At 61.7% G+C, this 112,434-nt stretch carries 110 protein-coding genes, 2 tRNA genes and 1 pseudogene (1 of these 113 cut by a window edge); 56 read left to right on the forward strand and 57 right to left on the reverse strand.

Annotation, left to right across the window (positions count from 1 at the left end; translation table 11 throughout):
• The 4 genes from KJQ96_RS22700 to KJQ96_RS22715 form a co-directional block, all read left to right on the forward strand.
• On the forward strand, positions 1-787 hold the final stretch of the coding sequence (locus KJQ96_RS22700; protein WP_213288747.1) for an EAL domain-containing protein. It extends 1,919 nt beyond the left edge of the window; the window shows 787 of its 2,706 coding nt (coding positions 1,920-2,706); the start codon falls outside the window, past its left edge; it ends in the stop codon at positions 785-787.
• Between the two features lie 403 nt (positions 788-1,190).
• A complete protein-coding gene (locus tag KJQ96_RS22705) occupies positions 1,191-2,717 on the forward strand; it encodes an ABC-F family ATP-binding cassette domain-containing protein (protein WP_213288748.1) in 1,527 nt (508 codons plus the stop codon).
• Between the two features lie 93 nt (positions 2,718-2,810).
• Positions 2,811-4,271, forward strand: a complete 1,461-nt coding sequence (locus KJQ96_RS22710; RefSeq protein WP_213288749.1) for a glycerol-3-phosphate dehydrogenase — start codon at positions 2,811-2,813, stop codon at positions 4,269-4,271.
• Positions 4,272-4,286: 15 nt separating this feature from the next.
• Complete coding sequence (locus KJQ96_RS22715) at positions 4,287-5,303, forward strand: adenylate/guanylate cyclase domain-containing protein (protein ID WP_213288750.1); 1,017 nt, start codon at positions 4,287-4,289, stop codon at positions 5,301-5,303.
• Positions 5,304-5,327: 24 nt separating this feature from the next.
• Here KJQ96_RS22715 and KJQ96_RS22720 read toward each other — a convergent pair whose 3' ends face one another.
• Together KJQ96_RS22720 and KJQ96_RS22725 are read right to left on the reverse strand one after the other, a co-directional pair.
• Complete coding sequence (locus KJQ96_RS22720) at positions 5,328-6,638, reverse strand: tetratricopeptide repeat protein (protein WP_249734390.1); 1,311 nt, start codon at positions 6,636-6,638, stop codon at positions 5,328-5,330.
• A gap of 35 nt (positions 6,639-6,673) precedes the next feature.
• Entirely contained in the window at positions 6,674-7,597 is a 924-nt protein-coding gene (locus KJQ96_RS22725; RefSeq protein WP_213288751.1) for a transcriptional regulator GcvA, read from the reverse strand.
• 132 nt (positions 7,598-7,729) lie between these two features.
• Between KJQ96_RS22725 and KJQ96_RS22730 the strand changes: the two genes are divergently transcribed.
• Together KJQ96_RS22730 and KJQ96_RS22735 are read left to right on the forward strand one after the other, a co-directional pair.
• Entirely contained in the window at positions 7,730-7,981 is a 252-nt protein-coding gene (locus KJQ96_RS22730) for a DUF1127 domain-containing protein (RefSeq protein ID WP_213288752.1), read from the forward strand.
• A 170-nt stretch (positions 7,982-8,151) separates the two neighbouring features.
• On the forward strand, positions 8,152-8,844 hold the full coding sequence (locus KJQ96_RS22735) for a glutathione S-transferase family protein (protein ID WP_213288753.1): 693 nt from the start codon (positions 8,152-8,154) through the stop codon (positions 8,842-8,844).
• Between the two features lie 80 nt (positions 8,845-8,924).
• On the opposite strand, the gene KJQ96_RS22740 is transcribed toward KJQ96_RS22735, so the two are convergent.
• Positions 8,925-9,425, reverse strand: a complete 501-nt coding sequence (locus KJQ96_RS22740) for a heme-binding protein (protein WP_213288754.1) — start codon at positions 9,423-9,425, stop codon at positions 8,925-8,927.
• Positions 9,426-9,594: 169 nt separating this feature from the next.
• Between KJQ96_RS22740 and KJQ96_RS22745 the strand changes: the two genes are divergently transcribed.
• The 3 genes from KJQ96_RS22745 to KJQ96_RS22755 are packed head-to-tail and all read left to right on the forward strand — an operon-like array spanning position 9,595 to position 12,499.
• Positions 9,595-10,773, forward strand: coding sequence for an ABC transporter ATP-binding protein (locus KJQ96_RS22745; RefSeq protein ID WP_213288755.1), 1,179 nt, complete (start codon positions 9,595-9,597; stop codon positions 10,771-10,773).
• Entirely contained in the window at positions 10,770-11,684 is a 915-nt protein-coding gene (locus KJQ96_RS22750; protein ID WP_213288756.1) for an ABC transporter permease, read from the forward strand. The genes KJQ96_RS22745 and KJQ96_RS22750 overlap by 4 nt, the downstream gene beginning before the upstream one ends.
• The gene (locus KJQ96_RS22755; RefSeq protein WP_305830100.1) at positions 11,681-12,499 is read left to right on the forward strand and encodes an ABC transporter permease; all 819 of its coding nucleotides are present in this window, start codon (positions 11,681-11,683) and stop codon (positions 12,497-12,499) included. The genes KJQ96_RS22750 and KJQ96_RS22755 overlap by 4 nt, the downstream gene beginning before the upstream one ends.
• Here the strand turns inward: KJQ96_RS22755 and KJQ96_RS22760 are convergent, their stop codons facing one another.
• The 7 genes from KJQ96_RS22760 to KJQ96_RS22790 all read right to left on the reverse strand — a co-directional run bounded on the left by KJQ96_RS22760 (position 12,500) and on the right by KJQ96_RS22790 (position 18,486).
• Positions 12,500-13,351, reverse strand: a complete 852-nt coding sequence (locus KJQ96_RS22760; protein WP_213288757.1) for a carbohydrate ABC transporter permease — start codon at positions 13,349-13,351, stop codon at positions 12,500-12,502.
• Complete coding sequence (locus tag KJQ96_RS22765) at positions 13,348-14,220, reverse strand: carbohydrate ABC transporter permease (RefSeq protein ID WP_213288758.1); 873 nt, start codon at positions 14,218-14,220, stop codon at positions 13,348-13,350. Before KJQ96_RS22765 ends, KJQ96_RS22760 begins: the two co-directional genes overlap by 4 nt.
• A 194-nt stretch (positions 14,221-14,414) precedes the next feature.
• Complete coding sequence (locus tag KJQ96_RS22770) at positions 14,415-15,794, reverse strand: ABC transporter substrate-binding protein (protein WP_213288759.1); 1,380 nt, start codon at positions 15,792-15,794, stop codon at positions 14,415-14,417.
• Between the two features lie 233 nt (positions 15,795-16,027).
• A complete protein-coding gene (locus tag KJQ96_RS22775) occupies positions 16,028-16,504 on the reverse strand; it encodes a DUF2269 domain-containing protein (RefSeq protein ID WP_213288760.1) in 477 nt (158 codons plus the stop codon).
• A complete protein-coding gene (locus KJQ96_RS22780; RefSeq protein ID WP_309142456.1) occupies positions 16,504-17,784 on the reverse strand; it encodes an SDR family oxidoreductase in 1,281 nt (426 codons plus the stop codon). Before KJQ96_RS22780 ends, KJQ96_RS22775 begins: the two co-directional genes overlap by 1 nt.
• A gap of 118 nt (positions 17,785-17,902) precedes the next feature.
• The gene (locus KJQ96_RS22785) at positions 17,903-18,064 is read right to left on the reverse strand and encodes a DUF2934 domain-containing protein (protein WP_213288762.1); all 162 of its coding nucleotides are present in this window, start codon (positions 18,062-18,064) and stop codon (positions 17,903-17,905) included.
• Positions 18,065-18,306: 242 nt separating this feature from the next.
• A complete protein-coding gene (locus tag KJQ96_RS22790) occupies positions 18,307-18,486 on the reverse strand; it encodes a DUF3072 domain-containing protein (protein WP_249734392.1) in 180 nt (59 codons plus the stop codon).
• 96 nt (positions 18,487-18,582) lie between these two features.
• Between KJQ96_RS22790 and KJQ96_RS22795 the strand changes: the two genes are divergently transcribed.
• The 3 genes from KJQ96_RS22795 to KJQ96_RS22805 all read left to right on the forward strand — a co-directional run bounded on the left by KJQ96_RS22795 (position 18,583) and on the right by KJQ96_RS22805 (position 19,774).
• Positions 18,583-18,867 (forward strand): hypothetical protein, encoded by a 285-nt coding sequence (locus KJQ96_RS22795; RefSeq protein ID WP_213288763.1) that lies wholly within the window; start codon positions 18,583-18,585, stop codon positions 18,865-18,867.
• On the forward strand, positions 18,857-19,069 hold the full coding sequence (locus tag KJQ96_RS22800; RefSeq protein ID WP_213288764.1) for a hypothetical protein: 213 nt from the start codon (positions 18,857-18,859) through the stop codon (positions 19,067-19,069). The genes KJQ96_RS22795 and KJQ96_RS22800 overlap by 11 nt, the downstream gene beginning before the upstream one ends.
• Positions 19,070-19,288: 219 nt before the next feature.
• On the forward strand, positions 19,289-19,774 hold the full coding sequence (locus KJQ96_RS22805) for a hypothetical protein (RefSeq protein ID WP_213288765.1): 486 nt from the start codon (positions 19,289-19,291) through the stop codon (positions 19,772-19,774).
• 78 nt (positions 19,775-19,852) lie between these two features.
• On the opposite strand, the gene KJQ96_RS22810 is transcribed toward KJQ96_RS22805, so the two are convergent.
• Entirely contained in the window at positions 19,853-21,793 is a 1,941-nt protein-coding gene (locus KJQ96_RS22810; RefSeq protein WP_213288854.1) for an AsmA family protein, read from the reverse strand.
• 419 nt (positions 21,794-22,212) lie between these two features.
• Between KJQ96_RS22810 and KJQ96_RS22815 the strand changes: the two genes are divergently transcribed.
• The 7 genes from KJQ96_RS22815 (at position 22,213) to KJQ96_RS22845 (ending at position 29,139) form a co-directional block, all read left to right on the forward strand.
• Positions 22,213-25,548 (forward strand): CHAT domain-containing protein, encoded by a 3,336-nt coding sequence (locus KJQ96_RS22815; RefSeq protein WP_249734394.1) that lies wholly within the window; start codon positions 22,213-22,215, stop codon positions 25,546-25,548.
• 26 nt (positions 25,549-25,574) lie between these two features.
• Positions 25,575-26,027, forward strand: coding sequence for a hypothetical protein (locus KJQ96_RS22820; RefSeq protein ID WP_309142453.1), 453 nt, complete (start codon positions 25,575-25,577; stop codon positions 26,025-26,027).
• Between the two features lie 77 nt (positions 26,028-26,104).
• The gene (locus KJQ96_RS41405) at positions 26,105-26,233 is read left to right on the forward strand and encodes a hypothetical protein (RefSeq protein WP_256441645.1); all 129 of its coding nucleotides are present in this window, start codon (positions 26,105-26,107) and stop codon (positions 26,231-26,233) included.
• Entirely contained in the window at positions 26,233-27,006 is a 774-nt protein-coding gene (locus tag KJQ96_RS22830; RefSeq protein ID WP_213288767.1) for a hypothetical protein, read from the forward strand. The genes KJQ96_RS41405 and KJQ96_RS22830 overlap by 1 nt, the downstream gene beginning before the upstream one ends.
• Before the next feature lie 84 nt (positions 27,007-27,090).
• Positions 27,091-27,828, forward strand: coding sequence for a CoA transferase subunit A (locus tag KJQ96_RS22835; RefSeq protein WP_213288768.1), 738 nt, complete (start codon positions 27,091-27,093; stop codon positions 27,826-27,828).
• Positions 27,828-28,478: a CoA transferase subunit B gene (locus tag KJQ96_RS22840; protein ID WP_213288769.1), complete on the forward strand. Its 651-nt coding sequence runs from the start codon at positions 27,828-27,830 to the stop codon at positions 28,476-28,478. The genes KJQ96_RS22835 and KJQ96_RS22840 overlap by 1 nt, the downstream gene beginning before the upstream one ends.
• A gap of 4 nt (positions 28,479-28,482) precedes the next feature.
• On the forward strand, positions 28,483-29,139 hold the full coding sequence (locus KJQ96_RS22845) for a GNAT family N-acetyltransferase (RefSeq protein ID WP_213288857.1): 657 nt from the start codon (positions 28,483-28,485) through the stop codon (positions 29,137-29,139).
• Positions 29,140-29,231: 92 nt separating this feature from the next.
• Here KJQ96_RS22845 and KJQ96_RS22850 read toward each other — a convergent pair whose 3' ends face one another.
• From KJQ96_RS22850 to KJQ96_RS22860, 3 genes are all read right to left on the reverse strand, one after another.
• Positions 29,232-30,878, reverse strand: a complete 1,647-nt coding sequence (locus tag KJQ96_RS22850) for an iron ABC transporter permease (RefSeq protein ID WP_309142454.1) — start codon at positions 30,876-30,878, stop codon at positions 29,232-29,234.
• A gap of 276 nt (positions 30,879-31,154) precedes the next feature.
• Positions 31,155-32,180 (reverse strand): Fe(3+) ABC transporter substrate-binding protein, encoded by a 1,026-nt coding sequence (locus tag KJQ96_RS22855; RefSeq protein ID WP_213288770.1) that lies wholly within the window; start codon positions 32,178-32,180, stop codon positions 31,155-31,157.
• 196 nt (positions 32,181-32,376) lie between these two features.
• Entirely contained in the window at positions 32,377-33,342 is a 966-nt protein-coding gene (locus KJQ96_RS22860; RefSeq protein WP_213288771.1) for a threonine/serine dehydratase, read from the reverse strand.
• A gap of 51 nt (positions 33,343-33,393) precedes the next feature.
• Between KJQ96_RS22860 and KJQ96_RS22865 the strand changes: the two genes are divergently transcribed.
• Both KJQ96_RS22865 and KJQ96_RS22870 read left to right on the forward strand, forming a co-directional pair.
• Positions 33,394-33,711 (forward strand): helix-turn-helix transcriptional regulator, encoded by a 318-nt coding sequence (locus KJQ96_RS22865; protein ID WP_065726852.1) that lies wholly within the window; start codon positions 33,394-33,396, stop codon positions 33,709-33,711.
• A 135-nt stretch (positions 33,712-33,846) separates the two neighbouring features.
• Positions 33,847-34,332: a Crp/Fnr family transcriptional regulator gene (locus tag KJQ96_RS22870; RefSeq protein ID WP_213288772.1), complete on the forward strand. Its 486-nt coding sequence runs from the start codon at positions 33,847-33,849 to the stop codon at positions 34,330-34,332.
• Between the two features lie 21 nt (positions 34,333-34,353).
• Here the strand turns inward: KJQ96_RS22870 and KJQ96_RS22875 are convergent, their stop codons facing one another.
• The 3 genes from KJQ96_RS22875 to KJQ96_RS22885 form a co-directional block, all read right to left on the reverse strand.
• Positions 34,354-37,683 carry an adenylate/guanylate cyclase domain-containing protein gene (locus KJQ96_RS22875; protein WP_213288773.1) on the reverse strand — a complete coding sequence of 1,110 codons (3,330 nt, stop codon included), beginning with the start codon at positions 37,681-37,683 and terminating at the stop codon, positions 34,354-34,356.
• A 243-nt stretch (positions 37,684-37,926) separates the two neighbouring features.
• On the reverse strand, positions 37,927-39,237 hold the full coding sequence (locus KJQ96_RS22880; protein ID WP_213288774.1) for an adenylate/guanylate cyclase domain-containing protein: 1,311 nt from the start codon (positions 39,235-39,237) through the stop codon (positions 37,927-37,929).
• Between the two features lie 283 nt (positions 39,238-39,520).
• Positions 39,521-40,366 (reverse strand): metallophosphoesterase, encoded by an 846-nt coding sequence (locus KJQ96_RS22885; RefSeq protein ID WP_213288775.1) that lies wholly within the window; start codon positions 40,364-40,366, stop codon positions 39,521-39,523.
• 182 nt (positions 40,367-40,548) lie between these two features.
• Between KJQ96_RS22885 and KJQ96_RS22890 the strand changes: the two genes are divergently transcribed.
• Positions 40,549-40,971 carry a hypothetical protein gene (locus tag KJQ96_RS22890; RefSeq protein ID WP_213288776.1) on the forward strand — a complete coding sequence of 141 codons (423 nt, stop codon included), beginning with the start codon at positions 40,549-40,551 and terminating at the stop codon, positions 40,969-40,971.
• Positions 40,972-41,806: 835 nt separating this feature from the next.
• Here KJQ96_RS22890 and KJQ96_RS22895 read toward each other — a convergent pair.
• The 5 genes from KJQ96_RS22895 to KJQ96_RS22915 form a co-directional block, all read right to left on the reverse strand.
• Complete coding sequence (locus KJQ96_RS22895) at positions 41,807-42,487, reverse strand: MBL fold metallo-hydrolase (RefSeq protein WP_213288777.1); 681 nt, start codon at positions 42,485-42,487, stop codon at positions 41,807-41,809.
• On the reverse strand, positions 42,460-42,777 hold the full coding sequence (locus KJQ96_RS22900) for a hypothetical protein (protein WP_213288778.1): 318 nt from the start codon (positions 42,775-42,777) through the stop codon (positions 42,460-42,462). Before KJQ96_RS22900 ends, KJQ96_RS22895 begins: the two co-directional genes overlap by 28 nt.
• Before the next feature lie 186 nt (positions 42,778-42,963).
• Positions 42,964-44,463, reverse strand: a complete 1,500-nt coding sequence (locus KJQ96_RS22905) for a tripartite tricarboxylate transporter permease (protein ID WP_213288779.1) — start codon at positions 44,461-44,463, stop codon at positions 42,964-42,966.
• Positions 44,463-44,963 (reverse strand): tripartite tricarboxylate transporter TctB family protein, encoded by a 501-nt coding sequence (locus KJQ96_RS22910; RefSeq protein WP_213288780.1) that lies wholly within the window; start codon positions 44,961-44,963, stop codon positions 44,463-44,465. The genes KJQ96_RS22905 and KJQ96_RS22910 overlap by 1 nt, the downstream gene beginning before the upstream one ends.
• Complete coding sequence (locus KJQ96_RS22915; protein ID WP_213288781.1) at positions 44,960-45,928, reverse strand: tripartite tricarboxylate transporter substrate binding protein; 969 nt, start codon at positions 45,926-45,928, stop codon at positions 44,960-44,962. The genes KJQ96_RS22910 and KJQ96_RS22915 overlap by 4 nt, the downstream gene beginning before the upstream one ends.
• 313 nt (positions 45,929-46,241) lie before the next feature.
• Between KJQ96_RS22915 and KJQ96_RS22920 the strand changes: the two genes are divergently transcribed.
• A complete protein-coding gene (locus KJQ96_RS22920) occupies positions 46,242-46,961 on the forward strand; it encodes a glutathione S-transferase family protein (RefSeq protein WP_213288782.1) in 720 nt (239 codons plus the stop codon).
• Between the two features lie 36 nt (positions 46,962-46,997).
• On the opposite strand, the gene KJQ96_RS22925 is transcribed toward KJQ96_RS22920, so the two are convergent.
• Positions 46,998-50,039 (reverse strand): PAS domain S-box protein, encoded by a 3,042-nt coding sequence (locus KJQ96_RS22925; RefSeq protein ID WP_213288783.1) that lies wholly within the window; start codon positions 50,037-50,039, stop codon positions 46,998-47,000.
• Between the two features lie 289 nt (positions 50,040-50,328).
• On the opposite strand from KJQ96_RS22925, the gene KJQ96_RS22930 reads away from it, so the two are divergent.
• From KJQ96_RS22930 to KJQ96_RS22955, 6 genes are all read left to right on the forward strand, one after another.
• The gene (locus KJQ96_RS22930; RefSeq protein ID WP_213288784.1) at positions 50,329-50,712 is read left to right on the forward strand and encodes a phasin family protein; all 384 of its coding nucleotides are present in this window, start codon (positions 50,329-50,331) and stop codon (positions 50,710-50,712) included.
• A gap of 260 nt (positions 50,713-50,972) precedes the next feature.
• On the forward strand, positions 50,973-51,407 hold the full coding sequence (locus KJQ96_RS22935; protein ID WP_213288785.1) for a phasin: 435 nt from the start codon (positions 50,973-50,975) through the stop codon (positions 51,405-51,407).
• A 211-nt stretch (positions 51,408-51,618) separates the two neighbouring features.
• Positions 51,619-51,695, forward strand: a tRNA-His gene (locus tag KJQ96_RS22940).
• 129 nt (positions 51,696-51,824) lie between these two features.
• A complete protein-coding gene (locus KJQ96_RS22945) occupies positions 51,825-52,181 on the forward strand; it encodes a hypothetical protein (protein ID WP_213288786.1) in 357 nt (118 codons plus the stop codon).
• Positions 52,182-52,281: 100 nt separating this feature from the next.
• Positions 52,282-52,611, forward strand: a complete 330-nt coding sequence (locus KJQ96_RS22950; protein ID WP_213288787.1) for a hypothetical protein — start codon at positions 52,282-52,284, stop codon at positions 52,609-52,611.
• 176 nt (positions 52,612-52,787) lie between these two features.
• Entirely contained in the window at positions 52,788-53,468 is a 681-nt protein-coding gene (locus KJQ96_RS22955; RefSeq protein WP_028350188.1) for a ParA family protein, read from the forward strand.
• Positions 53,469-53,653: 185 nt separating this feature from the next.
• Here KJQ96_RS22955 and KJQ96_RS41410 read toward each other — a convergent pair whose 3' ends face one another.
• A complete protein-coding gene (locus tag KJQ96_RS41410) occupies positions 53,654-53,788 on the reverse strand; it encodes a hypothetical protein (RefSeq protein ID WP_256441646.1) in 135 nt (44 codons plus the stop codon).
• Positions 53,789-54,023: 235 nt separating this feature from the next.
• Between KJQ96_RS41410 and KJQ96_RS22960 the strand changes: the two genes are divergently transcribed.
• The gene (locus tag KJQ96_RS22960; protein WP_213288788.1) at positions 54,024-54,164 is read left to right on the forward strand and encodes a hypothetical protein; all 141 of its coding nucleotides are present in this window, start codon (positions 54,024-54,026) and stop codon (positions 54,162-54,164) included.
• Positions 54,165-54,213: 49 nt separating this feature from the next.
• Here the strand turns inward: KJQ96_RS22960 and dapA are convergent, their stop codons facing one another.
• The 3 genes from dapA to trxB all read right to left on the reverse strand — a co-directional run bounded on the left by dapA (position 54,214) and on the right by trxB (position 57,591).
• Positions 54,214-55,146: a 4-hydroxy-tetrahydrodipicolinate synthase gene (gene dapA / locus KJQ96_RS22965; protein ID WP_213288789.1), complete on the reverse strand. Its 933-nt coding sequence runs from the start codon at positions 55,144-55,146 to the stop codon at positions 54,214-54,216.
• 556 nt (positions 55,147-55,702) lie between these two features.
• Complete coding sequence (locus KJQ96_RS22970) at positions 55,703-56,623, reverse strand: LysR family transcriptional regulator (RefSeq protein ID WP_028350191.1); 921 nt, start codon at positions 56,621-56,623, stop codon at positions 55,703-55,705.
• Between the two features lie 2 nt (positions 56,624-56,625).
• Positions 56,626-57,591, reverse strand: a complete 966-nt coding sequence (gene trxB / locus KJQ96_RS22975; RefSeq protein ID WP_213288790.1) for a thioredoxin-disulfide reductase — start codon at positions 57,589-57,591, stop codon at positions 56,626-56,628.
• A 279-nt stretch (positions 57,592-57,870) separates the two neighbouring features.
• Between trxB and KJQ96_RS22980 the strand changes: the two genes are divergently transcribed.
• Positions 57,871-58,350 (forward strand): Lrp/AsnC family transcriptional regulator, encoded by a 480-nt coding sequence (locus KJQ96_RS22980; protein WP_213288791.1) that lies wholly within the window; start codon positions 57,871-57,873, stop codon positions 58,348-58,350.
• A 126-nt stretch (positions 58,351-58,476) separates the two neighbouring features.
• Here the strand turns inward: KJQ96_RS22980 and KJQ96_RS22985 are convergent, their stop codons facing one another.
• The 5 genes from KJQ96_RS22985 to KJQ96_RS23005 form a co-directional block, all read right to left on the reverse strand.
• Entirely contained in the window at positions 58,477-58,887 is a 411-nt protein-coding gene (locus tag KJQ96_RS22985; RefSeq protein ID WP_028350194.1) for a DoxX family protein, read from the reverse strand.
• A 514-nt stretch (positions 58,888-59,401) separates the two neighbouring features.
• Positions 59,402-59,875, reverse strand: a complete 474-nt coding sequence (gene greA, locus KJQ96_RS22990; RefSeq protein ID WP_156908795.1) for a transcription elongation factor GreA — start codon at positions 59,873-59,875, stop codon at positions 59,402-59,404.
• Positions 59,876-60,090: 215 nt separating this feature from the next.
• The gene (carB, locus tag KJQ96_RS22995; RefSeq protein WP_213288792.1) at positions 60,091-63,555 is read right to left on the reverse strand and encodes a carbamoyl-phosphate synthase large subunit; all 3,465 of its coding nucleotides are present in this window, start codon (positions 63,553-63,555) and stop codon (positions 60,091-60,093) included.
• A 298-nt stretch (positions 63,556-63,853) separates the two neighbouring features.
• A tRNA-OTHER gene (locus KJQ96_RS23000) sits at positions 63,854-63,929 on the reverse strand.
• Between the two features lie 79 nt (positions 63,930-64,008).
• Positions 64,009-64,713, reverse strand: a complete 705-nt coding sequence (locus KJQ96_RS23005) for a class I SAM-dependent methyltransferase (RefSeq protein WP_213288793.1) — start codon at positions 64,711-64,713, stop codon at positions 64,009-64,011.
• Between the two features lie 122 nt (positions 64,714-64,835).
• On the opposite strand from KJQ96_RS23005, the gene KJQ96_RS23010 reads away from it, so the two are divergent.
• A complete protein-coding gene (locus KJQ96_RS23010) occupies positions 64,836-65,369 on the forward strand; it encodes a Dps family protein (RefSeq protein ID WP_213288794.1) in 534 nt (177 codons plus the stop codon).
• A 147-nt stretch (positions 65,370-65,516) separates the two neighbouring features.
• The gene (locus tag KJQ96_RS23015; protein ID WP_213288795.1) at positions 65,517-65,858 is read left to right on the forward strand and encodes a hypothetical protein; all 342 of its coding nucleotides are present in this window, start codon (positions 65,517-65,519) and stop codon (positions 65,856-65,858) included.
• 70 nt (positions 65,859-65,928) lie between these two features.
• Here KJQ96_RS23015 and KJQ96_RS23020 read toward each other — a convergent pair whose 3' ends face one another.
• The 12 genes from KJQ96_RS23020 to KJQ96_RS23075 form a co-directional block, all read right to left on the reverse strand.
• Positions 65,929-67,017, reverse strand: a complete 1,089-nt coding sequence (locus tag KJQ96_RS23020; protein ID WP_213288796.1) for a transporter — start codon at positions 67,015-67,017, stop codon at positions 65,929-65,931.
• A 193-nt stretch (positions 67,018-67,210) separates the two neighbouring features.
• Complete coding sequence (locus tag KJQ96_RS23025) at positions 67,211-68,320, reverse strand: HlyD family secretion protein (protein ID WP_213288797.1); 1,110 nt, start codon at positions 68,318-68,320, stop codon at positions 67,211-67,213.
• 121 nt (positions 68,321-68,441) lie between these two features.
• On the reverse strand, positions 68,442-69,440 hold the full coding sequence (locus tag KJQ96_RS23030) for a HupE/UreJ family protein (RefSeq protein ID WP_213288798.1): 999 nt from the start codon (positions 69,438-69,440) through the stop codon (positions 68,442-68,444).
• Between the two features lie 39 nt (positions 69,441-69,479).
• Positions 69,480-70,409, reverse strand: a complete 930-nt coding sequence (locus KJQ96_RS23035; protein WP_213288799.1) for a peptidyl-prolyl cis-trans isomerase — start codon at positions 70,407-70,409, stop codon at positions 69,480-69,482.
• 59 nt (positions 70,410-70,468) lie between these two features.
• Entirely contained in the window at positions 70,469-72,703 is a 2,235-nt protein-coding gene (locus tag KJQ96_RS23040) for a DUF3604 domain-containing protein (protein WP_213288800.1), read from the reverse strand.
• 85 nt (positions 72,704-72,788) lie between these two features.
• The gene (locus tag KJQ96_RS23045) at positions 72,789-73,142 is read right to left on the reverse strand and encodes an HdeA/HdeB family chaperone (protein WP_213288859.1); all 354 of its coding nucleotides are present in this window, start codon (positions 73,140-73,142) and stop codon (positions 72,789-72,791) included.
• Positions 73,143-73,307: 165 nt separating this feature from the next.
• Positions 73,308-73,598 carry a hypothetical protein gene (locus tag KJQ96_RS23050; RefSeq protein WP_213288801.1) on the reverse strand — a complete coding sequence of 97 codons (291 nt, stop codon included), beginning with the start codon at positions 73,596-73,598 and terminating at the stop codon, positions 73,308-73,310.
• Positions 73,595-74,401, reverse strand: a complete 807-nt coding sequence (locus tag KJQ96_RS23055) for a DUF2092 domain-containing protein (protein WP_213288802.1) — start codon at positions 74,399-74,401, stop codon at positions 73,595-73,597. Before KJQ96_RS23055 ends, KJQ96_RS23050 begins: the two co-directional genes overlap by 4 nt.
• A 172-nt stretch (positions 74,402-74,573) precedes the next feature.
• A complete protein-coding gene (locus KJQ96_RS23060) occupies positions 74,574-74,894 on the reverse strand; it encodes a hypothetical protein (protein ID WP_213288803.1) in 321 nt (106 codons plus the stop codon).
• Positions 74,884-76,317, reverse strand: a complete 1,434-nt coding sequence (locus KJQ96_RS23065; protein ID WP_213288804.1) for a DUF1254 domain-containing protein — start codon at positions 76,315-76,317, stop codon at positions 74,884-74,886. The genes KJQ96_RS23060 and KJQ96_RS23065 overlap by 11 nt, the downstream gene beginning before the upstream one ends.
• A gap of 93 nt (positions 76,318-76,410) precedes the next feature.
• Positions 76,411-77,874, reverse strand: a complete 1,464-nt coding sequence (locus tag KJQ96_RS23070; RefSeq protein ID WP_213288805.1) for a DUF1254 domain-containing protein — start codon at positions 77,872-77,874, stop codon at positions 76,411-76,413.
• 150 nt (positions 77,875-78,024) lie between these two features.
• Complete coding sequence (locus KJQ96_RS23075) at positions 78,025-78,663, reverse strand: hypothetical protein (protein WP_375293199.1); 639 nt, start codon at positions 78,661-78,663, stop codon at positions 78,025-78,027.
• Positions 78,664-79,240: 577 nt separating this feature from the next.
• On the opposite strand from KJQ96_RS23075, the gene KJQ96_RS23080 reads away from it, so the two are divergent.
• Entirely contained in the window at positions 79,241-79,582 is a 342-nt protein-coding gene (locus tag KJQ96_RS23080; RefSeq protein ID WP_213288806.1) for a hypothetical protein, read from the forward strand.
• A gap of 12 nt (positions 79,583-79,594) precedes the next feature.
• Here the strand turns inward: KJQ96_RS23080 and KJQ96_RS23085 are convergent, their stop codons facing one another.
• The 3 genes from KJQ96_RS23085 to carA form a co-directional block, all read right to left on the reverse strand.
• Positions 79,595-80,128: a cupin domain-containing protein gene (locus KJQ96_RS23085; RefSeq protein WP_213288807.1), complete on the reverse strand. Its 534-nt coding sequence runs from the start codon at positions 80,126-80,128 to the stop codon at positions 79,595-79,597.
• Between the two features lie 180 nt (positions 80,129-80,308).
• A complete protein-coding gene (locus KJQ96_RS23090) occupies positions 80,309-80,806 on the reverse strand; it encodes a PaaI family thioesterase (protein ID WP_213288808.1) in 498 nt (165 codons plus the stop codon).
• A gap of 113 nt (positions 80,807-80,919) precedes the next feature.
• Entirely contained in the window at positions 80,920-82,110 is a 1,191-nt protein-coding gene (gene carA, locus KJQ96_RS23095) for a glutamine-hydrolyzing carbamoyl-phosphate synthase small subunit (RefSeq protein ID WP_213288809.1), read from the reverse strand.
• A 273-nt stretch (positions 82,111-82,383) separates the two neighbouring features.
• Here carA and KJQ96_RS23100 point away from each other — a divergent pair, with 273 nt between their 5' ends.
• From KJQ96_RS23100 to KJQ96_RS23125, 6 genes are all read left to right on the forward strand, one after another.
• On the forward strand, positions 82,384-82,839 hold the full coding sequence (locus KJQ96_RS23100) for a GatB/YqeY domain-containing protein (protein WP_213288810.1): 456 nt from the start codon (positions 82,384-82,386) through the stop codon (positions 82,837-82,839).
• Positions 82,840-82,931: 92 nt separating this feature from the next.
• Entirely contained in the window at positions 82,932-84,458 is a 1,527-nt protein-coding gene (locus KJQ96_RS23105; RefSeq protein ID WP_213288811.1) for an FAD-dependent oxidoreductase, read from the forward strand.
• 136 nt (positions 84,459-84,594) lie between these two features.
• Positions 84,595-86,205, forward strand: a complete 1,611-nt coding sequence (locus tag KJQ96_RS23110; RefSeq protein ID WP_213288812.1) for an acyl-CoA synthetase — start codon at positions 84,595-84,597, stop codon at positions 86,203-86,205.
• A 19-nt stretch (positions 86,206-86,224) separates the two neighbouring features.
• The gene (locus tag KJQ96_RS23115; protein WP_213288813.1) at positions 86,225-86,695 is read left to right on the forward strand and encodes a MarR family winged helix-turn-helix transcriptional regulator; all 471 of its coding nucleotides are present in this window, start codon (positions 86,225-86,227) and stop codon (positions 86,693-86,695) included.
• 80 nt (positions 86,696-86,775) lie between these two features.
• Positions 86,776-87,144, forward strand: a complete 369-nt coding sequence (locus tag KJQ96_RS23120; protein WP_213288814.1) for a nuclear transport factor 2 family protein — start codon at positions 86,776-86,778, stop codon at positions 87,142-87,144.
• Positions 87,145-87,146: 2 nt separating this feature from the next.
• Complete coding sequence (locus KJQ96_RS23125; RefSeq protein ID WP_213288815.1) at positions 87,147-87,584, forward strand: hypothetical protein; 438 nt, start codon at positions 87,147-87,149, stop codon at positions 87,582-87,584.
• Positions 87,585-88,007: 423 nt separating this feature from the next.
• On the opposite strand, the gene KJQ96_RS23130 is transcribed toward KJQ96_RS23125, so the two are convergent.
• The 3 genes from KJQ96_RS23130 to KJQ96_RS23140 are packed head-to-tail and all read right to left on the reverse strand — an operon-like array spanning position 88,008 to position 89,291.
• Positions 88,008-88,520 (reverse strand): SRPBCC family protein, encoded by a 513-nt coding sequence (locus KJQ96_RS23130; RefSeq protein ID WP_213288816.1) that lies wholly within the window; start codon positions 88,518-88,520, stop codon positions 88,008-88,010.
• The gene (locus KJQ96_RS23135; protein WP_057847376.1) at positions 88,517-88,984 is read right to left on the reverse strand and encodes an SRPBCC family protein; all 468 of its coding nucleotides are present in this window, start codon (positions 88,982-88,984) and stop codon (positions 88,517-88,519) included. The genes KJQ96_RS23130 and KJQ96_RS23135 overlap by 4 nt, the downstream gene beginning before the upstream one ends.
• Positions 88,977-89,291 (reverse strand): helix-turn-helix transcriptional regulator, encoded by a 315-nt coding sequence (locus KJQ96_RS23140; RefSeq protein WP_213288861.1) that lies wholly within the window; start codon positions 89,289-89,291, stop codon positions 88,977-88,979. The genes KJQ96_RS23135 and KJQ96_RS23140 overlap by 8 nt, the downstream gene beginning before the upstream one ends.
• A gap of 120 nt (positions 89,292-89,411) precedes the next feature.
• Here KJQ96_RS23140 and KJQ96_RS23145 point away from each other — a divergent pair, with 120 nt between their 5' ends.
• From KJQ96_RS23145 to KJQ96_RS23155, 3 genes are all read left to right on the forward strand, one after another.
• A complete protein-coding gene (locus KJQ96_RS23145) occupies positions 89,412-90,857 on the forward strand; it encodes an LVIVD repeat-containing protein (RefSeq protein ID WP_249734401.1) in 1,446 nt (481 codons plus the stop codon).
• Between the two features lie 11 nt (positions 90,858-90,868).
• Positions 90,869-91,447 carry a hypothetical protein gene (locus KJQ96_RS23150; RefSeq protein WP_213288817.1) on the forward strand — a complete coding sequence of 193 codons (579 nt, stop codon included), beginning with the start codon at positions 90,869-90,871 and terminating at the stop codon, positions 91,445-91,447.
• A 93-nt stretch (positions 91,448-91,540) separates the two neighbouring features.
• Positions 91,541-92,158: a LysE family translocator gene (locus tag KJQ96_RS23155; RefSeq protein ID WP_213288818.1), complete on the forward strand. Its 618-nt coding sequence runs from the start codon at positions 91,541-91,543 to the stop codon at positions 92,156-92,158.
• 26 nt (positions 92,159-92,184) lie between these two features.
• On the opposite strand, the gene KJQ96_RS23160 is transcribed toward KJQ96_RS23155, so the two are convergent.
• Positions 92,185-92,982, reverse strand: a complete 798-nt coding sequence (locus KJQ96_RS23160) for an N-formylglutamate amidohydrolase (protein WP_213288819.1) — start codon at positions 92,980-92,982, stop codon at positions 92,185-92,187.
• 151 nt (positions 92,983-93,133) lie between these two features.
• On the opposite strand from KJQ96_RS23160, the gene KJQ96_RS23165 reads away from it, so the two are divergent.
• Positions 93,134-93,532, forward strand: a complete 399-nt coding sequence (locus KJQ96_RS23165; RefSeq protein ID WP_213288820.1) for a gamma-glutamylcyclotransferase — start codon at positions 93,134-93,136, stop codon at positions 93,530-93,532.
• 173 nt (positions 93,533-93,705) lie between these two features.
• Here the strand turns inward: KJQ96_RS23165 and KJQ96_RS23170 are convergent, their stop codons facing one another.
• Positions 93,706-94,272 carry a chlorite dismutase family protein gene (locus KJQ96_RS23170; protein ID WP_213288821.1) on the reverse strand — a complete coding sequence of 189 codons (567 nt, stop codon included), beginning with the start codon at positions 94,270-94,272 and terminating at the stop codon, positions 93,706-93,708.
• Positions 94,273-94,460: 188 nt separating this feature from the next.
• Here KJQ96_RS23170 and dnaG point away from each other — a divergent pair, with 188 nt between their 5' ends.
• The 3 genes and pseudogenes from dnaG (at position 94,461) to rpoD (ending at position 99,624) form a co-directional block, all read left to right on the forward strand.
• Positions 94,461-96,416, forward strand: coding sequence for a DNA primase (gene dnaG, locus KJQ96_RS23175; RefSeq protein WP_213288822.1), 1,956 nt, complete (start codon positions 94,461-94,463; stop codon positions 96,414-96,416).
• A 78-nt stretch (positions 96,417-96,494) separates the two neighbouring features.
• Positions 96,495-97,175 (forward strand): annotated as a pseudogene (locus KJQ96_RS23180) (DNA primase); the annotation flags it as partial.
• 337 nt (positions 97,176-97,512) lie between these two features.
• On the forward strand, positions 97,513-99,624 hold the full coding sequence (gene rpoD / locus KJQ96_RS23185; protein WP_213288823.1) for an RNA polymerase sigma factor RpoD: 2,112 nt from the start codon (positions 97,513-97,515) through the stop codon (positions 99,622-99,624).
• Between the two features lie 250 nt (positions 99,625-99,874).
• Here rpoD and KJQ96_RS23190 read toward each other — a convergent pair whose 3' ends face one another.
• Entirely contained in the window at positions 99,875-100,111 is a 237-nt protein-coding gene (locus KJQ96_RS23190) for a hypothetical protein (RefSeq protein WP_028350223.1), read from the reverse strand.
• A 144-nt stretch (positions 100,112-100,255) separates the two neighbouring features.
• Here KJQ96_RS23190 and KJQ96_RS23195 point away from each other — a divergent pair, with 144 nt between their 5' ends.
• A complete protein-coding gene (locus KJQ96_RS23195) occupies positions 100,256-101,599 on the forward strand; it encodes an MFS transporter (protein WP_213288824.1) in 1,344 nt (447 codons plus the stop codon).
• Positions 101,600-101,752: 153 nt separating this feature from the next.
• Here KJQ96_RS23195 and KJQ96_RS23200 read toward each other — a convergent pair whose 3' ends face one another.
• Together KJQ96_RS23200 and KJQ96_RS23205 are read right to left on the reverse strand one after the other, a co-directional pair.
• On the reverse strand, positions 101,753-102,991 hold the full coding sequence (locus KJQ96_RS23200) for an alpha/beta fold hydrolase (RefSeq protein WP_213288825.1): 1,239 nt from the start codon (positions 102,989-102,991) through the stop codon (positions 101,753-101,755).
• An 18-nt stretch (positions 102,992-103,009) separates the two neighbouring features.
• Complete coding sequence (locus KJQ96_RS23205) at positions 103,010-103,162, reverse strand: hypothetical protein (protein ID WP_213288826.1); 153 nt, start codon at positions 103,160-103,162, stop codon at positions 103,010-103,012.
• A 44-nt stretch (positions 103,163-103,206) separates the two neighbouring features.
• On the opposite strand from KJQ96_RS23205, the gene KJQ96_RS23210 reads away from it, so the two are divergent.
• A complete protein-coding gene (locus tag KJQ96_RS23210; protein WP_213288827.1) occupies positions 103,207-104,142 on the forward strand; it encodes a tripartite tricarboxylate transporter substrate binding protein in 936 nt (311 codons plus the stop codon).
• Positions 104,143-104,233: 91 nt separating this feature from the next.
• Here KJQ96_RS23210 and KJQ96_RS23215 read toward each other — a convergent pair whose 3' ends face one another.
• Entirely contained in the window at positions 104,234-105,817 is a 1,584-nt protein-coding gene (locus KJQ96_RS23215) for a hypothetical protein (protein WP_249734403.1), read from the reverse strand.
• A gap of 316 nt (positions 105,818-106,133) precedes the next feature.
• Here KJQ96_RS23215 and KJQ96_RS23220 point away from each other — a divergent pair, with 316 nt between their 5' ends.
• The 5 genes from KJQ96_RS23220 (at position 106,134) to KJQ96_RS23240 (ending at position 110,065) form a co-directional block, all read left to right on the forward strand.
• Complete coding sequence (locus tag KJQ96_RS23220) at positions 106,134-106,343, forward strand: cold-shock protein (RefSeq protein ID WP_057847389.1); 210 nt, start codon at positions 106,134-106,136, stop codon at positions 106,341-106,343.
• A 259-nt stretch (positions 106,344-106,602) separates the two neighbouring features.
• Positions 106,603-107,775: an acyl-CoA desaturase gene (locus KJQ96_RS23225; protein ID WP_213288863.1), complete on the forward strand. Its 1,173-nt coding sequence runs from the start codon at positions 106,603-106,605 to the stop codon at positions 107,773-107,775.
• A 40-nt stretch (positions 107,776-107,815) separates the two neighbouring features.
• Positions 107,816-108,052: a hypothetical protein gene (locus tag KJQ96_RS23230; RefSeq protein ID WP_213288829.1), complete on the forward strand. Its 237-nt coding sequence runs from the start codon at positions 107,816-107,818 to the stop codon at positions 108,050-108,052.
• A gap of 195 nt (positions 108,053-108,247) precedes the next feature.
• On the forward strand, positions 108,248-109,048 hold the full coding sequence (locus KJQ96_RS23235) for a lytic transglycosylase domain-containing protein (RefSeq protein WP_213288830.1): 801 nt from the start codon (positions 108,248-108,250) through the stop codon (positions 109,046-109,048).
• A gap of 210 nt (positions 109,049-109,258) precedes the next feature.
• Positions 109,259-110,065, forward strand: a complete 807-nt coding sequence (locus KJQ96_RS23240; protein WP_213288831.1) for a lytic transglycosylase domain-containing protein — start codon at positions 109,259-109,261, stop codon at positions 110,063-110,065.
• A 184-nt stretch (positions 110,066-110,249) separates the two neighbouring features.
• On the opposite strand, the gene KJQ96_RS23245 is transcribed toward KJQ96_RS23240, so the two are convergent.
• Positions 110,250-111,092, reverse strand: a complete 843-nt coding sequence (locus tag KJQ96_RS23245; protein ID WP_213288832.1) for an SDR family oxidoreductase — start codon at positions 111,090-111,092, stop codon at positions 110,250-110,252.
• Between the two features lie 143 nt (positions 111,093-111,235).
• Between KJQ96_RS23245 and KJQ96_RS23250 the strand changes: the two genes are divergently transcribed.
• Both KJQ96_RS23250 and KJQ96_RS23255 read left to right on the forward strand, forming a co-directional pair.
• Positions 111,236-111,637: a response regulator gene (locus KJQ96_RS23250; protein WP_213288833.1), complete on the forward strand. Its 402-nt coding sequence runs from the start codon at positions 111,236-111,238 to the stop codon at positions 111,635-111,637.
• Between the two features lie 50 nt (positions 111,638-111,687).
• The gene (locus KJQ96_RS23255; RefSeq protein WP_213288834.1) at positions 111,688-112,305 is read left to right on the forward strand and encodes a LysE family translocator; all 618 of its coding nucleotides are present in this window, start codon (positions 111,688-111,690) and stop codon (positions 112,303-112,305) included.
• Positions 112,306-112,434: the final 129 nt, after the last annotated feature.

Genomic DNA, 112,434 nt, shown 5'->3' on the forward strand with positions numbered 1-112,434 from the left:
TCTCTCGATGGCGATCAGGAACGGGGAATTGTCGCTGTACTACCAGCCGCAGGCCGCGGCGGGCTCGACGATCGCTGACAGCAAGGTCATCGGCTTCGAGGCGCTGGCGCGCTGGATACATCCGGTGCGCGGCTTCGTGTCACCAGGCGATTTCATTCCACTTGCCGAAGAAAGCGGCCTGATCGTCGAAATGGGCGTCTGGATCCTGCGCGAAGCCTGCCGGGAGGCTGCCTCCTGGCCGGTGCCGATGCAGATCGCCGTCAACCTGTCGCCAGCGCAATTCATGCATGGCGATTTGGTCAGCTTGGTGCATTCGATCCTGCTCGAGACTGGCCTCGCGCCCGACCGGCTCGAGCTCGAAATCACCGAAGGCGTGCTGATCGAGGATTTTGACCGCGGTCTGGCACTGCTGCGGCGGCTGAAGGCGCTCGGCGTGCGCATCTCGATGGACGATTTCGGTTCCGGCTATTCCTCGCTGAGCTATCTGCAGGCCTTCCCGTTCGACAAGATCAAGATCGACCGCGCCTTCGTCATGAATCTCGGGCGCAATCCGCAATCGGCGGCGATCGTGCGCGCCGTCATCGATCTCGGCCACGGCCTCGAAATGTCGATTGTTGCCGAAGGCGTGGAGACCCAGGAACAGCTCGGCTTCCTCGCCGACGAGGGCTGCGACGCGGTGCAGGGCTATTTCCTCGGCAAGCCCCAGCCTATCGGGCACTACGCCGGGCTGGTCGGCCGCAGTGCCGCAAATCCCGTCGAGACTGCACGCAAGCTCGCCAGCGCCTGATTTCGCGAAGCTGCCTCATCCTGCTCTCACGACCGATCATGCCAACGGCTGCGTGACCTCGCGGGCTGTTCGGATGTGAGCTTCGACCGCGCCCTGGCTTGCCTTCCATTGCGGCCCTGGCTATTTTTGCAGCCTATCTGATCGAGAAAGGAGGGCTGCGCGGTGACGACATTTTTCCGGCACTATCGCCAGCGTGGCCCCGTCAACGCCCTGCAAATGCGTTTGCAGGGCTGACCAGAGACCTTTCGCAAATCTCTTCCTGGTCTGCCCCGTCGCAATGCGGCGTCGAACGTCTGCTCGCTCGCGCTTGCATTTTCGGTAACTCGCCGCGCTCCGACACCAACATCCGATGATGGCTGCATGCCCCGGACGTCGTGATCGCCGGCAAGACCAGGGATAGATCATGACCGTCATCAATATCCGCAATCTCGGCGTGACGCTGAATGCTCCGCTGTTTTCCCGACTGAACCTTGTCGTTAATGCCGGTGACCGTATCGGGCTCGTCGCAGCCAATGGCCGCGGCAAATCCACGCTGCTGCGCTGTATTGCCGGCCTGATGGAGCCAGGGGAAGGCGAGGTCACCAGATCGCGAGGACTGACCATCGGGTATGTCGAGCAGGAGGTGCCGTCCATGCTGATGGATACGCCGTTTGATGCGGCGGTGCTTGAGGCGCTGCCCGTCGACCGACGGGCAAGCGAAAGCTGGCGAGTCGAAATGGCCCTGGAGTCGCTGGAGGTGCCTGAGGCGCTGCGGCGGAGGCCGCTGAAGCAACTGAGCGGCGGCTGGCAGCGGCTTGCCTTGCTTGCCCGCGTCGTAGTGACCGAGGTCGACGTGTTGTTGCTCGACGAGCCAACCAACCATCTGGACCTCGCCCGAATCCGTCAGCTTGAAAATTGGCTGAACGCGCTGCCGCGCGACTTGCCGTTCGTGATAGCGAGCCATGACCGTGCCTTTCTCGACGCGACCACGAACCGCACGGTATTCTTGCGACCCGAGCAGTCACAAATATTTTCGTTGCCCTATACTCGGGCCCGCGCCGCGCTCAGCGAGGTGGATGCATCGGATGAGCGGCGCTACCAACGTGACGTAAAGGCGGCCCAGCAGCTTCGCCAGCGCGCTGCAAAGCTCAACAATATCGGGGTCAATTCCGGTAGCGACCTCCTGTTGCAAAAGACGAAGCAACTGAAGCAGCGGGCCGAAGAGCTGGAAGATTCAGCAAAGCCCGCGCACCTGGAGCGATCTGCAGGGACGATCAAGCTGGCCAATCGCGGAACGCATGCCAAGCTTTTGATTGCGCTGGACGATGCCGCCGTCGCCGCCCCGGACGGCAGGTTGCTGTTCAAGACCGGCAAGCAGTTCGTCTGCAAGGGAGACCGGATCGTGCTCTTGGGATCGAACGGGGCGGGCAAGACCCGGCTTGTCGCGATGCTGCGTCAGGCGATCGAAAACCCGGAAGCTATGCAGGCCGGTATCAAGGTTACGCAGTCGCTTGCTCTCGGCTATTGCGGCCAGGATCTTGCCGATCTTGCCGATGCAGACACGCCGATGCGCACGATCGTCAGCCGATTTGACGTTGGTGATCAGCGGGCACGCGCATTGCTCGCCGGCGCAGGCCTGTCGGTTGCGATGCAGAGCCGTCCGATCGGCCGGCTTTCCGGCGGACAGAAGGCGCGTCTCGGGATGCTCTTGCTGCGGCTTGCCCAGCCAAACTTCTATCTGCTCGATGAGCCAACCAATCACCTGGACATTGAGGGGCAGGAGGCGCTGGAAGACGAATTGCTGGAGCATCAGGCAAGCTGCTTGCTGGTTTCACATGATCGCAACTTCATGCGCGCGGTAGGAAACCGGTTTTGGCTGATCGAAAAAAAGAAGCTGGTGGAACTGGAGGGACCGGAGCGCTTCTTCGTATCGATCGGCGCAACCGGCTGAGCGGCGCTTGATTCATTTCCAGGAGCGGCATCTATTTTTGGCCATCATGACCGAGTGTAGTGAAATCGGCTTCTCTCCAGTCACCCATAGCGTATGGCGGACTACGATCTCGCGATCATTGGCGGCGGGTTGAACGGCGTCAGCATCGCGCGGGACGCCGCCGGCCGCGGCCTGCGCGTCATCCTGCTGGAGCAGGGCGATCTCGCCGCGGGTGCCTCGTCGGCCTCGCCGCGGCTGATTCACGGCGATCTGGCAAGCCTGGAGCGCCGGCACTTCTTGCGGGTTCGGACGGCGCTCGCCGAGCGCGATATCTGGCTCAGGATCGCGCCGCATCTGGTGCGCCCGAAGCGCTTTGCGATTCCCGCCCATTCGGATGAACGCCCGGACTGGCAGTTGCGTTCATGGCTTCTGTTGTACGACCGGCTGGCCTCGCGCAGCGGTCTGCCGGCCTCGGCGACTGTCGACGTCACGCATCATCCGATCGGCAACGCGCTGAAGCGGCCGTTCGGCACCGCCTTTGAGTATTCCGACTGTGTCGTGGACGATTCCCGGCTGGTGGTGCTCACGGCCGTCGATGCCGCGGCCCGCGGCGCGGTGATTCGCACCGGCGCGCGCTGCACCCGGGCCGAACGGGGCAAGGAATGGCGGCTGGTGACGATCGATCGCGGCTTTCGCCAGGTGATCACGGCAAGGGCGATCGTCAACGCCAGCGGCGCCTGGACGTCGTCCGTCGCCGAGACGGTGTTGCGCGTGCCGCCGCCGAAGGTTGCCGCCGAGCAGATGGACCAGATCGTGGTCCGTCGTCTGTTCGATAGCGACAATATCTATGTATTCCAGAACCGCGATGGACGGCTGATTTTCGCCAGCCCCTATGAGCGCGATTTTACCCTGATCGGCACCGCCAACCATGCTTTCAAGGGCGATCCCGCCATCGTTGCGATGGCGGCCGGTGACGTCGCCTATCTCTGCGATGCGGCGAACCGCTATTTCCGCGAGCGGATCGAGACGGTCGATGTGGTGCGTACGCTTTCCGGGGCCAACATGGTGCGGAACGCCGCGAGCGGACGCGACGGGGCGATGACGCTCGACCACGGCCGCGGAAGAGCGCCGCTGCTCACGGTGTTCGGCGGCGACGTCACGACGTCGCGGCTGCGCGCAGAGCAAGCGGTCTCGAAGCTGACGCCGTTCTATCCGATGTCGCCGCGCTGGACCGCGACGGCGCCGCTGCCCGGCGGTGATTTTACCTGGGACCGCTTCGACGACGAAGTCGACGAAGTGCGCGAGCGCTGGCGATTTCTCGGCGAGGATCAAGCGCGGCGCCTGGTCGCGGCCTACGGCTCGAACGTCAAGGCGATCCTGGGCGACGCCAAGGAGCGCGGCGACCTCGGCCTTGCTTTCGGACCGGAATTGACGGGCGCAGAGGTCCGCTATCTTATGCAGCGGGAATGGGCGCGTTTTCCGGACGATGTCTTGTGGCGACGCTCGAAGCTTGGCCTCACCATGCTGCCGGAGGACCGCGACGCGCTGGCGGCGTTCATGGCGGCGGCCATGTGAGGAAATGGATCGGATATGCGGTACGCGATCTTGCCAACATTCTTCCTGGCAATAGGTGGCCTAATCGCAGGACTGGCCTACCGCTACCTCGTCAATGATCCGATCGAAGCTACGTTGCCAAACTATCTCCGGAGCAGCTTCCACGGAATGGGCATGACGCTGGCCGGACGGGGCGTTCATCTCTACTTCACGTCGCGACGCAACGAATGGGTCAGCAAATGGCCGCTGCTGGCGGATCTGGCGGTGCGCTCCGCGGCCATGGCCATCGTCGTTGCGAGTGCCGCGCTGATCCTACAGGCGGCGCTCTATGGCGAATGGATCGAGACGAAGTGGCTGATTGAACAATTTCCTCTGATCGTTGCGATCGGCTTCGTAGGCTCCATGCTTATTGGGTCAGCCTTCGAGCTGACGCGCCTGGTCGGCAGCCGCGTGCTGTTCAACGTAGCGCTCGGGCGATACCGAAGCCCGGTGCGGGAAGCGCGCGTGCTGATGTTTCTCGATCTCGCAGGTTCGACCTCGCTCGCCGAGACGATGGGCGAATTGCGCGTGCAGGGCCTGCTCACCCGCTTCTTCTTCGACATCGATGGTGCGATCGTCGCGCATGGCGGCGAGGTTCACGCCTATGTCGGCGATGAAGTCATTGTGACGTGGCCGCTCGATGAGAGGATGTCGGCGGGCCGCTGCATCGACTGCTTCTTCGCGATTGCCGACAGCATCGCTGACAAAGCGGACGCCTACAGGCAGGAGTTCGGCATAGTGCCGAGCTTCCGCGCCGGCCTGCATGCCGGTTATGTGGTGATCAGCGAGTGCGGCAGCTCACGCCGCCAGCTTGCCTATTTCGGCGATACCGTGAACGTGACGGCGCGGCTGCAGGAGCACTGCAAGGAAGTTGGCCGGAACTTGCTGGTGTCTTCCGACCTGCTGCGCCACATGAAGCTGAAGCCGGCCTTCACCGCCGAAGCGCTCGGCGAAGTTCGCTTGCGGGGGCGGGCGGCGGCAATCGAGGTGTTTGCCGTCGAACGACGTGGCTGATCGTCGCGACCTGCTTGACCTCGCCTAGTTTCGCTGCGCCTGCCGCGACCAGGCCTCGTCACGCGCCGAAGGCCTACGGTCAAGCCGGGCTGAGATGCGGCTCGCGGCTGCTTCGCCGCGACCGGCGCGAAGGTACGCCACGATCAGCGTGTCCTCCCACAATTCGCGCTGGGCGTGGCTGCCGCCGATCCGCGTCAACTCGGCAAGGGCCGGTTCGAGCAGGCGGATCGCTTCCGCATTGTCGCCTTCCGCAAACGCCCGGATACCGCGGCAGAGGTCGATGGCAGCCTGCCCCGGCAACAGCTTGCCGTCGGCTGCGCGTGTTTCGAGCTGCGCCAGTCGCGTTTCCAGCGCATCGCTGCCGGTCATTGCGGTAGCCAGCGCAAAATGAACGTCGGCAAAATGCGCGCCGGCTTGCGGAAAGTACTTTTCGCCATAGGCGGCGATATCCCGCCAATGCGCCTCCAGCCCGGTCTGGCCGGCCAGCGCAAGCCGCCACAGCAGCGAGGCGCCGTCGGTGAAGATGTTCAGCGGCGGATACGGCCGGTCCGCCGGCTTGATATGCTGCTCGTAGATCGCAAGCGCGCCGTCGAGATCGCCGGCGTCGAGCAAGGTCAACGCGATATGCCAGGCCAGGTGCCCATGCAGAAAGCTCTGGCGGTCATGCGCGGGCATCCATTGCGAAAGGAAGCGGCGGCCGGCTTCCATGTCGCCTTGCTCGAACATCGCATGCGAGAGGCCATGCGCCGCGTTGGCGTTGGCCGACCGCAGCCCCATCGCGCGCTCGGACAGGCTCCGGCCGGTGGAGAGATTTCCCGCCTCGGTGTGCGACCAACCGAGGTAGCTGACAAACCACCAGTCCTCGCCATAATGGCGTGCGTGGCGTTCGCAGATCGCGAGCTTGGCCGCGTCGTGATCGGGACGGCCCGAGAACGCGTAGAGACCGAACGCGCCGAGCAGGATCGACAGCACCTGCGCATCGCGCGGATATTCGTCGAGATGCGCCTCGGCACCGGTCACCGCGATCTTCGGCTTGCCCTCGATCACGGCGGCCATGATCTCGACATGGCTTTTTTCGCGCGGGGTGGCGCCGGCGGCCAGTTCGCGGGCTTGCGCCGCGACCGCACGCGCCTTGCTACCCTCCATGTTGAGCTGATGCAGCCGGGCGCGGCCGATATGCGCCAGCGCAAAGCCGGGATCTTCCGCAATCGCCTTGTCAAAGGCGTCCTCGGCACCATGCCACGCCGACAGCATGCAGTCGACGCCGTCGCGATAATGCGCCGCGGCGCGATCCGAGGCGGTGGTCAGTGGAAGATCGTACCTGTCCCGGTTCATTGTTCTTATTCCCTCGTGCGAGGATGTGGCGGCAGCTACGCCGCCTTTGGTCCGAGCTTCTGCAAACGACGATGGTCTTGCGCTGCTTCGGCCAGCAACCAATCTTGAAACAGCTTGATTTTGGGCAGGCCGGAAGTGGCTTTCGGGCAGACGATCCAGTATGTCCTGGAAAGTCGGCTGGCATCCCCGAACGGCCGAACAAGACGCCCGCTGATGAGGTCCCACGCAGCAAGAGTGGTGCGAGCGAGCGCTATTCCTTGGCCGTCGACCGCGGCATCGATAACCATGCTGGCGCGGTTCAACACGGGCCCTTGCGAGGGCTCTGAGTCTGCAACACCGGCAGCCTCGAGCCACCTGGTCCACGCCTTGCGATCGTCGAGGTGAAGCAACGGAAATTTCAGGACATCCGAAGGCCGGGCGAGACGCTGGCGCCCCGTAAGGAGCTTGGGACTGCAGACGGCGAATAGTTGCTCCGGAGATAGCCGTATCACATCGTGTCCAGGCCAATTGCCGTCGCCATGCCGCACGGCGAGATCGACGTCCTCGCGGGCGAAATCGACGTGGTGCATGGTTGCCGAAATCCGCAGATCGATTTCGGGGTGGGCCTCGGAAAAGCGGCCGAGTCTGTGTACCAGCCACTTGGCAGCGAAGTCCGGCGACGTGCTGACGGTCAGAACACCTGAACTCTGGCGTTGCATCAGGCGCTCGGTGCCGACGGCAATACGGTCGAGCGCATCGCGCACCACGCCGAGATAATCGCGGCCTGCGCCGGTGATCACCAGTCGCTGGCGTTCGCGGTTGAAGAGCTTGATGCCGAGTTCCGCCTCCAACCCCTTTACCTGATGGCTGACGGCTCCTTGTGTGACGCACAGCTCCTCCGCGGCGCGCGTAAAACTCTCATGCCGAGCCGCGGCTTCGAAGGCTTTGAGTGCGTTCAGCGGCGGCAGGCGGCGAAGCATGGTCTGACCTTCATGAGAAAAACTAGGGCAGGATAGAGAAACGATGCTTTGCGGACAAGCCTAGGCTGGTCCTATTGATCCGGCTTCTTGCCGTGGCTCGAAAGGAGGCCAGGGCGCTTTTGGAGCTTCATTATGTCAAAGCAACTCACACAAGATTGGGCCATCTCCTCGCGCGAAATCGCCAGAGGCGAAGCGCTCTATTATCAGTCAGGCTTGCTAACACTGATTGGAGACGGGCTGCACACATTGCAGTTCTGGATCGGGCGGAGCCGTCAGCGAAGGCAACTCGGAGAACTGGCCGAGCTCAACAATTACCTTCTCAAGGACATTGGAGTGTCCCAGGAACAGGCCTTTCGGGAAGCCGCAAAACCGTTCTGGCGTTGATTCCCGTTTCGATTACCGATAGCTACGCACGTCTGGCATCATTGCAGTCGCCCGACGACCTGAGGCATTTCGCCCAAGTACTGCACTTCGACCGCTCGCTGCGTCGAGGCTTTTGGCGAAATGAATGATCTCGCCAAGTCACGAATCCGGCGGCGGCATTGGAGAGCCCGATGTCTAACGTCACCCTATTTGGATTTCCTCGCAGTACGTTCGTCAAAGTGGTGGGCTTGATCCTCACCGCGCGAAACATCGAGTACCGCTTCCACGACACCGAAGACGAGATGTATCTGCCGATCCATCTTGGACGGCATCCATTCGGGCGCGTGCCTGCGTTGCAGCACGACGACTTCATGCTCTATGAGACCAACGCTATCGTCGCCTATGTGGACGATGTCTTTCCGGGACCGAAGCTTACGCCGGACGATCCGCGCAAACGCGCGCGGATGAACCAGTGGATCGGCAATCTGAACTGGTACTTCTATCCGGAGATGATTTATCACATAGGACACGAACGCGGTGTCTACCCGGAACTCGGGATTCCCGGCAACGATCTCATCGTGCAGCGTGCGCTTCCAAAGGCGACCCGCGCGCTGGAGGTAATGGAGAAGGAACTGTCCGACGGCCGGCCATTCCTTGTCGGTGACGCCGTCACCATGGCGGATTACTTCCTATTACCTACCTTGTTCGGCTTCGAGTTGACGCCGGAAGGGAAACAATTGCTGCCGAAATTCCCGGCCGTGACGGCTTGGGACAACCGAATGGATGCTCTACCGACCGTGGTTCGCTTCAATGCTTCACTTCCGCCGCGCGCGCCGATCCAGCATGCGCGGGAGTGGGTACATCACCATCGTCCGGCGGCCTGACGCTTTGGGCCGACGATTGTCGATTTGAGGGGCGCAGGTTCTCCGGCTGAAGCGGTATCGCAATTGACGCAAACGCGGACCTAGAAGTCGAGCTTGTCGCGTATGGCATCGATGCCTGCTTTGGCGCAGGCTTCGTCCGCGTCGCCGCCGGGAGCTCCGGAGACGCCGACAGCGCCCACCAGCGAACCTGCCGCTTCGACCGTCAGCCCGCCGCCGATGATGACGGCGCCCGGCAGATCGCGGATTCCGGACTGCATCGTTCCGGGCTGGCTGTTGGCGACGAGTTCGGCCGTGCTGGTGCGAAAGCTCACCGCCGTCCATGCCTTGCCCGAAGCGGTCGAAACCGTATGTGCGCCTGCAAAGCGGTCGCGCAGCAGTACTTGCGTCACGCCGAAGCGATCGACGACGGCGACCGTCACCTGAAAGCCGCGCTTGCGGCAATCCGCCAGCGTCGCGCGCGCCAGATCGAGCGCCACCTCGGGGCTCAGCGATTTGTAGGTGACGAGGGCTTCCTGGGCGGCGGCCGAGGTGGCGAGCAGGCAAGAGATCGCCGTCGCTGCCACCAAATTCCAAACGGTCATCAATCTCTCCCGATCATTCCCATCGTGCGCCGCGGCCGAGTTTCTGCGAATTTCGAACCTTACCAGAGACGGGAGCTGCATCCAGAATATTGTGGCTGCTTGTTCCGGGCCGGTTGAGCGGATGGCGATCCGCCGCTAGCGTGCGGCCATGACGGCGCAGGCAAATGACATGAGCGGGCAATCGCCTGAGATCGACACAGCGAAAATCAACACGGCCGTGGCGCAGGCGACGGCGCCGGCCAACGACACGCCGTTGCTCCGCGTCGAAAGCGTATCGAAGAAATTCGGCGATTTCCGCGCAGTGGACCGGCTCTCGCTCGACATCAACGCAGGCGAGTTCTTTGCGCTATTGGGCCCGAGTGGCTGCGGCAAGACCACGCTGCTCAGGATGCTTGCCGGGTTCGAGACCCCGGACGAGGGCCGCATCCTGCTCGGTGGCCGCGATATCGCGCCGGTGCTGCCGCATGAGCGGCCCGTCAACATGATGTTCCAGAACTATGCGCTGTTTCCGCATCTCTCGGTCCGGGACAACATCGCGTTCGGCCTGAAGCGCGCCGGGATGGCGCGCGCCGCCATTGATACCCGCGTGGGCGAGATGGTCGCGCTGGTCAAGCTCGATGGGCTAGAGAAGCGCAGGCCGGATCAGCTTTCCGGCGGCCAGAAGCAGCGCGTAGCGCTGGCGCGCTCGCTGGCGCGGCGGCCCAAGGTCCTGCTGCTCGACGAGCCGTTGGCCGCGCTCGACAAGAAGCTGCGTGAGAGCACGCAACTCGAATTGATGGAACTGCAGCGCCGTCTCGGCATGACTTTCATTGTCGTCACCCACGACCAGGAAGAGGCGATGACGATGGCGAACCGTATAGGCGTCATGGATGCCGGCCGGCTCGAACAGGTCGCCACCCCGCGCGATCTCTACGAGGCGCCCGCCTCGCGCTGGATCGCCCAGTTCGTCGGCGACGTCAATTTGTTCGATGGCGAGGTCGCCTCACGCGAACATCATCACCTGACGATTGCGACCCGCGACGGCGGAAGCATCGTGGTCGCCGAGCCGCGCGATCTCGTCGGCAATACCGTGGTCTCGGTCGGGATACGCCCCGAGAAGGTCAAGGTGTCGCGCCGCGGCCCGGCGTCGGACGCGGGTACCTCGCAGGCAATCAACCGGCTGGAAGGCGTCGTTACTGATGTCAGCTATCTCGGCGGCTCGACGGTCTACAAGCTCAAGCTCGATTCCGGTGCGGTGGTGCGTTCGTCGATCGCCAATACTGCGCGGCTCGATATCGACACGTTGAGCGCCGGTCAGCGCGTGGTGGCGTGGTTCACGCCTGACGATTGCGTGGTGCTGGAGAAATGAGCACGCACCGCATCTTCGCGCGGCCGGCGCGGTATGCCGCCATCGCGCCCTATCTGTGGATGGTGCTGTTCTTCCTGGTGCCGTTCGGCTTCGTGCTGAAGATCAGCCTGTCGCAGACCGCGATCGCGCAGCCGCCCTATGTGCCCGTGTTCGATTTCTCCGAAGGATGGAGTGCGATCAACGCGGCCTTCGCACAGTTATCCTTCGATAATTTCAGGCTGCTGATCTCGGACAGTCTCTACATCAGCTCCTATCTGCGCAGCGTCGTCGTTGCCGTAACCTCGACATTGATCCTGCTATTGATTGGCTATCCGATCGCCTATGGCATGGCGCGGCTGCCGCAGCGCTGGCAGCCGATCGCAATGATGCTGGTGATCGTGCCGTTCTGGACCTCGTTCCTGATCCGCATCTATGCCTGGATCAATATTTTGCAGCATGACGGCCTGCTCAACAAAATCCTGCTCGCGCTGCATCTGGTCTCGTCGCCGGTGGTGTGGCTCTCGACCGATACTGCGATGTATCTCGGCATCGTCTATTCCTATCTGCCGTTCATGATCCTGCCGCTGTATGCGACGCTTTCGAAGATGGACCCCTCGCTCTTGGAAGCCGCAAGCGATCTCGGGTCGTCGCCGCGGCAGGCGTTCTGGCTGCTGACGTTCCCGTTGTCCTTGCCTGGGGTCGGCGCCGGCGCGCTGCTGTGCTTCATTCCGATCATCGGCGAATTCGTGATCCCCGATCTTTTGGCCGGCTCCGGGTCGATGATGATCGGCCAGACGCTGTGGCTGGAATTCTTCACCAACAAGGACTGGCCGGTCGCCGCCGCCGCCGCGGTCGCCTTGCTGGTGCTGCTGGTGCCGCCCCTGTTGCTCTATGACCGGCTGCAGCGCCGCACGTTGGAGGGCGGTCGATGATGGCGCGACGTATCGGCAGGATGTCGCCATTCAACATCACCGCGCTCGCGTTGGGGATGGCGTTCCTGTATCTGCCGATCGTGATTCTCGTCATCTATTCCTTCAACGCCTCGCGGCTGGTCACGGTGTGGGGCGGCTGGTCGCTGCGCTGGTATCATGAATCCTTCAACGATCGCGCGATGCTGGATGCGGCATGGATGAGCCTTCGCGTCGCCGCGGTATCGGCCACGATCGCAACGTTGCTCGGCACGCTCGCTGCAGTGGGGCTGGTTCGCGGCGAACGCTTCAGGGGGCGGACGCTGTTTTCTGGCATGCTCTATGCGCCGCTGGTGATGCCCGAGGTGATCTCAGGGTTGTCGCTGCTGCTGCTGTTCGTGGCGCTCAACGCCGAGCGCGGCTTCTGGACCGTGACGATCGCGCACACCACGCTGACCATGTGCTTTGTCACCGTGGTGGTGCAGTCGCGTCTCGCCTCGCTCGACCGCAGCCTGGAAGAGGCCGCGATGGATCTCGGCTGCGATCCGGTGCAGGCGTTTGTTCGGGTGACGCTACCGCTGATCCTGCCTGCCATCGCCGCAAGCTGGATGCTGGCCTTCACGCTCTCGCTCGACGATGTCGTGATCGCAAGTTTCACCACCGGCCCCGGCTCGGCAACGCTGCCGATCCGGATCTACTCTGAGGTGCGGCTGGGGGTAAAGCCGGAGATCAACGCGATCTGCACTATCGTGATCGCGCTGATCGCGGTGCTGATCGTGATCGCTTCGCTCGCTTCGAACCTGTCGAGTTCGGAGGCTAAGAGCGCGGCGCCGCTGTAGTCACGACTTCACCGCGCCCGCCGTCAGCCCGCCCACCATGTAGCGCCTGAACGCGTAATAGATCGCAGCCGGCGGCAGCGCGTAGATGAAGCCGGTGGTCATCAGCAATTCCCACGGCGAGTCGTCCGCGGCCAGGAAGTTGCCAAGCGCCACGGGGAGCGTGATCTCGGTATCCCTCGACAGCAGCAGGAACGCGTAGAGATATTCGTTCCATGCGAGCAGGATCGCGTAGGTGCCGATCGCAACCAGCGAGGGCATCATCAGCGGCACATAGACCAGGCGGAATAGTTGCAGCGTGGTGGCGCCGTCCATGGTGGCGGCTTCATCCAGTTCGACCGGCAGCTTGTCGGACGCCTGTTTCAGAACCCAGATCGCGTAAGGGGAGGCGATCGTCACCATCGCGAGAATCAGCGACCAGTGATTGTTGAGGAGACCGTAATTGCCCATGGTGCGGTACATCGGCACGGCGAGGAACGCCGCCGGGATGAAATAGGTGAACAGCGCCAGATTCATCACCCAGCGCCCACCAGGAACGCGCAGCCGCGAGATCGAGAAAGCGGCTGCGGTTGCGATCATCAGCGTAAGTGCGCCGGCGGACAGCGCGATCACCACCGAATTGAAGAACTGGATCCAGAAATCGCGGAGGAAGTAGTGCTCCTGGTAGAACACAATCTTGAAATTGTTCAGCGTCGGATGTGCGGGCCACAGCTTGCCCGAAAACGCGTCTTCCTTCGGTGAGATCGCGAACAGGAACATGTGATAGATCGGCACCAGCGTCCAGATCAGCACGGGAATGCCGATCAGAAGCAGTTTCGCCTCGTTGCCGATTTCTCTCAGAGAGGGCAGCTTCATCGCGACAACCGTTTCATCATGAAATAGACCAGCGGCAGCACGAACGGCAGCGCGCAGACGATGGAGGCCATCGCTAGCGAGAGCTGGTCGAGCCTGAGATAGCGGATGCCGAGCGTGGCCAGCACGTGGGTGAGGTCGGCGGGGCCGCCGCCGGTTAGCAGATACACGCTGTTGAAGTCGCCCAACGTCCAGATCATCGAGAGCAGCGTGCAGGTGATGTAGAGCGTCTGCATCGACGGCCAGGTGATGTAGCGGAATTTCTGCGACCAGCTTGCGCCGTCGACCTCGGCGGCTTCGTAAAGATCGTGCGAGATCGCGAGTCGCCCGGTCATCAGGATCAACGTCCAGAACGGCAGCGATTTCCAGATGTGCACGCCGATCGCCATGGCGAGGGCGACGCTCGGATCGTTCAGCCAGTTCGGGCCGTCCTCGGCGGTGAACTTGAAGATCAGTTGGTTGATCACGCCCCATTCCGGATTGAGCATGAAGCGCACGGAAAGAATGGTCGGGATCGACGGCACTGCCCAGGGCAGGATGAACAGCACCGACAGCCATTTGATCCAGGTGCGCTGCTGGGCGAAGAAGCCGGACAGGAACAGCGCGATCGCCATTTTCAGATTGATGCCGACCAGCAGGAAGATCAGCGTATTGACGGCGGCGCGCGCGAAGATCGGGTCGTGATAGAGCGCGACATAGCTCGCCGGATGCCGCGCCAGCCACAGCCCGTAGCCGACCGGGTAGACCACGAAGGCCAGGAACACCAGCAGATAGGGGGCGAGCATCACGATGCCCCAGACCTGCGGTGTGGTCAGCCGGGCCGATAGCGGCGGGCTCGGAATTGCCTGATCGCCCGAAAGCGTGATTGCCATACGTTTACTCTTAAGGGGAGATGCCGGTCGTCGCTACGCCGTCGTCCCTGCGAACGCAGGGACCCATAACCACAGGCCGTTGTTGTTGCGCAAGATCGTCCACCAGCATTTTTCAAAACGGCCGCCGCGGCGTATGGGTCCCTGCGTTCGCAGGGACGACGGACATACTTTCGCGGCGGCCGGTATCGTCTACGTCAACCAGCGACCTGCTTGATGCGCGCGATCAGTTCGTCGACGGCCTTGTCGACCGGCACCTTCTCGCTCACCACGCGGTTCATCGCCTTGGCCCAGACGTTCTCGTTGTTCAAAATCGTGAACTTCCAGTTCTTGGTGAAGTCGAACGGCGTGGTGCCGCCGGTGAACTGATTGTACACCGCCTTGCGATGCCGGTCAGCCTGCCAGAACGGGCTCTGCTGGCTGGCCGTCGTCACCGGGAACCAGCGGCCGAGCGCGCCTTCGATATAGGGCCGGACGTTCTCTTCCTGCAGCAGGAACTTGATGAACTCCTTGCCCTCCGCCTTGTTCTTGGCGACCGTGAACATCAGGCCGGTCTTGACGTCGGAGCGATACTTGATCGGCGTGCCGTCCGGCTTGTTGGGGAAGGATGCGGTGATGATGGTCTCATCATAGTTCTTCTTGCCGAGCGCGCGCTGCTCCGGCGTCAGCGCCGGGTTGTTGGCGTCGTCGAGCCATTTCGCCGCGATCGAGATCGTGAAGTTGTGCGTCATCACGATCGTCTTGTTGTGGAAGGCGACGTTGTTGTCCGGATCCTTCCAGGTGGTGGAGGAGGGCGGCGTGCAGCCCTTGATGTAGGTGTCGGTGTAATCCTTCATCGCCTTGATCAGGTTTTCCCGCACCTTGGGATCGTCGACCAGGAGCTTGCCTTCGTCATCGACCAGCTTGACGTTGTAGGCGTCCATGAAGGTGTAGAACGATTGGAATGAGTCGGTGGATTCCACGCCCATCGGCTGGCCGACGGCATAGACGCGCTGACCGGTGGCCCTGCGGCTGGCGGCCTGCACCTTGTTGCACCAGAACGACCAGTAGTCTTCCCATTTTGTCGGGATGTCGCTTTCCTTGAAGCCGGCCTGTTCCAGCATGTCCTTCCAGATCTGGACGTGCATGCTCTGCTGCTTCAGCGGAAAGCCGTAATAGCCCTTCTTCTTTGTCTGATCGTTGTAGAGAAAGGTGGTTTCCAGCGTGTTCGGCGCGAATGCCGACTTCATCGGCAGCAGGATGTCGCCGAGATCTTCGAGCTTGCCCTCATAGGCCCACTTGCCCTGCGCCTGCACGTCATAGCTGTCGGAATAGGCGACATCAGGCACGGTGCCGGAATCCAGCGCCGCCACCGTCTTCGGAATCATGTCCTGGATGGCGTATTGCGAAAGCTCGACCTTGATGCCGGTCTTGGCCTCGAATTTCTTGATCGCCTCTAAGAGCGCATCGTCCTCGGACTTGTAAAAGCCCTTGCCGAACCAGACCGTGATGGTCTTCTGCTGGGCGAGCGCGGGCGCCGCGGCGTAAAACAGGCCGACGGCTGCGACCGCGAGCGAAACTGATCTCCTGGATATCACGTTGTTCTCCCTGAAAACGCCGGCTTGTTAACCGGTTGGATAAAAGACTTAGCGCATGCGCGTGGGCTGATCCAGATGGAGGCCGGTAAACTTCTGTAGGGGGGATATTGAGGGCGCAAATGCGGCAAAAGGTCTGCAGACGCCTGGGTGTTTGGTTCAACCATTTTGGTTCAATCATTTTGCATCCTCGGATGCCGAAAGAGCATGGCTGACCGACGGTTTGGCGTAGCGTTTCAGAAAAACGCAATCTGCGGTTTGGCGATCATCAGCCACATTATGATCGCCACCGCTGTGAACGCCGGAATGCCAAATGCGAACCATAGCCAGAATATCCGGTGATATTCGTTCGGCAGCGGCTTGCCCTCTGCCGCTGCGATCACGGCGAGGTCGCGCAGGCGCACTTGCATCCACACCACCGGCAGCCATAGCGCGCCGGTGATGACGTACAGCACGATCGACCAGACGATCCATCCGTCCCAGAACGAATAGCCGACGTTCAGCACCAGCAGCGTGCCGGTGATCGGCTGCACGACGACGGCGGTCGCCGTGAAGATGAAGTCGGCGATCACGACGATGCGGGCGACGCCGGCGATCACGGCCGGCTTGCCGCCGAGGTGAGCCGCCAGCATGAAAAAGGCGATGCCCGCGCCCGTGCCGAGCAGCACGGCGGCGCCGACGACATGGAGATATTTGAGGACGAAATACAGCATCAGCGGTCCTCGAGCACGGCCAGTGCCGCGAAATGCAACACGATGATCGGCCAGATCTTCAGCATCGGCCCCAGCGGATCGGCCCAGAGCCGCGGCACCAGGATGGTGCCGATGATGGCGTAGGCGAAGGAAATCGCGATGGCCGCATAGAGGCCGTAGCGGCTGGTCGGCCTGTAGGCGATCGCAATTCCAATCACCAGATCGGCCAGGGCGCCCGCGATGACCGTGAGCGCGGCAGCCGTTCCTTCCACGCCGCCTTCGCCCATGAGGCCCATGCCATACCCCCAGCCGGGCCCCAGCGAGATAAGCCCGGTTAATATCCAGAACAGGGACAGAACGACAAAGATCGCGGGCTTGACCAGGTACATGCCGGCAAACCAGCGTTCCTGCACGGAAGCCGGTTCAGAGGCGAAGAATTCCGGAAGGCTTTTGGGCTGCAGCCCGAGCCGCTGCATATGTTCGAGATTGCCGACGGCGCCGCGCACCATCTCGCGCTCGGCCGTGCTGCGTACGGGAGGCCGCCAGCCGAGATACGAAATCATGTCGCCGAGCTTGTACATGAGGCCGGAAGCGAACTGCGGCAGGTGAAGCTCCCGCGCCGGCGGCCAGCGGCACCAGCGGCGGATGAGCGCGACGACCTCGCCGAACGAATAGCGCTGCGGGCCGACCAGCTCGACAACCTGCCGTGCCGGCGTGGCGGGGTCGAGAAAATGCTCCACGGTCCGTACGACGTCCTCCAGCAGGACGATCTGGAGCTGTCCCGTGTTCGGCATCACGGGAATGGCGGGCAGCGCCGCCAGGCCTCGCATCAGCGCGCTGGCGCCATAGGCCGCGCGGCCGATCACCACGGAAGGCCGCAAGATGACCCAATCGAGATCGCGCTCCATCAGCGCCTTGTCGCCGGCCAATTTCGATCGGGAAAAATCGCTCGGGGTTTCACGATCGACACCGATGGCAGAAAAATGGATGACGCGACGGATCTGGAGCTGCTCGCAAGCGACAAAGAGATTTGCGATGCCGTGATGGTGCACCATCGAGGTGGAATCGCCGGGAGTGTCCTGGAGTACCCCTGCGCAATTCACGACCGCCTCGACGCCATCGAGATGCGGCAGCCAGTAGGCGGGCGATGTCGCCGCGGAGAGATCGATCCGGGCAGCTCCAGTGCCCGGATGGCCGCCGCTTCTGCTCATCGAAACGGCGGAATGACCACGCGAGGACAGGTGAGCCACGATGGCCGATCCGATCAGCCCGGTCCCTCCTACAACGGCAATCTTCATGATCGACTCCTCGTCGAGAAGTCACGCCTGCTTTGCGAGAACGTACGCCCGAACGAATTCCTGCAGAAGGGGAAGCACTTAAAACGACGTGCCCCAAAGAGCCCGGCGACGTTCGCTCCGTCTACAGGGTGTCGGGCGTGCGGACGGGCGACGACTTGTCCTCATTTCGCAACTCTTGCTCCGCAAGCCGCCAGAATTCCTCCTCTTTGCCTTCGGGCCTGCCGTTGCGCTCCCAGATTTCGTAGGCGCGGTTCTTGATTTCCTGCTCGGTCGGCTCGCTCATCCGGGTCTCCTCCATCCATCTCTGTGCGGTAGCCGTCGCGCGGCCGATCTCAGCTCGCGTGGGGGGCGAGACATCGCGCCTGCAGGCAGCACCGCGTGACGGCTTTCCTTCATTCAGGGATAAGCACGCAGCGAAGAGCAATGTTCCTGGATCAAACCGGGCTTAGGTCGGTTTTGGATGAAGGTGGCGCGTCGATTCGTCCTGTGGCCGCGCTCCATGTCCCTTCGTTCCGGTCAGGCGGCTCAGAACGAATTCGCCAATTCGATCTCCGCCCTCAGCGCGGCGATCCGCCGCTCGGCTTCCCTGGCCGTTAGGTTTTTCTCGAACAGTTTTGGCTGATAGGCCTCGGCGCTCAGCGTGCGCAGCGTCGCCAATTGGCGCGGCGTCATCGGCGCATCCACCTGGTCCGGTAGCCGGGACATCTGAAACCCCAAAAGAATCTTCGATTCGATCCAAACTCTTAACTTGAAATTTGTTCTTTATTTGTTCTTATAGGTTCTACCGCAGCGAGGTGGCCCATGGATAATAAATTGAATGAAATTCGTAGAAAAATCAGTTTCTTACGGTCGGAGATGCTGAGCGCGGAGGATAATATCCGCAAACAGCTCAACCGCGATGAGGACTGTTCGGAAGCGGCAACGCGTCTGATGGCCATGCGGGTCACCATGGTCGGCCTCATCGGCGAGCGGAACTCGCTTGGCGGCGAAGAGCGGCTGCTCAATGTCGATGAGCGGCTGAAGCTGGATGTCCGTGCGGTCAGCAGGAAGCCGGCTATCGGGGCGCCTGGCCGCCGTGAGCGATGATCCCATTCAAGCCCTGCGCCGGCGGATTGCCGAACTGGATCAGCTTGCTCGTCAGCTCAATCAATCCGGCCTGGATAACGCGCGGGCGCAGCTCCTGCTCGCGCGCAAGCGGGCGGAGTTGGAAGATTTCATCAACAGAGGCCGGCGATGTCAGGACCGCTCAGATGGTACGACCCCAACGCAGATAACCCGCCTTGGCTAAAAGCCCTGGCGGAGGTTCGGATCAGGGCGACGCGGGAAGGATGGTGCCATGCCCACGTCCAGGCGATCGTTGTCGCAATCGACCAATATGCCGAAGCGGCGCTGGGCAATCGGGATTACTTCCTCAACAGGCCGCATAGCATCGGTGATCGCCGCAACAACAACATTCCCTGAAGATCGCTTTCGATGGAATTGAACGTAATAATTCGGAGGAGGTTGCATGCTTGAACGATGCGGCTACAGGGCGGCCCTTTACCTTTTGGCTTTAATCGCGGTCGTGAATTGCAGCCTTTTCATCTATTCGCAGTGGTATGTGCCACGCCTTAGCGATGGCCTTGCGGTCCACGCGGTGGCAGCGCTGGTCATTTTGCTGGGCCTTTGGCTGTTCAGCAAAATTGCGCGATACGCAGGTGCGGCATTTTACTTTCTTGCTGCGGGATCTACCGCCTTTGCATTTTGGGGCTTTGCTGGCCCGCTGCATGCCGGCGTCATCTGGAGCGCGATAATAGGAGTTCTGTGTCTGGCTGCCGCATTCATCCTCGTTTTCTCAAAGCCGTTCGCAAGAGAATTTGCGGCTGAGCGCGAAAAGCGACCCACGTATAAGAAGTATCTGCTTCACGCATTCACGTTGGTGGTCGTCGTTGCGGCGGGAGCTGCCGCATTGGTCGATGTTGTCGCTTTGTCTTCCAGCCACCAAGGCCAGTAGGGAGAATTACCGAAGGCGCAATTCGCCAACTCGGGGTCGTTGTTAAGGCGGACTACGCGGACGCTCATCCGCGCTACGTTAATTCGCCTTCGCCGGTGCATTGGCCGGTGCGTCCGCCGCCGCCTCCGGCACCGGCTGCCGCGATCCTCCACCGGTAAACCGCTCGATCACCGAGCGCACCGCATCGCGCGTCTTGCGATCCTTCACCGCGTCGAGCAGGGGCGCTGCGCCCGGCGAGCGGCGGATCAGGCTTTCCGGATCGGGAAACACCAGCGGATCATCCCACGGGCCCTGCACGACGAAGGGCAGCTCGAAGCCCTTATCGCCGGCGGCGGCCGACGTCAGGCTGGCGACGCCCTTGAGGTCGTATTCGCGTGATGGCACCGAAGCGGTGCCGGTCAGCGTCAGGCGCGTGGTCGGTCCGTTGACGCGGATGTCCTCGACGGTGGCGATGCCGTCGTTGAAGTGCACCGAAACGGTGAGGTTGTCGTAGGGGGTCGTGCCGGAGCGGAAATTGCCGCCGCCGGATAGCGGCCGCCGCTCCAGCCGCTTCAGAAGCTGCTCGACATTGAAGCCGGCGATCGCGCCGTCATGACCGGTGAGCGTGGCGGTGCCGTCGAGCGAGGAGGCGAGGCCGAACGGGCTCGAGCCGGATGCCATCAACGAGACGCCGAGATTGCCGCGGCCGGAAAGCTTGGTGATGCCGAACAATTCGCTGGCGCAGGTCTGCAGATCGACATCTGTGAACTGGAACTGCGCCTTGACGTCGGCGATCGCGTCCGAACGCGCGATGCCGAACGAGCCCTTGGCGATGCCGCCATACATCTGCGCTTCGCCGACCGAGAGCGCCAGCGCGCCGCCGCGCAAATTGGCGCCGAACGCGGTGCGACCGAGTTTCGTCGGGCCGACCGTCACCCTCGCTGCCGACAGGCGCATGTCGAGGTCGGTGGCGGAGAGCGAGGTGAGGTCGAACAATTGCCGGTTCCAGTCGCGCGCGCCGCTCGCAAGCAGGCGGACGGTCGAGATATAGGGCGTGAAATCCAGGTTGCCCGCGGCGAGCGTCGCCTGCAGCGTCTGACGACCGTTATTGGCAACCGTCATCACGCCCTCGGCGACATTGCCGTCGAGTTCGACATTCACATTCGTCAGCGCAACCGAGGCTCCAACGACATTGGCGCGGGCCCTCAGCGCGAAGCGGCCGAACCCGCCGCTGCCGGGCACCGGCTGTCCCATCCAGCGCAACGCGTTGCGCAGCGACACGCTGTCGACGGTCACCGTGCCATCCATCATCAGGCTGGTGCGGTTGGCCAACGAGCCGTCAAAGGCGAGTTTCAGCGGCGCGCTGACCAGCCGCGCCTTCAGACCCGAGCGGTCGCCCGAGAGCATCGCGACGAAGTCGCTGGCCGAGATCGAGCCGTCGACGCGTTCGCCGCGCCAGTCGAATTGTCCGGTCGCCGCGAACGAGCGCGAGATCGATGGCCAGGCCAGCGAGAGATCGATGTCACTGAGCTGTTCGGTGGCACGGTTGGCAGCATCCTCGTATTTGAGCACGCCGTCTTGAATCCTGATTTCCGAGAACGACACCTGGTTCTCGGCGCCCGGCTTCATCGTGCGCGCGATGCGTTCGACGAACGGCGTCCAGTTGCTCTGGCCGCCGGCCTCTCTGACGACGTGGATATGCGGCCGCAACATCATGACATCTGCGATTTCGAAGCGGCGCAGCAGCAATGGCAGCAGGCGCAGATTTGCGGTCAACACATCGACCTGCAGCGCGGGGTCTGTGGTGCCGCCGCCCTTCAGCCCGACATTGTGGAACGAGACATAGCTGCCCGGGAACACCGATACGTCGATCGCGCCGGTGACCACCAGATCCAGCCCGGTAACCGCGCGGATTTGCGCCTCGACCGCCTGTCGCAACGTGTCGCGGTTGATGAACCACGAGGTTCCGATCAGGGCGAGCACGGCCATGCCGCACAGCGCCGCAACCGGTATCCCGAGGCGCTTCATTCCTTGGGCCATCGTCAGTGACATATCCGGATCTGGCTAAACCGAGCTCGGGTTGCTGCTGCCTACAGGGTCTTATGTTGATTAGAGCAGGTGGCTCGCTGGTAAGCTTGTGCCAACCCACGCAACTTGAAGGGTTTTCTTGACGCTTTCAAGGCCGACAACGCCGGTTCCTGGTGAGAAAGCAGGCCTTTACAGCCCCGCTCCGCCCAAAGCCCGTACGATTTCGGATGTGACCAGAAATCCCTGGATCCCGGGCTTTAGAATTCCATGACAGCCTTGGGCCGGCTTGCTAGTATTTCCTTATTGCACATTGTGAATGTTTATTGGGGATCATTATAATGTCCTCGCATACTAATTCTCGCCTGCGTTTTAGGCCTGCCAACTTCCTTGCAATCCAAGCCGCTACCTCAAGATGGTCCGTCGCGACGGCGATGCTTGCGGCAACCGCGCCGGCGGCGCACGCGCTGAGCGTCGAGGCGGCGCTGGAAAACTGCCGGATGACGGTCGGCCGGCCGATCGTTCAGGCCTGCATGCGCGTCTCCGGCGGAGCGGGAAACTTCGAAGCCTGTCGCGAGAAGGCGAGGCCGCAGGTCCGCGCCTGCGTGAAGACCGCCCTCGATAAGGCTAATGGTCGCGCCAATGTCGCCGTCGCCATTCCAACCGAAGCCGCACCGAAAGTTGCGCCCGGTAGCGCGCTGCCCGCTGGATTCGTCGCGCCACCGCGAACGATCACTGATATCACCGCGATCCTGGACAGCGAGAAGGCCGATCCCAAGACCATCGAGGAACTGAAGGCCAAGGCAGACGCAAAGCCGACCGGCAAGGAATCGCGCGAAGATCTCGCGCAATTCTATTTCGATCGCGGCAATGCAAGGGCGCAGCTCGGCCGGCTCGCCGATACCATCGCCGACGCCAACAAGGCCATCGAAGTCGGCCGCGGCGCGACCTCGGCCAACATGATGGGAAGGTTGATCGCATTTGCAGCCCAGCAGTACTCCGCCGCCGGCGATCCCAAGAAGGCTTTTGAACTGTTTCAGCGGCTGCTTCGCGAGACATCCAACCAGAAGGGGGCCAGGGGGTACCTGGTCGGTGCGAACCGCGCGATCGCCGGCATCCTGATTCAGATGGGCGATATCGCGCAGGCGGAGGCCTATCTGCGCCGCAGTCAGCCGCTGCTCCAGGAAGCGCGCACCAGCGGCCATCCGATCATGCGGTCGACCTACAATACCTACGGTCAGAACTGGGAAGCCGAAGTCGAAATCGGCCGCGCCATGCTGTTCGAAGCGCGGGGGCAATTCCGCGATGCCGAGGCCTCGTACAAGCTCGCCGAGCTGCGCAAGCGCGCTGCGATCAAGCCAATATTGTCGGGTGCGGAGAATCCGCCTTCCGAGTCCAGCATGGTGCTCGCCGTCGATCTCAACATCCTGAACCAGGCCCGAATGAAAGCGCGGCAGGGACGCTTTGCGGAAGCCGAAGTCGATGCTCGCCGGGCGCTGCTGTCGCAGTTGAAAAACCAAGGCAAATACAATCCCATCACGCCGCGCTTTGTCGCGGGATTGGGCGGCATTCTCGTCGAGCAGGGCCGTTACTCCGAAGCGGAGCAACTGGCCAGGGTAAGCCTGGACATTACCCGGACGGTTGGCGTCGCTGAAGATTCTCTTTCGACTGTGCAGTTGTTGTCGCAGCTCGGCAACATCTTGAATCTGCAGCGCAAGGGAGGGGATGCGATCGCGGTCTTTGCGCAGATCGACAAGGCGATCGCGAAATGGGAACCGGCGCGGCGAGAGGCTTTCGAACTCAACGGCGGGCGCATTTACTCGCTCTATGCCTCCGGCCAAATGGAAGCCGGCATTGCCGCGGCTGAACAGCTCCTGAAGAAGCAAATTTCTCGGGTCGGCGAAGGTCATCTCGATACCGCCGCGGCGCGCGGCACGCTGGCGATCGGCTTGATGCGGGCCGGACGCCACCAGGATGCGAGCCGCGAGTTCAGGACGGCGATCCCGATCCTGATGGCGTCATCACGCGAGCACGCCGATGACGACGACACCACGGCGGTGGCGGCGCGCAATCAGCGCCTGCAGGGCATCGTCGAAGCCTATCTCAACATGCTGGCGCAGGAGAAGAACCCGTCCGGCGATGTCGGCGCCGAAACCTTCAGTCTCGCCGACGCCATTCGCGGCCGTTCGGTGCAGCAGGCGTTGGCGGCGTCAAGTGCGCGCGCGGCCGCCAAGGATCCGGCGCTGGCCGAACTGGTCCGCAAAGAGCAGGACCTCGGCAAGCAGGTGAACGCGCAGCTCGGGACGCTGAACAACGTGCTGTCGCTGCCGTCGCACGAGCGCGACAACAAGGGCGTTCACGCGATCAACGCCTCGATCAATGCACTGCGCGCCGAACGGTTGAAAGCGCGCCAGGAGATCAGCCGGCGATTCCCGGCCTACGCCGATCTGGTCGCGCCGAAGTCGCCATCGGTGGAGCAGATCAGGACGACGTTGGCCGACGGCGAAGCGATGCTGTCGTTCTACTTCGGACAGAACAGCAGTTTCGTCTGGGCGGTTCCGAAGAACGGCCCGGTCGCGTTCGCCGCGATCAAGGCAACAAGCGGCGACATCGAGAGCAAGGTTCGCAAGCTGCGCGAGGCGCTGGAGCCGCAGGCGGCGATGATCTCGGACATTCCGCCGTTCCATCTCAACGTCGCGCATGAGCTCTATTCGCTGCTGCTGCAGCCGGTCGAGAGTGGATGGAAACCAGCCAAGAATCTGATCCTGGTGACCAATGGCGCGCTCGGCCTGCTGCCATTGTCGCTGTTGCCAACGGCGCCGACCGATATCCGCAGCGACGACGATCCGCTGTTTGCAAGCTACAAGGATGTGCCGTGGCTGGCGCGGACGCACGCGGTCACGACCGTCCCTTCGGCCGCGGCGCTGCGCACCTTGCGTCAACTGCCGCCAGCCAAGCCCAACCGCGGCGAACTGATCGCGTTCGGTGATCCTTACTTCAGCAAGGAACAGGAAGCCGAGGCTGACAACGCCGACAAGGTCAGGGTCGCCGATGCCTCCGGCAACACGACGCGAGGCGGTCCATTGAAGCGGCGCAACAGCCCGAAACTCGATGGCGTCGACAGCGCCGAGCTCGCGATGCTGCCGCGCCTTCCGGATACGTCGGAGGAATTGAAGTCGATCGCGCTGGCATTGCAGGCCGATCCGTCGAAAGTCCTCAACCTCGGCAAGCAGGCCAGCGAGCAGGCGGTCAAGACCATGGATCTTTCGGGTTTCAAGGTGCTGGCGTTCGCTACCCACGGTCTGGTACCCGGCGAGCTGAACGGCTTGTCGCAGCCGGCGCTGGCGCTGTCGTCGCCCACTGTTACCGGCGGCGAAGGCGACGGCCTGCTGACCATGGAGGAAATCCTCGGCCTGAAGCTCGACGCCGACTGGGTCGTGCTGTCGGCGTGCAACACCGGGACCGGAGCAGGCGCCGGCGCCGAGGCCGCATCGGGCCTCGGCCGCGCGTTTTTCTACGCCGGCACCCGTGCCCTTCTGGTGACCAACTGGTCGGTTCACTCGCAGTCCGCGCGTGAACTGGTGACCGATCTGTTCAGGCGCCAAGCGCAGGATCCCAAATTGACGCGTGGTGAAGCGCTGCGGCTGGCGATGATGGCTCTGGTGGACGGCCCCGGCTACACTGGTGCCGACGGCAAGACCGAATTCGCTTATGCACATCCGCTGTTTTGGGCGCCGTACACCATCATCGGCGATGGCGGTGTGAGATAATGTTGAAGGGCAGGGGGAGAACGATCGTGCGTATCTGCGGCTTGCGGCTTCTGCTGGGAAGTATTGCGATTATCGCCGCCGGAGCGATGCCGGCGAAAGCGGCGCAGGTTTTGATCACAGCCGAGGAAGCCGCGCTGCCGCCGCCGAAAGGCGCGGTCGCGGCCGAGCGGCGCGGAATCACGCGGGGACCCAGGGTCGATCTCCTGACCGACGGTGGGCAGCTCCGGTCTCCGATGCGGCTTCAGCTCAAATTCGAACCCTATGGCGGGGCCAAGATCGATCCGGATTCGGTCAAGATGACCTATCTCCGGACCCCGAACGTCGATCTCACGTCGCGGGTCAGATCCTTCGTTGGGCCACGCGGGATTGATATGCCGGAGGTCGAACTGCCGGCTGGCGAGCACATGGTGCGGGTCGACATCAAGGACACCGACGGGCGTGTCGGGACTACGAGCTTCATCCTGAAGGTCGTCCCCTGAGCGTCGCTTGTCCATACTGCGCGAGGGAAAATCCACCCGAGGCGCTGGTGTGCGGCTCCTGCTCGCGGGAGATCGCGGTGCCGCAATCGCTGATGGTGGAGCGTGACGAACTGGCGCGCAAGCGTGACACGTTGCGGCTCGAACTGGAGCGCGCGAAGAGCGAACTCGAGGCGCTCAGGCGCCGCAGAAAAAATCGGTCAGCCTGATGGAATGTCCGTTCTGCGCCGAAACGATCAAGGATGAGGCGGTCGTCTGCAAACATTGCTCACGGGATCTGCGGATCGTACGCCCTGTCATCATCGAGATCGAGAAAATCGTCGTCGAACTCGACGCCCTGCAGCGTGAACTCGATCAGACCAATGCGCGCATCGAGCGGATGCGTTCCCCCTTGCGATACTACGGCGTTCATTCGCTCGCCTATGTCCTGATCCCGGTCATCCTGCTGGTGGCCGCTCACATCCTCATCACCATCATCTTGGATATTACCCCGCTCTATCTCCGACTTGCTTCGGTGGTCATTCCGCTGCCGTTCGGCTTCCTGATCCATTCGCATCTGAAAATCGGGTGGCGCGGCGCCATTGCGGTCGGGCTTTTGACGGCGGTGATTGCCGTGACATGCATGCTCACCGTGACCGGCATCAACGACAATGTTCCGATCGTGCCCGGGCCCTGGGTCGAATGGCGAGAGGTGATCGAATATACCGCCAGCATCGCGCTCGCTTTCGTGACCGGCAACATTCTCGGCTTCCTGATTGTCGATGTGCTGCCGAAAACGGTGACGCAGGGCGGCGGCAAGCCCAACCCGCTCGCCTACAAGGCTGCAGGCCTGCTCGTCGGTCGGCATGTCGGCGCGGAACACCTGCGCCGCCGCGCTCGCATCATTCAGGACCTGATGACGGCGGCCGGGCCCATGGTGGGTATCATGGGGACCGCGGCCGGGTCCCTGTATGCCGGTCTGAAGGGCGTTATTGGCGGCTGAGCGCATTGACGCACCGCGAAAAATTCGCCTAATAATCCCGACAATGCCGGCATTCGGCCGTTCCCTCCATCAGGTCAAACATCCATGAACAAGGTTTACCCCGACGCCAAATCGGCACTCGACGGCGTTCTCAAGGACGGCATGATGATCATGTCCGGCGGTTTCGGTCTGTGTGGTATTGCCGAGACCCTGTCGGACGCGATCCGCGATTCCGGCGTCAAGAATCTGACGGTGGTTTCCAACAATGCCGGCGTCGACGGCATCGGGCTGAGCCGGCTCCTGGAGACGCGCCAGATCAAAAAGATGATCTCGTCCTATGTCGGCGAGAACAAGCTGTTCGCGCAGCAATACCTCGCCGGTGAACTGGAACTCGAGTTCAACCCGCAGGGCACGCTGGCCGAGCGCATCCGCGCCGGCGGCGCCGGCATCCCGGCGTTCTACACCAAGACCGGCGTCGGCACGTTGATCGCCGAGGGCAAGGAAGTGAAGGAGTTCGACGGCGAGAAATACATCATGGAGCGCGGCCTGTTCGCCGATCTCGCCATCGTTCACGCCTGGAAGGGCGACACCGCCGGCAACCTGATCTACCGCAAGACCGCGCGCAATTTTAACCCGATGATGGCGACCGCCGCGAAGATCACGGTGGCGGAGGTCGAGCACCTGGTTCCGGCCGGCGAACTCGACCCGGACTGCATCCACACGCCCGGCATTTTCGTCAAACGCATCATCGAGGTCGGCACGGCCAAGAAGCGCATTGAATTCCGCAACACCCGCCCGCGCCCATCGAGCGCGTCCGCGGCGGCAACGGGAGTAGAAATCTGATGGCCTGGACCCGCGAACAGATGGCGGCGCGCGCCGCGAAGGAACTGCGCGACGGCTATTACGTCAATCTCGGCATCGGCATTCCGACGCTGGTTTCAAACTACATCCCTGAAGGGATCGACGTCAGCCTGCAGAGTGAGAACGGCATGCTCGGCATGGGCCCGTTCCCCTATGAGGACGAGGTGGACGCCGATCTGATCAACGCCGGCAAGCAGACGGTCAGCGAATTGCCGTCGACCAGCTATTTCTCGTCGGCCGATTCGTTCGGCATGGTGCGCGGCGGCCATATCGATCTCTCGATCCTCGGTGCGATGCAGGTGGCGCAGAACGGCGACCTCGCCAACTGGATGATCCCCGGCAAGATGGTGAAGGGCATGGGCGGCGCGATGGACCTCGTCGCCGGCGTCAAGCGCGTCGTCGTGGTGATGGAGCATTCCGCCAAGGACGGCCCGAAGCTCTTGAAGAAATGCACCCTGCCGCTGACCGGCGAGCGCGTGGTCGACATGGTGGTGACCGATCTTGCGGTCTTCACGATCGACAAGCACGGCAAGGACGGCATGGCGCTGATCGAGCTCGCCGACGGCGTCACGCTGGACGAGGTGAAGGCCAAGACCGAAGCCGAGTTCCGCGTCGCGCTGAAGAACGTCTGACGTGATGGCGGGGCGGTCGCAACCTGCGATCCGTCCCGCGCGTCCCGAAGACGCAAGCTTCATTGCCCGCAATATCCTGGCGTCGCAGCGCGGCCCGTTCCCGCGCGGCTGGTTCGACATCGCGCTTGGCTGGGACGAGCCGCAATGCCTTGCGTTCGTCGAATGCATCGCGATCGCGCCAACGCAATCGTGGTGGCACATCACCCAGTTCATCGTCGCTGAAGTCGAGGGTGAGCCGGCGGCATCGCTCTGCGCGCTGCCCGCTGAAGGCACCGAGACTGCCGCGCGGGCGGCGATCCAGGAGGTGGCGACCGCGATAGGGCTGAGCGCCGCCGATCTGAAGGCAATCTTCCGGCGCGGCGCCTATGGAGCGAATTGCTGGGTTCAGGGCGGCGAGGGCGACTGGCTGATCGAGCATGTCGCCACGCTGCCGGAGTATCGCGGTCGCGGGCTGGTGCAGGCGCTGATCGGGCATGCTTTGGCTACCGGAAAGACCGCGGACTTCAATCGCGCATCGATCTCGTTCCTGATCGGCAACGAGGCGGCAGAACGATGCTATACGAAAGCGGGTTTTTCCTTTGCCGAAGAGAAGCGCGATCCAGCGTTCGAGGCGATTACGGGGTCACTAGGCTTTCGCCGCCTCACTCGGGCGATCGCGTAGGGTGGGCAAAGGAAAGCGTGCCCACGATCGTTCTTCAATCTCGGATGCAAATGGTGGGCACGCTGCGCTTTGCCCACCCTACGGCATCAGCGTCACGCCGGGCCGGCCGGGACGTCCGAAAACCGCGTCAGCCACGCCACCGGGCCGATACTGGCGGCAACGATCAGGAGCGCGGCAAGCGCGCCTTCCTCGAAGCTGCCGCGGCTGGCGTACTGGTAGATCGAGGTCGCCAGCGTTTCGACATTGAGCGGCCGCAACAGCAGCGTTGCCGGCAACTCCTTCAGGCAATCCACGAACACGACGATGACCGCGCCGAGCATGGCGGGGCGCAAGAGCGGCAGATGGATCAGCCGCATCGTCGTGGTCTGGCCGGCGCCGGCGGCGCGTGCGCTGTCGTCGTAGTCGTGCGGAATCCGCTCGAACCCTGCCTTGATGAATCCGGTCGGCACCGCCAGAAACCGGATCACATAGGCGATCACCACGGCAGCACCTGAGCCGACCACGATCAATCCCGGCAGGGATTGTCCAAGCCATCCGGCGAGCGCGTTCAGTGCGTTGTCGATGGCGAGCACCGGCGCGAGCAGGCCGAGCGCCAGCACCAGCCCGGGCAGCGTGTAGCCGGTCTGCGCGATGTTCATTGCGACGAAGCGCAACCCATTCGGCCGCCAGCGCCACGCGAGAATGGTCGCAAAGCCGAGCGGCAGCGCGGTCAACGTGGCAATGCTTGCGAAGGCTATCGAGTTGAATGCATCGCGCCACAGCGCTACGTCGAAATTGGCAAAAAGCCCGCGCTTGAAACTCTGCTGCGCGAGATACAATAGCGGCACGAGGAATCCCAGCACCACCGGCACCAGGCAGGCCGCGAATGCACATCCGCCCTTGATGCCGGTGAGTGGGGTCCGCGGCGTGAGCCGCGGGCTTTCGGCGGAAAACTCCGTCGTGACATTGCGGCGTCCGTAACGTTCGATCGCGATCAGGCCGGCCACGATCGCCAGCATGAAGCAGGACAATTGCGCGGCGCCGGCGAGGCTGCCGCGGTTGAGCCAGGTCGTGAACACCGACACCGTGAGGGTACGGACACCCAGATATTCGCTGGCGCCGATGTCGTTCAGCGTCTCCAGCGATACCAGCGCGACGCCGACCGCCAGCGCGGGACGTGCCATCGGCAGCGAGACACGCCAGAAGGTGGTCCAGCGGCTGGCGCCGAGCGTCTTCGCGGCCTCGGCGAATTCCGCGCTCTGGTACTGGAACATCGTGCGCGCCGAAAGATAGACGTAGGGGTAAAGCACCAGCGCAATCACAACGACTGCGCCCGGCAGCGAGCGCAAATTTGGAAGCATGCGCACTGCGTCCTGCAGCGGAAGCCAGTGCGCGAGTGTCTTGTGGACCAGGCCCAGCGGCTCGAACAGGTCGACATAGACGTAAGCCGCGAGGTAGGTCGGGATAGCAAGCGGCAGCGGCAGCAGCCATAGCAGCATTTTCCGGCCGCGGAATTCATGCAGCGAAACCGTCCACGCCGTGCCGGTGCCGAGCGCAAGCGACAGGGCGGCGACGCCGCCGAGCAGGAGCGCGGTGTCGAAGATGGTAGCCGGCAGCACGTAGTCGATCAGGTGCTGCCAGACGTCAGGCGCCGGCTGCAGCGCGAGCGCAATGATCGAGATGACGGGGGCTGCGACAAGGATGGCGGTCGCAACCGCAATCGCTGCCGCGATGCGGCCCGAGCGCGTGACGGGACTCACGTCCGCACACGTCGGCAAGATGAGCCGAGGTTTATCCGCTGGCGCAGGTGGGCTCCCTCTCCCCCGCAACCGGGGTTTACCCCGGCTGCGCATATTGATTTTGCGCAAGTCGGGCAGGCCCGACGTGCGCCGGGGGAGGGCGGGGAAGAGGGGTGGCCACGGGCGATACTGCCAGTGTGGCTTACCCCTCTCCCAAACCCTCCCCCGAAAAGGGGGAGGGGACGCAGTCGTGCCAGGCGAGAGATCACAATTCTAATCCTTCGCCCACCCAGCCGTTCAATTATCGAATCCGACCTTATCTACCAGTGTCGAGGCCGCCTTGCGGTTGGCGGCGATCTTGGCGATCGGCAGCGGGTCGGCTGTGAGCTTGCCGTAGCCCGCAATTGTCGGGTTGACGGCAACGCCGGCGCGAACCGGATATTCATAATTGGCATCGGCGTAGATCTGCTGCGCCTTGTCGCCGGCAAGCCATTCGATCAGTTTGACGCCATTGGCCTTGTTGGGCGCATGCTTCGCCAACAGAACGCCGGAGAGATTGACGTGGGTGCCGCCGCCTTCGAACGTCGGCAGGATTACCTTGGTGGCTTCCGCCCACGGCTTCTTCTCGGGATCGTTGTTCATCATCAGCGCCCAGTAATAGGTATTGCCGATGCCGATGTCGCACTTGCCGGCCGCGACGTCGCGTGCGGCTTCACGGTCGCCGCCCGAGGGCTTTTGCGCCAGATTGGCCTTCAGGCCCTTGAGCCACTCCTCGGCCTTGGCTTCGCCGTACTTGGCCACATAGGCCGCGAACAGGCCGTTGTTGTAGATGTGCTGGCCGGAGCGGATGCAGATCTTGCCCTTCCACTTGGGATCGGCAAGTTCTTCATAGGTGATCTTGTCCTGCTTGACGCGGTCCTTCGAGGCGTAGATCACGCGCGCGCGCATGGAGATGCCGGCCCAGTGGCCATCGGGGTCGCGATATTGCGCCGGCACGATCTCGTCAATCACCACCGACTTGATCGGCTGGGTGACGCCGGCCTGCACGGCGTCGTCGAGGCGGCCGATGTCGACCGTGAGCAGCACGTCGGCGGGGCTGCTGGCGCCTTCCGCCTTCATGCGCTGCTCGAGCCCCGAACTCGCCGAGACAACGTTGACCTTGATGCCGGTGTCCTTGGTGAAGGCATCGAACAGCGGCTGGATCAGCTTGGTTTCGCGATAGGTGTAGACGTTGACCTCGCCGTCGGCGAACGCCGGCGAGGCTCCAAACGAGGTAAAACAAAGCAACGCTGCGGTTGCGGCGGTAGCGCGAATATTCATCATGAGAGCTGCCCGACAAAGCTGGTGAAGATGCCAGTCTCAGTAGCGCAGCGACTGCGATGTCGTCAGCGACTGGATGTCGCGAATGGCTCGATTTAGAAGGATTCCATGCTGTAATTTAGAGCGATTCCAAATGTGGCGAGCCATTGCACCTCGCGGCCCGCGAAGCAGGTGGGGACGCAGATGGCTGGGGCACGACCTATCGGCTGCCATTAGCGAGGTCGAAATTCACTGCCGCCGTGTTGCCACCGCTGATGACGACAGCAACCCGTTCGCCCGCGGCGGGCCTGTAGGCGCCCGACAGGATCGCGGAAAATGCTGCTGCGCCGCCCGGCTCTGCAACGATGCGCAAGGCGCGCCAAAGCGTCGCCTGTGCATCGGCGATCGCAGCGTCGGAAACCAGTACGGTTTGTCGCGCGTATTTCTGGGCGATCGGGAAGACCTGTTCGCCGACACGCCGCGGCGCAAGCGAATCCGCAGCCAACCCACCGGCCTCGGCATCGATTGGATAGCCGGCTTCAAGGGCCCTGGTCAACGTGGGCGATGCATGCGGCTCGACGCCGACCACCTTGATGCGGCCGGCATACCAGGCCGCGATTCCGGCGATCAGCCCGCCGCCGCCCACCGATACGAGCAGGGTATCGATGTCAGGTGCCTGCTCCGAGAGCTCAAGGCCGATCGTTCCCTGTCCCGTGATGGTTTCCTTCTGGTCGAAGGCCGGCACCGGCAGTGCGCCGGTTTGCTGCGCCCATATCTCGCTTGCCGCGAGCGCATCGGCATAGCGGTCGCCCTCGATCGCGAGGTCGGCGCCATAGTCGCGGATGCGTTGCACCTTCGCAGCCGAAGAGACGCTCGGAACGAAAATCTTGGCCGGCTTGCCAAGCTTCATCGCGGCATAGGCGACTGCCGCGCCATGGTTGCCGCCCGACGCCGCGACGACGCCGGCCTGCGGCACATCGCGGGTCAACAGATTGGCAAAAGCGCCGCGCGCCTTGAACGAGCCGGAGTGCTGCAGAAGCTCGAGCTTGAGCGTCAGCGGACGGCCGGGAAGCCCAAACTCGGCGCCATCGAGCTGGACCACTGGCGTCCGCCGGATAAAGGGCCGAATCAGCCGCTCGCATTGGGCGATCGTTTCAGAGGTTACGGCATCTACCGGCGCGTCCATAAGGCACTCCCCGCTCATTGACAGGAATTAGTCATTTAGCTAATTAGCAATATGCCTTCTCTGCAAGACGACGTCGAGTCTGCTTTTCGCGCGCTCGCCAACGATCGGCGGCTGTTGATCCTGGAGTGGCTGAAACGCCCCCGGGCGCATTTTCGCGAGCAGGTCGACGGCGACCTCGTCAAGGACGGCGTGTGCGGGGTGTTGATTGCCGAAAAGCTCGGCGTCAGCCAACCCACCGTGAGCGAGCACCTGAAAATCCTGTCGCAAGCAGGACTGGTGAGCGCCAAACGCGTCAAGCAGTGGACGTTCTACAAGCGCGATGAAGCACGCATCGCAAAGCTGAAAGCCGCCATGCTCGAAAAGATCTGATGTTCGGTCGTGGGCCGCGTCCAGGCGTGCCGCCGCCGACTTTCCGTGCCAACGTTTTGAGCAGCGAAGCGCACGTTATCCGTTCGACCTTGGCATCATCAGTGCCTAGTCTTTGCTGACGGGGAGATGAAGCTGATGCGCGCGGTACTGGACTATTGCACCGGAGGAGCGAAGCGAGAGGTATCGGCAGGCACGCTCGTCCTTCATGAAGGCAGCAAGACCGGACATCTGTTCGTGCTGCTGGAAGGACGGCTGGAGGTCATCAAGGGCGACAGCGTCGTCGCCGTTCTGACCGAGCCGGGGGCGATGCTGGGCGAAATGTCGGTGCTGCTCGAGCGGCCGCATACTGCGACCGTGCGCGCCGCCGCCGATTCCGTCGTCTACGAGTTCGATGACGCAGCCGCGTTTCTGCGCGACCAGCCGGCGATGGCGCTCTTGATCGCGCGCCTGCTGGCGCAACGCCTCAACGTCGCCAATACCTATCTGGCCGACCTGATGCATCAATATGCCGGTCAGGGTAACCATCTCTCGATGGTCGGCGAACTCCTGCAGAGCATGATCAACCTGCCGCCGACAGAGGTTTCGCCAGGCTCGGATCGGCAATCCGACTCCAGACTCTAGCTGCATTGGTAGAAGCATCGGCTAGCGGCTTTTCCTGAGCAGTTTCTTCGCTTGTTCGATTTCGGGGAGGTCTTGCCCCGTTTCAAAATCGACGAGCGCTCGCGCGACCACCTCGGATCCGGCCGTTTCCCGGCCGTTGCTGATGCAAAGACGCGCAAGTCCAATTGCGCCGCGCAATTCGAAAGCTTTCGTCTGCTGGCTTCGGGCTATCTCAAGCGCTCTGTTAAAGGCGCCTTCGGCCCCGCTGACGTTGGTCGGATTATGGCGCAACAGAAGCTCACCCCGAACACGATGCAGTTCGGCATCGAGCCAATGCTGACCAGACTGTTCCGTCACGTCGATCAACTCGCGCAGTATCTCCAACCCAGTGTCCGTTTGTCCTGCCGCTGCATGCGCCATGGCAACCTGCATTCCCCAAAACGGTTCGCAAAGGTAACAGTCATTCTCATGCAGCAAGGTCCAACCTCGACGCATTTCCGCAAGCCCGGTCTCTCGGTCGCCGGCGCGCCACTTTGCAAGGCCAGTGAGGTACGTGCCTGCGGCGACATACAATGGCATCGTATGGTCGCGGGCGAGAGCGAGCGCAAGGATTGTCTCTGTTTGCTGTAACGGCCCGCCGCATAGTCCATCGAAAACCGCCTTATGGACGAGCGCGTTGGCTTGGGAGAGCGCTCGCTTTTCTCCCGAGGAACGCACCGCTTCCGCGGCGAGCCGGCGGGCGCGATCAATCTGTCCGATCGGCCAAAGCACCAGAGCAAGAAATCTCATGATGACGAACGGCAGGTCCAGCGTTGAAGCCCTGAAGGTCTCCAGATTCGGTTCAGCACCATAGGCCGCAAGCGCCTGCTCAAGATGCGTTCTCGCGTTCATATAGTCGCCGCCGAACCAGCAGGTCGTCCCGTTTGTCCAATGTGCGACAACTGCGGCCACTGGCGAGTCCGGTCGCCTGTTGGCGGCGTTCATGGTTGCATCCGCCAACTCCCACATCGGCGCGATCTCGCCATGCGTCAGGCAGGCATTGAACAATCCCGAATAGATCGGCGCCAGTTCAACCGGATCATTGATATCAGCCGCGAATTGCCGGGCGCGCGTCCACGCGGCGACGGTTTGGGGGGCGCTGTGCCCAAGGTTGCCCCGGAGCGCGCGGCTGTAGGTGATTTGAAGATGAAGCCGGTTCATGGTTCGGCCCGGGTCAGCCGGCAGCCCGTCGGCAATTGCAACCGCCTTGCCAAGATGCGCGCTTGCCTCGGTATAGGCGGAGCGCTTGAGCGCCTGCTGGCCTGCCTTGAGCCACCAATCGAGAGCAACCCCGTCGAGCCCCGCTTCGGTGAAGTGATAGGCCACGACTTCGGGCTCAGCCTCGGCGATGGCCGGAAACTGATCACGCAGCACACCGCCAATATGTTTGTGCAGCAGTTGCCGGCGGCTCTTGAGCAGACTCTCATAAGCCGCTTCCTGGACCAGCGCGTGCTTGAAGCTGTAGCTCGCTTCCGGCGGCGTCCCGCGGCGCAATAGCAGTTCGGCCTCTTCCAGTTGCCTCAGTGCGGCGTTCAGCGTCAAATCATCGCGCCCCGCCACACATCGCAGCAATGTGTATGAGAAGTCGCGGCCAATGGCAGCGCCTATTTGTGCCACTTCCTTGACCGGCGCCAGTCGGTCAAGGCGTGCCATCAGCGAGTCTTGCAGCGTCGCAGGAATGGCGAGTGGCGGTAGCGGACGATCGAGGCGATAGCGCCCGGCATCTTCCACCAGCAGTCCGGATTCCAGTATTGTCTTGGTCAGTTCCTCGATAAACAGCGGGATGCCATCCGTCCTGTCGATGATCCGCGTCATCATTTCGTCTGGCATCTGTCGACCGATGGTCACCTGCTCGATCAGAGTGCGCGCGTCCTGCCGGTCAAGTCGGTCGAGCCGCAGCAGGCTGACATTGGCGAGACCCGCCCAAGGCGGCTCGAACTCGGGCCGGAAAGTCATGAGCGCGAGGATCGGCAAGCCCCTGATCCGGTCGACCGCGAGATCGAACAGCTCAAGTGTCGTGGCGTCGGCCCAATGCATATCCTCGCAGACGATCAGCACAGGTTGCTGCCGGGCCAAACCCTCGAGCTGATCGAGCAGGGCGGCGAACGTCTGTCGCCGCTGCTGCACCGGATTCAAGCCGAGCGGCGGATAGCGCTCGCCCGTTGCGATCGAAAGAAGCGTTGCGATCAGCGGCGCCGCTTTGGCCACTTGCTGCGTTCCGAGTGCAAGCATTGCCTCAAGCTTGTCGAGCTTTTGCTCGGTCGTGTCCTGTGACCTGATACCGGCGCCGCGCTCGAGTTGAGCGACAAAGGGATGAAGCGCACTATTAATGTGGTAAGGCGAGCACTGATACCGGACCCGGCAGTGTGCCCCCAACACAGGGTTCTCGCAGAACATTGCGACCAGGCGCGATTTGCCGATCCCGGCCTCGCCGGAAATCAACACCACCTGACCCTGACCCTGCCACGCCAGCTGCTGGCGCGAGAGCGCGAATTCGATTTCTGCCTTACGGCCGACAAAGCCCAGCGAGCGCGCCGTGCGCACCGCCTCGAAACGGCTCTCCGACGCCGCCGCACCTTCGACCGCCCAGACCGCGATGGGTTCGGAGATGCCCTTGACCTGGCGCAGGCCGAGGCTACGGAAAGTGAACAAATCTCCAAGCAGCTCGCGCGTCGAAGCAGCAACGATAACCGCCCCCGGCTCAGCCAGGCCCTGGAGCCGGGCGGCGATGTTCGGCGTATCGCCGACCATCGCCTGCTGCTCCGACGCGCCCCCGCTGATGAGGTCGCCAACCACGACAAGTCCGGTCGCAATCGCGATCCGCACCTCAACCTGTTCCGCGCGCGTTTCGAGCGGCCTTATTGCGTCGATCATGTCGAGCCCGGCTCGCACGGCGCGCTCGGCGTCATCCTCGTGCGCGCGGGGGTAACCAAAATAGGCGAGCACTCCGTCGCCGACAAACCTGGCGATGCTGCCGTCGTAGGTGGCAATAACTCTGGCGCAGGCCGTCCGATAGGCGCGGATCACCTCCCACATGTCCTCTGGATCAAGGCGAGCAGACAGCTCAGTCGAGCCGACCAGATCGCAGAACATCACGGTGAGGTGGCGTCGCTCGGCATCATGCTGACGAGCCGGCTCGTCGACTAATTCGACTTGCTTGAGTTCGGCGATCGCGCGCAGCATCTTGCGGCGATGGCCGAGCAGGACTCCGAGTCTATCGAAGTCCTGATCCGTTAGCTCGGGAAGGATACCGATATCGATTCCATTCTCGGCAAAACGCAACGCGTATTGTCCAAGCCCAAGCTTCTCGAGCCAGTCTGCAATCTGCTGCATTGGCTCCACCGAACTGTTCTGGCTGGCGGCTGGCCGGATTTTGGACTACTGCTAAAAAAATGCCATTCAATATTTGCGGGATGCGGTATTGGGCTGCGGGCTCATCGAAAAATCACGCGCAACAACCAGGCTGATATGATCGACGACGCCGGCAAATTGAACGGGAGCCGGCGACAGAAATTCGCGCAGCATCTATTTTCAAAGCGAGACGACAACTCGTTGCGCAACACGCGCTTTGCGCCATTAACGTTCGGCCGCGAACAATCTAACGCTTTCTGTGATGCCCTTGAGGGAATGACACCCTTCGTCATGAAATCTGATGTTCGATCCTGCGACAAGATCACGGACTGTATTCGACACCAGAACCTGCCCGGGCTTTGCCATCGTCGCGACACGCGATGCAATGTGGACCGCGATGCCGCTCAGGTCATTATCGGCTATTTCGATCTCGCCGGTGTGAAGGCCGGCTCTCACCTGCAGTCCAAGAGCTTCAACGCCCTCATTGATCGCCAGAGCGCACCGGATTGATCTGGCCGGCCCGTCGAAGGTTGCCAGGAAGCCGTCTCCCATTGTCCTTACTTCATGTCCTCTATGTCGCGAGATCTCCCGCCGCACTAGCGCGTTGTGCCGATCGAGCACATCGTGCCACGCGCGATCTCCGATCGTCTCGGCTCGCATCGTTGAATTCACAATGTCAGTGAACAGAACGGTGGCAAGCACGCGATCAGATTCGATTGCGGACCGCGATCCTGTCAGAAACTCCTCAATCTCATCCAATACCCGTTCCGTTTCGCCAGTCCACAGCAGGTGGTCGCAGCCGGGCAGTTCGAGATATTTCGGGTTTGGGATTTGCCGGGCCATGAACCGCCCGGCTTCAACGTTGACGCGAACATCCCCTTGTCGATGAATGATTAACGTTGGCACCTGGATCGACGGAAGGATTGGACGAACATCGATTTCGCTGTTCATTCGCATAAGCGCGACAACCGCAGAGGGACTTGCACCGAGACGTTCGAAACGGGCCCATGCTAGCTTGAACGTCTCATCTGATGCCACGCTGGGCGCGAACAAGCGGAGGCTGTCGCCGGTCCCCCAATTCTTTTCCATGCGATCCAGCGCGGCTTCGATCCTGTCCGGGGGCAAAACCCACGAGCGGAAGTGGCCATAGGCGCCGTACAGGACCAACGCTCGGGTCCGTTCCGGGTAGGTGGCCGCGAACAAGACTGACATCGCGCCGCCCTCGGAGATGCCGAACAGGGCAGCCTGTTGCGAGCCCACAGCATCCATGACCGCGCGAACATCGTCCATGCGCTCTTCCAGGGTTGGCACGCCGACCGTTCTGTCAGAAAGCCCGGTACCGCGCTTGTCGAACATGATCAGGCGAGCAAAGGCCGCCAAGCGGGTCCAGACTCGGGCACGATAGGGTTCTTCCCAAGCGACATCGAGGTTCGAAATGAAACCCGGAACGAACACGAGGTCAAACGGCCCTTCGCCGACGACCTGATAGGCGATGCGAACATCACCGCTCTTTGCGTACTGCGTTTTCGGAACCATTGCACATCACTTCACGTAACGTGGCGTGATCGGCTTCGTCGGCTTCCGGCGAGCAGGTTCATCTGAATCTTATCAGTTTGCCGCGGTGCGCGGAAGCCAGAACGGCGTAGCTCAGCCTCGGCATGCGGTATTCGGCTGCCTACCAGACAGCCATCACACAGGTTAGCTTCGCTGTGCCGCTCCGTGCGAGGTCGCGCGGCGATCCGAAGCTTCAGCCTTCCATTTCGTAGCGCAAGATCCACGAGCGCCCAATGAGGCGATAGGCGCGTACAATCCTGCGCGGTCACACGTGCTTTCTGCGAACTTCTCCGGCGCTTGTCGATGAAGAGAAAAGCGGATCGGCAATCCGACCCATGGATGTAAGCCAGGCCGGCGGATTCTCGATCGGCGCTGCGGGCCGCCGCAAGGGCGCGCGCAAATCGATGCGCTGCGCTTCACCGGCCGCGATCCAGAACGCTGCGCCCTCATCGAAGTCGAGCACGATGCAGACCGGCGGACGGCCGTGCTGCAGGCCGGCATTGAATACCCAGGTCGTGCCGATGCGGTCGAACCACGAGCCGTCGGCGATGAACGGCGATTGATGGACGTGGCCCGAGATCACCATGAACGGCTGGTACTGCGCGATCCATCGCACCAGTTCGACGTCGCCGAAGAACCGCTTGCCGCCCCAGCTCGTCGGCGAATTCGCAGGCGGCGCGTGATGCACCCAGATCCAGCGTTCCGCCCGCTCGAGCGCGGCGTCGCGAAGCTGGGCTTCGATGCGGCCCTTGACCAGCGGCCCGTCCCACCACGGACACACCGTGAAGCGCGTATCGCCGATAGTGAGGCTGTCGCCGTCGCAGGCGACGCCGAGTTCGCTGATATCGCCGACCCAGCGCGCGATCTTCTCACCCTCCGCGCTACGCTCGTCGAGGTCGTGATTGCCCGAGCAGAGAATGACCCGCGTGATCGCTGATAGCAGCGACAGGTATTTTTTCACCACCAGAATCTGCCCGCGGAAATCGACGAACGATCCGATGTCGAGCGCGTCGCCGGCAAAGATGACGACGTCGAATTCAGGAGCTGCCGCGAGCAGCCAGTCGAACTGCGGCAATGAATAATGCAAATCGGCAACGACAAGGCAGCGCATAATAATCAAATCCAAAAATGCCCGTGAAACAGGCGATCCGCAGTCGGATGCGTTCAGGCAGGCTGGATTCGAGCAAGAATTGTGCCGGTCGAGCACCTAGGCATTGAACAGGACGTTGAAGATACTAGGATGGAACCTCCGAATATCCCCGGAGGAGGCTCGCTGTGTTCAAGAGTGCATCTATGCTGGGCGTTTTGCTAACGGCTTTGATCATGGCCGTTTCCATCTCAGAGTCCTTAGCCCAGGGAAGTTCGTTGCCTTACGGTGGCGGCGGTCCGATTAATGCTCCGGCAATTATCAGAGAATACAACGCATCTGGAAAGCAGATGCGGATCGAGGGCTCATGCCAATCATCCTGCACGACGCTTCTTGCAATAAAGAACGTCTGCGTTGAGCCCTCGGCGCAGCTGAAATTTCACGCGGCGTTGTTTCCGCATGAGCGGAACCAGAAGCCGCCCCCTGCAAGGCAAGCTCGGATGCTGGCGGCATACAACGCTAAGCTCCGCAATTATCTCGTTTCCGGCGGATACGTAGACGGGTTCGAGTTTCACACTATCTCAGGGCAGGACATCATTACGAAGTTTGGATATCGAGCCTGCAGATAGCCGTCGTTCAGACATAGGCCGATTGTCGGCGAGGGCGCCCTCCTACTCCGGCAGAGCTGGTTCAAAGGTATGAGCGAGCAGGTAGGGACATCTCAATTTGACGTAGACCAGTTGAGGCGGCTTGGGTCAAAATGCAAAATACTCTGTGCAAGCAGATGTTCTCCGCTTCGCCTCCAAACTCGGACATTGCTCGATGCGATCGGCACTTCGCATTTGTGCCAATAGGCGACATGACCCTACTCTCTCGGGTGTAAGACGATTTTGCAACGTCCGAGATCAGGCCTTCGGGACAGCGCGAATATCATACGCCCATGGCATTGCGGAGGCGCAAAATCCCTGCCGTTTAGGCGGAAGCTGCGCGCGCTGGGTTATTCCACCGATCCCAACCATAGTACACGGACGTGGCCATGCATGTCTTCGAAGGTTCGCCTTGGTCATTCGCGTCGGTTGGACCGGACCACGGCGACTTCCGGTCTACGCCGGATTGTGTTGCAAAAGTCGTTTTGCAGGAGATGTTAAAAATTCTGAGGGCCGCTGGCGCGTTCTTCGTGTAATGATCTGAGGGACCTCATCGCCTTGCGCCAAATTCATGGGCGACTTCGGTAGCGCGACTCAGGCTATGCGAATCATCGATCTCTTTGCGTCTCAGGTTTTCGCCAAAAATTTGGACCGCTGCAACTTTCGACTTTTGCAACACTATCCGCCGGTGAACGGACATTCTCAGGATAAGCGGGCATGTCTCAAAGATCACAAAGCTGACTCAGATGCCGACCGGTTCTCCGCTACGGGCAGCAGTCGTCGTCCAATTGCCGACGGGCAAAGTGTCGCGAGGATATTACCCCTCGGCTGCGAATACGTAGCTGTTGCCATCCTTGGCCAGCGTGCCGGCGTTCGGCATCAACCAATGAGTACCCGAAATGGTGAGTTTGTCGGCAACCGCGCGATCGAAGATCTTCCTTCGCGTTTCGACAGCCATTTGCGGATCCTGGTCGATAGCAAGCTGCCACTCGGGATTTGTTGAAATGTGGGGCGCAAGATTGACCACGTCAGCGCTGATCAGAAACTGTTTGCCGCCGGAGGTGACCAGATGCGCGACCATTCCCGGGCTATGGCCGGGCGCCTGAATGGCGTGCACACCGGGCAGGAGTTCTGGTTCTCCCTCAAAGGGCCTGACGTTTTTCCAAGTCGCCACCGTAGCCTGAATGCGCTGGGCGAGGCCTTTGCGTGTAGGTCCGAGATCGATCGACTCGATTCCCGGGCGCGTCCACCATTTCAATTCCGCGGCGGGCACCACGATGTCGGCATCCGGAAAGACCTGCGCATTGCTCTCATTGTTCATGAGGCCATAAATGTGGTCGCCGTGGAGATGGGAGATGAGGATCGTTTTGACTGCCTTGGGGTCAAGGCCTGCCGCCGCCATGCTCTCGAATAGCCGGCCGTTCCCCTCACCATAAATCGGATGGCCGCCCGTGCCCGAGTCAATCAGGACTACTTGATCGTGCAGCTTGAGCGCCATGACGATAAACCGCAGGGGCGCCCGATTGTCGGGAAACCGGCACCACGCAACGCGGTCTTGACCTGTTCGGCGCTGACATTCCTGACCATGCCCTCCCGCAGCGGAACGTCACGCATGCCATCAATCAGAGAGAAGACTTCAATGTCGCCGACCTTGTATTTACGGAAAGGTTGCGTGACGGACTGTTGAGCATGAGCCGCGTCGACAAACGTGATCGGCTTGTCGATCCCAAACGCGGCGTAAGCACCGGCTGCGCCAAGTGTCAGGTCCCGACGCGAAATATCGGACAATCGTCGGCACTCCGCGCTGACTGAATAATCGAGCATATCGATGGGGCGTGCACTGCACAAGGTCGGCTTTGGGGTCTCATTCGCTACAGGCGCGACCCAGCAGCAAGTCCAGCCATCACGCCGAAAGCGGAATGAATTCAAACTCGCCTCAATCTGAATTTGGCTGCGCGCCAATGAGTCCACGCCCTAATCCTCGCTCGCCCTGAACCGGCCGAGCCCCTTCAGCACGAACGGCGCCACTAGCGCAATCAGCGCAATCCCGAGCAGCGTCGCCGACATCGGGCTCTGCAGCAGCACGATGGGATCGCCGAGGCTGATCGCGAGCGCGCGGCGCAACTGGCTTTCGGCGATTGGACCCAGGATGAGACCGACGACGACAGGTGCGATCGGGAGGTCGAACCGGCGCATCAGAAAGCCCAACACGCCGAAGGCTGCCAGCATCGACAGCTCGACCACCGAAGGTTTTGCGGCGATGGTGCCCATGGTCGCGAACACGAGAATGCCGGCGTACAGCCACGGCTGCGGGATCGCGAGCAGTTTTACCCACAGCCCGACCAGCGGCAGGTTGAGTACCAGCAGCATCACGTTGGCGATGAAGAGGCTCGCGATCAGGCCCCACACCAGGTCGGGCCGCTCGGCGAACAGCAGCGGTCCCGGGTTCAGCCCGTATTGCTGAAAGCCCGCCAGCATCATCGCAGCCGTCGCCGAGGTCGGAAGCCCCAGCGTCAATAGCGGCACAAGGGTGCCGGCAGCGGAGGCGTTGTTGGCAGCTTCCGGCCCGGCGACGCCTTCGATCGCGCCCTTGCCGAATTCCTCCGGATGCTTCGACAGCCGCTTCTCGGTCGAGTAGGACAGGAATGTCGGAATTTCCGCGCCACCCGCCGGAAGCGCGCCGATCGGAAAACCGAACATCGTTCCGCGCAGCCACGGCTTCCACGACCGCATCCAGTCCTGCTTCGTCATCCACAACGAGCCGCGCACCGGCTCGATCTTTTCCTCGGCGTGATGGCGGCGCGATGCGACGTAAAGCGCTTCGCCGACGGCGAACAGGCCGACGGCCAGCGTCGTCACCTCGACGCCGTCGAGCAGTTCGGGCGTGCCGAATGCGAGCCGGGCCTGGCCGGTGAGCTTGTCGATGCCGATCAGCCCGAGCGTCAGCCCGATGAACAGGCTGGTCAGCCCGCGGATCGGCGAATCGCCAAAGGTCGCGGACACCGTCACGAAGGCCACGCACATCAGCGCGAAATAATCTTCAGGCCCGAAACGCACGGCAAAATCCACCAGCCACGGTGCGAGAAAAGCCAGGCCGATGGTGGCAATGGTGCCCGCGACGAACGAGCCGATCGCCGACGTCGCCAGCGCCGGACCGCCGCGGCCGGCCTTGGCCATCTTGTTGCCTTCGAGCGCGGTCGCCATCGACGCGCTCTCGCCGGGCGTGTTGATGAGGATGGCGGTGGTCGAGCCGCCATACATGCCGCCGTAATAGATGCCGGCGAACATGATCAGCGAGCCGCCGGGATCGAGCTTGTAGGTCACCGGCAACAGCAACGCGACGGTGAGTGCCGGTCCGATGCCGGGCAGCACGCCCACGGCAGTGCCGAGGAACACGCCGATCAACGCATAAAGCAGGTTCATCGGCTGGACGGCGACGGCCATGCCATGCGCAAGCGCAGCGAAGGTTTCCATTACAGCAGTCTTTCCAGAGGGCCGGCAGGCAGGCTCAACGTCAGCAGCCGATCGAAGGCGAGATAGATCAGCGTGGTCATCACGAGCGCGATGATGAAGTCAGTGAGGAGTGCGCGGCGCCCGAACGCCGCCGAGGTGGTGACGAACAGCGCCGATGTCGCCAGGATGAAGCCCCCGCCGAGCCCGATGACGGCGATCAGCAGCGCAAGCCCACCGAGGATCAGCAGCACAGGCTTGGGATCGGCGCTCTCGCGCGGCGGCAGGTTGCCGCGCAACGTGTCGATCAGGTTGGCGATCGCGAGAATGCCGAGCCCGACCGCGACGACGACCGGCATCGCCTCCGGCCCCATGCCGTACATCGAAGTGGATGACAGACGGTTTGCGTCCCATACCAGCACCGCAGCCAGCACCGCGAGGGCCGCGGCGATGACCAGACCGGCGGCATCGATGCGCCGCGAGGCCGGCCGCTGCGGAAGATCGCTGGACTCGCTGTCCGTCATGATTTGACGAGACCGACCGACTTCAGCACGTCGGTGACGCGCGTCGTTTCCTTCTTCAGGAAGTCGGCGAACGCATCGCCGGAAAGATAGGCGTCATCCCAGCCCTTCTGCTTCAGAATGTCCTTCCAGGCGTCGGACTTGACCATCTTCTCGACCGCGTCGCTCAACGTCTTGCGCTGTTCCGGTGTAATGCCGGGAGGCGCGACCACCGAGCGCCAATTGGCGAGCACGAGGTCGATCCCTTGTTCCTTGAAGGTCGGAATATCGATGCCGGCGATACGCTTCTCCGAGGTCACGCCGAGCGCGCGCAATTTGCCGGATTTGATCTGTCCTTCGTATTCGCTCAGGCCCGAAATGCCTGCGGTGACCTTGCCGCCGAGAATGGCCGCCAGCGACTCGCCGCCGCCGGAAAATGGAATGTAGTTGATCTTCTTGGCGTCGGCGCCGATCGTTCCCGCAAACAACGCTGCCATCACGTGATCAACGCCGCCGGCCGAGCCGCCGGCAAAGGTTACCTTGGCGATGTCGGCCTTCACGGCCGCGGCCAGATCCTGCGCCGTCTTGAGCGGCGAATTCGCCGGCACCACGATCACCTGGATTTCATCGGTCAGCCGCGCAATCGGCGTCACCTGTTCGAGCGTCACCGGCGACTTGTTCATGGCGAGCGCGCCGACCATGACGAAGCCGTTCACCATCATCTGGTTGCCGTCGCCCTTGGCACCATTGACGAACTGCGCGATGCCGATGCTGCCGCCGGCGCCGGCCACGTTGGTGACCTGGACGCTGCGGGCGATCTTGGCGGCGACCAAAGCCTGCTGCATCGCGCGGGCGGTCTGATCCCAGCCCCCGCCGGGCGCCGCGGGCGCCATGATCTTGAGCTCGAGCTGCTGCGAGAGGGCAGGCGCTGTGGCTGCAAGCGTCAACGCGACGGCCGCGCCGAACAGGCGCGTATGAAACGGCATCATGGGATTTCCTCCAGGCTCACGTGGAGCCGCTGTGTGTCAATTCGTCGCATATCAGCCGGAAAACCCGCCGCTGTCCAGAAGGACCTTTGCGTGGGCGGACCGGATCTCAAAGATTTCGCCAGGGCTTTGAAGCTCGTGCGTTTTTGGCCTTCGGACTTGCCTGATCGAAAGTGAAACGCCAATTGCTTGGCACACGTCCGAAGAGGCGCCGTGCATTGTGTTGCCTTGGCCTGGCTGTGGCGCCTGAATAAGACGCGATGACGAAGGGGCCACGGCCTCGGAGGCGAACGCCGCTGATGATTGAGGGGAATCGATGCACGAGAATGCTCAATCCGGTCGAGAAGCCGATCCAAGCAGCGGCCGCAAGATGCGGCTGTTCTCCGCCGCCCTGAGCATGTTCGGCGCAAAGGTTCAGATCGCTGCACACGAGAAGGATATCGATTTCGAACTGGTCATGGTCCCCTTCACCCAGAAGGAGGGTTATGCGCCGAAGCATCCGGAAGTCCTGCGCATCAATCCGAAGCGCCAGGTCCCGGTGCTGATCGATGGCGATCTCGATATTTTCGATTCCACCCAGATCTTCGAGTATCTCGAAGACATCAAGCCGAGCCCTGCGCTGTGGCCCGCGACTCCTGCCGCGCGAGCCTGGGCTCGCCGGCTGGAGCACGAATCGGACGAGGTCTATTTCCCGCACATCATCAAATTGATGCCGCTCTGGAATACGCCAAGCGATCCCGCTGGGAAGCCCGCGCGCGAGGCCGCTGCTGCCTATTATCGAACCATGGAGCGTGTCCTTGGCGACCGCGAGTTTCTCGCCGGCGAATATTCCTTTGCCGATATCGCGTTCTATATGGCCCAGCTCTTCGGTGCCCGCATGGGTGCCGACATGACCGGCGAAACGCCGAGACTTCTGCAATGGCGACAGCGCATGACGACGAGACCGGCCGTCATCAAGGTCGTTCGACCGATGGCCGATTATTTGCGCAGCGATGGCCGCAGCGTTCCAGCGTTTCTCTCGCCAATAGCGACGTGATCGGCGCCGCGGCTACCCACGCCCGTTCGTCTCCGGCTACGCCCGCACCACCGCGGGCGGAAACACGATCTCGATCAGGGTGCCAGAGCGGCCGCCGGTCTTGATCTGGAATTTGGCGCGGTTGGCTTCGACGAGCGCCTTGGTCAGCGACAGGCTGACGGCCGCACTCTCGGACTGATCCGACGGCGCCCGCGTGCGGAACGGCTCGAGGGCTGCGGCAACCTCATTGTCGTTGAGGCCGTTACCGGTGTCGCGGACCCGCAGCATCACCTCGCCGAAATCGGACAGCGCGGTCGAGACGATGACCTGGCCGCCGGCATTGGCGAGATGGATCGAATTGCCGATCAGGTTCAGCGTGATCTGGCGCAACGCCTGCGCGTCCGCGATCACTGGCGGCAGCGTGTGCGCGAGCGAAGTGCGGATGATGATGCGCTCACGATTGGCCTGCGGCTGCATCACCGCCACGCAGCTCTCGACCAGCTCGTTGAGATTCTGGTTGGTGAAGGCGAGATCGAGCTTGCCGGTTTCGATTCGGCTGAGATTGAGCAGGTCGTTGACGATGGCGATCACGTGTTCGCCGGCGGCGCGGATGTCCTTCATGTATTCGCGGTAACGCTCGTTGCCGAGCGCGCCGAAACGCTCTCCGATCATCACTTCGGCAAAGCCGATGATGGCGTTCAGCGGTATTCGCACCTCGTGGCTGATCCGGGCCAGCACGTCGGCCTTGGCGTTGGCGGCGCGTTCCGCCAGCCGCCGCGCCTCGCGCAACTCGCTCTCGGTCTTCTTGGCCTGCGAGAGATCGCGGAACACCGCGAAGAAATTCGGGCCGTCCGGGCGGGTACGGCCGATGGTCATCGACAGCGGAATGATGCCGCCCTTGCTTTCGCGGCCGAGCACCTCGCGGCCGTGATCGAGCAGGCTTTCGACGCCGGAGGCCTTGATGCCGGCGAGATATTCGAACACGCCGTGCTGGCTTTCGGGCGCAAAGAGATCGGCGAGATTGCGTTGGACCAGTTCGTCGCCGTCATAGCCGAACAGCGCTTCGGCGCTGCGGTTGGCTGCATGGATGTTGCCTTCGGCATCGAACATCAAGATGCCTTCGGCTGTGGTATCGAGGATGGCGGCGAGTTCTTCGGCATTGGCATGGCCGACGTCGGACGGTTCGGGGATGTCCAGCTCCGCTACCGGCTCGGCTTGCGAGATGGCGGCCGCGATCGCCGCGCCCTCATGGCGCGTGGTCGAGAAGATCAGGGCCAGCGCCGAATCGCCGTCCCATGAAATCGTGTGGAGGCGGGCCTCGGCGGCCGATGGCGGCGCATCTGCATCCGCGGGCCCGCTCGCGGAAATCGTCACCGGCCTGCCGGTGTCCGATGTCGAGGACGCATTCGACGTGCCGGGTTCGACATAGAGCGCGTCGAGGCCGCCGGCATCTTCCAGCGCATGCAGGCTGGCATAGCCCATCTGCGTCAGGAAGGCGGGGTTGGCATACAGCAGGCGGTCGAGGCGATAGATCAGGATGCCGACGGGTAAGAGATCGAGCAGCGCCTTGTCGCGCGCGGCTTCGCCATGCGCGGGCGGTTCAGGCGGTGCCAGCCATTCGGGCGGCTCGCCGGCTGGCGCGCGCGCGAACGACGCGACGGTTGGTTCAAAGATCGTTTCACCGGTGACGTTCGGCACCGCCTCGTTACCATTCTCGGTGTCGAGCCGCGCCGACAATTGCCGCGCGAGTTCGTCGAAGGCGCTGTTCTCGATCGGCGTCAGCGATAGCTGCTTCGCCTCGCCGGGGACGCGGAATGGCACGACGTTGGGAGCGTCTGCGGGCAATTCCATCACGGTGTCCTTCAAGGCCTCGTTGGCGCTTTCCTTGACGCTTGGCTCGACGCTTTCGTCGACGCTTTCCTTGGGAGGTTCCACGGGCGTTTCCAGATCGTTTTGATGTGAAGTCTCGGCAGCAATCGGTTCGGGCAAATCGTCGACCAAAGGCGGTGCAACGCCCGTCGGGCTGGGAAATTTCGGGGCGGGCGCTTCTTGCGGCATTGCCATCTCGCCGGACAATTCCGCCAGGCGGAGGGCGGCGAGCAGGGCGAGGGCGTCGAAATCGCGGCAGACGCCAAAGCCGCGATAGCCGATGAAATTCCGCTGCCCGTCGAAGATCGGCAAACCGGACAGTTCAACCGGCAGCGTGCTGCCGCCATCGACCGGCCAGTTCAGCACGATGCCGCTCCAGGTCGCGCATGTGGCGAACGCCTTCATCACCCGCCCGTTGGGATCGAGAGCAAATTTCTCGGCGATCTCGCGCCATGGCCGCCCGAAGCTGGCCGTGGTGCGCGGGCCGATCAGGCCGGTGAATTCGTCGGTGCCGAGCGTGAAGCGGCCTTCCCGATCCATCTGCCAGGTGAAGCGCAGCGGCAGGCGGCGGGTCGGCTGCCTGGCGAATGCTTCGAGCGCCGGGAATGGCGTGCGTGGAGCGGGCTCCGTCGCGGCCGGCTCCTCCGTGGTGGCTGGCTCGGCAAAGGCATCGAACAATGCAAACTCGGCGGGCGCTTCGCCGGATTGCGCCGGCTGTTCGTAATCGGGAGCCGGCTGCGGCGCGATCGCTTGCTCCATGACGGGCGCGCCCGGCTGCGGGCCGGGTGTTAACGCTGTGGCCTCGGGCTGCATCTCGTTCTCGGGCGGCTCATGCGCCCGCGCCAGCCGCGGCGAGATCAGCGCGATGTCGCCGGCGGCGATCAGGACACCATGGCTGCCATTGGCAAAGTCGAACCGCGAACAGCCGCAGGTCGCAAGCATGCCGGGCGCCGCGCCAAACCCCTGTAACCGCTCCAGGCGGATGGCGCCGTTGGCAAGCAGCCGTCCTGTAAGCCGCGCGATCTGCCGCCGGTGCCGGTCGGCCGGTCCGAAGGTCTTCTCAGCAAGGGCTGCGGCGCTGGCGGCGCCGAACAGGCGGACGCCGGCCGGATTTGCCCACAGGATCCGCCTGCCGTCGGCCGTCCATAGCCATGCGGGCAGGCGGCTCGCCGTATAGGCCGCCAATCGCGGATCGCCCTGCGCCCGCCACTGAAATTCCGCGTCCTTCATCGCAACTACATGACCGTCCGGCGTCACGATCGGCAGCCAAAATGCCGATAACGTTAAGGGATCGTTACTATCGCAAGCCGGCGGCGGCAGTCCACGGCCCGGCGGGCCGGCAGTGATTTAAGCGGCGGATAACCTGAACCCGGCTGAACCCTTTGGCCGCCGGCCGCGTTGGGTGGTTGCAAACGGCCGTCAAGGGTTCAACGGGGAACTCCCCGGCGCCGCATCCGTCCCCGGAGCGGCCCCCTGACAGTATCCGGACGCAATCCCAGCCACTGCAAAGGAACGCACCATGAGTGACGAAGTGCGAGACCGTTTCGAGATACCCAAGGAAATGCGATCGATGGCGGAAGCGAGCCTGGAGCAGGCCCGCAAGACGTTTGAGAAATTCGTCGCCGCCGCGCAGACCACCGCCGATACCATCGAGGAGCGTAATGCCACGGTGCGCGAGGGCGCCAAGGATGTCCGGCAGAAGGCCGTCGCCTATGCCGAGAAGAACGTGCAGGGCTCGCTCGATTACGCGCAGTCACTCTTGAAGGCCAAGGATCTGGCCGAGGTAACGCGGCTGCACAGCGAATATGTGCAGGGACAAATGCGTGTGCTGGCGGAGCAGGCCAGCGAAATGAGCCAGATCGTCGGCAAGGCCGCCATGGATGCGGCGAAGCCGAAAGCCTGACCCGCCCGCAGCGGGCAGTATTGCACCCGCGAAATGGACCGGCTGGAACGCGCATCCGGTGCGGGTTCCTATGCGGCGTCGCACCAGAAATTGCAGTGCGTTGCACAAATTTGACACGATATGGGTGCTTATTGGGCGAGCCCGTGGACGGGCAAACTTCCGTGAGTGCGTGTGTGTACGTGATCCCTTCCGGCGTTCCGATCATCCGCCCGGCACCCGCCAGGGAACATCGATTAACCCCATTGTGAAGGATGCAACCCGTGACCAGCTCCACCGATCCCTTCTCCGCCGCCATCATTCCCTTTGAAGTTCCCGAGCAGATGCGCGCACTCGCCGAAAAGGGCGTTTCGCAGGCCCGCGACAGCTACGCCAAGTTCAAGGATGCAGCCGAAACCCATAACGGTACCATCGAGGCCGTGTTCACCACCGCCAGCAAGGGCGCCAGCGAGTACAACGCCAAGCTGATCGAGTTCTTCAAGGCCAACACCTCGTCCTCGCTCGATTTTGCGCAGGAGCTGCTCGGCGCGAAGACGCCGGCGGCGGCGCTCGAGCTGTGGACCGCGCACGCCAAGAAGCAGTACGAGGCCTTCACCGCGCAGGCCAAGGAGCTTGCCGAGCTCGGCCAGAAGGTTGCGACCGAGACCGTTGAGCCGATCAAGGCCTCCGCCTCGAAGTACTACAAGCCCGCCGCCTGATCGGGCCCGCATCGCCACGAAAAGCCCGGGCGAAACGGCCCGGGCTTTTTGCTGTCACGGGACCATTGCAGGGCCGGCGCGATCCGCGTTTGAACGCAACACGCGCCCAAAACGACTATAATCAGACGCTCCCCGGCCTTGCCAAAGGCCGGCGTTGCACCTAGTTTCCGGCCAATTCGCGCGCCCCTCTTTGGGGCTTCCGCGTGAGGATGCAGTTGTAGCTCAGTTGGTTAGAGCGCCTGTCTGTGGAACAGGAGGTCGGTGGTTCGAGCCCACCCAACTGTACCAGCTTTTACTTCCCTGAATTGCCGCTCGCCTGCCGCGACACTCGTGCTGTGGCGCGTTGTCCAGCCGCGCTTGCCAAGCCCCAACCGTTCACCCACTATTTCCGGGAATCATTGCGGCTTGGGGGAATTCATGGCGATCTTTCGGATCGAAAATTTTCAGCTCGGATTGTTGCTTGCCGCCGCACTCGCGGTATCGATCTCGCCCGCCGTCGGTCAGACCTACACACCCGAACAGGAGCAGGCCTGCACCGGCGACGCGTTCCGGCTCTGCAGCTCCGATATCCCTGACATCAGCCGTGTCACCGCCTGCATGGTGCGCAAAAAGTCGCAGCTCTCGCCGGCTTGCCGGGCGCACTTCCGCTCCGAGCCCGATGAAATCACGGCCCGGCCGGTGGGCCGGCCGACCATCATCCGGCCGGCAGTGCCGCGCAAAGCCGCTGCCGCAAAGCCGCGCAAAACCAAAAAGCCGGCGAAACCTGCGACTTGACAGGCATTACGCCATTTTAAGGTTTCCTCGCGCGGCAGACTGACGCCTTGTTTGCGGCGTCTGCAATGAACATCTCCCATGGGGAAGAGGAGAGGGTTCATTGATAGATCACAGTAGAGAACTCGACCGGCATTTTGCCTGGTTCGAGAGGAAGCTGCCGCCGGGGCCGGCGAAGTTCGTCGGCTGGGTGCGCAAGCCGTCGTCGATCTATGTCCGAGTACCGCTCGCCATACTGCTGGTCGTCGGCGGCTTTCTCAGCTTCCTGCCGGTGCTCGGGCTCTGGATGCTGCCGCTCGGACTCCTTTTGTTCGCGCAGGACATCCCGCCGCTGCAGAAGCCGTTGGCGCTGGGGCTTGGATGGATCGAACGCAAATGGCTCGAACGTCAGCGCGCAAAACTCGAGCGAGAGCGCGCAAAAGGCGCGCAGTAAGCCAAGCAGGATGGGCTTTCAATTCCTTCTCAAGGTCACCGGGGTTGCACGGTGTGACTCAAAAACCAGCCTTATTGGCAATTAAGTGGCTTCATCGCGGCGGGTGATAAATTTTTCTTTCACGAATCACCGCGCTGATTCATTTTCGGCTTCTGGGGTCAACTGGAGGCCAAGGTATGAACGTAATTGTTTTTGCATCACGTAAAGGGGGCTCGGGAAAAAGTACCCTGGCTGCTCACCTCGCTGCCCATGTTCATAAGGCAACGAAGCCCATCCTGCTTGTCGATGCCGATCCGCAGGGCTCACTTACGCTCTGGCACAAATTGCGCGGCACCAACGAGCCGCCGATCAAGCCCGCGGTGAATTCCGTCAGCGGCATCGTCGCTGCCGCCAAGCGCGACGGCATCGAATGGGTGTTCATCGATACGCCGCCGAATTTGTCGGCCGTCGTCGACGATGCGATCCGCAACGCCACCATGGTGATCATTCCGGCGCGGCCCGGCGTGTTCGACGTCAACGCGGTGCAGGAAACCATTCAGACCTGTCGTTCGGCGCGCAAGCCCTACGCGGTCGTGATCAACGGTGCGCCTGCCGAACGCGACGGCGCCGAGAGCCGCATCGTCAGCCTCGCGCGCGAAGCGCTGGCGAAATTCCGCGCGCCGGTGTGGAGCGGTCAGATCACCAACCGCGCCGATCTGATCATGGCGCTGAGCCAGGGCGAAGGCGCCCGCGAATACTACGCGGAAGGCCGGGCGGCTGCGGAGATCAGCAGGCTGTGGGGCGCGATCGAACGTTCGATCAAGGCGATCCGCGGAACGGCGTCGGCATCGGGCGCCATGCACAAGCAGGCGGCGTAACAACGCCGCTCTCGATCTGCCGGACTGATAAAGAACGCGCGGGCTCCGCGCGTTTTTCTTTTATGGATTATTTTGCCGTCATTCCGGGATGATGCGTTAGCACCAGCCCCGGAATCTCGAGATTCTCAGGTGCGCAAGTGCACACCATAGTTCGATGCTTCGCATCGCCCCGGAATGACAGTGCCCTACGCCACCATCAGCACGTAGAACACGACGACCGGCGACAGCGTCAGGATCACCGACCAGATGCCGACGGCCCACAGAATGTCCTCGGTTGAAAAACCCTGTTGTCCAGGAATGCTGTTGTTCTCGAAATGCACGACGCGCCCCCGCGTTTTTCTGTTGTATGGGGATGCTGATATGCGAACGGTTTTAAAAACCCGCTTGCGATTTCGCTTGCATTTGACCGCACCTGCTACCGCCGATTAACCACCGCTATGCCTGGTTAATATTTGCTGACCGCACGGCGTCAAAGTCGATCGAAGTCTCGCCTGCAACATTAGAATTTTAAACATATGGATCTCCCCGGCTCAGAAAAACGACGGGGGAAAAGCGATGAGCATGCACGACAAGAAATATCCGATTGCCGAGTACGCCCAGAGCATGCACGACGTTCTTCTGGTGTCGTCATTCGCCGCCTGGGCAATGCTGCTCGGCTTCGCGCCCGTGATGGCCTATCGCCTGCTGGTCAGCTAATTCCATTTCTCCCTCTCGCTGGTGAGACGAGAGGGAGCCGCTGCCAGCCTTAAGCGCGCCGCAAAAGCTGTGGCCTGCGCCGCTCGATCTCCTCGTCGAGCAACGCCGCCAACTCCGCGCTTATCTCCACCATCGGCAGACGAACCTCGGCGCTGTCGATCAGTCCGTTGCTCGCCAGCCAGTATTTTGCAGGCGCCGGGCTCGGCTCGGCAAACAACAGCCGGGTCAGCCGGGAGAGCTCCTTCCAGCACGCCCGCGCGCCGTCGCGGTCGCCCTGCGCGAGCAGCGTCCGCAGCGATGCGAAGGCCGCGGTCTCCAGATGCGCCGACAACAGGATCGCGCCATCGGCGCCGTCGGCAAGCGCGTCGTGATACTCGGCGTCTTCGCCGGTCAGCACGCGAAAGCCTGCCGGCCGTCTCGCCAGAAGGTCAATCGACTGCGCGCGGTCGGCGCCGCAATCCTTCATGCCGACGATGTTCGGATGCTGCGCAAGCTGCAGCAACGTCTCATTGGTGAGGCTGACGCCCGTCCGGTAGGGAATGTTGTAGAGCACGATCGGCCATGAGGCGTGATCGGCGAGGGCGGTGAAGTGCTGCACGAGGCCGCGCTGCGTCGGCCGGATGTAATAGGGGCTCGCGATCAGATAGCCGTCGATCGGCCAGGTCGCCGTCTCATCCAGCGCATCGAGCATCTTCGCGGTGGAGGCGCCGGACAGGCCGAGCAGGATCGGCAAGTGGCGCTGGCTGGCGGAGAACTCGCTCTGCGTCAGCGTCACCAGCCGCTCGAGTTCGCCTGCGCGGAGCGACATGCCTTCGCCCGACGTCGCCGCGAGAATGAAGCCGTCGACGGGGCCAGCCGCATAGTGTCGGACGAGCCGGCGCAGCGACGCCTCGTCGAGTTCGCCGTCGCGAAACGGCGTGATCAGCGGCAGCCACAGGCCCTGCAGCCGGCTTGCCAGGTCGTTGGTCGAAGGGGCAGTCATCGTTCCATCTCCTTGGGGGTAAGCGCCGGAGACGGGACCAACAAAAAACCCCGTCCAGACGGCGGGGTTCGGGATCGTGGGTTCGCGACAGACTAGCGCGCGCGTCGATCTCGGGTCCCCGGATGGGGACCTTTTTTCGACGACAGTGCTGCGCACGAACTCGTGATCATGTGCGGATGATGGAGGCCGAGAACCTCAATGTCAATCTGTGCGGGAACATGACACTGACGCAAAAAAAAGCCGGGCCCGAAAGAGCCCGGCTTGAGGTATTGGCCACGTGAGGCCGACACAATCACCTTCCAAGAGGGATTACTGAACCGCCGCGTCACTGGAGGAGGGGGACATATGCGCGACGCGACCGCTCAGCGTTTGAGCACTATGATCCTCATCAGTGCCTTGCAGCAACCGTCCGAGCCGCATGTCAGTCATGCGGAGAGCGGGGCCTCTATAAAATAGGCTAATCCGGAGCGCGGAAGACGGAGCGCCACCGTTTCTAACTTTTATTTTGGACCATGATCTTTCCGGAAAACCGGTCCCCACTTTTCCGGATCATGCTCTACGAGGGCCAGCGCTGCGCCTTGCTCACCACGAAGTCGCGGAATACCTGCACGCGTGCGACCGTCTTCAGTTCCTCGGGATAGACGAAATACGTATCCACCGCGATCGAATCGGTTTCGCCGAACAACTGCACCAGGCGGTTGTTCTCCTCGACCAGATAGTCGGGCAGGGCGGCGATGCCGAGCCCCTGCTGGCAGGCTCGAACGAGCCCTAAGATATTATTCACCTTGAAGTAGGCTTCGCGCGGACCCGAGCCGTTGCGGCCGGCGTCGATCAGCCAGCTCCGGTTCTGCAGATGCGGCGGCACCTGCGCATCGCCGAGCATGATGATGCGGTGCGAATCGAGGTCGTCCAGCGTCCGCGGCGTGCCGAAGCGCTTGATGTATTCCGGCGAGCAATAGGCATGGAAGCCGATCGAGAACAGCTTGCGCTGGATCAGGTCGGGCTGGGTCGGCTTGCGGGTCCGGATCGCGACGTCGGCCTCGCGCATCGACAGATCGAGATCCTCGTCGGTGACGATCAGCGAGATGCGGATATCAGGATAAAGCGCGGTGAACTCGTCGAGCCGCGGGATCAGCCAGTTGATGCCGAGCGCGGGCGGCGTCGTGATCTTGAGGTCGCCGCTCGGCCGCTCGCGGCTGTCGGTGAGCTTTGCGCGCGCCGCCTGCAATTGCATGAAGACGTCATGCGCCGTGCGGAACAAAAGATCGCCCTGCTCGGTGAGGATGAGCCCGCGCGCGTGGCGGTGGAACAGCGACACCGCGAGCTCCTGCTCCAGCGCACTGACCTGCCGCGACACCGCGGATTGCGAGAGCCCCAGTTGCTCGCCGGCATGGGTAAAGCTTCCCGCTTCCGCCGCCGCGTGAAAGACCTTCAGCTTGTCCCAGTCCATGTCAAATCCGTCTCGTGTTCTAGGCATGACTATTCAGCCGCTGCGCGATCGCTCGCGCGCAAAGCCAGGAAACGTTCGGCCTCGAGGGCTGCCATGCAGCCGAGGCCGGCAGCCGTGACCGCCTGGCGGTAGGTTTCGTCCGCCACGTCACCGGCGGCGAACAGGCCGGGTATCGAGGTTGCGGTCGAGTTCGGCGCCACCTCGACATAGCCTGATGGCTTCAGCTTGATCTGGCCTTTGACGAGGTCGGTTGCCGGCGCATGCCCGATGGCGATGAAGACGCCGTCGGCCGCAACCTTCGTGAGTGCGCCGGTCTTGACGTTCTTCAGGCGCACATGGGTGACCTTGGTCGGGTTCTCGGCGCCACAGATCTCGTCGATCGCCGAGTCCCACACCACCTTGATCTTCGGATTCTTGAACAGCCGATCCTGCAGGATGCGCTCGGCGCGGAAATGATCGCGGCGATGCACGATCGTAACCTGCGAGGCGAAGTTGGTCAGGAACATCGCCTCCTCGACCGCTGTATTGCCGCCGCCGACCACGATCACTTCCTTGCCGCGATAGAAGAAGCCGTCGCAGGTTGCGCAGGCCGAGACGCCAAAACCCTTGAACTTTTCTTCCGAGGGAATGCCGAGCCAGCGCGCCTGCGCGCCGGTGGCGAGGACCACGGTTTCCGCAAGATAGACGTCGCCGCTATCGCAGGTCAGGCGGAACGGCCGGTGCGCCATTTCAAGCTTGTTGACGAGATCGGTGACGATTTTGGTGCCGACATGGGCCGCCTGCTTCTCCATCTGCTCCATCAGCCAGGGGCCCTGGATGACGTCGGCAAAGCCCGGATAGTTTTCCACGTCGGTGGTGATGGTGAGTTGTCCGCCGGGCTGGATGCCCTGGATCAGCACCGGCTCCAGCATCGCGCGCGCCGCGTAGATCGCCGCGGTGTAGCCGGCGGGGCCGGAACCGATAATGACGACCTTGGCATGTATAGGCGCAGGCATCGGCGGATCCCTCTCTTATTCGGGGGTTTGTTTTTGACTTGAGTAGAAGCGCCCGGAAGGACGTCGCGGGGCGCTGAAAGTGTCAAATCCAAGTCTAAGATATCTGGGTAGCTATGCAAGAATTGCAATTCATCCCAGCGAATTTTCCCCGGAACTGAAGTAACAATCGCGAAATACAGCGTCGCACGCGCAATAAAATTGCGCAAGCCGCCCGGCGTGCGCTAAGAGAGTTGCCAGTAAGGCCGGCCCACGGGGCCAGAATTAGGGAACCCGACGCGCGTGTCGAAGAATCTTGACGAAATCGACCTTCGAATTCTTGCCGAAATCCAGGCCGATGGCCGAATCACCAACGTGGAACTGGCCAAGCGCGTCGGTATCTCGCCGCCGCCCTGCCTGCGCCGGGTCCGCACGTTGGAGGAAGAAGGCTACATCCAGGGCTATCGGGGCCTGTTGGATCCGCGTCGGCTAGGCTTCGACGTCACCGTGTTTGCTTCCGTCCATTTGTCCAGCCAGGCGGATGCGGATTTGCGCGCGTTCGAGGATTTTGTCCGCGCCGAGCCCTTGGTGCGGGAATGCTGGATGCTGTCGGGCGAGGTCGATTTCATCCTCAAATGCGTCGCGCCCGACATGGCGACGTTTCAGGATTTCGTCACGCACCTGACAGCCGCGCCGCATGTACGCAACGTCAGGACGTCACTCGTGCTGCACAATTCGAAATATGAAGCGGCGGTGCCGCTCGATGTGAAAGTGACGGGGTGAGGTTGAGAAGTCATTCCGGGGCGATGCGAAAGCATCGAACTCTGGTGCGCAATTGCGCACCAGAGAATCTCGAGATTCCGGGTTCGCGTCTTCGACGCGCCCCGGAATGACTGAGCTGACGCTCAGTCACTTCTTCCGCATCGCGTCGACGCTGTACGGGCCGCCGCCTGCAGTCGAAAGATAAAGGCAGGCGAAGCAGAACAGGATCGCAAGCGTGCCGGCGTTGATGAGCGGAAAGAAGCCCCTCGGCGCATGACCAATGAAATAGGCAAAGGCCATCTCGCCGGCAAGGATGAAGGCGACGGGCTGCGTGAACAGTCCGATCAGCAAGAGCCCGCCTAGAATCAACTCGATCATACCGGCGGCTCCCGATAGCGACATCAACTGCACCTTGTTGAGGAACGCGGCAGCGTTACCCTCCGGAATAGTCGGAAACTTCAGAATCTTCGCGACACCGTACTGAAACAGCAATAGCCCGGTGATGAAGCGAAACAGGCTCAGCGCCGGCGGTTGCCATTTCGCGAGCATCTTGTCGATTTGTTCCATGTCCTAGTCCCCCTTTGTTTGACGCGCTAAAAACTTAGCGCCACGAGATTACACGGTCTTGTCGGATCGCGTGTGATGCCGACACAACACCCCTGAGATTGAATCATTCCCCTTCACCGCGCCGCCTCGCGACATTGTTGCGATTGCAGCGCAGCACGATGCCGCCTCGGCAGCAGCCTGCAGCTCATCGCCGCAAAATGCCGATGCTTCGCAACGCCGGCACGCCCCCGCTCCAGTTAGTTATAGTCTATAAACATCGTCCGGGATTCGGATATTCTGAAATCCGCCGCACCACTACTCACATTCCCGTCAGGAAGGCGGCAACAAAAAAGCCGCGTGGGAAACGCGGCTTTGTCGCAACAGTAACTTGCAGGTGACTACAGCATGATCCGGAAAAGTGGATACCGGTTTTCCCTCGCGACAAACGCCGAACGCGTTTGCGCGGAGATCATGCTCGAATAAATGAGATAGGGCGGGATGACGATTCGAAGAACGTCATCGCGCTCTATCGCCACTCGACCTTGGTGATCTCGTAGGCCTTGGCGCCGCCGGGAGCCACGACCTCCACGGTCGAGCCCTTCTTCTTGCCGATCAGGGCGCGCGCCAGCGGCGAGGTGATCGAGATGCGGCCCTTCTTGGCGTCGGCTTCCGGTTCGCCGACGATCTGCCACACCGCTTTCTTTTCGGTGTCCTCGTCGACCAGTGTGACGGTCGCGCCGAACTTGACGGTGTCGCCGGACAGCTTCGAGATGTCGATGATGTCGGCGCGCGCGAGCTTGTCCTCGAGCTCGGCGATGCGGCCTTCGTTGTGCGACTGCTCTTCCTTGGCCGCGTGATATTCCGCGTTCTCGGAGAGATCGCCATGGGAGCGCGCCTCGGCGATATGCTCGATGATGCGCGGACGCTCCACCGACTGGCGCTGCTTCAATTCGATCTCCAGGGCGGCATACCCGCTAGCAGTCATCGGAACCTTGTCCATCATCTCTTTCCGTCCTTCCCTCGTGCGAGCCGCCAAAAGTTGCGCGCACAAGCCACGCTTTCGATTTCGATCAGGCCCTTGAACTCGACACACGAACCCGCCAGCCCGTTGATTTAGGCCCCGTCAGGGGCCTTAAAACATCCAAACGGGCGGTGGGTTCCAGCCATGCCGGCTTATTGCCGATCGTTTCGCGGGCATTTTCGCCCGGTAAACGATCAGTTTTCGGAAAAATAGCTCTGTAGCGTACGGACCTCAAGGTCCCCGCCCAGATAGGCCCGGATGCCCTGGGCGGCCGCCACAGCACCCGAAAGAGTGGTGTAATACGGCACTTTATGCAAGAGGGCAGCCCGCCGAAGCGAACGGCTGTCGGCCAGCGCCTGCGGCCCCTCAGTGGTGTTGAAAACGAGCTGAATGTCGCCATTGGTGATGGCATCGACGATGTGCGGCCGCCCTTCCAGCACCTTGTTAACCTTCTCGGTCGGAATCCCCTTGTCGGTGAGGAAGCGCTGGGTGCCCGAGGTGCCCATCACCTTGAAGCCGAGCGAGTGCAAGAGCCGGACCGCCTCGGCGATACGGGTCTTGTCGATCTCGCGCACCGAGACGAAAACGGTGCCCTTGCGCGGCACGCGGGTGCCGCCGCCGAGCTGGCTTTTTGCGAACGCCACCTCGAACGAGCGGTCGATGCCCATCACCTCGCCGGTCGAGCGCATCTCCGGACCAAGCACGGTATCGACGCCGGGGAAGCGCGCGAAGGGGAAGACCGACTCTTTGACGCCGACATGGCCGAGCTTCTTCTTCTTCAGCTTGAAATCGGCGAGCTTCTCGCCGGCCATGATCCGTGCCGCGATCTTCGCCACCGGCGTGCCGACGACCTTGGCGACGAACGGAACGGTGCGCGACGCCCGCGGATTGACCTCGAGCACGTAGATCTCGCCGTCCTTGATCGCATATTGCACGTTCATCAGCCCGACCACGTCGAGGCCGAGTGCGAGCTCGCGGGTTTGCCGCTCGAGCTCCTCGATCATCTTCGCATCCAGCGAATGCGGCGGCAGCGAACAGGCGGAATCGCCGGAGTGAATGCCGGCTTCCTCGATGTGTTCCATGATGCCGACGATGAAGGTGTCCTTGCCGTCGCACAGGCAGTCGACGTCGATCTCGGTGGCATCGGACAGATAGCGGTCGAACAATAGCGGGTTCTTGCCGAGCACGGTGTTGATCTGCCCGGTCTTGTCGTTGGGGTAGCGCGCCTTGACGTCGGCCGGCACCAGCTCGGGTAGCGTCCCGAGCAGGTAATCGTCGAGCTGCGTTTCCTCGCGGATGATCTGCATCGCGCGGCCGCCCAGCACGTAGGACGGGCGCACCACCAGTGGCAGGCCGAGATCGGCCGACACCAGCCGCGCCTGCTCGACCGAATAGGCGATGCCGTTCTTGGGCTGCTTTAACTTTAGTTTGTCGAGAACGCGCTTGAAACGGTCGCGGTCCTCGGCGAGATCGATGGCGTCGGGCGAGGTGCCGAGGATCGGCACGTTGGCGGCTTCCAGCGCGCGCGCCAACTTCAGTGGCGTCTGGCCGCCGAACTGCACGATCACGCCGTGCAGCGTGCCGTTCTGCCGCTCGGTGGCGACGATTTCCAGCACGTCCTCGGCAGTGAGCGGCTCGAAATACAGCCGGTCGGCGGTGTCGTAGTCGGTCGACACCGTCTCCGGATTGCAGTTGATCATGATGGTTTCATACCCGGCATCGTCGAGCGCGAAGCAGGCGTGGCAGCAGCAATAGTCGAATTCGATGCCCTGGCCGATCCGGTTCGGGCCACCGCCGAGGATGATGACCTTCTTGCGGTCCGAGGGCGCGCTCTCATCCGCCAGCGCGCCCGCAAACGGCGCTTCATAGCTCGAATACATGTAGGCGGTGGGGGAGGCGAATTCGGCGGCGCAGGTGTCGATGCGCTTGAAAGCGGGGCGTACGCCGAGCGCGTGACGCTTCGCGGTGATCTCGGCTTCGGTGGATTCAGACAGCACGGCAAGCCGTGCGTCGGAAAAGCCCATCGCCTTCAGCATGCGCATGCCATAACCGTTCGGCGGCAGGCCGTGCGTCCTGATCTTCGCTTCCATGTCGATGATGCCGCGCATCTCGGCGAGGAACCACGGATCGATCTTGCAGGAATTGAAGATCTCTTCGTTCGACCAGCCGAGCCGCATCGCCTGCGCCACCTGCAGAATGCGGTTCGGCGTCGGCGTGCCCAACGCGGCGCGGATCGCGTTCTTGTCGTCGCCGCGCCCTAACCCCTCGATCTCGATCTCGTCGAGCCCGGTCAGTCCGGTCTCGAGCCCGCGCAACGCCTTCTGCAGGCTCTCCTGGAACGTGCGGCCGATCGCCATGACTTCGCCGACCGACTTCATCGAGGTCGTCAGCGTGGCGGAGGCGCCGGGAAATTTTTCGAACGCAAAGCGGGGGACCTTGGTTACGACATAGTCGATGGTCGGCTCGAACGAGGCGGGCGTGGCGCCGCCGGTGATGTCGTTGGCGATTTCATCGAGCGTGTAGCCGACCGCGAGCTTGGCGGCGACTTTTGCGATCGGAAAGCCGGTGGCTTTTGATGCGAGCGCCGAGGAGCGCGACACGCGCGGGTTCATCTCGATCACCACCATGCGGCCGTCTTCGGGGTTGACGCCGAACTGCACGTTGGATCCGCCGGTCTCCACGCCGATTTCGCGCAGCACCGCGATCGAGGCATCGCGCATGATCTGGTATTCTTTGTCGGTCAGCGTCAGCGCCGGCGCGACAGTGATGGAATCGCCGGTGTGCACGCCCATCGGATCGAGGTTCTCGATCGAGCAGACGATGATGCAATTGTCCTTCTTGTCGCGCACCACCTCCATCTCGAACTCTTTCCAGCCGAGCACGGATTCCTCGATCAGCACTTCGTTGGTCGGGGAAGCGTCGAGCCCGCGTTCGATGATGTCGAGGAATTCTTCCTTGTTGTAGGCGATGCCGCCGCCGGTGCCGCCCATGGTGAAGGATGGGCGGATGATCGCGGGCAGCCCGATTTCGGACAGCGCCATCAGCGCCTCGCCGAGCGCGTGCTCCTGGTAACGCTTGCGGCGCTCGTTTTCGCCGATCGTCCATTGCCGTTCGAGCTCATCCAGCGCGTCGCCGGATAGCTTCTCGCGTTCGGCGAGGTATTTGTCGCGATAGGACTTTTTCAGCGCCGAGGCATTGGCGAGCCGCGATTTCGGCGTCTGAAGACCGATCTTCTCCATCGCGTTGCGGAAGAGCTGGCGGTCTTCGGCCTTGTCGATCGCGTCAGCGGTGGCGCCGATCATCTCGACGTCGAATTTGTCGAGCGTGCCCTGACGGCGCAGCGACAGCGCACAGTTCAGCGCGGTCTGCCCGCCCATGGTCGGCAACAGCGCAAAGCCGCCGGGGATGACGTAGCGCTCCTTCTCGATGATCTTGGCGACGATTTCGGGCGTGATCGGCTCGATATAGGTCGCATCAGCCAATTCCGGATCGGTCATGATCGTGGCCGGATTGGAATTGACGAGGACGATACGGTAGCCCTCTTCCTTCAGCGTCTTCACCGCCTGGGTGCCGGAATAATCGAATTCGCAGGCCTGGCCGATCACGATGGGACCGGCGCCGATGATCAGGATGGTGGAGATATCTGTTCTTTTGGGCATCGGCTCTCAGACTGGATTTTGGGCACAAAAAAAGGGCGCGCAGCCGCGCGTCCCCTAAGCCAAGAGCGCGGGTCACCCTCGCGCGCGGGTGGTCTTTAGACCAGATTCCGCACCCGCGAAACCCCCAAAAACGGGCCATCAACGGGGAATTCAGGGGTTTGGCGCTCGGTCCGCCTTCGCTCTTTGGGGGGGGGGCCCAGTCCGTCTACGCTTTCGCTTTGCTCAAGCTACGCCGGACACGTTTGCCCCACCGGTCTCTGGCGTGGCTGCGCCACGCATAGCCCGTCAGGGCGAAGCGTGGAGGCCCGGCCTGGATTTGAACCAGGATAAAGAGCATTGCACTGCTCCCGCGTCGACGCTTCCGCCACCGGGCCGTGGCAATCATTGCCCATCACGGCGCGGTGAACCATCCTTACCGTGCTTTAGGGTTAACAACCTCTACGCGCGTTGTGCTCAATGGCGTTGGAATGCGTGCCGCGCGACGAACGTCATCCGCCACGGGTTGTGGCCGATATTCTGATGCGCGCGGGAGGCGGTGAAGCCTGCGGCCGCGAGCTTCTCGATCATCTCGTCTTCACGGTAGCGCTGCAGCCCGACGCGCGTGCGTAGCTGGCGGTAGTCCGACAGCGCCGTGCTCGCAAGGCCATACAGCGCGTCTTTCAGGAAGCCGTGCGCGGCGGCGAATTTCAAGAGCGCCAGCACGTCTCTGGCCATGCCGACGTCCGGCCGCAGGATATCGCCGAGCACCAGGCGACCGTTGGGCTTCAACAACCGGCGAATGACGGCAAGCGCCGAATCCAGCTCCCCACGCGTCATGTATTGCGCGACCGAATTCATGACGACGAGGTCGACCGAGCTTTCCGCCATTCGCGTGAGATCCTCGAGCGAGCGGACGCGGATCTTGGTGTTCGGCGCAAAACGCGCGATCAGCCGGCCGCGGACGCCGGGCGCCGGTTCGGCCAGATAGAGTTTTGCGCAGGCGTCCGCCACCTTGGCAGCCGACAGCGCTTCGCCGCAAGCATAGTCCAGCACGACCGCGTCGGGCGAAGCGATATAGCTGATGATATCGCGCGCGATGATCTGGAAATGCAGGTCGCGATGCAGCCTGCTCACATAAATCGTATGCGTGGAATCGTAATAGTCGATCCATTCGTCCATCGCAGTCGGGTCCGGCAAAACTGGGGGTTCCGGTAACGGAACCGGCACCTAGGTGGGGCGTTAGACGGTCCGGCGCTCCCTGCCAATGCCGTCGTGCCCAATTCCTAACAGGAAGGTTCAACGTGAGCAAAACCAGCAATAAATCCGACAAGGTATCCGCCGACCTCGATACGCCGACCGACCTGCCGCCGGCCGCCGTGGACAAGATCTCGGCCTCGCTCAATACGCTGCTGGCGGACGCGTTTGCGCTCTATCTGAAGACCAAGAACTTCCACTGGCACGTCAGCGGCCGTCATTTCCGCGACTATCACCTTATGCTGGACGAGCAGTCGGAAGCGATCTTCGCCACCACCGACCAACTCGCTGAACGGGTCCGCAAACTTGGCGGCACCACGCTGCGCTCGGTCGGGCAGGTTGCCAAGCTGCAGACCATCAAGGACAATAACGAGGACTACGTGCCGCCGCGCGAAATGCTGCGCGAGCTGATGGAAGACAACAAGCATGTGGCGGCGGCGATGCGCAAGGCGCACAAGCTCGCCGACGAGCACGAGGATTCCGGCACTGCGGGCCTGCTCGAGACCTTCATCGACGAGACCGAGCGCCGCACGTGGTTCCTGTTCGAGGCCAGCCGCCAGGAAGGCGCCAACGTGGCATAATTCTCTCACCGTCTCTCGTGTGGGAGTGGGTTCGCCGACGGGTGGCGCCAGGCGCTGCCCGATCAGATATTCCCGCCGTCTCCCGGTCGACCTTGATCGCCGTGCGGACCCAAATTAAGGGTGGCTTCCCGGGCAGGTTCCGCTACGATGCTGATGCGCGAGACTAGCGGGAAGCCTGCGATGCCTATCACCTTTTCGATGATCGTTTTGAACTCCCAGTTGGTCGTTGCGGTGGCAGACGGAGTGCCGAACTTCGATATTGTCCGAAGTTGCAGGCTCGACGTTGCCGCCACCACTGGCCTCTCCGTTGATCAGTCGCTGAAGAGTTGCGTGAGCGATGAGCAGAAAGCGAAGCGGCAGCTCGCAAGCCAATGGCCGAAATTCCCCGCGCCAAGCCGGGTGAGCTGCATCTCGCAAGAGAGCATCGGGGGCACGCCGAGCTACGTCAGCTTGCTGACCTGTCTGCAGATAGGTCAGTGGGCCAGATGATGCCCGGCGTGTTTTCGCCGTCAGTCGCCAGGATGGAATGAACGCAGTTCGCCGCCATCAGCGCGGGCGGCTACTTCGTCACCACCCGGCGCGCCGGCGTCAGCGTGCTGGTGGGCGCCATTGGCGAGATTGAGAACGTCAGCCAGGTATTCCACCCCGAAGGCCGGTTCTCGGCTGCGAATTCGCCATAGCCTTTCAGGTTGAGATATCCCTGCATGTCGCCGACCGGGAAAAGGATTCCGATCTGCGGACCAATGCCGAAGACACGCGACCGGAACCCGCCGAGCGCCGGATGCTGACCGAAGTCGTCCGTGATTTGCTGATATCCATATCCGACGAAGCCGACGAAAACCTGCTTGGAAAGAAATTGCGAGATTCCCCAATCGACGTGGAAGTCGATCCCGTTCTGGTATTGGGTGTGAGTATTCTTGAAGTTGTAAGTAAATCCGGCGACAGCGGAGAATTCGTGCCCTGCGGCGGGATTGAAGTAAGTGTAGCCGCCGCCCGCGTCGATCGCCGCGTGACCAATGCCGATGTTGCTGAGACGGGCGGGATCGTAAGCGCCCACCGGAATATCTCCGGTCAGGTAAGTCATGAAGTTGTGCACGCCGGCATTCCACTTCAACGTGGCCTGCGGATAGAGGTCGCCGACCGAAGTGAGTGAATCCGAAATGCTCCCCATGCGGGTCACCACCAGCGGTCCGACGGCAGCGGTGAGCGTTCCGTCGATGCCGGTGCTTGCCCTGCCGAATATGCCGGTGACACCGATGGCCAATTGGCCGCCAAGTACTGGCGTGCCGAAAGTGTAAGTGGGATTCAGAAGAATCAGATCGGCCTGTGCGTTCAGACTGGCATTGAAATCGACGTTCACCGTTGCCGGGAATCTACCGATCTGGATTTGCCTTGCCGCGGCGACGGCGCCAGATGCTTCGACCGAGGTGTGGTAATACACCGCGGCCATGGACCAGCCCGGCACCTGAGGTGTCGCGGCAAGGCTGGAGAAGCGTCCGGGAAGCCAGTACGAAACACCACTCTCGTCGGCGTATGCCGCGTGGGACACGAAGCCGAGCAGCGCCACGGCAGCGCTGAAACTTGCGTGGATCAGCCAACGCCGAGATTTTCGCTTGCGAGATTCTCGCTTGGATGTGTCGCGTGTCATTTGTCTGCCCCAAATGGCCGGAGATCACATTGCAACCACAGACGAGGTCAGGAGCCTCGCCAAACGTCCGCTTCGCCTCGATAGCCGCCGCGACAAGGGTTGCGTACATGCTACCAGAAGTAGCCGTTGTAATGCTGCATCAGTCGTCTGAAATCGTCCGGTCGCAAGACCGCGTAGGTTGCTGCTGATGCTATCAGAGATATGCGGCAAAGGAGCTGACCCAAACCAGGATGGACATGATCAGGCCGATAACGCCGGCGTTCTCCGCAAACACGGTGGCCGTGCCAGGCATGCCGAGTCTGAGCTGGCTGCGGTTGATGTCCTTCGGTATGGAGATGACAGCCGGATAGGCCTTGGCGCCGCCGATCGAGCCCACTTTGGCCAGCGTTCCGGAAACGGCGATCTGGCCCTGTCCCACGCCTTCCGGAATGCTTGTAATCGCCGCCTCGTGAATACGGCCGGGATCGTTGTCGAACACGAGCTTGACCCGAGCGCCGGGCTTGATGGTCTGGAATCCGTTCGGCGAGAACATGCCGACGAGGGTGATATCGTCGGCGATGATGAACGACATCACCGCTTTATGCTGCGTGGCGCGGTCGCCGACGGATAGGGCCATGACCGTGACGTAGCCGTCGCCGGGCGCACTGATGGTCGTCTGCTCCAGCTCCCATTTAGCATGGTCAAGCTGGGCCCGGATTTGCGCCACGGTGGTGTTGACGCCGCCGATCTCCGAATCCATGGCGAGCTGCGCGTTCAACTGTGAAGCCTTGGCAGCCTGCAACTGGAACTCCACCGTCTCGTACTGGACCTGCGTGTCTTGCAGGCGAAACTGGGCTTGCGCGCTCTCGCCGACGAGCGTTTGATAATCTGCAAGCCGCTGCTTGTGATAGGCGAGCTGCTTGGTCAGCCCCTCGACGTTCGCGCTCGCCTGCTCGTAGTTGGCCTTGAGCTGCAGGGCCTGTTGCTTGGCGCCCGCCAGCGAGGCCTCGAGCTGGTCGACTTTGTATTTGAACGGCGCCGGATCGATATTGAAGAGAACGGTGCCGGCCTTCACCGGCACGTTGGTCTGCACCGGAATGGCGGTCACTTGGCCGGAGACGTTGGGCGCGACCTCGACCACTCGCGAGATCACGACAAAACTGCCCGATGGCGTGAGATAATTGAACATCGCCAGGAACACCGCCAGGATGAACGCGCCGATCAGCACCGCGACGGTGCCGGATGCCCAGCCCCATCTGACCAGCTTGAGCTTGGAGAAGATGAGCCAGACCAGGACGAGGTAGAGCGTCAGGATGATCAGCATGACTTGGCTCCGGGTGAGGGTGATGCCTTGCGCATTTCCGATTTTGTAGAATCGGAACGCGCTCTGGATTCCTGCGTTTGCGCAGATGCCATTCTTTGAAAACTCGTCTCCACCTTTCCGGCTAGGCCGCAAATCCCGCCAGCCGCTCGATGAACCAAAATGCCGCCAGGGATCCGATCGCATAGATCGCCGCCGCCGATGCGTAGCGTTCGAACATCGGCGGCGGATTGATGCGCTTGGCACACGCCAATGCGCCGAGAACGACGCCGACGAAGATCAGTTGTCCGATCTCCACGCCGATGTTGAATGTGAAGAGCGCGAGCGGGATGTCGCCTTGTGGGAGACCGATCTCCGTCAGGGCGCCGGCGAACCCGAACCCGTGAAGCAGCCCGAACGAGAACGCGACAACCCACGGCCATCTTGCCGTGAGGCTCGCCTGTCCGCGCCGCATTCGGATGATCTCGCAGGCGAGCAGCAAGATACTGAGCGCGATGCTGGCTTCGACCGGCGGCCCAGGAACGTGCACGATTCCGAGCGTCGCCAGGCTCAGGGTGATCGAGTGCGCGACGGTGAAGGCGGTGATTGTTATGAGCAGTGCGCGGCCGCTGCGAACGATCAAGATCAAGGCCAGCACGAAAAGCAGGTGATCGTAGCCGAACAAAATGTGTTCGATACCCTGCATCAGGTAGGTCGCGGCGACTTCCAGCGAGCTACGCGAGGTTGCGATCTCGATCCACGGTTTTGACGGTCGTACCAGCGTAGTCGAAAAGGTGCCATCGAGCATCTGCACGCGCGCCAGAACGTCGGTGATGGTTGCCTGTAGGCCCACAAGCTCGATGCGGGTGCCGGCGAGGCTCCCACTGGTTTCAATTACTCTGCGCTCGATCAGCGAATCCGAGAGCTCTCGGAGCACGGGCTCGGTGACGTTGCGTGCGTTCGCCGGAAAACGCAGCACCACCGGCAAGCGCATTCCTGACAAGACTGGCGTACGCCATACGATCTCGTACCGCTGCGGCGCGATCTCCGTAACCTGCAGGTAGGCCGGGCGCGCTTCATGCGCGGTCGCGGCACTAAGGAACGCGAATGCCGCGGCGATGATGCCCAGAAATGCTGACCGCATAATCAAGGGTTCTCCAACCACCCATCCCTGTCTTTTCGACTAGTTTTTGGCTCTCTCCGGCGTCACAACCTGATAGCGCGCGCGCATGGTTTCGTAAGCCTTGCGCTTGGCTTGTGCTCGCTGGTCTTCGATCCATTCCGCCTTGATTTCGGGTTCGATCTCTTCGAAGTCTGGGACGCGGCCCGGAACGGATGTGTCGATGAAAACCAGGTGCCAGCCGTATCCGGATTCGATCGGTCCATGCCATTGGCCCGGTTTGAGGCCGGAGACTTCTCGGGCAAAGTTTGAACCAAACAGTTTGGCCATATCCTCTGCGGACCGGTCGCCGTAGTAATCACGATCCATGAAGGGATCACCCAGGGCGGCGGCATCTTGAAAATCTCCTGGCCTCCCCGCGAGTTGCTCCATGGCTTTCGCGGCAGCCTCCCGGGATCGCTCACCGTGTTGATCGGGAGAAAAATAAACATGGCGGAACGATACGCGAGGCGGAAGGGAAAACCTCTGCGGGTTGTCCTTGAACCAGGCTCTCAGCGTATCCGTCGAAGGGTCGGTATCGATTGAAGCACCTTCGGCCAGAAATTCCATCTTCTGAGCCAATCGCCGTTTGACGATCGTGTCGTTCTTGTCCAATCCGAGAGCCAAAGCTTCCCGGTAGAGCACTTCCTCCCGGACCTTAAGTTCAATAAGGCTTTGCATTTCTGCGGGAGTGGGGGGCGCTCGCCCTTGCGCAAGCCAGGTTACACCCAACTGTTCGAAGTCGGCCGGTGTCAGGACGATCCGGTTTGATTCGGATTTGGTTTCCAAATCTGGGTGCAATCGATCGTACACCACGAACAAGATCAGGCCGACCACAAGGAAATGAAGCAGAGGCTCGCTTGCCAGCCGCCGCAACATCGAGGGCTGGATCACCAATGTCGCGTCCGAAACGGAATCGGAACGTTCAGCCGTTCCGTGGGTCGAAGGATCCATTAGCTTCGAACCTTTGGAGGCAATGCGGCTGGTTGCATGTCGAGCGACCTAAACTCTCGTCAGTTCGCGATCTTGGGTTCTTCAACCTCGTAGTTGACGTAGCCAAATTCGTTGCTGCGAGCGCCGAAATATTTGTCGTCCAGCTTGTAGACCGTGACCGCAAACGGAGTTTTGTCGATGGTCGTGACGAGCTGCCCGTCGCGGATAATGTAAGTGGCGGTCGAGCCGGTTACTCCGTTGTGCATTACTTCGAATGATTGCGCGGCACTTGGCGCCTTGTCCGCCATTTCGGTAACGACTCGCCGGCCGTCCGCACCATAGAGGACATCGAAGTTCTTGCCGGTGACAGTGTTACGTACCTTCAGGGTCTTGCCCAGCGCAAATTCCTTTAGCTGGGCCTCGTCGAGCGCCGTTGCGCCGCGCTGTTTCAACTCGGCCACCGTCAAGCCGCGCGATGCCGTGGCGCGCGCCGTCTCGGACGGGGTGTACCAGATCGGGGATGTCCACGCGCGCTCCTGGATCGTCGAGGCCACATTGCTTGGCGGCAGCACGCCAAGCTTCTTGGCGTCGTAGGTGCTCCAGCGCGGCGTCGGAATTTGCAGCACGCGGGCGTAGTAAACTGCCTGCAGCGAGGGATCAAAATCCGGATCGGTCCACACCTGTTTGAGTTCCACCGCGCCGATCGTGTTCTTGTATGTCGCGTTCAAGATATCGACGGTGTTGCCGACTGGCGGCAGCTTTCCGGTCGCGGGATCAATCTTGCGGCCCCCGGACCATGCCACATCGTAGATCTTCTCAAAGGTCTGACCGTTCTTTGTCCAGCCTTTGACGATCTGGATGCGGTCAAGGTTGCCGTCCTCGGGATCCTTGACCGCCTGGACGATGAATGACGGCGCCTTGCCCTTTGCAGCCGGCAGATCGCCGCCCATTGGCACGCCGCCCGCATAGGCGACCTTGACCCAGTCCTTTTGCTTGAGCATTTCCGGTTGGTACTCCCAGCCACCGAACAGGCGCACCTTGATTCGCACGCCGCTAGTGCCGAAGGTCTCCTTCCGCTGCATGGCTTCGAAGATCGACGCGCGCGTATTTTCCTCGGCCCACACGCCACCCAATCCGGACGTACCCGTCTCAAGAATATTCATGCCGGATTCTATCCGGCCCGCGAGGCGGGTCTGCGGGGTGGCGTCCATCAGGCCATGGTCGCCGAAGTAGTTGGACTGTGTGAAGTTGGCGGCGGTGTTGTGGGAATCGCCGGCCCCGACAAAACCGAACTTATAGGGATTGTAGCCGCGGGCGTCCTGCATCGCGAGGCCGTCAAGGTACGCCTGGCGAGCGTAGCCACCGATCAGCTTGGCGGAGCTGTTATCGATGCCGATCAGGTAGTTCATGATCTCGAAATTGGCGAACTCATCGTTCGGCGAGAGATCGGGATGAGTTTCAGACGTTCCTTTGACCTGCTTGATTTCGGTCAGCGGCTCGTTGGCTAAGCGCTCCCGGGCCCACGCCGAATCGATCGGGCGGCCCTTGCCGTCAACGTCGACCGGGAACATCAGGCCGTTGCTGAGGTTGGCGTTGTGCGAGATTGCGAGCACTTCGTTGCCCGCTTTGCGCTGGTCGTTCATCCAAGCCCAGAGATCCTCCGCCTTGTCGGAATCAAGAGCCGAAAACGGTGCTACCGGCACCTTGGCGCAATCCTTGAAGAAGACGTTGCGATGCATGTTTTGATTGTTGGGCATCGATGTCCACTCATACGCGCAGAATGTCGTGAACCTGCCCGGTTTGTTATACTTGTCGGCAATGGCATTGTTCTGCTGCCAAACCGTTCCGGCAACCGTTGGGTCCGTCAATTCCTTTATGGGCTGCTGCTTGGCGATCGAAGCTGCCAGGTATTGGAAGACCTTGTTGATCTCCTGCTGCGTCTTTGCCTTAAGCTTCTGGGCGATCGGAAGCTTACTGATGGGCGAGGAAGGATCGTTTGCCAAACTCATCATGCCGGCGTACTCGGAATGATCTGTCACGCCCTCGAAGTCGAGCGGCCGGCCGATTTTGATCATGTAGCCTGCAGGGTGCCTGATCGGCTGGCCGATCGCATATTTGTATGCATCCTCCGGTCCGGCCAGCGTGTTGCCGATGATGTAAGCGTCAAGAGACCAGCTCGTGTGCTGATGGGTCTGACCGAAATAGGCGTTGCGCTCGGGATTGCGCTGAGCAAACGCGGGTGATGCGGCCAGGCCGAGAAGTCCTGCTCCCAGTATCGTCGTGGTGAGAAAACGTTGCCTCCACGTCCTTCGCATCATCGTCTCCTACCGCATTGCCCGGATCGGCCGGGGGGCTCGACCTATCATCGACTCATCGTAACTTCGTCATGACGAATTCCAATCACTGCTTAATCTTGATGCCCTTCTCGGCCCGGTAGGCCTTGAAGACCACGTCGATCGCTTCAATGACTTTCTTGTCCCGGTTGGCCTTACAGTGGACGATGACTTCGTGTTCGAGGGCCTTGGCCCGGTTGACCTCCATCATGTGCTTCTTGGCAAGGCCGTTGTACCAGCCGCTGTACCAGGCGGTCAGGTAATCGGCGTCTTCCTGAAAGGTGTTCGCCAATTGTGCGCAGGTCAGTTTTTGAACGTCGATGTAACCGTCGCGGTCCGCGTAGGTCTTGAGTTCGACCTGGGCGTAAGCGGGTGCTGCAAGAGCGATGACCGCGCAGCATAAGATTGAACTTTTTCCGATCACTGGATTTTCCTTCGTTGGCGATGTTGCGTCTCAATTTCTGATCAGGAACGGTCAACTGACCGGCGTGAACCTCATCCTCGCGACGCCGAGCGCGAGATTAGCGCCGACCTGACCTTCCATCGGGGGCGCGGTCGTCCACGCCCCGACCCTGCGCGAGGCACTTTACGGGCAGACGGTGACAATCCTGCCGTAGGCATCCGCCACCTGCCTGCATGCGGGCGCGACTACCGCTGCACCGGCGGCGACCGCGCCGACGGCCACCGCGCGGCGTGTGGTGCGCCGAGCAACGCCGGCATAACTCATCGGCGTCAAAGGGCGACCGATCCGAGCTTCGGCGGACGACACGAGCGATGATCGCGTATCCCCCGGCAATTGGCCGCTCCACACCAGTGCTGCACCCCCGGCGATGGCCGCAACCGAGAGGCGGATGATCGCTTTCGATAGCCGTGTCATTTCTTTCCTCCTGCGTTCGCGGTGCCATGCGGCACTTCGTCGATATCCCCGAGATCGCCGAGAGCGATCTTCTTTGCGGACGATTCCGGCTTGAAGGCAAAGGCATCTGCCGGCACATCGGTCTTCCATTCCTTGATGCGCAGCGTGTATTGCGGCGCTTCGGCTATGCCCTTGCTAGTGATCACGTATTTGCGCGGGATCGGCCGAGCCCCGGATTCGATCCAGATCTGCCAGTCGGTCTCGACGTTGCGGAATGCCAAATGATCGCATTCGACTCCATCGATGACGCCCTTGCCGATCACAGCGCCTTCAATAACGTCGGCCATCATGACGTTGTAGACGTTCGAAAGCAGGAGGTCGGCTCCCGGCGCCACGACACCGTGCTGATCGCGCAATACATCGATCAATTGATCGGCCGTCCCTGGAGCATCGATCTGAGCGTAATCCTTGGCGTCCTTGTTGTTTACGGTCAGCATCTTGCCATCGAATACGATCTCGATGTCGCGGTATCCCCCCGTTCGGGTGGCGCGCAGCTTGTCCGGACGGCTCAACTGCACCTCGCCGGAACTGGTGAACTGGATTTTCTGCAGATTGGAGGTAATCACCTCGATATCGGAGTCGAACGTGACCGATATGGTTTTCTGGCCCGCGACGTAGTCAGACATCGCCTTGAGAAGCTTGTCGGCGTCGCTGCCTTGTGCGCGAGCCTGGGGAATGAGCGAAATGCCCATAGTCAAGATCGTGCCGATCAAGGTCGGCCATCGTGCCACTCGGCCGATCGAGTTGTCTGCGGCGTCCTTCATCTTCATCGCCTTTCTGCTTGTTTGTTCAGCGGCCGAATCGCTGTCAAGAATGCGTGTCGGCCAAGGTTTTTAGGTACGATTCGACCGCTCGTTGATAAGATCAAACCCACTCCGCATCTACGCATTGCAAAATGATCTGTCAGCGCAGCGGGGTCTTGCCATTTCGCGCCAATCATTCCGAGGTAGATTTAATCATTTTGAAGTAATGGGAGGCGCTTCCCTGCCGGTTGGCGGTATTTCGTGCCGCTCTTCTGGGCTGACTGCTGTCGCCGATAGACAACGGGTTGGTCTTCAGCAATACGAAGCTGCGACCGAAGCTGCCGGCAGGGCGAGCCTCACTGTAGACTTTCCTCCGACTGACACATCCGCCGCAGTCGCAGAAGGTGGCAGGCGCAACGCCAACCGCCTCCTGTTGCGGCATCACTTCACCACCGCGGCATTGCCGCAGCACCAATGCTGCAAAAGACGACACGGCCACGACCTCAACTTGCAACCATGATCGCCGGCGGTTTCCATGTTCCTTCGCCCGGAGGAAGGATCGATGGCGCCTCGGTCTTTGGCCAGTAGAGCCGCATCACCAGATAGATCGGGCCATTTGGAGCGGGCAGCCAGTTTGCCTCCTTGTCGGCGCCGGGCGACTTGTTCTGGATGTAAAGGGTCAGCGATCCGTCGGCGTTTGTTTTCATGCTGGGCAGCATCGGCGAATTGATCAGATAGCGGTCGATCGGGTTTTCGATCAGCAACTGGGTTTTGCCGTCATACATGGTCAGCGACCAGAACGCGTTCACGGGCGGAAGTTGGCCCGGCGGGAACGTCAGCGTGTAGTTCTTTTTGCTCCCATCGAGCGCTTGACCGTTGCCGTCGACGTGCGTGAGCGGGTACATCGCCTCCGCGGCGTCGTTGCCGTAGATGCCCGCCTGCGCCGCGGCGGCGCGCTTCAACCAGTCGCCGTTGTAGTGGGCGCTGTCGCCAGGTAGCGAACTGATCCGCCAGCCGTTGACGTCCTTGCCGGCGTTGGCGACGGCCTCGTCAACCTTGCGCTGGCCTTCCTTCATGCCGAGGCCGACTTCCAGCTTGTCCTCCAGCGAGAGATCCTTGAAGTTGAAGGTCTTGCCGGGGCCGACGCCGATGCGTGCAAGCTGGGCGCGTATTTCCTTCTCGTTCGCTTCCGCGGGCGCGAACTGCAATGCGAAGTCGAGGTATTCGAAGAAGTTCGTTTTTACGAGCTCCTTGTCAATTTTCGGAAAATCGATGGCCGCCGAGGCAGTCGTCGTCGGCTGTTTCAGGTAGGCTGAAAGCGTCTGCGCCTTGTAGCCGGCCTGGACCTTCTTCACACCGTCGAGGTCGTCCGGACTGAAAAGCTGGGTGCGATATCCGGCCATCGAAAATTGCGTGCTTGATCGGAACACCTTCTTGATCCCGGGTGGGGTCGCGCCCTTCCAGTCCGGCCCGACCACCATGTAGTCGCCTGCTTCGCTTCCCGTGGCACGGCTTCCGATATAACCGTAATTGTAGGTATTGCCGTCGCAGAGCATGACTGAATAGTAACGCTTGGGATCCACCGCCGGGACCGAAAGGACGATCGGCTCTGCTCGCAGGTCCATCCATACGAACGAATAGGGTGTGTCGCTGTTTGGCGTTACGATGGCTGTGTCTTTATAGGTGTAGACGTTGGGTTCATTCTTGATCTGGTTGAACGGCGCCTTGAACTGCCCGGAGTTGCGATCGACGGCATATTCGTACATCACGCCGTAGTTCATCACGATCGGCAAGCCGTAGATGAATCCCGCCTCGGCAATGTCCTTTGCCTTGAAGAAGCCTGGTCGGTCCTGCGCCAGAGCCGGGAAGGACTTTGCCGTCGTCGCTGTCATTGCCGCCAAGGCAGCGGAACGAAGAAGGTCGCGTTTGGTCAGCATTGTACCTCTCCTCATCCAGAAATCGGGCTTGGGATTTCATATCGCTGCAAACCGGCGGCCGGCGGAAGGTCGGCCGCCGCGTTTCTGTCACTCCTATTGCGCCGACAAGCCGACCGTCGTTTGCGACTTCACGACCGGCGGGGGATTCCATTTTCCGGTCAGCGCCTCCGACTTCGGACTGTAGAGACGCATGGTCAGATTGAAGGGTCCCTTCGGTGCCGGAAGCCAGTTGGCTTCCTTGTCCTTGCCCGGGTGCTCGTTCTGGAAGTAGAGATCGAGCGAACCGTCGGCGTTATATTTGAACGGCATCCAGCTAGAGACGGCGAAGCGGTTCAGGACGTTACCGACCTGGAATCCTTCCGGATCGTAGAGGGTGATCGACCAGAACGCATGGGTCGGCGGGGCGGCGCCCTTCTCGAACGTGATCGTGTATTTGTTCGCGCCATCGAGCGGCTTGCCGGATTCGTCGCCGAGATTGAGCGGATAGATGGCGTCCTCGGGCAGGTTTGCACCGAGTCCGACCTGAGCGACAATCGCGCGCTTCAAATAGTAGTTGCCGTAAACACCCATCGTGTCGGTGTTCATCGACCAGCCATTCGCAACCCGCGCCAGCGTCGGTAACTTCCAGGCCATCAGCTTCTGCGCGTCCTGCGGTGCGGTCTCCAGTGCTCTCTGCACGGTCGGATCAAGCTTGCCGATGTCAAAGCTCTTGCCCGGCTCGATGCCAATTTTCTTCATCTGCGCGATGATCGGCTCGTCGGTGATATGCGGCGGGTGAAGCTTGAGCAACTCGGCGGCACTGGCGAAATACACGCCCGCCGTCATGGCATCGACCTGGGCCTTTGGCGGCGTCTTCATGTCGATGGTTGGATCGATCTTGACCTCGACTGGCTTCGGCGTCTTACCAAATTCTGAAAGCAGTGTGACCTTGTAGCCGGCCTGGATCTTGTGAACCGCAGCGTAGTCCGCCGGGCCGTCCGTCTTGGTGCGGCCAATGACCCAGACATAGGGCGTTGGCGCTTCGATCCGCTGCGTGTCCTTGGGAAGCTTGAACTCCTCGGCAAATCTTTCGCGCAGATCCGGCCTCCAGCCCGGGGGAGTGATCAGAAACGTCCCGGCCTTGGTGCCCGTCGTCCGCCAGCCCGGTGACGCAAATACATCGGTCCACATGTCGAGCATCGGCAACAGGTAGTAGCGTCCATTGGTGTCCGGAACGGAAATGACGACGGGCTCCTTGGTCATGTCCAACCATGAGGCGGAGTACAACGTGTCGAAGTTGGTTCGCACGACACCCTTGAAGTCCGCCGGCGGGTATTCGCGCACGTTGACGAACGTATTCATCGGGCCCTTGAAGGGTTCCTTGCCTTGTTCGACGTTTGTAAATTGCTTGCGGGACACGTCCATCGACATGATGGGGTAGAAGTAGATGTAGGCGTCCACTGCGATAGCGTGCGCCTCCTCTTCGGTGATAGCCGGCGCCGCTTGGGCCAGCGCGGCGGGTGCGGTCGCCGCGCCAAGGCAGAGAGACAATGTCAGTGGCAGGATTCCTCGAAACATATCGAACCTCCTCTTCCAATGTGTTGGTTGTTAACTTCGGCTTCGTTCAATTCTCCTTCCGCGCCATCGCTTGATGGTCGCACGACGCTTCCTTCGGTTAGCTGATCGGCAATTGATATTGCGGGGGGCGTCGCGCGCGTGTCTTCCCGTTCAGTAACAGGGCGGATAAGGATAGTAGCCGCAGGCCGGACGGGCGTATGGGTGATAGTACGCAGCCGCTCCGTATGCGGCGGCGCCAATAGCGCCGGCATACATCGCGCCGCGAAATGCCGAACGCCGGGCGACGCCGGCGAACGACATCGGCGTGAACGGCCGGCCAATGATATCAATAAAGAGTGCGGCGCCGCCATCTGCGCCGGTGATATCTCCCTCGAGGGTCTGAACGTTGAACGTCAGCTTGTCGCCTTCGAGTTTCGGATTTTTCAGCACGACGACGGCGTCCTTCACAGAACCGTCCTTGCCGAACACGGACAAGGTCGCGTTCGGCGGGTTTTTGGCGAAGCTGTCATCGCCCGATCCCCATTCCGCGATCACTTCAGCGGTGGGCTGGTGGCCTGCAGATCTTACCGGTCGATCGGCAAATATGATCGAGCTGGGCGCCACGCCGGTCAAGGCGAGTGTGTCGCCCTGCAACGTCGCACCGCGAGAATTGAGCACGAACAGCGAGGGCACGATCTCAGGTTTGGCTGAAGCAGATGGCGTGCCGATTGTTTTCATGGAGGGCGGGGCTGCCGCGTGCTGAGCAATCGCCGCTACGGGCCCGTACAACGTTGCGGTTATGGCAAGCATTCCGAAAATCTGATTCCGACTTGTGATACGCATGACAACATTCCTTTTTTGCAGAATCATCTAAGCGGCTTCAAACATTCGCGCTTGGGCGCACCCAAGCGCGCGCATTACACGAGAACGTTCTACGCTTCCGCATCAAAGGCCGAGTGGCGTATGCAGGTTAGAAAAACGGGTATTGAAAAGGTGATGCCAGGAGCTAACGGTTGAAATGCGGCTTCAGCTACCTCCACGCGTGTTACGTTAGCACAAGTGTGAAATGCGGGCTAGCTATCTTAGCGGGTGCTCTTGCCGAGAAGTTTTTCATGCGACGTTTGGCGCGCTTTTTAGTTTGTCTCACACTGATACGGCGCGTAGCGATCGCCGAATGGTCAGCGACCCTTCCCTAATCACGGGGGCCGAGGCAAATGCGCGCACAAAGAACGTGCTGCGTGATTCCGATAACCATTTTAAGCGGGCCTGCGCGAGAGTGCCTTTATGCTGCTTAGCGCCGGCGAATTGGGTGTCTGGCGACATAAGCACACTTTAAAGAGCGAATTGTAAATTATTAAAGAGCGAATTGTAAATTTGGAATCCAGCGATGATGCAGAAGATTGTCGAATTCCGTGACGTGGCATCGTCCGGCCGTCGTGTTGGCCCATCCGGCCAGCGGGCCGGCGATGCGCCGGGCGCGCCATCGGCGCCGCCATCGATCGAGCCGATCTGGGCGGTGGTCGATTCATTGTCCCGCACCCTCGAATGCATCAAGACCATGTGCGCGACCGAGCCGCACGGGCCGATCCGCGACAAGCTGGAGATCGAACGAACAAATCTTGTCATCGGGCTTTTTGTCGCGCGGATCGCGGCGATGCGGGTTTCGTCGAGCAAACCGATGCCGGAGGCTTTGTCCGAACCTAATGTCCCGATTGCCGGGCGCGGATGACGGCGCCCCGCCTCATCGCGTGCCGCGCTTCCACAGCCGGACCAGCGGCCCGTCTTCGCCCAGCACCGGATCGGTCTTCGGCAGCTTCACTTCCGGGATCGTCTTCAGAGCCTTGGCGTGGTTCTCCGGCGTTGGCCGCGTGATCTGCATCGGCGGTCCCGGCGGATAGGCGCCGACCACGCAGAAATCGGGGCTGGCGAACATGCATTGATGCCCGGTGCCGGCGGGAAGGATCGCGACATCGCCGGGCGTGATTTCGAGCTGCTTGCCGCGGTTGCCGCCGAAGCGGACGCGGGCCCGGCCGCGGGCGACGCCGAGCGCCTCATGTACCGTGGCGTGGTAGTGCACATAGTCGTAGACGCCGTTGCGCCACATCGCGCCCCAGCCATTGCCGCCGAACAGCGTCTCGATGGTCTTTTCCGGGTGATCATTGGCGACATAGACCGCGCCCTTGTAAACCAGCAGCGGCAGGGGATTGTTGGGCACGAGGCCGTCATCCTCGAACACGAAGGTGAGCGGCTCGATATCGGCGCTGACGACGGACATGTTGGTCCTCCGCGATCGTAACAGTTCGTAGGGTGGGCAAAGGCGCGTTAGCGACGTGCCCACCACCGCTTGCCGTGTGCAAAATGGTGGACACGCTTCCGCCTTCGCTCGTTGAGCTACGGCGGACAAGTCGCTTTGCCCACCCTACGATTTCTACAATTCAAAACCGCCCGCCGCGCTTCACGTTCCCTTCGGAATCTCGAAAACCAGACACGTCGTCGTCGCATGTGCGAGCAGGCGGCCGTTGGCGTCGGTGATCCGCGCCTCCGCGGTGGCGGCGCGGCGGCCGACATTGAGCGTCTTGCCCTCGGTGCGGACAGGGCCGGTGTCCTTTGTCATGCCCCTGATGAAAGAGATCTTGAATTCCAGCGTGGTGTAGCCGGTGCCGTTGGGAAGGGCGGAATGCACCGCAAGGCCCATCGCGGAATCCAAGAGGATCGCGGCATAGCCGCCATGCACCGAGCCGATCGGATTGTAATGCCGAAAGCCGGGCACGCTGTAGAACACCACATGTCCCTTCTCGGCGGTGGAATCGAACGGCTCGACATTCTGCATGATCGGCGGCGCCGGCAACTTGCCTTCGAAGATTGCGCGCACGAAGTCGAGGCCGGACATCGACGCCATGACGTGCGTCGGTGCCACGCCGTATTCGACATTGGAGGCGGCGGGTTTGTCCATTTCCGAGCTTTCGACACACAATTAAATCGTCATGCCCGGACTTGATCCGGGCATCCATCACTCTTCAAGAGAAGATGGATTGCCGGGTCAAGCCCGGCAATGACGAATGTGGCTTACGCCCGCTTCTTCTCTCGCATCAGATCCGCAAACCGCTTGAACAGGTAATGCGAGTCGCGCGGCCCCGGCGAGGCTTCCGGGTGATACTGCACGGAGAATACCGGCTTGCCCTTGAGCTCGATGCCGCAATTGGAGCCGTCGAACAGCGAGATGTGGGTCTGCATCGCGCCCTCGGGCAGCGTCGCCTGGTCGACGGCAAAACCGTGGTTCATCGAGGTAATCTCCACCTTGCCGGTGGTTTCGTCCTTGACCGGATGATTGGCGCCGTGATGGCCCTGATGCATCTTTTTGGTCTTGGCGCCGACGGCCAGGCCCAGCATCTGATGACCCAGGCAAATACCGAAAGTCGGCGTGCCGGACTCGATCACCTGCTGAATCACGGGCACCGCATATTTGCCGGTCGCGGCCGGGTCACCCGGGCCGTTGGAAAGAAACACGCCGTCCGGTTTCATCGCCAGAATGTCTTCGGCCGAGGTTGTCGCCGGCACCACGGTGACCTTGCAGCCTTCACCGGCCAGGAGCCGCAAAATGTTGCGCTTGATGCCGTAGTCGATCGCGACCACGTTGAACTCCGGCTCGCTCTGGCGGCCAAAGCCCTTCTGCCAGGCCCACGGCGTCTCGTCCCAGGTAAAGCGCTGGCCCGACGTCACCATCGGCACCAGATCCATGCCTTCCAGGCCGGGCCATTCGCGTGCCTCTTCCTTCAGGCCGTGCAGGTCGAACACGCCGTTCTTGGCATGCGCAATCACCGCGTTCGGCATGCCCTTTGAGCGGATCAGCGCAGTCAGCGCCCTTGTATCGATGCCCGACAGCCCGATGATGCCGCGGGCGCGCAGCCACTGATCGAGGTGTCGCGTGGCACGGTAGTTCGAGGGATCGGTAATGGCCGTGCGCAGGATAACCCCGCGCGCGCCTGGCGTCGCCGCCATGTTCACCGTCTCGATATCCTCGTCGTTGGTGCCGACATTGCCGATATGCGGGAAGGTGAAGGTGATGAGCTGCCCGGCATAGGAGGGATCGGTGAGGATCTCCTCATAACCGGTCATCGCGGTGTTGAAGCAGACTTCGCCGACGGCGTGGCCTTCCGCGCCGAGGCCAAAACCTTCCAGCACGGTACCATCGGCAAGCACGAGGAGCGCGGTCGGTTTAAGGTCCGGCCAGGCTGAAGCGTTTTCAGATGTTGTCATGAGCGCACTTCATAGTCGCAAGCACCCCCGCGCGTCAAAGCCGGAGGGCCAAGAAAAGCCAAAGAAAACCGGCTATTCACATGCGTTTGCCGCATATTTGCCCAGCCGGTTCTACGGACTTAAGCCGGTTTTTCCGGTTTTTCACCAAATCCGGTCGAATCTGGAACCGGCAGGGCAATTCGACTGCCGATCCTGGTCGTTCCCGTCCTATATAGGTGGAATCGTTACGTAACCCGGCGCCTTTGCCGGCGGCACCTTTTTAGTGAGGCAATCATGCTGCGCGACGACATCAACAACGCGGTCAAGGACGCCATGAGGGCGAAGGACGAGCGCAAGCTCTCCACGCTGCGCATGGTCAATTCGACCATCAAGAACGCCGACATCGACGCGCGCGGGCAGGGCAAGCCGCCGCTGTCGGACGCCGACGTGCTCGGCGTGCTGCAGAAGATGATCAAGCAGCGCCAGGAATCGGTCGAGCTCTACGACAAGGGCGGCCGCGCCGAGCTTGCCGCGCAGGAGCGCGAGGAGATCGCGGTGATCTCCGCCTATCTGCCGAAGCAGATGTCGGACGACGAGGTCAAGGCCGCGATCTCGGCCGCCATCGCCGAGACCGGCGCCGCCGGCATGAAGGACATGGGCAAGGTGATCGGCGTGCTGCGCGCGAAATTCGCCGGCCAGATGGATTTCGGCAAGGCCAGCGGTTTGGTGAAGGCGGCGCTGACTGGATAAATTTTTTACGCTCGGGAACCTTCGTGCTGACGAAACATCGTTTGAGTACAAACTCGGAGTGATGACGTAGCGCAACGAGAGCGGAGGAAGGCATGGCTGATCAGCAAGCTCTGCCCGCTGGTCCCGATCTGTCGAAGGGCATAGCCCCGTCCGAATTCGCAGGGGAGATGTTGCTCGGCCATGTCGGCGACGATGAAGTGCTGCTGGTGCGTTCTGGCTCGGAGCTCTTCGCGATCGGTGCGCATTGCACCCATTATCACGGGCCACTCGCGGAGGGCCTCGTGACCGGCGATGGCATCCGTTGCCCCTGGCACCACGCCTGTTTCGATTTGCGCACCCGCGAAGCCATCCGGGCGCCGGCGCTCAGTCCGGTCGCAGTCTGGAAGGTCGAGCAGCAAGACGGTCGCATCTTTGTTCGGGAGAAACTTGAGCAGCGCAAACCGCAGGTGAAGGGCGCCGTCGATGCGCCCGCCAAAATCGTGATCGTCGGCGGTGGCGCGGCAGGCTTTGCCGCCGCCGAGATGCTGCGGCGGCAGGATTATCGCGGCAGCATCGTGATGCTGAGCAATGATGCCGCGGCACCGGTAGACCGGCCGAACCTGTCAAAAGACTATCTCGCCGGCAGCGCGCCGGAGGACTGGGTGCCGCTGCGGCGGGATGATTTCTACGCCGAGGCGAAGATCGACCTGCGGCTCAACACCGAGGTCACATCAATCGATCCCAACGCGCGCCATGTCGTCACATCAGGCGGCGAGACCGTCCCCTATGACCGCTTGCTGCTGGCGACCGGCGCGGAGCCGGTGCGCCTGCCGATACCGGGCGCAGATCAGCCACACGTCCACGTGCTGCGCTCGCTGGCCGATTCCCGCGCCATCATCGCATCGGCCGGCGGCGCGCAACGCGCGGTCGTGATCGGCGCGAGCTTTATCGGGCTCGAAGTCGCGGCGTCGCTGCGCGCCAGAAATATCGAGGTTCATGTCGTAGGCCTGGAGCAGCGGCCGATGGAGCGCGTGCTGGGGCCAGAGCTGGGCGACTTCGTCCGCGCCCTGCATGAAGAACACGGCGTCATCTTCCATCTCGGCGACACCGTAACCGGAATCGACGGCAAACGCGCGACGCTGAAAAGCGGCAGCGCGATCGAGGCCGACATCGTGGTGGTCGGCGTCGGCGTGCGTCCGCGCCTTGAATTGGCTGAGCAGGCGGGGCTGGCGATCGATCGCGGCGTCACCGTCAATGCCTATCTGGAAACCAGCATCCCTGGCATCTATGCCGCGGGCGATATTGCGCGCTGGCCCGATCCGCATTCCCTTGAGACCATTCGTGTCGAACATTGGGTGGTGGCCGAGCGTCAGGGCCAGACCGCCGCGCGAAACATGCTCGGGCAGCGCGAGCCGTTCCATGCGGTGCCGTTTTTCTGGAGCCAGCACTACGATGTGCCGATCAATTATGTCGGCTACGCCGAGAAGTGGGACGAAATCACCGTCGACGGCGACATCCCCGGCAAGGATTGCCTGCTGCAGTACAGGCGCAACGGCCGCGTGCTCGCCGTCGCCTCGATCTATCGGGACCTCGCAAGCCTCGAGGCAGAGCTCGCGATGGAGAAGGCGCGGGCGCCTTAAGTCAGGCCACAAAAGGCAGCCCCACGTCATGCCCGGGCTTGTCCCGGGCATCCACGTCTTTAAACTCGCGGCGAGCAACAAGAATGTTGATGGCCGGGACGAAGCCCGGCCATGACGAGAGGAAACGATCAAGGCCATGCTCACTGAAGCCTCAACCTACGACGAACTCTACCGCAACTTCCGCTGGGACATTCCCGCTCGCTTCAACATGGCAACCGCGTGCTGCGACCGGCATGCGGATGGCTCAAGCCGGCTGGCGCTGATCTATGTCGACGAGGGCGGCGCCACGACGCGCACGTCCTTCGACGAGGTCGCGGAGCAGTCGCGCCGTTTTGCCAACGTCCTGAAAGCCGACGGCCTGTCGCGCGGCGACCGCGTGGCGGTGTTCCTGTCGCAATCGCTTGAATTGCCGATCGCGCATTTTGCCGCGTTTCGCTCGGGCATGATCTCGATCCCACTGTTCGCGCTGTTCGGCGAGGACGCGCTGGAGTTCCGCCTGTCGAATTCCGAGGCCAAGGCTGTCGTTACCGACGAGGCCGGTTGGGAGAAATTAGCGAAAATCCGCGATCGTCTTCCTGAGCTAAGGAACGTTTACGTCATCGGCGACCGCGCACCTGCCGGCACGAAGCCGTTCTGGTCGTCGCTGAAGGCCGCGTCGCCGGAGTTCGCGACCGTCGACACCGCAGCCGACGATCCCGCCTTGATCATCTACACCTCCGGCACCACGGGCAATCCGAAGGGCGCGCTGCATGCGCATCGCGTGGTGCTCGGCCATCTGCCGAATGTCGAGATGTGCCACAACTTCTTGCCGCGACCCGGCGACCTGATGTGGACACCGGCCGACTGGGCCTGGATCGGCGGGCTGATCAACGGCCTGCTGGCGTTCTGGTATCACGGCATTCCCCTGGTCGGCCATCGCGCGCGCAAATTCGAGCCGCAGGCGGCGATGGCGATGATGGCCGACTTGGGTATCCGCAACACGTTCCTGCCGCCGACCGCGCTGAAACTGATGCGGCAGGCCGGCGTGAAAAATTCCGGCGTCAAACTGCGCAGCATTTTTACCGGCGGTGAATCGCTCGGCGGCGAATTGCTCGGCTGGGTGCGCGAAACCTTCGGCATCGACGCGCATGAAGTGTTCGGCCAGACCGAATGCAACCTGGTGATCGGCAGCAATTCGAACCTGTTTCCGATCCGCCCCGGTTCGATGGGCAAGGCGACACCCGGCTTCGACGTCCGCATCGTCAACGATCGCGGCGAGGAATTGCCGAGGGGTGAGCGCGGCATCATCGGCGTGCGCCAGCCGTGCCCCTGCACAATGATCGAATATTGGAAGAATCCGGAAGCGACCGCGAAGAAATATGCCGGCGAATTTTTGCTGACCGGAGATCTCGGCGTGCAGGATGAGGACGGCTATTTCTGGTACGTCAGCCGCGAGGACGACGTGATTACCACGGCCGGCTATCGCGTCGGCCCATCGGAAATCGAGCACACGCTGATGAAGCACCCGGCGGTGGCGATGTCGGCGGTGGTCGGCATTCCCGATCCGATCCGCACCGAATCCATCAAGGCCTGGATCGTGCTGCGCCCGGGCTTTGCCGCGAGCGACGCGCTGGCGCGCGAAATCCAAGAGTTCGTCAAGGTGCAGCTCGCCGCCCACGAATACCCGCGCTTCGTGCAGTTCGCCGACACGCTGCCGATGACCGCAACGGGAAAGGTGCTGCGGCGCGAGTTACGGGCGCTGGGATGATTTCGGCTTCGAGGGACGAATGAAGAAAGCTGCCAAGCGCGCTGCGGGCCTGCATCGCGCCTCGCTCACGAAGCTCCACGATTTGGACGCTGCGCTCGAGCTCATGTATTACGGCTGGCGCGGCATGACGGTCACGGCCGACCAGTATCTCGCGACGCTCGGCCTGTCGCGTCCGCATCATCGCATTCTCTACGTTGTGGCACGACAGCCCGACATCTCGATCGGCTCGCTGATCGAGATTCTCGGCATATCCAAGCAAGCCGTGAACCGGCCGCTCAACCTGTTGCTGCAGCGCAAACTGCTGACATCGAAGCGGTCGCCCGAACAGCATCGCTCCAAATTGCTGCGGTTGACGGAAGCAGGAAAACAAATTGAGCAACGGGCGTCGGGCTACGAGCGCAAGGTCCTGCGCGAAGCGTTTGATCGCGTCGGCCCGCCTGGCGCTGCCGCGTGGATGGCCGTCATGGGTGTTATCGCCGACAATAACTGATCCGCTCTCACGTCAATACAGTTGACGTTAGAATTGCCCTGTGCCATCTTCCCGGCAATACGCCGAGGGAGGGCGCGAGCATGAGCGGACAGGTAATGGACCGGGCGGCCGTGGCACGCTTCGTCGAGGCGTGGTGTGCGAACTGGTGCAAAGTCGATATCGACGCTGTCGTATCGCACTTTGCCGAGGACGCAGAGATGCGCAGCCCCTTGGCGCTCAAACTGACGGAGTCGCCGGTGGTCGCGGGCGCCGAGAACATCCGCGCCTACTGGCAGAAGGCTTACGGCGGCATCAAGAGCGCCGATCTGAAAATTTTGAACTGGAGCTGGGACGATACGATCGCGCGCCTGACGGTCTGGTGGCAACTTGGCGACACGCGCGCCAGCGAGTTCATGGATTTCGACGGTACCGGTCGTGTGGTGCGTAGCGAGGCCTTCTACGGAAAGTAGCCATGCGCTTCTCGGACGTTATCCTACTGGCCAATGCGCTCTGGTTTGGTGCGGCCTTTATCCAATTCAGCATCGCCCAGGACAACACGCTGAAGATACTGGTGCCCCGGGAGGAGCGTGGCAATCCAATCGCCCCGACCTTGTCGGCCAGCGTGGCATTTCTGGGCGCGATCAATCTGCCGATCGGCCTTCTGTCGTTCTATCTACTGCTGTTGCGGCCGCCCTTCTTTCAGGCACATGACGCGCAGCTGGCGTTGTTCCTGTTCTTTGCCGCGTGTCACTTCAGCCAGTTCGCCTACAACCTTCCGGTCCTGGTGCGCGGCGGACGCGTCGGGGTGGCATATTGGCCGGTGTTGAAAGGCCCGATGCTTAGAATTTTTGTCATTGATGCGTTGCTGTGCGTGACCAATGCGGTCGTGGCGATCGTGTTGGCGTCGTGACGGCGAGCTGACGGCGATGAGCGGCTGGGAGAAGGTCAAAAAGATCCGCGACCGCCTTCCGGCGCTGCAGAATATCTACGTGATCGGCGAACGTGCGCCGGAAGGGACGAAATCATTCTAGCCGGCGCTCAAGGCCGCAGCGCCGCGCGCGCGAAATCCAGGAGTCTGTGAAAGTGTAGCTCGCCGCCCACGAATACCCGCGCTTCGTGCAGTTCGCCGACACGCTGCCGACGACCGCAACGGGAAAGGTGCTGCGGCGCGAGTTACGGGCGCTGGGGTAGTTTCGTCGTCCCTGCGAACGCAGGGACCCATAACCACCGGCGGCAATAATTTGCACGCCAGTAGTTCCAACTTTTCCGACAACAACGGCCGCGGAGTATGGGTCCCTGCGTGCGCAGGGCCGACGAAAAGCTGACGACGAGCCTACGGCGTCCCGATCCCCAATTCCTTCAGCGCGGCCAGCATCCGCTCCGGCGGCTGCATCTTTATCGTCAGCGCAGCGCCGGTCTCCAGCAGGCTCTTCAGGCTCGACAGGATCGCGGGCCAGCCTGTACGTCCGCCGGACAGGATGTCGTCGCTGATCTCCCGGTCATGCGATTGCAGCATCGTCAGTTTGACTACATCGCCGGCCTGCTCGATCTCGTAGGTGACGAGCGTCGGCCCGAGCTTTTCGAGCAGCGCCGGCCAGTTGACGTTGAAGGTGACGGTGAGCTTCCTCAGCGGTTCGCACTCGATAACCTCGCCCGAGATATGCAGCGCGCCGTCCGGCGTGCGCATGATGAAGGCGCCGCCGACCCTGGGATCGACCTCGACCGCCTGGCCGGAGAAATATTGCCTGGAAAATTCCGCTTGCGTCAGCGCCTCCCACACTTTCTCCGGCGTCGAGGCGATGTAGATGGTGTAGACAATGGCAGGCTTGAAGTTCTTGACGTTCATGACACACCTTCGATGCCGAGAGCGGAAACCGGAATTTCGAGCGCAGTGCCGGATTCCAACAGGCTCTTGAGGCTGGACATAATGGCCGGCCATCCCTTGGAGATGCCGTCCAACAGCTTGCTGCCCTCTGCAAAACCTTCATGCGTGAGCGTGAGCTTCACGAATCTGCCGTGCTGCTCGATGGTGAAGACCACCTTCGTAGCCTTCTCGTTGCGATACGCCTCGTTGGTCACGTGCTTGAAAGTGTAGGAGAGCCGCCGCGGCCGATCGACCTCGAGAATCTCCCCGGTATCGGTCGTGGTGCCGTTCATGACCAGCGCCAGCGACGAACCAACCTTCCAGTCGGATTTCAGCTCGGTGCCGAACCAGTAGCGTTTGGAGAACTCGCTGGACGTCAGTGCCTCCCACAATTTCTCCGGCGTGGTCTCGATATAGATGACGTAGACGAATTCCGGCTTACTCATCACGCTTCTCCAACCGTCGTTTCAACTCAGAGAGCGCGGTGAGTTTCCCGCGCTCGAATTTCTTGATCCAGCGTTCGCCGATCTGATGGATCGGAACCGGATTGAGGTAGTGCAGTTTCTCGCGGCCATGCTTGTGCGTCGTGACGAGGTTGGCCGCCTCGAGGATCCCAAGGTGCTTGGTCACGGCCTGCCGCGTCATGTCGAGGCCGTCGCAAAGTTCGTTCAGCGTCTGTCCGTTTTTGGCGTGAAGCCTGTCCAGCAAAGAGCGCCGTGACGCGTCGGCGAGCGCTTTGAAGACTTCATCCATCAGCAAGACAATACGCAACCAAATGGTTGCATGTCAACGGTGTGTTTTGGGTGCAACCTCGAGACTGTGTTATCGTGCCTTGAGCCAACGCAGATTGGTTTTGAACGGTCGGGGTGGAACATGAGTGGTCGCCTCAAACTCGCAGCCTCTTTCGGGCTCTGTTTCCTTGCATCGTCAGGCATCGCTTTCGCGCAGCAACAAGTGATCGGCGCGCCGCCTGAAGCGCTCAACATGAAGCTGGTTGGAACCAGCGACCTGCAGGCGCGCAGCGCCTACCAGCCCACCATCCATCATCAGGGGGAGCGCTGGATCGCCTATATCGGCCATCACGGCGGCAGCGACGAGATTCCCGCGCCGCTCAATCCGCAGACCGGCAAGACTGAGCCGAACGGCACGTCGATCGTCGACGTCACCGATCCCTCACAGCCGAAATATCTGCGCCACCTTCCGGGTCAGGAAGGCAAATATGAAGGCGGCGGCGCGCAGATGGTGCGAATTTGCGACGGCAAGGCGCTGCCGAAGGGCGATCGCAACGCGGTCTATATGCTGCGCACCTTCGGCGGCGAGGCGCATGAAATCTGGAACGTAGCCGATCCCACTAGTCCCGTGTTGATCACACGGGTTGCGGGATTAAAGGACACGCACAAGAGCTGGTGGGAATGCGACACCGGCATTGCCTTCCTGGTGTCGGGCGCGCCGGACTGGCGCACGCGCCGCATGACGCAGGTCTATGATCTCTCCGATCCCGCGCACCCGCAGAAAATCCGCGATTTCGGTCTGCCCGGCCAGGAGCCGGGCTCGACCGGTGCAGTGCCGACCGAACTGCACGGGCCGATCTCGACGGGACCTTCCGGCAACCGGGTCTATTTCGGCTACGGCACCAACAAGGGCGGGATTTTGCAGATCGTCGATCGCGAGAAACTGCTCAACGGGCCCAAAGAGCTAACCCCGGACAATCTGCGCTCGCCGGAAATTGCGCGGCTGACCATGTCGCCGTTCAACGGCGCGCATACGACGTTTCCGATGCCGGGCATGCAAATTGCGGAATTCGCGCGCGACAAGGATGGCAAGACCCGCGACATCGTGATGATTGTCGATGAGGCGATTTTGAACGAATGCAACGAGCCGCGGCAGATGGTGTGGTTCGCTGACGTCACGGTCGAGAAGGCGCCGATGATGATTTCGAGCTACACTGTGCCGGAGGCGAGCGGAACATTCTGTGAGCGGGGCGGGCGGTTCGGCGCGCATTCTTCCAACGAGAGCATGGCACAGGTCTTCTACAAGAAGATGGCCTTCATCGCCTTCTTCAATGCCGGCGTTCGCGCGCTCGACATTCGGGATCCCTATCATCCCAGGGAGGTCGGCTATTTCATCCCGTCGATCACGGCCGCGACCGACAAGCGCTGCGTCAAGATCGACGGCAAGGATCGCTGCAAGGTCGCGATCCAGACCAACAATGTCGAAACCGACGAACGCGGCTACATCTACATCGTCGACCGCGCCAATACCGGCCTGCACATCCTGGAACTGACCGGCCCGGCGCGCGCCGTCGCCGGCCTGCCGTGAGGGCGCTGGCGATGCGCCGATGGCCGGTCATCGTTGTTGCGGCCGCGGCGCTCGGTGCGTTGTCGGGCGCCGCGGCCTACCAGAACATCGCGCCGCGCCAAGGCGAGCAGAAAGACGAACAGCAAGGCGAACAGAAAGGCTCGTGGCAGGAAATCGCCTGGTCGTTTCCGCGCGACGGCTGGCCCGCGGGACGGGCCTTTCATTGCCGCGGCGCGTCGTGTGGCGGTGGCATCGAGGTATACGTTCGGCCGAAACTCGGCTTCTGCAACTGCGATCGCGGAGTCGCCGACGATGACGAAGTCGACCGCGTCGCGGATGTTGATTTGATCAGCCAATATTTCGTGCCGCTCGCGCCGGGCGAGGTCGTGCAGATCGCCGATATGGCCGGACGGACCAGGGCCTATGATCTCAAACCATCCGATGGTTCGCGGCGCGTTGTCATCGGCATTGCCGTCTCGCGCCGCTGCGACCTCCTCGTCGCCGTCGCGCACGGTAAGGGTGACGCGTGGGAAACGCGGCGCGCGGCGCTGGCGTTGCTGGTGACCCGCGAAATGACGCGCTGGATGATGGCCGCGATGGAGGGGCGATAACGGTTAAGACGGGGAGAGGAGTTGGAGAGCGCGGCTTCCATCTTTCGCGCCCGCATGCATAATGACGTAACCGCTCACCCACCGAGTTCCCCCATGTCCCTTCAGGTCTATCTCGCCTTTGTTGCCGCCTGCATTGCGCTCGCGCTGTTGCCCGGTCCCGTCGTCACGCTGCTGATCGCGAACGGCCTGCGGCACGGCACGCGCGCGGCGCTGATCAATTGCGCCGGTGCGCAAACCGGCCTTGCCATCGTGATCGGCATTGTCGCGGTCGGGCTGACGTCGCTGATGGCGACAATGGGCTACTGGTTCGACTGGGTGCGCTTTGCCGGCGCCGCCTATCTGATATGGCTCGGCATCAAGCTGATCTGGCAGCCTGCGGAAGGCGTCAACGCCGACGAGCCGCCACCGCCGCCGCGCGGCGGATTTTTCCTGCAGGGACTGCTGGTGTTGCTCTCCAATCCGAAGGTGCTGGTGTTCTTCGGCGCGTTCATTCCGCAGTTCATGGACATGGAGAAGGACCACTTCCCGCAAGTGGCGGTGCTCGGCGTCACCTTCATGGTGATCGCGGCATCGACCGACGCGATCTATGCGCTGCTGGCCGGCCGCGCGCGAATGTTCTTCTCCAAGCAGCGGACGCGGCTGGTCTCGCGCGTCTCCGGCGGCTTCATGATCGGCGGCGGCATCTGGCTGGCACTGACTCGGGCGCGGTAAGGGCTTCGTCGGGCCAATCAGCGCAATTAAGCTAACTGCTGCGCCCGCAGCGTCACTTCAACCTCCCCAAGTATCCGCGCCAGCCGCTCCGCCCAGGCTTTCTCGCCGCCGGGATCCGAGATCAGATCCTGACGAATTTCGATCCCTGTATTCATCAGCCCGCGCGCCTCGCCATGCACGGGGATCGTGTAGTCGGTCTCGTCGCTGACCGCATAAGGCTCGTTGTCGCCGACCACGAGATCGCCCTCGGCGCGCAACGCTTGCAGCAAGCGCGGCGGCAGATGCTTGTCGCGGTGGTAGAGTGTGCCGATGTGCCAGGGCCGTGCAATCCCGGCATAGACGGGCGTGAAACTGTGCAGCGACACCAGCACCGTCGGCATCGCAGCGTTGCCGCGCTGGTCGATGATCTCGTCGATGCGCCGGTGGTAGGGATCGAAGATCTGCGCCCGCCGTATTGCGGCCGCCTCGCGCGAAATGCCTTCATTGCCGGGAATCGTGGTCGCCTCGCTGATGCGCGGGATCGAGCTTGCGACGTGCGGCGGGCGGTTGCAGTCGATGACGAGCCGTGAGTAGCGCTGCACGATCAGATGGGCATCGAGATGTTTTGAAAGCTCTTCCGCGACGCCGGCAATGCCGATGTCCCAGGCGATATGGCGTGTCAGTTCGCTCTCGGGCAGGCCAAGGTCGCCGAGCACGCGCGGAATGAGCCTTCCATAGTGATCGCACGTGAGCAGAAAGGGCGAGCGGCCGGCGGCGTTAAATTCGTGGACTGGAGGAACATCCTCGGCGCTGAGGAGCAGGGCGGTGCCGGCGGCGTCGTTCAACGTATCTTCCTTGAGCGTTGCTGGTCGAGGAGACGTATCCGAATCGATAATGGCTTAACGATGCCGCTCCGGATGCTTCCCCACAAGACGGTTTTGGCGATAGACCGCCGAGCGGATTGCATCGCTTCGCGCGCAATGACATAGAAATTCCATGATTTCAGATCGACTGTTCGTCTACGGCACGCTGATGCGCGGCTTCGACCATCCGATGGCGCAGCTATTGTCGCGCAGTGCGGATTTTTTGGGCACGGCGACCTGCCGCGGCCGGCTCTATCTCATCAAGCATTATCCGGGGCTGGTGCTGTCGGATGACGCCAACGACGTCGTGTTCGGTGAACTCTATCGTTTGCGCGATCGCGACGCGTTGCTGGCCGAGTTTGACATGTATGAGGCCTGCGGCGCCGGGTTTCCGGAACCGACCGAATACATCCGCCGCGTGCTGCCGCTGTCGCTGGAAGACGGCACCGCCGGCGAGGCATGGACCTATGTCTACAACTGGCCGGTCGCCGGCTTGCCGCGCATCGCCTCGGGGAAATTTCTGGAGCAGTGACATCCGTGTCCCGGACGCGGTGCAGCGTGTAACGCTGCGCCGCAGAGCCGGGACCCACGCTTCCGTTATGCCGCAACCGTGGGCCCCGGCTTAGCAGCGCATCATCATAGCGCGATGAAGACGCGCGTGAACGCGCTTTCGGTGCTGCGCAGCATCCGGGGCACGAGAATCAATCACCCCGCATCCAGCCGCTCGCACTCCAGCCGGATATCCACCTCGCGCTCGACATAGTGCCATTCCTCGGTCGCGCGCAGCGTGCGGACCAACTCCTCGAACGCGTCGGCGTCCGCGGGCGCGTATTCGAACCAGGTCAGGAAGTCGAAGGGCTCGCCGAGGTCGCGGCTGTGATAGAGCTGGCGGGCGATCGCCGGCAGGTATTTCAGGCTGTCGGCGATGTGGTGGGATCTATCCTCAAAGATCTGCCGCCGCTCCTCCTGCGTCAGCTCCCACCACGCCGCCGATTTCTTGATCGGGATCAGCGCCGCATTGGTCGCCTCAGGTCGGCCGATCTCGGCCCGCACGGCATCAAGCTGCGTCTTCTCGGCGCGCTCGGTATAACGCAGATGGCTGGCGAAGCCGGCGAGCCGCCACGAGGTGGGCGAGGGCAGGATCGGTAGCGTGATCGACAGCGAATGCACGACCGACAGCGAAGGCGTCGGCGAAAGCGACGCGCCCTTGACCGGCGCAAACCGCGTCACCCGCCAGGCACCGCTCCTGCCACCCCGGAAGATCGTGAACATGCGGACCACTATTAGCCGCTTGTTCAGGATACACTAGGATATCTTGTGGCTGTGATTTGCGGGAAGAACGGGGAGTATTGACGGAACAGACGGAGAACACTAAGATTGATTACGCCGCGATTCGCGAGGATCGCCATGCGCATGATAACGCCTCTTCCTCGTGAATTTGTCTGAGTGAGAGATAGCACATGCGCTTCCCGCCTAGCTTTCTAGACGAGTTGAAGGCGCGTCTGCAGGTTTCAGACGTGGTAGGCCGGCGCGTCAAGCTAAAGAAGGCGGGGCGCGAATGGAAAGGCCTGTCGCCTTTCCAGCAAGAGAAGTCGCCGTCGTTCACCGTAAACGACCAGAAACAATTTTATCACGACTTTTCGACCGGCAAGCACGGCAACATCTTTGACTTCGTGATGGAGACGGAAGGTGTCTCCTTTCCCGAGGCAGTGGAGCGGCTTGCCTCTTTGGCGGGACTTCCGCTACCGCGAACTTCAAAGGAAGAAGAGCAGAGGGAGGTACGGCAAAAGACCCTCTACGACGTAATGGAATTGGCGACGAAGTACTTCGAGCAGAACCTTGCTTCAAGCATAGGCGCACACGCCCGCGGCTATCTATCCGATCGTGGTATTGTCACGTCGACAGTTCTTGAATTCCGGCTTGGCTACGCGCCCGCAAATCGGTTTGGATTAAAAGAATACTTAGGATCAAAGGGCGTGTCGGTTGCCGACATGATTGAAACCGGCTTGCTGATAGCCGGAGAAGACATACCTGTTCCCTATGATCGCTTTCGCGATCGTGTGATCATTCCGATCCACGATCAACGAGGTCGAGTCATTGGCTTCGGAGGCCGAGCGCTTAAGAGCGACATTCAACCGAAATATTTGAACTCTCCTGAAACTACAATTTTTCACAAGGGCTCTGTCGTCTTTAATTTTCATCGCGCTCGCGAGCCGGCTCACAAAGCAGGTTCTGTGGTTGCTGTCGAAGGCTACATGGATGCCATTGCCATCTATCAGGCTGGCATTCGGGGCGTTGTTGCAACGATGGGAACCGCGTTTACGGAAGGGCAGATCACGTCGCTGTGGAAACTGTCTTCCGAGCCAGTGATTTGTTTCGACGCCGACCGAGCCGGTATCGCTGCCGCTCATAGGTCGATTGACCGGATTCTGCCGTTGTTGGCGGTTGGGAAGTCATTTCGATTTGCATTTATGGTAGGCGAAAAGGATCCAGATGACCTGATCCGCGAGAGGGGTATCGAAGCGTTCAAAGATGTGCTCATCGGCTCATTGCCGATGTGGGATGTTTTGTGGGCACGCGAAACAGATGGGATCAACGTTAAGAGTCCCGATGCTCAAGCTTCGCTCGAGAAGAAGCTGGTCGCGCTTATTCACACAATAAGAGATTCATCGGTTCAAACCGCGTACGTTCGCACTTGCCGTTTGCAACTCGCGGAGTTGTTTTGGCAAGCCGTGAGGGGGAGCAAGGCTAAGTCGAAGGTTGGGAGGGGCGGCAAAGATAAGAACGAGCCGAACCAATTCGTATCCCAAGAAGTCAAGAGCGGGTTGGACGACCGAGAACACAACTTGCAAAAAGTCTTGCTCGGGATGCTTGTACACTACCCAGAGCTCTTAGACGAAAAGCAAGACACGATTCTCAGGCTAAAATTTGTAGAGGAGTTAGATCGGTTCTGCACGGCGCTGTACAAATTGCTCGTCATACAGAAGGAGTTGTCCGTTCAACAGATTTATAGCCATCTCGAAGATGGTTTCTATAAGGTGCTGGACGAGATACACGGCAAGAAGCTGGATGGTCGGCCGTGGGGGTACAATCTTTTCGCTCGCTTTCCACTTCTCGCCCTGAAACCTCCTCAGGATTTCGTTTCGCGATGCATGGACCATCTTGCGCGCAGAATTCACCTCAATGAATTGGATCATGACATCCAGCGGGCCAAAATTTCGGCTGGAGATGACGACTCCGCGTTTGACCTCTTGCTAAGTCTTGTTCGGGAGCGTCAAAACGAACATGCAGACATCGAGGTCGAAGGGGCGGCGCTAGCGGAAGAAGCGGCCGAAATTCGACGCCTGACAGGCCCGAATCCAACGAAATCTCCGGATGCTGAAATGCAGCCTGCTAAACAACTTATTTTTGCGTAGCCGGGCTTGCAGACAAATTCCGCGAACTAGCACAAGATCGCGGTCGGCCGAAAAGGGACAATTCTGCGGTGAGGCCCCGAATCACCCCGCGCGTTTGCCCCGCGCGGGGCGGGCCCGGCCGGCCGATTCGCCCCCCGCGGCCGCCCGCCGGGGATCGCTTCGGGAACCGCCGCCGGCCCCTACCAGGCGGCGAGCCCCCAGCTTGCGACCAGCCCGATCATGCGTGGCCAGCGCAGCGCGATGTCCCGCCGCGAGGCCCTGATCCTGCAATCCCTGATTAACCACCCTTGGCTGCTGCACGATCATCTGGAGGAGGTGGCCGCCCTGGAACTGGCGCGTCCCGAGGCCAACAAGCTCCGCGCCGGCATTATCGCCGCCTTCGCCAACGACCATCACCATTCCCCCGGCGTCGAGGAGCAGGCCGAAAAAATGCGTGCCGATCTCGAGGCTCGCGGATTAGGCGAGGTTCTTCAACGGGTTGAGCGGGCGATCACGACGGTGGCGGTGTGGGCCGCGAGGCCCGGCGCAGCGCGCGAGGACGTTTTGGCCACTTGGCAGCAACTCGTTGTCTTGCATCAGAAAACGCACGCCCTACTTAGGGAGAAGAAAGATGCCGAACTGGCATTGGCCGAGGAGACCAGCGAGGCCAATCTGGCGTGGCTGAAGGATGTCGGCGCCCGGCTGGACTCCCTCGACGGCACCGAGGCCCTGATTGAGGGTTTTGGCGAGCTTTCGGGCCGGTTCCGCAAAAGCGTTTGACGATTGAAAAATGATGCGGACGGCCTTGGCCGAGCCCGCGAAAAGACTCGCCAAATCCATGATTTGGCGGCAAAAACAGGGTTAAGCAAAGCTTAAGGGCGTTTGGGCTACGAAAGACAGAACCGGTGATGCGGAAGGCAGGGGTGGCGACGGTCTGCGCCGCCCTTTGCGCGTCGTAACCATGGTGCGGAAAAGCGGGTGCCGCTTTCGACCGATCATGCGAAGGCGAATGAACAGAGCAAGGTGACGATCGAACGACGTCATCTCGAACGAATTGAGTTGAAGAGCGCGGGCGGCGACGCACGCCCGCATGAAGCGCGTTTCGGGAGCTTGATGAATGGCCACCAAGGCAAAGACGCTGCAGGTTAAGGACAAGGAAAAAGACGACAAGGCAGCGGACGCCCCTGAGAAGGATAGCCCCGATGCGCCGTCGCCGTTGCTCGACCTGACGGATGCCGCGGTCAAGAAGATGATCAAGCAGGCCAAGAAGCGCGGCTTCGTGACCTTCGATCAACTCAACGAAGTCTTGCCCTCCGACACCACCTCGCCGGAGCAGATCGAGGATATCATGTCGATGCTCTCGGACATGGGCATCAACGTCTCCGAGGCCGAAGAGGCCGATGAAGAGGCCGAGAAGGAAGAAGCCGACGACGACACCGACAACGAGCTTGTCGAGGTCACGGCCAAGGCTGTCACCGAGGTCAAGAAGTCCGAGCCCGGCGAGCGCACCGACGATCCCGTCCGCATGTATCTGCGCGAGATGGGCACGGTGGAATTGCTGTCGCGCGAAGGCGAAATCGCGATCGCAAAGCGCATCGAGGCCGGCCGCGAGGCGATGATTGCGGGTCTCTGCGAAAGCCCCTTGACCTTCCAGGCCATCATCATCTGGCGCGATGAGCTCAACGAAGGAAAGATCTTCCTTCGCGACATCATCGATCTCGAAGCCACTTACGCTGGCCCCGACGCCAAGAACAACATGAACCCGGCGATGATCGCCGCCCCCGCAGGCGACGGCCAGGCCGCCAACGGCGAGGCCGCGCCCGCGCATGTCGCGCCGCCGGCAGCGCCCCCCGCGCCGACCCCGTTCCGTACAGCCCCTGCGGGCGATGTGGAGACCGAGGAGAAGGATCCTGCGGAAGCCGCCGCCGAAGGCGACATGGACGACGACGAGTTCGAAAACCAGATGTCGCTCGCCGCGATCGAGGCCGAGCTGAAGCCGAAGGTGGTCGAGACCTTCGACAAGATCGCCTCCGAATACAAGAAGCTGCGCCGCCTGCAGGAGCAGGACATCGCCAACCAGCTTCAAAGCGAGTCGCTCTCGCCCTCGCAGGAGCGCAAGTACAAGAAGCTGAAGGACGAGATCATCGTCGAGGTGAAATCGCTGCGCCTGAATCAGGCCCGCATCGACAGCCTCGTCGAGCAGCTCTACGACATCAACAAGAAGCTGGTCTCGTTCGAGGGCCGCTTGCTGCGCCTCGGCGACAGCCACGGCGTCGCGCGCGAAGATTTCCTGCGCAACTACCAGGGCTCGGAGCTCGATCCGCGCTGGCTCAATCGTGTGTCGAAATTATCGGCCAAGGGCTGGAAGAATTTCGTCCATCACGAGAAGGACCGCATCAAGGAGCTGCGCCACGAGATCCAGTCGCTGGCGGCGCTGACGGGTCTTGAGATCGGCGAATTCCGCAAGATCGTGCACGGCGTGCAGAAGGGCGAGCGCGAGGCGCGCCAGGCCAAGAAGGAAATGGTCGAGGCCAACCTGCGTCTCGTGATCTCGATCGCCAAGAAATACACCAACCGCGGCCTGCAGTTCCTCGACCTGATCCAGGAAGGCAACATCGGGTTGATGAAGGCGGTCGATAAATTCGAGTATCGCCGCGGCTACAAGTTCTCGACCTACGCCACGTGGTGGATCCGGCAGGCGATCACGCGCTCGATCGCCGACCAGGCCCGCACCATCCGCATCCCCGTGCACATGATCGAGACCATCAACAAGATCGTGCGCACCAGCCGCCAGATGCTCAACGAGATCGGCCGCGAGCCGACGCCGGAAGAGCTTGCCGAAAAGCTCGGCATGCCCCTGGAGAAGGTCCGCAAGGTTCTCAAGATCGCGAAAGAGCCGCTCTCGCTGGAGACGCCCGTTGGTGATGAAGAAGATTCACACCTCGGCGATTTCATCGAGGACAAGAACGCGATCCTGCCCATCGATGCGGCGATCCAGTCTAACCTTCGCGAAACCACCACGCGGGTCCTGGCCTCGCTCACCCCGCGCGAAGAACGCGTGCTCCGCATGCGCTTCGGCATCGGCATGAACACCGACCACACGCTGGAAGAAGTCGGCCAGCAGTTCTCGGTGACGAGAGAGCGTATTCGTCAGATCGAGGCGAAGGCGCTGCGCAAGCTGAAGCATCCGTCAAGGAGCCGGAAGCTGCGGTCGTTCCTCGACAACTAACTCGGGTCGTCATGCCCGGGCTCGACCCGGGCATCCATCGAAAAAGAACGGCGGGCGAGAGCCCGCCGTTTTTGCTTTGCTTGATTGGGATCGAATTACATCCACGACGGAGCTGCACTCCCTCTCCCGCTTGCGGTGGAGGGCGGGGTGGGGGTGCCGCCGCGAGTCGCATCTCTCGTGTGGAGAGAGCCCCCACCCGCCGCGCTCTTCGAGCGCGACGACCTCCCCCGCAAGCGGGAGAGGTGACCACCTACTTCTTCTTCGCCCCGACGCGGCTGATGCTCTTGATCTTGAGCTGCGGGCGGCCGGATTTCTCGGCGATCTCGCGGTCCTGCTCCATGATGTAGCCGCGCGCCGGCTCGTCGCCGTCGAGCCCGCCGAGCAATTCGGCGGGCACGCGCCGGTTGGAGCGCTGCGAGTCGTCTTCATAGACGACATTGAAAAAGGCGAACTCGCCTTTGGGATTGGTCCCGGGTTTCTTTGGCATGCGCGGCTTGTCCTCGATAGAGGCGCCGCTGTCAATCATCCTCGCTGCGCGCCGGTCTGCCTTGCGAGACGGCGTGGACGCGATTTATCTATGACCGCTTTGCCGGCATACTGTTCGCCTGGACGAACGGAAGGGGTGGTGGTGATGCTGGCAACCTCCCGCGCGAAGAGCGACCTCAAGCCGGTGCTGATGGCCTGCTGCCTTGCCATGCTGGCTGTGGGCGACAACAGCACGGCGATCATGGCGGCGCTTCCCGACATGAAGGGCAGCCTGCAGCTTGGTCCGGCGGAGCTCGAATGGGTGGTCAATGCCTATCTCCTGACCGCCGCCATCTTCATCATTGTGGGCGGCGGCGCGGCGGATCAGCTCGGCGCGCGAAGGTCCTCGATTGCCGGCATCGCCATGTTCGCACTTGCGTCGCTGCTCATCGCGCTGGCGCCGGCCGGCTTCGTGGTGGTCGGCGCGCGGGCGCTGCAAGGGCTGGGAGCCGCGTTTGCGGTGGCCGGCACGCTTGCGGCGGTGACCGAAGCCGCACCTGACGAGGGGCGCCCCGAGGCGATCGGCGCCTGGACCGGTTTTCTGATGCTCGGCTTCAGCATCGGGCCGCTCCTCGGCGGAGCCGTGACGCATTACGCGGGCTGGCGCTTCATCTTCTGGCTGAACGTCATTGCGATGGTGCCCGCCGGCCTGATGCTGCTGCGGCATCCCGGCACCGACGGCCGGCGCGCGATTTCGATGGACTGGGTCGGACTTGGCCTTCTCGCACTCTTCATGGTGATGCTGATATCGGGATTGCAGGCGTTGGCACATGTCCGCACCAACCCGCTGTCTGCCATCCCGCTCGTGCTGACGGCGATCGCGTTTCCTCTATTGCTGCGGACGCAGACGCGGCGCCTTCAGCCGCTGGTCGACTTCTGCCTGTTCGCGAACCGGAATTTCGCGATTGCCGCCGGCCTCTTGTTTCTCGTGATGTTCGACATCATGACGCTGCTGCTCTACTACAACCTCTTTGCGCAGTCCGCGGATGGGCTCGGCATATCAGCCGTTGCGGCGGGCCTTTCCCTTGTGCCGCTCTCGATTGCGCTGTTTGCCTTCGCGCGCGCGGCTCCCTCTATTGGAATGAGCATCGGCGTGCGGCGCATGCTGACAGGCGGATCGCTCCTGCTTGCGCTCGGCTGCGCGATCATCTGGTCGTCGTTTCAGATCGAAGCAAGATTCGCTCTTCTGATGCCCGGTCTCTTTGTCGCCGGCGCTGGAATCGCGCTCATTTACGCGTCGGCGCCGCGGCTCGGACTTGCAACGCTGCCTCAATCGCAGGCGGGGAGAGGCTCTGGGTTACTCAATTCGTGCAGCTTTCTCGGCGGCACGGTCGGGGTGACCTTCGGAGGTATCGTCTTCGCGCTGACCGGATTTCCCGGCGTGCTCGTGCTGCTGGGAATTTCGGCGCTGGCCAGCGCCGTGCTCTGCCTTCGGCTGCACGCGGATTAATCCGCTCATCTAAGCGAAATCTGCAAATATCCGTCTCGTTTCGACTGTGATCCGCGACCATCCTCGGACGTGTGCATCACCTGCTGAGACCGCTTTCTGGTCACCCGCATTCAAGCTCGAGGGCCGCGGCCATCTGGCCGCCGCTACGCCGATTCAGACGTCTAACAAGAACGTCTCAATCTCGCCGATGAAATTTGACCAGGCGGGCTCGCCCGGTATGGGGACGCTGTTTTCCGAGTCCAAGACCGCGAATTTTGCGTTCGGGATGGACGTGGCGATGCGGCGTCCCTCGTTAAACGGCGCTGCATTGTTGTTACGACAGTGAAGGACCAGGGTTGGGGCAGATACCTTCGGCAATAGATCGACGATATCGATCTCGTCAACGGCGTATCGGTTCATGATCGCGTTTTCGACCGACGTCGAGAGGCGCAGCAGGTTTGCGTACCACTTGATCTGCTCGGCCGAAGCACCGGGAAGAAAGACAGAGCTGAAGATCCTCAGCAGAGCGGAGTTATCGTCGCCCCATCCCTGCCGCATGATAGCAATCAACGCCTTCGCGATTTCAGCATCTTTCGGGGAGGCGCGTTTGTTGCGGCCGAGCGCAAAGCCGCCGTGAAGGATCAGTTTCGACACACGTTCGGGATAGCGGGCAGCGTGAGCGATGGCGATTGCGGCTCCCTGCGCTATGCCCAAGATCGCGTAACGATGCAGATGCAGAGCATCAACAACCGCCTCCAGGTCGCGTTCGAACGTTGCGAGGGAAATGCCGGTGATGTCTCGATCGGAAAGCCCGAAACCTCGACCATCATAGCGAACGAGCCGGACGCGGTCGGCGAGGAAACGACAAAGCGGTCCGCGGATGGGACTTTGCCAGTCGTACTCGACATGGGTGGCCCAGGTGGGAATACACACAAGCGGCATGCCCTGGCCCACACATGCAACGGCAATGTTGACGCCGTCTTGGGTTCGGCAGAATGTGAGCTCCTGATGACGCGAACCGATCGTTAGAGGTCGGCTATCCAGTTCCCCATCGGATAATTCGGCCGCGAACAAATAGCCCCGGCGCGGGACGGTTTTGACGATCTCGTGGGCATCGTCGGACAGCGCTTCGCGGATGTCCTTGATGCATTGGACGAGCGAGTCGTCGGATACGAACACGTTGGGCCACGTTGCCTTGATCAGCTCTTCCTTGGAAACGAGCCGGCCGGCGTGCTCAGCGAGATAGCGTAGCACATCGAAGGATTTCGGCCGAAGTTGAAGTTCCCGCCCGCCGCGCATGATCGCGCAGCGCTGCAGGTCGAGGGCATAATCGCTGAAGCAGAGCACCCTGGGAGAGCCGGAATGCATCCTGACCTCCACCGCGACCTTCAAAATGAAGCTTACCACATTCACCGATATTTCGGCGGAATTTCATTGCGCCCTCGTTACGCCGAGCGTCCGCCGTGGCACCGTCGGCTTAGCTGCCCCGCCGCGCCGCTTGGAATTGCCCTGCGCAAACCCGCAAAGAGCTTCGCCGGACAGCGATACCGCGAGGAATGGGGTTCCCTGAAGGGAGGCAGTCATGAAGTTTCTGCATTCGTTGGTGTTGGTTCTTGCCACACTTAATTATGTCCGTTACGGCGGGGCCAGTTGCACTGGCGCTGGATTACCCTGTCCACACGGTTCGAATTGTCGTCGGTTTCGGACCGGGCACATCTGCAGATATTGTTGCCCGCTTGCTCGGCGATAAGCTTTTCCAGGCATGGGGGAAGCCAGTCGTGATTGAGAACGCGGTGGGCGCCAACGGCAATATTGCCGGGGAGCGCGTCGCAAGGGCTGAGCCGGACGGCCATACGCTGCTGCTCGCGGCCAACCCGGTAATCGTAATCAATCCCAGCCTCTATGAGAAAATGCCGTTTGACCCCGTCCGGGATCTTGTGCCGATCTCTCAGGTGTGCGCTTACGCAAACATCCTCATCGTCAACAACGACGTGCCGGCGAAGAACGTGCAAGAACTGGTTGCGGTCGCACGCGCCCGGCCGGGCACACTCACCTACGGATCCTCAGGATTTGGTTCAACGCAGCATCTCGCCGGAGAACTGCTGAAATCGATGGCGAAAGTCGATATCCTGCACGTGCCGTATCGCAGCGCGTTTGGGCAGGAGATAGTCGCTGGACGGCTCAGCATGGCGTTTGTTCCTCCCACCAGTGCGTTGTTACCCCTCGCGCGCGATGGGAAAGTCAGGGCACTCGCGGTGACATCGTTGGAGCGATATGCCGGCGCACCCGATCTCCCGACCATGGCGGAATCAGGCTTCCCTGGCTTCGATGTAACGGTATGGTTCGGCCTGATGGCGCCTGCCAGAACTCCACCGGCGATTATCGAAAAGCTGCACCGCGAAACCGTGAGGATTCTCGCGATGCCGGAGATGCGCAAGCGATTCGATGATCTTGGAATCAAGCCGATTGGCAACTCACCCGCGGAATTCGCTGCCGCTGTTGACGGCGAGATTCCGAAATGGGCAAGCCTGGTACGAGGATCAGGTATCAAGCTGCTTGATTAGATTGCAGTCCGTCGCGGAAACGACGTCGAAAAAAGCAAACTTGCCGTCGGGATCGGTCCGGGTTTCGGCATCGGCATGAAACGCATCGAGATTAATCGCATGCCGGATTTTTGGCATCCCCGACCGTGAGAAAAGCAATCGCGGCAGGTCCGATCTCGATCAAGCCCGGCGGCGATGTCACGGCAGCGAGCGGCGGAAGATCGTCATTGGGGCCGAGCTCCAAGACCGTTCCATTCAGCTTCACGCTTGCGCTTTGCAGATGATCCGCCGACAGCGTGTAACGCTCGCTGGCTGCGGGCAATCGCAGCTTTGCGGCGCTTGTCTTGTCCGTATTGATGGCGAGCAGCGTGACGGCGCCACGCACGCCTCGCCGGCAATGCGCGTAGAGGTGCATCCCCTGATGCACGCCGGCGTCGAGAACGGTCGTGCCCATCAGCCTGCGCCAAAGCAGCGCCGCCCAGTAGTTCGGCCGCGGCCGCAACGTCGTCTCGTCAAGCAGGCCGTAATCGCTGGCAGCCAGCGTGTTGTGCGCCACCATCTGGACGCCGGCCCTGGCAAGCCGGCCGAGCTGATCGAGATATCGGAACGTATCGAGGAAAGTGGAAGCCCAGGGATTGCCGCCGCAGGCGGCCTCGGCGGTTTCGGTCAGCCACATCGGCTTGTCGGGCGCAAACTCGTCCCGGAGCGATCGGTAGAACGCAAGCGTTTGCTCCGTGCTCTTAAGCCACGTTTCCGAAAGCGCGGCCTCTGGTGTGGTTTGACCCGGAATTCCGGAGCATCGTTGCGAGAGGGCGCCGTAGTGATGATAGGAAAAGGCGTCGATGCCGGGACCGGATGCGGCAAGCAGATCCCGCGTACGAAGAAAATCGGAGCTGGATTGCGGGGGTGATTGCGACGCTGTTGTCTCGCCGATCGAACCAGGGCCCAGAACAATCACATCCGGTTGGTTGTTCCTGATGAACGCAACAAAGGCTTTGAAGTCCCGTCCATAAGCTGCCGCGTCGTATCCTTTCGGTGCGCCGCCCATGGCTGCCAGTGTCGGCTCGTTCATGAACTCGGCGGCAGCAATTCTGCCACCGATGAATCTGGTGTAGGCGAACAACCGACGCGCCTGATCGCTCTGCCATCGGCCCGCCGCGTCCCGGGCACCGGGGCTTATCGCCATTGACGTCACGACCCCTGCGCCGACCGCGCGGGCAAAGTCGATGACGCCTTTCCAGCGCTCGCGGCTTAGCACCGCACGGAAGCCGTTGGGCGGCGTCGAGGGCTGATCGCTTTCTGCAAAGTAAGTGCTATTGGCCCAGGTGCCGCTAACGCGCAAATAGGCTGGGGCCAGCGCCGCAGCCAATATACGCAGCCGGCGGGTCGACAGGTCGATCGGCTCTCGATAGGCGTAGAGGTCGGGGTTCGCACTCGCCGGCATATTTTCGGCGTTATCGGCGCCGCGAGCCGATGGCGTTGTGGCACTCGAGCTGTAGGGTTTCCAGAAGCGTCCGCCCGTGACCTCGACCATTTCCACATTGTACGATTGAAAGCGCTCGTCGATGGTGCCGAGACGGGGCAGTCGTGAAGGGTCCACGGAAAGCATTGGCGCCTGCGCGGCCGTCTTCGGGATTGCCGCGAGCGCGGCGATCACAATGCCCATTCCGACTTTGAAACCACTGGACCTGGTCATGGCCATTGTCCCTGGAGGGGCGCCCGCCGGGCAGCTCGTAAGGCACGCGCCGGTGGGCGGTGCCGACCCCCGCAGCATTCTCTTCCGCGGAGCGAAGGGGAACCATTGCAGTTGGCTCATTGCCAAAGAAATTGGAAGCCACTTGCGAAATGATCGAATAACAGCCATGTATGATCAATCGAGTTTTCGGCCGAACGACTTGGCCTTGCCGCTCATAGCGCGCCTGACTGACGACCCTCCCCCAGACCTCGAAATTAGCCTGCTGCGTTCTCGAGCGCGGTTCCAAACATACATCTATCTTGAAGGACGATCTCCCATGAATACGGGAACTGTGAAGTGGTTTAACAGCCAAAAGGGTTTCGGCTTCATTCAGCCGGACCAGGGAGGCCCAGATGTTTTCGTTCATATCAGCGCTGTCGAACGCGCCGGCATGAGTGCCCTCAACGAGGGACAGAAGGTTTCCTTTGACGTCGTTGCAGATCGCCGGACCGGCAAATCTGCCGCGGAAAATCTGCGCGCCGCGTAAGCTGCCGCAATCGACGCCATGCTGCTTTGACCACGGATGTACTGGCAGAGCATTTGGCTTTAGCGACTCCGCGCCGGGTTTACCGGCCGCGGAGTTCTTTTTTGAGTATCGCGGGCAATGCCGCCAAGGCTCGGCCTTCAAGGGTCGGCCTTCAAGACTTGGCCTTGAGCAGTCTGTTGGCGGTGACCTGCCCGTTGAAACAACTGAGGTTGGGAACGTGCCTACCAATATCAATCCAGATCAGGAACATGATGACATCATGTACCCGCAGGTCCTTCCGTTTCTTTTGGTCCACGCAGGGTGTGTCGCGGCGTTCTGGTCGGGCATCACATGGCAAGCGACTGCAATTTGCGTCGTTTTATATTGGCTGCGTATGTTTGCGATCGGTGCCGGGTATCATCGGTATTTCTCACACCGAGCTTACTCGACAAGCCGGGTGTTTCAATTCATCCTTGCATTCCTTGCCCAAAGCAGCGCTCAGAAAAGCGTCCTTTGGTGGGCTGCGAAACACCGACATCACCATCTTCATTCAGATTCCGAGCTAGATGTGCATTCACCCCGGCACAAAGGCTTCGTGCACAGTCATGTCGGCTGGATCTTCTATCGACAGCACGATGCAACCGATCTGGTAAAGGTTTCGGATTTTGCATCGTATCCTGAGTTGATGTGGCTGCACAAATTCGAGGTTTTGCCAGCGGTCATGATCGCTGGTCTCTGCTTCCTCATTGCCGGATGGCCGGGCTTGGTGGTCGGCTTCCTCTGGAGCACTGTCGTTCTGTATCATGCAACGTTTTGCATCAATTCCCTGGCACATGTTCACGGACGCAAGCGGTATGTTACGGGCGATGATTCCCGCAACAACTGGCTGCTGGCTCTCGTTACGATGGGTGAGGGCTGGCACAACAATCATCACGCCTACCAGAGCAGCGCTCGGCAGGGCTTCCGTTGGTGGGAGATTGATGTGACCTATTATGTTCTGGTGGGCTTGTCCTGGCTCGGGATTGTCTGGGATCTAAAGAGGCCGCCGGAGCCGGTTCTGCGCAATGAGCAGCGGTTGGGATCACGAATACTAAGCCGAACGGCTGAGCAGCTCGCTAGACGCTTCAACCCCGAACACATCGCGCAGGCTATCAAATCATCAGTCCACGAGACCGAATTGTCGTCGGTGCGGGATGCGCTGCTTCTATTGCAGCAGCGGGCCGATTTGCGTTGGAATCTGCATCCGCCTCACATGCCAACTCGTGACCAGCTACTCGCTGCAGCCCAGGAGATGTTCGCGAAGACCAGATTTTTGGACGACATCGTCGAGCGTGCATATGGGGTCCTGATCGAATCTGTCGGATCTCTATTGATCAGTCCACCTCGGTTGGCAGTGGCAAATCCGAAATCGCAAGCGAGCATGGATAGCATACGCCCGTCCTCAAACGGCTGATGTCTCATTCTTGTGTAACAATTTTCATAAGGAGCAGTGTATGCGTAAACTTCCCAAGCCTACCGAACAAGAGATCAATGAGGGACCCCAAACAGTATCTTTTCAGATTGCGAATGGAAACGCGCGGCAGGGCTGCATACTGCAAACCAGCTTTCCTACGAAGGCACAGGCGCAGAAGTACCTTCTCGCGAATTGGCCGACTATCGAAAAGATGGCTCGCGACGCTCTCGCCACGGGGACCGTTGAAGGTGGTCAGCTCAAGCTCACCATGATCTAAGCAGCCTATGCGGACAGAGCAGGCAGCGTTACGTCGCTATCATGATCGTCTTGATTCATAACTGGCCTCGTGGGTAAGACCGGCATGTGGCCGCACGCGCCATACCCGGATTTATGAGTAGACGCCCTAGACCGCCGCCAACCTTCCGTTAAGCTGGCCGCGCGAGCGAAAGTCGGTAAAGCCGAGGAACTCCGGATGTCCAAGAGCAAGAGACTTACGACGGCCACTTTCCTGACCTTGGCTATCTTCGCATCCGCAGGCGCCTACGCCCACGCCGCCCAATGCGGCACCTCCGCCGCCGGATACGAGTCCTGGAAGCAGCAGTTCGCCAGCGAAGCCCGCGCCAAGGGCATCAGCGCCTCGACGATCCAGGCCCTGATGGCGACGAACTACGCGCAGGCGACCATCAATGCCGACCGCGGCCAGCGTAGTTTCAAACTCTCGCTCGAGCAGTTTCTGGCCAAGCGCGGCGCCACAACCATCGTCGCCAGGGGGCGGCAGCTCAAGCAATCGCAGGCCGCGCTGTTTGCCTCCATTCAGAGCCGCTACGGCGTGCCGCCGGGGCCGCTGCTCGCCATCTGGGGCATGGAGACCGGGTTCGGCAGCCAGCGCGGCAATCAGAACATGCTCGCCTCGATTGCGACGCTCGCCTATGACTGCCGGCGCTCGGAATATTTTACGGAGCACCTCTACGCCGCGCTGCAATTGATCGACCGCGGCGCGCTCTCTGCCAGCCAGCGCGGCTCGATGCATGGCGAGGTCGGCCAGACGCAGTTCATGCCAAAAGCCATTCTGGCTTACGGCACCGGCAATCTCGAAAACTCGGCCAACGCGCTGATGTCGACAGCGAACTTTTTGAAGGCCCATGGCTGGCGCGCGGGCGCCGGCTATCAGCCGGGCGAGCCGAATTTCGCCGCCATCCAGGCCTGGAATGCCGCGGGCGTCTATCAGAAGGCGATCGCGCTGATGGGCCGCCAGATCGACGGCGGGGAGTAGGGGCTTTCACCACCGACGCCATTCACCGTTGTCCCTGCGAACGCAGGGACCCATAACCACAGGCGCCAATTGTTCAAGCGAAGGCCATCAACCGGTCCGCTTTAACAATATCGGCCGCGGCGTATGGGTCCCCGCGTGCGCGGGAACGACGAGGTTTCGCGCGCCGTTTTCCCATGGCATGATCGGCACGAGACGTAACAAGGGATTCGCATGCGCATTTTTCGTTGGGCCATTTTTCTCGGCGCCGTCATCTTCTCCACCCCCACCTACGCCGCCCGCTGTGGCGGCGATTTCAACACCTTCGTTTCGGCGATGGCGGCGGAGGCGCAGGCGGCCGGCGTGTCGCAAGCGGTGATCGGCCAGGCCTTTGCCGGCATCACGCAGGATCCGGCGGTGCTCGCTTTCGACCGCCGACAGCGCGGCACCTTCAACAAGACGTTCGAGCAATATGTCTCCACCCGCGTCGGCCCCGGACGCATCAACATCGGGCGGCAGATGCTGCTGAGGCACGCGTCACTGCTGGCGCGCATCGAGCAGAAGTTCGGTGTGCCGCCGCAGATCATCGTCGCGATCTGGGGGCTGGAGAGCGATTACGGCAAGGGCGACATCGGCAAGATGCCGGTGATCCGCACGCTGATGACCATGGCCCATGATTGCCGCCGCACCGAATTGTTTCAGGGCGAATTGCTGGCCGCGCTGAAGATCGTGCAGCGCGGCGATCTCCCCCTGCGCGACCTGACCGGCGCGTTCGCCGGCGAGATCGGCCAGACGCAGTTCTTGCCGTCGTCCTACATCAAATACGGCGTCGATTTCGACGGCAACGGCCATGTCGACCTGCGCCACAGCGTGCCCGACGTGCTCGCCTCCACCGCGAACCTGCTGCACGTGTCAGGCTTCAAGGCCGGCGCGCCATATGGCGAGGGCACTGCGAATTTCGAAGCCATGCGGGAGTGGAACAGGGCGACGATCTACCGCAAGACGATTGGGTATTTTGCGGACCGGCTGGTGGCGCGCTAGCTCCCATTATTCCGGGCTCGATGCGACAAATCCACTTTCGTCGTCCCTGCGAAAGCAGGGACCCATACGCCGCGGCGGCTATGAGAGTGGCAGTATGTGTTGCATTCCCGCTCCAACAACAGCACCGGTGGTTATGGGTCCCTGCGTTCGCAGGGACGACAGCCCGTTGTGAGTGTCGCGTCGCTCACTTCGGCTGCGCGCCCATCTTCTCGATCCGCTTCGCCAGCACCGCCCAATAGGTCGCCGGGCGAAACCGCTGCAAGAGGTCCATGAACTTCGCGTCGTTGCCGATCAGAATGCGCGGCTGGTTTTTCTCGATGCCGAGAATGATGCGTTGCGCCGCGGCCGCCGGCGTGGTCCTGGCGATCGCGTCGAAACGCTCGATCGATTCGGCGCGGCGCGCATTGTCGGCGATGCCGCTGCCGGTGCGGGAATTGCGCACGATGTTGGTCAGGACACCGCCGGGATGCACCACGGAGAGCCTCACCGGGCTGTTCGCCATCGCGAGCTCATGCCGCAGGCTTTCCGAAAATCCGCGCACCGCGAACTTGGCGGCGCAATAGGCGGTCTGGCCGGGCGGGGGGACGATGCCGAAGATCGAGGAGAGGTTGACGATATGCGCCTCCGGCTTCGTCGAAAGATGCGGCAGGAAGGCGCGCGTGCCGTGCACCACGCCCCAGAAATTGATGTTGATCAGCCATTCCATCTGCGCCTGGTCGACCTCATTGAAGGCGCCGAGCAGGGCGACGCCGGCATTATTGATGACGATGTTCAGCTCCGGATCTGCGGCGATTGCCGCGTTGGCAAATTCCCGGATCTGGGCGGGCTCGCCGAAATCGACGCGGTGGATCGTTACCTTGCGCTTGTTCGCTTTTCCGATCTCGGCGGCCACCTGCTGCAGCCCGGCCTCGTCGCGGTCGGCGAGCGCGAGATCGCAGCCACGCGCGGCCAGTTCCAGCGCTAGCGCGCGGCCGATGCCGCTGGCGGCGCCGGTCACGGCGGCCGCGCTTCCGGATATCGCAGTCATCTCGGATCGAACTCCTTGCAGGTCGAAAAAATAGGTGGGTTCCTGCGAACTTTCGCAAATTGGAACTGAACCATAAAGCGGTTTCCGCGCTTAGTGTCGAATACCCGACAGAGGCGGCGACGCGATTCTGAGAGGAGACTCACATGGGACAATCCAAACCCCATCGCGCAACGGCCCTCATTGTCGAGGACGACCCGATGCAGCGGAACATGATCTGCCTGCTGCTGGAGGAGAGTGAGGTCGATGTCATCGAATGTGAGAGTGCCGAAGCCGCTGAGCAGGTGCTGGAGCGCGCAGCCGGCAGTCTGGTCTTGATGATGACCGACGTGCAGCTTGCCGGCAACATGGATGGTGTCGAGCTCGCGCACATCGCAAGGAAGTACAACCCCGAGATGGGCGTGATCGTCACCTCTGGCAAGCCGCTGCATCAGGAATTGCCCGACGGCGTGCAGTTCTGGGCCAAGCCCTGGGCGCCGCTCGACGTGATCCGCGAGGCGGAGCGCATGGTCTATGCACGAGAGCACGGCGGCGGACCGCGCCCGTGAGCGCCGCAGCCCTGCTTTCGCGCCAAATGTCGTCGTGTTAATAGCAGGGCATGACCCTGTCGTTCCTGTTGACCTCGCTGATCGTGGTCGCTTCCCCCGGCACCGGCGTGCTGTACACGCTGGCGGTGGCGCTGACACTGGGCGCACGGCCCGGTATCGCGGCCGCCTTCGGCTGCACCCTCGGCATCGTGCCGCATATGCTGGCCGCCATGCTCGGGCTCGCCGCCGTGTTGCACACCAGTGCTTTGGCTTTTGCCGCGCTGAAATGGTGCGGCGTGGCGTATCTGCTTTACATGGCCTGGCAGGCGTTGCGCGAGACGGGCGCGCTTGCGATCGACGCGCGTCCGGCCGCGAAGGTGCGCTCCAGCCGGCGCGTCATCGTGACCGGCGTCCTGGTCAACATCCTCAATCCAAAACTCTCGATCTTCTTCCTGGCCTTCCTGCCGCAATTCGTCGCGGTCGACGAGCCGCATCCGCTGGCGCGGATGCTGGAATTAAGCGCAGCCTTCATGGCGATGACGTTTGCGGTGTTCGCGCTCTACGGCCTGTTCGCGGCCGCGATGCGCGACCGCGTCATCACCCGGCCGAAGGTGATGGCCTGGCTGCGCCGCAGCTTTGCAGCGGGATTTGCCGCGCTCGGGGCGAAGCTGGCGCTTGCGGAGCGGTAGATTTTCGCGTGGCCGTCAATGCAGGCGCAGCAACGCCATCCATATTGAGTTGGTAGCCGCAAATAAAAAGGCGGACCCGCGGCCCGCCATTCTCCAAAATTAACCCCGGAGTTGGGAGCCCGGGCGGAG

This window comes from Bradyrhizobium sp. sGM-13, assembly GCF_018398875.1.
Classification (GTDB): Bacteria; Pseudomonadota; Alphaproteobacteria; order Rhizobiales; family Xanthobacteraceae; genus Bradyrhizobium.

Bases quoted from the DNA above. Each gene is read 5' to 3' on its own strand.
- KJQ96_RS22720 (WP_249734390.1), bottom strand. From the start codon at position 6,638: ATGAACCGGGACAGGTACGATCTTCCACTGACCACCGCCTCGGATCGC.
- KJQ96_RS22840 (WP_213288769.1), top strand. From the start codon at position 27,828: ATGGCCTGGACCCGCGAACAGATGGCGGCGCGCGCCGCGAAGGAACTG.
- KJQ96_RS23255 (WP_213288834.1), top strand. From the start codon at position 111,688: ATGACCCTGTCGTTCCTGTTGACCTCGCTGATCGTGGTCGCTTCCCCC.
- KJQ96_RS23205 (WP_213288826.1), bottom strand. From the start codon at position 103,162: ATGACTGCCTCCCTTCAGGGAACCCCATTCCTCGCGGTATCGCTGTCC.
- KJQ96_RS23085 (WP_213288807.1), bottom strand. From the start codon at position 80,128: ATGTCCGTCGTCAGCGCCGATATCGAGCCGCTCACCTTCGTGTTCGAG.
- KJQ96_RS22955 (WP_028350188.1), top strand. From the start codon at position 52,788: ATGAACGTAATTGTTTTTGCATCACGTAAAGGGGGCTCGGGAAAAAGT.
- KJQ96_RS23240 (WP_213288831.1), top strand. From the start codon at position 109,259: ATGCGCATTTTTCGTTGGGCCATTTTTCTCGGCGCCGTCATCTTCTCC.
- KJQ96_RS22735 (WP_213288753.1), top strand. From the start codon at position 8,152: ATGTCTAACGTCACCCTATTTGGATTTCCTCGCAGTACGTTCGTCAAA.
- carA (WP_213288809.1), bottom strand. From the start codon at position 82,110: ATGACAACATCTGAAAACGCTTCAGCCTGGCCGGACCTTAAACCGACC.
- KJQ96_RS23015 (WP_213288795.1), top strand. From the start codon at position 65,517: ATGCTGATGCGCGAGACTAGCGGGAAGCCTGCGATGCCTATCACCTTT.
- KJQ96_RS23235 (WP_213288830.1), top strand. From the start codon at position 108,248: ATGTCCAAGAGCAAGAGACTTACGACGGCCACTTTCCTGACCTTGGCT.
- KJQ96_RS22960 (WP_213288788.1), top strand. From the start codon at position 54,024: ATGAGCATGCACGACAAGAAATATCCGATTGCCGAGTACGCCCAGAGC.
- KJQ96_RS22885 (WP_213288775.1), bottom strand. From the start codon at position 40,366: ATGCGCTGCCTTGTCGTTGCCGATTTGCATTATTCATTGCCGCAGTTC.
- KJQ96_RS22785 (WP_213288762.1), bottom strand. From the start codon at position 18,064: ATGAGCGAGCCGACCGAGCAGGAAATCAAGAACCGCGCCTACGAAATC.
- KJQ96_RS23100 (WP_213288810.1), top strand. From the start codon at position 82,384: ATGCTGCGCGACGACATCAACAACGCGGTCAAGGACGCCATGAGGGCG.
- KJQ96_RS23210 (WP_213288827.1), top strand. From the start codon at position 103,207: ATGTCCGTTACGGCGGGGCCAGTTGCACTGGCGCTGGATTACCCTGTC.
- KJQ96_RS22890 (WP_213288776.1), top strand. From the start codon at position 40,549: ATGCTGGGCGTTTTGCTAACGGCTTTGATCATGGCCGTTTCCATCTCA.
- rpoD (WP_213288823.1), top strand. From the start codon at position 97,513: ATGGCCACCAAGGCAAAGACGCTGCAGGTTAAGGACAAGGAAAAAGAC.
- KJQ96_RS23170 (WP_213288821.1), bottom strand. From the start codon at position 94,272: ATGTTCACGATCTTCCGGGGTGGCAGGAGCGGTGCCTGGCGGGTGACG.
- KJQ96_RS23035 (WP_213288799.1), bottom strand. From the start codon at position 70,409: ATGGATCCTTCGACCCACGGAACGGCTGAACGTTCCGATTCCGTTTCG.
- KJQ96_RS22875 (WP_213288773.1), bottom strand. From the start codon at position 37,683: ATGCAGCAGATTGCAGACTGGCTCGAGAAGCTTGGGCTTGGACAATAC.
- KJQ96_RS22915 (WP_213288781.1), bottom strand. From the start codon at position 45,928: ATGATGCCGTTTCATACGCGCCTGTTCGGCGCGGCCGTCGCGTTGACG.
- KJQ96_RS23030 (WP_213288798.1), bottom strand. From the start codon at position 69,440: ATGCGGTCAGCATTTCTGGGCATCATCGCCGCGGCATTCGCGTTCCTT.
- KJQ96_RS23195 (WP_213288824.1), top strand. From the start codon at position 100,256: ATGCTGGCAACCTCCCGCGCGAAGAGCGACCTCAAGCCGGTGCTGATG.
- KJQ96_RS23230 (WP_213288829.1), top strand. From the start codon at position 107,816: ATGCGTAAACTTCCCAAGCCTACCGAACAAGAGATCAATGAGGGACCC.
- KJQ96_RS22810 (WP_213288854.1), bottom strand. From the start codon at position 21,793: ATGGCCCAAGGAATGAAGCGCCTCGGGATACCGGTTGCGGCGCTGTGC.
- dapA (WP_213288789.1), bottom strand. From the start codon at position 55,146: ATGACTGCCCCTTCGACCAACGACCTGGCAAGCCGGCTGCAGGGCCTG.
- KJQ96_RS23125 (WP_213288815.1), top strand. From the start codon at position 87,147: ATGCGCTTCTCGGACGTTATCCTACTGGCCAATGCGCTCTGGTTTGGT.
- KJQ96_RS23135 (WP_057847376.1), bottom strand. From the start codon at position 88,984: ATGAGTAAGCCGGAATTCGTCTACGTCATCTATATCGAGACCACGCCG.
- KJQ96_RS22905 (WP_213288779.1), bottom strand. From the start codon at position 44,463: ATGGAAACCTTCGCTGCGCTTGCGCATGGCATGGCCGTCGCCGTCCAG.
- KJQ96_RS23075 (WP_375293199.1), bottom strand. From the start codon at position 78,663: ATGCTTGCCATAACCGCAACGTTGTACGGGCCCGTAGCGGCGATTGCT.
- KJQ96_RS22765 (WP_213288758.1), bottom strand. From the start codon at position 14,220: ATGGCAATCACGCTTTCGGGCGATCAGGCAATTCCGAGCCCGCCGCTA.
- KJQ96_RS23245 (WP_213288832.1), bottom strand. From the start codon at position 111,092: ATGACTGCGATATCCGGAAGCGCGGCCGCCGTGACCGGCGCCGCCAGC.
- KJQ96_RS23120 (WP_213288814.1), top strand. From the start codon at position 86,776: ATGAGCGGACAGGTAATGGACCGGGCGGCCGTGGCACGCTTCGTCGAG.
- KJQ96_RS22835 (WP_213288768.1), top strand. From the start codon at position 27,091: ATGAACAAGGTTTACCCCGACGCCAAATCGGCACTCGACGGCGTTCTC.
- KJQ96_RS22750 (WP_213288756.1), top strand. From the start codon at position 10,770: ATGAGCACGCACCGCATCTTCGCGCGGCCGGCGCGGTATGCCGCCATC.
- KJQ96_RS22755 (WP_305830100.1), top strand. From the start codon at position 11,681: ATGATGGCGCGACGTATCGGCAGGATGTCGCCATTCAACATCACCGCG.
- KJQ96_RS23165 (WP_213288820.1), top strand. From the start codon at position 93,134: ATGATTTCAGATCGACTGTTCGTCTACGGCACGCTGATGCGCGGCTTC.
- KJQ96_RS23110 (WP_213288812.1), top strand. From the start codon at position 84,595: ATGCTCACTGAAGCCTCAACCTACGACGAACTCTACCGCAACTTCCGC.
- KJQ96_RS22730 (WP_213288752.1), top strand. From the start codon at position 7,730: ATGTCAAAGCAACTCACACAAGATTGGGCCATCTCCTCGCGCGAAATC.
- KJQ96_RS23105 (WP_213288811.1), top strand. From the start codon at position 82,932: ATGGCTGATCAGCAAGCTCTGCCCGCTGGTCCCGATCTGTCGAAGGGC.
- KJQ96_RS22775 (WP_213288760.1), bottom strand. From the start codon at position 16,504: ATGCTGTATTTCGTCCTCAAATATCTCCATGTCGTCGGCGCCGCCGTG.
- KJQ96_RS23250 (WP_213288833.1), top strand. From the start codon at position 111,236: ATGGGACAATCCAAACCCCATCGCGCAACGGCCCTCATTGTCGAGGAC.
- KJQ96_RS22760 (WP_213288757.1), bottom strand. From the start codon at position 13,351: ATGAAGCTGCCCTCTCTGAGAGAAATCGGCAACGAGGCGAAACTGCTT.
- KJQ96_RS22740 (WP_213288754.1), bottom strand. From the start codon at position 9,425: ATGACCGTTTGGAATTTGGTGGCAGCGACGGCGATCTCTTGCCTGCTC.
- KJQ96_RS23225 (WP_213288863.1), top strand. From the start codon at position 106,603: ATGTACCCGCAGGTCCTTCCGTTTCTTTTGGTCCACGCAGGGTGTGTC.
- KJQ96_RS22815 (WP_249734394.1), top strand. From the start codon at position 22,213: ATGCTTGCGGCAACCGCGCCGGCGGCGCACGCGCTGAGCGTCGAGGCG.
- KJQ96_RS23025 (WP_213288797.1), bottom strand. From the start codon at position 68,320: ATGCTGATCATCCTGACGCTCTACCTCGTCCTGGTCTGGCTCATCTTC.
- KJQ96_RS23220 (WP_057847389.1), top strand. From the start codon at position 106,134: ATGAATACGGGAACTGTGAAGTGGTTTAACAGCCAAAAGGGTTTCGGC.
- KJQ96_RS22920 (WP_213288782.1), top strand. From the start codon at position 46,242: ATGCACGAGAATGCTCAATCCGGTCGAGAAGCCGATCCAAGCAGCGGC.
- KJQ96_RS22865 (WP_065726852.1), top strand. From the start codon at position 33,394: ATGCCTTCTCTGCAAGACGACGTCGAGTCTGCTTTTCGCGCGCTCGCC.
- KJQ96_RS23050 (WP_213288801.1), bottom strand. From the start codon at position 73,598: ATGACACGGCTATCGAAAGCGATCATCCGCCTCTCGGTTGCGGCCATC.
- KJQ96_RS22790 (WP_249734392.1), bottom strand. From the start codon at position 18,486: ATGTCCCGGCTACCGGACCAGGTGGATGCGCCGATGACGCCGCGCCAA.
- KJQ96_RS22705 (WP_213288748.1), top strand. From the start codon at position 1,191: ATGACCGTCATCAATATCCGCAATCTCGGCGTGACGCTGAATGCTCCG.
- KJQ96_RS23065 (WP_213288804.1), bottom strand. From the start codon at position 76,317: ATGCTGACCAAACGCGACCTTCTTCGTTCCGCTGCCTTGGCGGCAATG.
- KJQ96_RS22895 (WP_213288777.1), bottom strand. From the start codon at position 42,487: ATGGCGCTCAAGCTGCACGATCAAGTAGTCCTGATTGACTCGGGCACG.
- KJQ96_RS22880 (WP_213288774.1), bottom strand. From the start codon at position 39,237: ATGGTTCCGAAAACGCAGTACGCAAAGAGCGGTGATGTTCGCATCGCC.
- KJQ96_RS23140 (WP_213288861.1), bottom strand. From the start codon at position 89,291: ATGGATGAAGTCTTCAAAGCGCTCGCCGACGCGTCACGGCGCTCTTTG.
- KJQ96_RS23190 (WP_028350223.1), bottom strand. From the start codon at position 100,111: ATGCCAAAGAAACCCGGGACCAATCCCAAAGGCGAGTTCGCCTTTTTC.
- KJQ96_RS22860 (WP_213288771.1), bottom strand. From the start codon at position 33,342: ATGGACGCGCCGGTAGATGCCGTAACCTCTGAAACGATCGCCCAATGC.
- KJQ96_RS22925 (WP_213288783.1), bottom strand. From the start codon at position 50,039: ATGAAGGACGCGGAATTTCAGTGGCGGGCGCAGGGCGATCCGCGATTG.
- KJQ96_RS23055 (WP_213288802.1), bottom strand. From the start codon at position 74,401: ATGAAGGACGCCGCAGACAACTCGATCGGCCGAGTGGCACGATGGCCG.
- KJQ96_RS23215 (WP_249734403.1), bottom strand. From the start codon at position 105,817: ATGACCAGGTCCAGTGGTTTCAAAGTCGGAATGGGCATTGTGATCGCC.
- greA (WP_156908795.1), bottom strand. From the start codon at position 59,875: ATGGACAAGGTTCCGATGACTGCTAGCGGGTATGCCGCCCTGGAGATC.
- KJQ96_RS22745 (WP_213288755.1), top strand. From the start codon at position 9,595: ATGAGCGGGCAATCGCCTGAGATCGACACAGCGAAAATCAACACGGCC.
- KJQ96_RS23130 (WP_213288816.1), bottom strand. From the start codon at position 88,520: ATGAACGTCAAGAACTTCAAGCCTGCCATTGTCTACACCATCTACATC.
- KJQ96_RS22945 (WP_213288786.1), top strand. From the start codon at position 51,825: ATGGCGATCTTTCGGATCGAAAATTTTCAGCTCGGATTGTTGCTTGCC.
- KJQ96_RS22855 (WP_213288770.1), bottom strand. From the start codon at position 32,180: ATGATGAATATTCGCGCTACCGCCGCAACCGCAGCGTTGCTTTGTTTT.
- KJQ96_RS23080 (WP_213288806.1), top strand. From the start codon at position 79,241: ATGATGCAGAAGATTGTCGAATTCCGTGACGTGGCATCGTCCGGCCGT.
- dnaG (WP_213288822.1), top strand. From the start codon at position 94,461: ATGCGCTTCCCGCCTAGCTTTCTAGACGAGTTGAAGGCGCGTCTGCAG.
- KJQ96_RS22870 (WP_213288772.1), top strand. From the start codon at position 33,847: ATGCGCGCGGTACTGGACTATTGCACCGGAGGAGCGAAGCGAGAGGTA.
- KJQ96_RS23145 (WP_249734401.1), top strand. From the start codon at position 89,412: ATGAGTGGTCGCCTCAAACTCGCAGCCTCTTTCGGGCTCTGTTTCCTT.
- KJQ96_RS22845 (WP_213288857.1), top strand. From the start codon at position 28,483: ATGGCGGGGCGGTCGCAACCTGCGATCCGTCCCGCGCGTCCCGAAGAC.
- KJQ96_RS23040 (WP_213288800.1), bottom strand. From the start codon at position 72,703: ATGCGAAGGACGTGGAGGCAACGTTTTCTCACCACGACGATACTGGGA.
- KJQ96_RS22970 (WP_028350191.1), bottom strand. From the start codon at position 56,623: ATGCCTAGAACACGAGACGGATTTGACATGGACTGGGACAAGCTGAAG.
- KJQ96_RS22930 (WP_213288784.1), top strand. From the start codon at position 50,329: ATGAGTGACGAAGTGCGAGACCGTTTCGAGATACCCAAGGAAATGCGA.
- KJQ96_RS22830 (WP_213288767.1), top strand. From the start codon at position 26,233: ATGGAATGTCCGTTCTGCGCCGAAACGATCAAGGATGAGGCGGTCGTC.
- KJQ96_RS22725 (WP_213288751.1), bottom strand. From the start codon at position 7,597: ATGCTTCGCCGCCTGCCGCCGCTGAACGCACTCAAAGCCTTCGAAGCC.
- KJQ96_RS23090 (WP_213288808.1), bottom strand. From the start codon at position 80,806: ATGGACAAACCCGCCGCCTCCAATGTCGAATACGGCGTGGCACCGACG.
- KJQ96_RS23115 (WP_213288813.1), top strand. From the start codon at position 86,225: ATGAAGAAAGCTGCCAAGCGCGCTGCGGGCCTGCATCGCGCCTCGCTC.
- KJQ96_RS23070 (WP_213288805.1), bottom strand. From the start codon at position 77,874: ATGTTTCGAGGAATCCTGCCACTGACATTGTCTCTCTGCCTTGGCGCG.
- trxB (WP_213288790.1), bottom strand. From the start codon at position 57,591: ATGCCTGCGCCTATACATGCCAAGGTCGTCATTATCGGTTCCGGCCCC.
- KJQ96_RS23020 (WP_213288796.1), bottom strand. From the start codon at position 67,017: ATGACACGCGACACATCCAAGCGAGAATCTCGCAAGCGAAAATCTCGG.
- KJQ96_RS22710 (WP_213288749.1), top strand. From the start codon at position 2,811: ATGGCGGACTACGATCTCGCGATCATTGGCGGCGGGTTGAACGGCGTC.
- KJQ96_RS23005 (WP_213288793.1), bottom strand. From the start codon at position 64,713: ATGGACGAATGGATCGACTATTACGATTCCACGCATACGATTTATGTG.
- KJQ96_RS22715 (WP_213288750.1), top strand. From the start codon at position 4,287: ATGCGGTACGCGATCTTGCCAACATTCTTCCTGGCAATAGGTGGCCTA.
- KJQ96_RS23150 (WP_213288817.1), top strand. From the start codon at position 90,869: ATGCGCCGATGGCCGGTCATCGTTGTTGCGGCCGCGGCGCTCGGTGCG.
- KJQ96_RS22805 (WP_213288765.1), top strand. From the start codon at position 19,289: ATGCTTGAACGATGCGGCTACAGGGCGGCCCTTTACCTTTTGGCTTTA.
- KJQ96_RS23155 (WP_213288818.1), top strand. From the start codon at position 91,541: ATGTCCCTTCAGGTCTATCTCGCCTTTGTTGCCGCCTGCATTGCGCTC.
- carB (WP_213288792.1), bottom strand. From the start codon at position 63,555: ATGCCCAAAAGAACAGATATCTCCACCATCCTGATCATCGGCGCCGGT.
- KJQ96_RS22910 (WP_213288780.1), bottom strand. From the start codon at position 44,963: ATGACGGACAGCGAGTCCAGCGATCTTCCGCAGCGGCCGGCCTCGCGG.
- KJQ96_RS22795 (WP_213288763.1), top strand. From the start codon at position 18,583: ATGGATAATAAATTGAATGAAATTCGTAGAAAAATCAGTTTCTTACGG.